Here is a 115,343-nt window from a genome sequence, read left to right as displayed (position 1 = left end):
ATCATCGATCGTTGTGTTGATTTTTGGTAAAAAACCTAGCGGAATCGTCGCATCATTATCTTGTAGTACTGGGTTGCCACCCGCATTTGCATTGTGACGGAAAAATGCAGCTGATTCGTTATCACGCGTTGAATAAGTAATAAAGCCATAAAGCTCGCCATCGCCTAACTCATAACCTGTATTAATTGTTAAACCAAACTGTTGAGAGTCGGCATCACCAATTCTAAATGTATCTCTGTCTGCGGTCACTTCTCGTGGATCGCCAGCCAGTAAAGTACCGTCACTTAATTCTGTACAACCGTAAAATTGGCATGAACCATGTAAACCAGCACGGTTAGTAGGTGAACGGTCGCGATAGTTAATTGTTGCATTTAAATAACCGTCATCGCCTAGTGCAAAACCTTTGTTAAAATCGACGTTAACTGTTTCGCCATCACCTTCTGAATATTGACCATAATTGATAGCCGCTTTACCGCCTTCACTACCATCTTTAAGTACAATATTAATTACACCGGCAATTGCATCAGAACCATACTGAGCCGCAGCGCCATCACGCAGAACTTCAATACGTTTAATAGCTGACGCAGGTATTGCATTCATGTCAGTACCCGCAGTACCACGTCCTACTGATGTATTAATATGAATAATACTTGCTTGGTGGCGACGTTTACCATTGATCAACACTAACGTTTGATCTGGACCTAAACCACGCAGTGTGGCAGGTCTTAATGCATCGGTACCATCACTAATCGACGAGCTTGAAAAGTTAAATGAAGGGGCAATAGACTGTAACATACGGCCAACTTCTGTTTGGCCCGTATTTTCAAGCGCTTCTGCACTTAGAATATCTACTGGAACGGGTAAATCTTCAACTGAACGTCCCGCTACACGGCTACCGACAATAGCAATTTTTTCAATTTTTTCTTGAGCAACTTCTTCTGCTGCATTCACACCTTGCGAATTTGCCGCAAGTAACGCTGGTAATATAGCTGCACTGACCGCTGAAAGCTTCATCATGTTGTTATCATTCCTGTTGATTTGTTTGAGTTTTATACTCAGTAATCCATTTTGATCAACAACCGCATCGAGCTCAGTTCCACCTAGTAATGCCTGTAAAGCATCAAGTTGGGTATAAAATCCATATACCGAATTTGCATCATACTGCTTAGCTAACTCATAAGAAAACACCACGGTTTGCTCTGTTTGCTTAGCAAATTCAATTAAGGCTTTGTCTGCTCGCTGCGCTTTTATATCAAATTGCACCATTTGCCCAGTGGTTTGCGTCGCGGCTTGTACACTGATGCTAAAAATAGCGGGGACAAGCACACTTAAACCACCCAATAAATACGTATGGTTACTGCGCATCTTATATAAACAGCTGACAAACAAAAATCCTCTATGGTTTTGTTTCTTTTTTTTAATCTTTTTTTTACGTGATATCTTTATAGGTGCAACTTTATCTAACATTAGCTTGATTTGCATAGCTGCTACTTATGATTCTGTATGGCGTTTAAGACTAACTACATGCTCGCCTAAGCGTTCATGATCAATCGAAAAATTAGTTTGTAAGCTCTCAAGTAAGCCAGCTACATCGCCGGCTTTAAATACACCAGCCACTTTAATACTAGCAAGTTCAGCTGACGACAATTCAAAACGCGTTGCGGTATAACGGCTTACTTCATTTAAAGCATCGCTTAATTGTTCACCATTGAAAATTAACATACCATTTTGCCATGCTAAATCGCGCTGAACATCGCCCGCAGAAAGTTGCGTTATCGGCTTTGTTATACTTTGCTCAATAATCGCTTTCTCGCCCGAAGTAACAATATTTGCATTAATTTTGCGAATTTTTTGCGTACTATTATCAGCAAGTTGATATGCTTTAAAATCATTAGCATCTACAGCAACACTTGGGTCGGTAATCATCACTTTACCTTCGGTAACCACAAGTTCTAAATCTGATGAAGTATTGCGTTGCACATTAAATACCGTGCCTAACGCGGTAAAGCTTTTATCACCAGCCATAACACTGAACGGACGCGTCGTATCTTTAGCCACATTAAATCGCCCTTCTCCACGACTGAGTAATAGCTGCCTGCGCCCTTTGCTGTAAGCAACTTCAAGTAAACTATTGGTATTTAACTGAACAATCGTTCCATCGGGTAAAACATAAGTAGCTTGCTCACCTACTTTCGTTTTATAAATTTTAGTATAATTAACTTTAGCAAGTTCTTGGTTATAACCATTTTCTAAATTGATCAGTAAATAGCTACACACCATTAATGCTGCAAATAAACTGGCTGCAATCGAGTAAGAAAACATCCATCTATTTTTAGACTGTTTGCTACTACGGTGCGGGAATAAATGACTTAATTCGTTTAAAACAGATATTTCATCCCAAAGCTGAGCAAGTTCATATACAGCATCTTGATGAGCAGTGCTTTGCATCATCCACAATTTAAATTGCTCTTTTTCGTCAGCACTTAAGCCGCGATCTATTGCACTTATCCAATTACAGGCTTTTTCGAGAATTAAATCTTTTGAGGTAAATTGATGTACGTTGCTCATTTTGAAACCCTCTCTAGGGGTAACGATTGCACTGACATAATACTTGCATCAGGAAGTTCGTGGGTTTTGTCATGCTCTCGCATATACAACATAGTCTGTAGTAATCCTTTGGCAATGTGCTTTTCAACCGTACTTTGACTTAATTGCATCTCGCTCGCTATCTCTTTTTGGCTCATGCCGTATACTTTTTTTAATATAAAACATTTACGAATTGATACACTTAATTGCTCTGTGGCTTTACAAAAAAGTAAAAAGCGCTCTTTAGATGTGTATTCATCTTCTAGCTGCATTGATTTAAGTAATACAGGCAACTCACTGTCTTGCTCAAGGGATTCGTTAAATTTATTATCCCATTTAGCAATATGATTAAGTGCTAAATGCTTTGCTGTTTTAAGCATATAACTGCGAGTAAATTGAATATCTTGCTTTAAGTCGGCTTCATAGCTTTTTATAAATGTTTCTTGCACAATGTCTTCTACGTCATCGGGCTGAACTATTCGAGAGACAAAGCGCTTAAGTTGACTTGAAATATCAACAAATGTTGACGTAAACGTTATTTTTTTCGTCATCCTTAACTAGCACCTGTTGTTATTTTTATTACCTTTAGATTACGAGTTTTGAGCATAAAAACAAGCAAAATGTTAACTTTGGGTTATTTATATGTATTGTTTTTAAAAAGGAAAGTTTATGAGTAAACTTTTAGACTATATACGATTAAGTTTTTTTGCGTGTGGTTTACTTTTAGGTGTGCAAATTCCTGCATTTGTAAGTGACTTTGGCCAAGCACTATCAGCCCAATTAATTGAAGCTAATAATGCCGTTGCGCCTTTTAAAAGCGACGCAACTAAGTATTTCAATAATGATTTAAATAAGCTAATAAAACACTATCAAAATATTGATGATGAAATTGTGAACAAAGGGGCAAGTAATATCAGTACTCTTTACGAACGACAGCAAGACTTACAGATAGCCGTAAATAGGTTTGAGAAATCTCCGTATATATTTACTATGATCAGTGGCATGAGCGATATAAAGCAACAAGTATGGCAACGCTTTGAAGGTCAAATCATTTTAAAAAAAGACTCTATTATAGCCGCCATTGTTGCAGCCATAATAGTAGCCTTGCTTGCAGAGCTTACTGGTTATTTGTTTTTAACTGGAGTAAAACGCTCATTTAAACGCTTATTCGCAGCTCAAAAATAGTGATTTCATAAAATCATAAAATACATCGGTTTTACGGGTTGTTAAACTATTTTGCGGACGTAAAAACCAAACCGGTGCATCATCTTGTGCCATTACGCCTGGCATTACTTCTACTAAAATACCATTTTTAAGATCTTCATTAATCGCTATTTTTGACTTAATAGCAATACCATGACCTGCAATAGCAGCTTGTGTCATATTATCGGAGTTTGAAATAGTAAAACGTGTTTTAGCATTAAAGGTATGGATTTTTTTGTGTTCGTCAAAAAGCTTTAACTGGCGTTGCCACGGCAGGCAAACCCAATAATGTTCACTCAATTGCGTTAAATTTTTAGGCATGCCGTACTTTTCTATATAGCTAGGGGCTGCACACAGTATGCGACTATTGTTTACGATTTTACGAGAAAGTAATCCTGAGTCATTTAATTTTCCCACCCTAATTGCAACATCTTGAGCGTCATCAACCACATTTACAAAATGATCCGTTATTAAAAAATCAAGCTTTAGTTCAGGGTAAGCTTGCTCAAACTCATTGAGTTTAGGCATTACGTATTTTGAAAAAACCCATGGGGGCATTGTCACTCTTAGTAAGCCACTTACCGATGAGCTACGCGCACCAATACTATGCTCAGCATCGCGTAAAGCTTCTATTATGGCGCCAACTCGGGTGTAAAATATTTCTCCAGCGGGAGATAACCGTACTCGTCTGCTATCTCTAAAAACAAGCACTGTAGCAAGCTCTCGTTCTAGTTTACTTAAGCGATGGCTCACTGTTGCAGGCGATAAACGCTGCTCGCGGGCAGCAGCAAGTACTCCCTTATTTTCAACTACAGCTATAAATGTTTCTAGGTCGCTCAAATTATACACAAACTTGCCAATCTCTATTTTCAATGTTTAACATTTTCGAATGAAGCTTTCAGTTTTGCAATGTTTATTTAAATAACTGGAACACTATAATTGTAGATAGTTTAATTATTGAGGTTCAATCATGAGTTTAAAAGCGCAAATAGATGCCTATAACGTACAAAAAGAGGCCAAGTTACCAGCTGACGTTTTAGCATTAATGAACACTACAAACGAAGAGCTTATTGCACAGCATATTAAAGACAATGCGTTGCAAATTGGTCAAAAAGTAGAAAATTTTAGCCTAGCCAATCATAAAGGCGAAAACGTTGAGCTTGCGGATTTATTAAAAAAAGGCCCAGTAATTATTAGCTTTTATCGTGGTGGCTGGTGCCCATATTGTAATTTAGAGCTAAAAGCACTTAACGACTACTTACCACAATTTAAAACTCAAAGTGCTCAGTTAGTCGCAATATCACCACAACTACCTGATGAGACTCTCTCAACTGCACAAAAAAACAACCTTGAATTTGACGTGCTTTGCGATGTGAGCAATAAAGTAGCTGAGCAATTTGGTTTATTATTTACACTTGATGAGCGTATCCAAGCGTTATATACACAATTTGGTATTGATTTTGAACACTACTACGGCGATAAAAGCTTTAAATTGCCGCTACCGGCTACCTATGTAATAAACCAAGAAGGTGTTATTACATACGCATTTTTAAGCGAAGATTACACCCTACGCGCAGAACCTATTGATGTTATGGCAGCACTTGAATCGGAGAATAATTAATGTCTATTTTAAAATCGTTAAAAACACTCACTCTTTCACTACTTGTGGGCACAAGCCTTGTATCTGGTTACGCCGAAGCTGATGAACCAAAAAAACAAGCAAAACCTAAAGTGCTTATTTTTGATGTAAACGAAACCCTACTTGATTTAACGTCAATGCGCACCTCTATTGGTAAAGCATTAGGCGGACGTGAAGATTTATTACCACTGTGGTTTTCAACTATGCTGCACCATTCATTAGTAGATACTGTAAGTGGTAGTTATCATGACTTTGGGCAAATTGGGGTGGCGTCACTCCTCATGGTCGCTCAAAACAACAATATTGATATTACTAGTGAACAAGCTAAAACAGCTATTGTTACACCTCTTTTAACGCTTCCTCCACACAGCGATGTTAAAGAAGGACTGGCGAAACTCAAAGCACAGGGCTATAAATTAGTGAGCCTTACAAATTCTTCAAACAAAGGTGTAAAGGCACAGTTTGAAAGCGCTGGTTTAATATCTTACTTTGATGCACGTTACAGCATTGAAGATATTAAAATTTACAAACCAGACTTACGTGCTTATGAGTGGGTACTTAAAAAGTTAAATGTAGCTCCAAATGAAGCAATGATGGTAGCAGCCCATGGCTGGGATGTTGCTGGTGCTAAAGAAGCTGGCTTACAAACCACTTTTATAGCACGCCCGGGTAAAGCACTTTATCCATTAGCTAAAAAACCAGATCACGTTGTGAAAGATTTACATGAATTAGCCGCTCTACTTAAATAAGTATGCGCTGATGAATCAATACCCAAGCGGCCAATGTTAGGATGACATTGGCCGCTTTTTTATAACTCCTAGAGCGTGTTGAACTTTACGGTATTTATTCTCATAATCAGCATGTTAAAAAATTGAACGTAAACAAAGTATTTAGCCCGCTATGCGTTATTTTATCTGCTAGCAATTTAGTACTCACAACGCTACTATTAACTAAATACGTGGTGGAGAGTGTAATGAAAAGTCAAAGATTAGATGAGTTTGAGCAATACTTTCAAATTGATGAAAGTATTAGAGTGAATTTATTAGCTGTGACAAATAAGCAAGTCCCTAAGTCACAACTTGAGCTTGAAGACGATATTCCTCCATTATTTAAATTAGCCAACGAAGTCAGTGAACTCGAACAAAGTTCTTTGCGTCCTCTGCGTAACTTAGGCGATATAGCGCAAGAGTTAGCCGCTTTTTTACAAGCACAGTCGCGTAAAATAGATTTAATAATGAGCCATATTTTGGCCTCAGAACAAGCCCAAGATAACGCAATCCAATGTGACAGCTATGGCGGTGGCGGTATTCGCTTTACATCACCAGAAGTACACTCAATTGGCCAAGCATTTAGAACAAAACTGTTTTTACATCACGAAGCATCTGCTGTGTACTGTTATACTGAAGTTGTGGCAGTAGAGAAACAAGATAGTGAACATTACCAATACACCCTGCTTTTTACCGCAATTAGAACCACCGACCAAGAACTTATTGTTAGAGCGAGTTTACATGCTCAAACCCGCCAACTTAAAAAACGTCAAGAACTTGAACCAAACCAAGGCGACCTAAACAGTGATAATTAGCTGACATCTTTATGTAAAATGCTAAACTAGCGCCATCTTAATTAGTATATAAAATTCATGAACTTTAGACTTTTACCAGAATGGGCCGAGCAAGACGCTGTTATGCTTACATGGCCTCACAAAGACACCGATTGGGCCGACAACTTAGCGCGTGTAGAACCTGTATATATTGAACTTACTAAACACATAACAACGCAGCAACAGCTTGTTATTGTGGCGCATAACAGTGCCTTAAAAGTGCATATTACAGCTTTACTAAATAGTGCTAACGTCTCTCTTAATCGTGTTCATTTTGTAGTAACGCCTACTAACGATACTTGGGCGCGCGATCATGGTCCGCTTACTTGCGCCGCTATTGATTCACCAGAGCAATTAAAAGTATATGATTTTACTTTTAATGGTTGGGGCAATAAATTTGAAAGCGCGTTGGACAATCAAATTAATCGTACTTTGGTAAAAGAGCTAAGTAGCACAAACAACCAATATCAAGCGCTCGATATGGTACTTGAAGGTGGCGGTATTGAAATAAACGAGCACGGTGTGTTGCTAACAACCAGTGAGTGTTTGCTTAATAAAAACCGTAACCCTGATTTAAACCCAAATGATATTGAAGCACTTTTAAAAGAGCGCTTAGGCGCGACCAGTTTTTTATGGGTTGAACATGGCTATTTAGCGGGCGATGACACCGACAGCCACATTGATACCTTAGTGCGCTTTGCACCAAATAATACCCTTGTATATGTGCAGTGTGACGATAAAACCGATGAGCACTACAGCGCACTTGATGCAATGGAAAAACAACTAAAAACCTTTAAAACTGCCGATAACACCCCATATAACTTAATTGAGTTACCGTGGCCAAAAGCCGCTTATGACGATGAGCAAACACGCTTACCGGCTACCTACGCTAACTACTTAATTATTAATAATGCTGTGCTTGTGCCAACGTATAATGATGCCAATGATGAGCGTGCTCTTGCGCAAGTTCAAAAAGCATACCCACAACACACTATTATTGGCGTTAATTGCCAACCAATAATTGAACAATTTGGCAGCCTGCACTGTATTACAATGCAATTACCTCGTGGATTTTTAGCTGGAGCAGCACAATGACAAGCCCTGCAAAATTAACCGTTGCGTTAGTGCAACAAAGCAATACCGATAACGCTCAGGACAATATGGCAAAATCAATGAGTGCCATTCGTGAAGCCGCTCAAAAAGGTGCAAAACTGGTTGTACTTCAAGAGCTACACCGAAGCCTCTATTTTTGCCAAACCGAAAATGTTGACGTATTTGATTTAGCCGAAACCATTCCAGGCCCTAGCAGTAATGCCTTAGGTGAGCTTGCTAAAGAGCTAGGCATTGTTATTGTAGCCTCTTTATTTGAAAAGCGCGCTACGGGCCTTTATCACAATACTGCGGTTGTATTAGAGAAAGACGGCAGCATTGCGGGTAAATACCGTAAAATGCATATTCCTGATGACCCAGGTTTTTACGAAAAATTTTACTTTACCCCAGGTGATATCGGTTTTGAGCCTATTCAAACCTCGGTGGGTAAATTAGGCGTGCTAGTATGTTGGGATCAATGGTTTCCTGAAGCTGCACGTTTAATGGCAATGGCAGGCGCTGAGATATTAATTTACCCAACCGCTATCGGTTGGGATCCTAACGACGACATTGCTGAGCAAACTCGTCAAAAAGATGCGTGGGTTATTAGCCAGCGTGCTCATGCTGTTGCCAATGGTGTACCGGTAATTAGTTGTAATCGCGTAGGCCATGAAAGTGACCCAAGCGGACAAAGCGATGGTATTTCGTTTTGGGGAAATTCGTTCATTGCAGGCCCACAAGGTGAACTATTAGCAGAGGCGAATAATACTGATGAGCAAATTTTAGTAGTAGAAATTGATCAAAAACGCTCAGAAAACGTAAGACGTATCTGGCCTTTCTTACGTGATAGACGAATTGATCACTATAAAGACCTAACAAAAATATACCGAGACTAAGTAAACTTAACTCAAGATGGCTCTTACTTGCTAAGAGCCAACTATAAATGGAGTAATAAATGGCGTTTGAGCAATGGGCAGCCTTGCCTTGGGTAAAATCTCAAAAAGATAAAATTCAATGGGGCCAGCTAAGCGGAAGTGGTTTAAGTATTGCCATTGCTGAAGGCGTTAAACAACAAGACAACTTAGTCTTGATTGTTACGCCTGATACACCAAGCGCACTACGCCTTGAAACAGAATTAGAATATTTATTACCCGATAACCCGGTAATGGTATTTCCTGATTGGGAAACTCTGCCATACGATCACTTTTCTCCCCATCAAGATATTATTTCAGCCCGTTTAGCCACTTTAAATACCTTAAAAAAAGAACAACAAAGTGTGTTAATTGTGCCTGTATCTACCTTAATGTTGCGCACAGCCCCAGCCTCGTTTATTTACGGTTCAACAATAAACTTTAAAGTGGGCGACAAGCTAGACACACATAACTTTCGTGACAACTTAGAGCAAGCTGGTTATTTAAATGTTCAACAAGTAATGGAGCACGGCGAATACGCTATACGCGGCTCTATCGTTGACTTATACCCAATGGGTAGCCCGCACCCATTTAGACTCGATTTTTTTGATGACGAACTCGATACCATTCGCTTATTTGATGTAGAAACGCAGCGTTCTGATGAAAAAGTAGATAAAATTGAGCTACTTCCAGCGCATGAATTTCCTACTAACGACGCTGATATTGAACGTTTTAGAATAAGCTACCGTGAAAAATTTGGCGCAAGCTCGCAGCAAGACTCAGTATACATGCAAGTAAGCAAAGGTAACTGGCCTGCAGGTATTGAATACTACATGCCGTTGTTTTTCGAAAAGCTAGCGACTATTTTTGACTACCTGCCAGATACAACAACCGTTATGCAGCTGGGTGATTTAGAGCATGCGGCAGATAACTTTTGGCACGATGTAAATGTACGCTATGAAAACCGCAGAGTTGACCCACTTCGTCCATTACTTGAACCCAATGCACTTTATCAGCCTATTGAAGAGCTGTTTTCTAATTTAGGCAATTTTGCACGTATTAGATTATCCCTTGCAAAGCTTGGTACTAAAGCAGGCAATAAAAACTTAAGCGTTAGCGAGCTGCCTACTATTCGAATCGACCATAAACAGCATGAACCTTATGGCGCGTTTATAAATTATGTAGCAGAACAAAAAAAGAAAAAAGGCCGTATATTACTCAGTGTTGAATCAGATGGTCGTCGTGAATCATTGCTGAGCATTTTAAAACCAAGCGGTTTAAAATTTAAAGAATTTGAAACACTCGAACAATTTACAAAAAGCGCGAGTGACGTAGGCTTAATAGTAAGTCCGCTTGAGCAAAGTGTAGTACTTGGTACTAAACCAAGCCTTTCTATTATTACCGAGCAAGAACTGCTTGGTATAAAAGTATCTCAGCGCAGACGCCGCAAGCACAAGTACGAAGCCAGCCAAGATGCGCTAATCCGTAATTTAGCTGAGCTTAAGGAAGGCCAACCTGTTGTGCATCTCGATCATGGTGTTGGCCGTTATCAGGGTTTGCAAACAATTGATGCTGCAGGTGTAGTTACTGAATTTGTAACAATTACTTACGCAAGTGAAGCTAAACTTTACGTGCCAGTATCTGCATTGCATATGCTTAGTCGTTACTCTGGCGGTGAAGAAGCTAGCGCCCCGCTACATAAGCTTGGCTCAGATGCATGGGAAAAAGCAAAAAAACGTGCGGCTGAAAAAGTTCGTGATGTAGCAGCAGAATTACTCGACATTTATGCACAGCGCCAAGCAAAACCTGGTAATAAATTTACCCTAGACGCCCCTGCATATCGCCAATTTAGCGATAGCTTCCCGTTTGAAGAAACAGACGATCAGCGCAACGCCATAGAAGCAGTGTTAGGCGATATGCAATCAAAACAAGCCATGGACCGCTTAGTGTGTGGTGACGTAGGCTTTGGTAAAACAGAAGTAGCCATGCGCGCTGCTTTTGTAGCAGTTAACGATGATAAGCAGGTAGCTATTTTAGTGCCCACCACCCTGCTGGCTCAACAACACTATGAAAACTTTAAAGACCGCTTTGCTGATTTTCCTATTGAAGTAGGTGTACTTTCGCGTTTTAACTCCACTAAAGAGCAAAAAGACACGCTTGAGAAAATGGCCAACGGTAAGCTCGATATAGTTATTGGTACGCATAAACTTATTCAACATGACATTAAGTTTAACGATTTAGGCTTGTTAATTGTTGATGAAGAGCATCGCTTTGGTGTTCGCCAAAAAGAGAAAATTAAAGCACTGCGCGCTGACGTAGACATACTCACACTGACTGCAACGCCAATACCTCGTACACTTAACATGGCCATGAGCGGCATGCGCGATTTATCAATAATCGCAACGCCGCCTGCTAAACGTTTAGCGGTAAAAACCTTTGTGCGTCAACGCGATGTAGAACTAATACGCGAAGCAGTACTGCGAGAAATTAAACGCGGTGGCCAAGTTTACTTTTTGCATAACAATGTAGAAACTATTGAGCGTGTTGCACAAGAAATTAGTGAATGGGTGCCGGAAGCGAGTGTGACTACAGCTCATGGCCAAATGCGCGAGCAAGAGCTTGAGCAAATAATGACTGACTTTTATCATCAAAAATACAACGTGCTGGTATGTACCACAATTATCGAAACAGGTATCGATGTACCTACGGCCAATACCATTATTATGGATAGAGCAGATAAACTCGGCCTTGCGCAATTACACCAATTACGTGGGCGAGTGGGTCGAAGCCACCATCAAGCGTATGCCTACTTACTAACAGGTGACCCTAAAGCGCTTTCTAAAGATGCGAGCAAACGCTTACAAGCAATCGAATCGTTAGAAGATTTAGGTGCAGGTTTTGCCCTCGCTACACACGATTTAGAAATACGTGGTGCGGGTGAGTTACTTGGCGATGATCAATCAGGTCAAATGCAAACCATCGGCTTTAGTTTGTATATGGAAATGCTCGAACAAGCAGTAAATGCGCTGCGCGAAGGTAAAGAACCAACGCTTGAAAACCTACTTCAAAAACAAACCGAAGTAGATTTAAAACTGGCTGCATTATTACCTGATGACTACATACACGATGTAAATGCACGCTTAGGTATGTACAAGCGCGTTGCTAGTTGTGCTAACCTTGATGATATGGATGAACTACAGGTCGAGTTGATAGACCGTTTTGGTTTGCTGCCTGATGCTGCTAAAAACTTATTTAGCCTGCAGCAACTTAAAATGCAAGCCAGTAATTTAGGCATTACAAAAATTGAAGCGAACCCTAAAGGCGGTTACTTTGAGTTTAGCCAAGATACCAAGGTTAACCCTAGCTTCATCATTGGCTTGATACAAAGTGCGCCTAAGGTTTACAAAATGGATGGCGCAAATAAACTGCGCTTTGCAATTAGTGAGGCAAATGCCCGCGAACGCTTAAAAATGGTCACTGCAATGATTGCAGATTTCGAAAAAAAGGTTAGCCATTAATGTTGCTAAAAAAATCGCTTGTTGTTTTATGCTGCTTATTTAGCAGCACTGCATTTGCAGAGCGTTGGTTTGAGGTTGAGGTGCTTGTATTTAAACAACTCCCCGCCCCTTACTTACAAGAAGACTTTAGCCTTAAACACAAAGCTATCGAAGATAAGAACACCCTAGACTTACTAACACCTCTTTATAAAGAGCAAGCAATGCAAGCGTGTATTGATGGTGACGTTCGTTTTCAAAAACGCTCATTTACCGACTCTTTAGTTAATCTAAATCCACAGTCGAATGTGTGTGACGATAGTATTGACTATATACAAAGCTACGATGAACTCCCGGTAACGCCAATTGCTGAAACGCAAGAAACTATGGAACAAACCTATCTCTTATCACCTGAACAATTACAGTTTAAAACTCAATACACAGAGCTTGTACGAAAAGGATTAACACCTATTCTGCATACTGGTTGGCGCTTTGAAGAAGCGAGTAAGTCCCGTGCACCAAGCGTGCGCTTAATTGCAGGTAAACATATAAGAAATAACATAAACACCATTCCTAGCTACTCAAACCCCGATTTTGTCAGCTTACTAAACTCCCAACCTAAGCTATTTAACGATCCAGATAAACTAAACGTTAATTGGGAATTAGAGGGCTTATTTAAAATCCATCTACGTCATTATCTCTACATAACAGCCGATTTTGATATCAGTCAAAAGCTAGAAAATGGCGACATAGAATCAGCCCGCTTTTCACAGTTTAGACGTGTGATAAGCAGCGAGATTCATTACTTTGATCATCCTCGTATAGGAATGATTGTACAAATAAGAAAATTTAATCATTAATCGTATTTACCAAATAGGAAATAACAATGAAAAAACTCCTCATTATTGTGGCTACACTTAGCCTTGCAGCTTGTTCAAAAGTAAGCTTAGAGAATTACGAAAAAATAGAAATCGGAATGGATAAAACTGAAGTAGAAACACTATTAGGTAGTGCGGATAACTGTGTAGAAAAAACACTTCATACTAATTGCGTTTGGGGTGATGAGACTAAAAATATAGAAATCACATTAGTATCAGATAAAGTAACTTTATACAGTAAGCACGGTTTAACTAAATAGACGTATACTTATAGAAAAAGGAGGGCAGATTTAAATCTGCCCTCCTTTTTTATACTAATTGCATTAAATTAGTGAGTTATTTAATTCGCTAGAATGATCATGTTTTTAATAAAAGGTGTATTATTTTGTAGAATAAATAAGTTCTATATTGACTATTTTACTGCGATTAAGGGTAATTTTATAACGTTGGTAAAGCTTTTTATCCTCTTCAGTTAACACCAGCACCATGTTTAATTGATAGCGCCTTTCTACTGCCTGCTTAGAAATTTTATTACTGTCTAAATGATATAACTTGCCCTCTCCCCGCTTTAAGTAACGTGCAAATGGTGCAAGGTTAAAATGTAATGTTTGCTGTAGCGTATCGTAACCTGGTAAAAATTCTTTTGCGCTTACACGCGTTTCACTTGCAAAATGCAACCACTGAGCCGCTTGTTTATTTTGCTGACGACGTTTTGAAAAAATAGATTTAACTTCTTTAGGGATTTTTTTAAAACGTGTGTATTCGAGCCAAATAAACTGACTCGCTATTTTATCTTTAGTAATGCTATTTTTAAAACTAAATCGCCATTTAGGTCTACCCTGCACAATAGCCCGCCAGATTACACGTGTTATGTCTTCTTTAAATATTTCTCGTAAGCCATAGATCAGCCCTAAAATCAAAATAAGGGTTGCAGTTACTTCTGTAAAACTTGAGCGCGCGTTTAATATTACCACCATCACAAAAGCCATTATAACGGCCGTCACTGTGCCTTTAACCAAACGTTTTAGATAGCTATTCAAAAATCGCGTTTGCCGCTGTAATATAACGCCATGCTCAATTAAGCGTTGTAGCAACCGCATCTTATTCGTTATTCGATTAGCATCTTGCATGGTGGTTTCAGAATTATAATTTTTATCAGCGCGGTACGTATTTTCATTTTTACAAAATTGCAGTAACTCATTACGTTCTTTTGCATAATCGCTGCTACGTGGACCTTCATCTAAAAGCTTTAAAAAAGATTGCTCAACATGCCAACTCAAGTAATTATCGGCATTGGTAAAAAATGGCAGTAACTTTTCATCATCAGGCGTATATCGACGCAGCTTTTTTAAAAGTCCTTCACTTTGTTCGTACACTTCATTGGCGCGTTTATAAAAATCATCAGCCTCGCTAATTTTTAACGCATCTTTTATATCGGCGTCGAGTGCTAAACGTACTTGGTAACAGAATAAATTAAGGTTTTGGCGGTAATCTTGTTGCTCACCTTTGTTTTTACTAACAAAACGGCTTCTTACTAAGGGTAAGTGAATGTTGTTAGCGTTATACGCTAAGTGCGATTTAAAATGGTTATTAAAGTAAGATTCTTCAGTGAGAGTTTGTGGGTTAATACCCATTTCATTGGGTATAGAAAAATACAGATCAATACGCTGCTCAGAACGGGGGTTCAGTTCTGGTTCAATGACAAAAGATAAGTTTTCGTCTTGTTTTAACAATCAGCTCTCCTTCTAATTTACTCTTTAAGTGTACTTGCCTCCTTCGTTTTGTTCAATAAAAAAGGCCCAGTAAATACTGAGCCTTAATGAATTTATATTGCTAATTAAAGTTTAATATTAACACCAGCAAATAAACGGCGACCTAGTACATCGTATGTAAATGGGTCAGTGTTTGAGTCATTGTTACCTGAGTAATACGGTGGCTCTTTGTCAAACATGTTATTAACACCAGCAGAAACGGTCAATACATCATTGATCATGTAAGATGCGCTAATGTCGTGGTATACAACTGATGGTGTAGTTGGTGCATAACAGCTATCATCGCTAACACATGCAAAGCTATCCATACCCGCTATGTAACGAGCTTCGTAAGTAGCATCCCAGTTATCGCCTTTAACTTTTAAGCTAAAGTTTGACTTAATGTCTGCGTAACCACCTGAACCACTGGTAATTAATCCTGAATAATCTACGATAGCACCAGTATCAACAACATACTCATCTAAGTAAGTTGTATCTAGGCCTGCTTTCCACGCTAAACCTAACGCATCAAATGAGTAGTTAAGGTTTAAATCGATACCAGATGTTTTCTCTGAACCAATGTTACGTAGTTGGTTATTGAAAACAATACGGCCATCAGCTTGGAATACGGCTGAAGTACTAGTACATACATCATTAGAGCTACTATTTGCATTACCAATACATTGGTCAACTACAAATTGGTTGTTGTAAGTAGAAATAGCATTTTCGATTTCAATGTCGTAGTAATCTAACGTCATTGAAAAGCCTTCAAACCATTCTGGCTCATATACAACACCAAATGTAAGCGTATCAGCTTCTTCAGGTGTTAGGTTTTGGTTACCACCAACAGTTACTTCTGCTTGGCTATCAGCACCTGGGTAACTAACTTGCTCGTACGATGGCGCGTTACCTGAATAAAGCTCATCTACAGTTGGTGCACGGAATGCTGTAGAACGAACACCACGTAGCATTAGTTCATCATTTACACGCCAAGTTAAGCCTAGTTTCCAAGTTTCATCTGAACCGAATGTGCTGTAATCAAACGCACGAATCGCTGCACTTAGTTCGATAGAATCAGCAAAAGATGCATCAGCTAATAAAGGAATTGCAAATTCAACAAACGCTTCATTTACATCAAAGCCACCGCTTGTTGGATCTACACGAGGGTCATTGCCTAAACCTTGTGCTGCAATTGAATCAGGTGTGTACCAAGCTTTTTCTTGACGGTGTTCAACACCGGCTGCGAATGCTGCATAGCCAGCAGGCATTTCAAATAGTTCACCTGAAAGTGATGCCGCTAGTATAAATAACTGGCTGCCACCTGAGTTTTGTTCTGTGTAAATATACTCTTGTACATTTGACTGAGCCCAAGCGGCTTCATCTAACGGATTAAATGTACCGGCTTCAATTGCAGAATTAATTGCAGAAACATTGTGCAAGTTACTCATTTTATCTACAGAGTCGTTACGACCAAAGTTTGCAGAAAAATCCCAAGAGTAATCGCTAATTTCACCTTCAGCGCCTAGCACGATACGAACGGTATCAACCGTTTGAGATAAATCACGCGTACCACTTTCAGCCATACGACGACGGTAGCTAATCTTGTCATTGTAAGCGTAGTTAGTTGCTGTAGTTACGTAATTATCATCTGCATCTTTTACAAATGCATTATTAGCAACTTGACGTTTATCATAAGTTTGGCTTAATAAACTATCACCCATGCTATCAGCATAAGTAAAACCAAAATTAATAGGTTGCGGTGCTAATTGTTGCTCAGACCAACGCTTGGTATAAGTAAATTCACTGAAAAGCCTAGTATCATCACTTATTTCATATTTACCAACACCTGTAATGTTTAAACGTTCCATAGGTGTGTATAAGTAGCTCTTTGCTGCATAGTTATATGCATCAGCTGCATCGGTAAAGCGATGTAAGCTACCTCCAAGTCCGCTTAAGCCGCTATCATTTGCAACGCCTTGTTGTTCTATTTCGCCATCACTGTTTACTATGCCAGCAGTGTTTACGTTGTAAATGTGTCCGCCTTCGCTGAACGAAGAACCACCACAGTAAAGACCATTGTCGCCTTCAAATAATGGGCAATTTGAAAAACCACGATCAGCTTGGCTTGCTTCTCCACGATTAGTGTACTGCGCACCAAAAACGATATTACCTTTATCGAATGAAGTACCTACAGTAAAGTCAATCGACGTTTCAGATGCATCATGTTTAGATGTCATTGCTGAATTAACGTTTAAATCTAACCCTTCAAAATCATTTTTAAGAATGATATTTACTACACCTGCAACCGCATCTGTGCCGTATACAGCTGAAGCACCGTCTTTAAGCACTTCAATTTGTTTGATCATTGATACTGGAATAGTGTTCAAATCAACAGTTGATGAAGCGCCAGTACCTGAGTTGATCATACGACGACCATTTACAAGCACTAAAGTACGCTGTGAACCTAAGCCACGAAGATCAATAGATGCATTACCGCCTGAACCATTGTTCACGCCAGGATTAGTCATTGCACCGCCAGTGGCTGTCATTTGTTGAAGCACACTGTCTACAGATGTTGCGCCAGAAGCTCTGATTTCATCTGCGCCAATTAGCGTTACTGGGCTAGCGGTTTCCATGTCAGAACGCTTAATGCGAGAACCCGTAATTTGAATCTTTTCGATTGATTTTGCTGCTTCGTCAGCCGCTAAAACTTGCACACTTGAGAACATCGGGATTGCTGCGATTACAGCTAAACCAAGAGTTGATTTTTTCATTAAAGAACCCTACTTGTTGGAAATTTACCGTGATTGGTAATGCTCACTTGTTATAAGAATAGTGAGTCAGGTCGGCAACTTAGGCGCTTTTAACTGAACGAAAACTTAACGAGCGGTCAAATTTTAATTTCCGTAAAAATAGAATAACCAGTAAAGGTACACACGTTACAGATTGTTTCATTGTTAATTAATAAATACACATAAATATCAGTGACTTATATGATTTATGATACATTCGAAAAACACCTGAAATCAAAGTGATTCACTTTGTAATCAAATGTAATTAGTGGAAAAATATCCCGATATTTGATTAATTAACAAGTTAATCACAGCGCATTATTAAAACCGCAAAACTAAATGTTAATTACTAACCATATTTATGCAGAATGAGCGATTAATTAGTCTTATTTAGCTGCTTAGGAGGCGTTTCAGGAGAAATTTTTTATTCAGGAAACATTAAAAATTGAACTTTTTAAAATCACATCAAAAGTAAATATAATTTTAGCCATGGCTTACTTTTAGATATTTATTTTAAGAGCATACATTTACTTTTTAGCTTGAGTAAAAGCCTGTTTCGTACCGTTGCTTTATAGATAGCTGACAATAATTATTAAACACCAAATACTCGCTGTTCAAAATATCTCTTTAAAATGTTTTTTGCTGGCCTAGTAGTTACAAGTGATCAGAACTGGGCTTTGCTTAACCTGAAATCGGATTACTTATTCTTTAGTGTAGGACTGTGGATATAAACTAGGAATGGCTATCAACAAGGTTAGGTCATAAATTGCGTCATCACTTTAATAAGTTCCTACCCAATCAATAAAAACTTAATACGTACTAATTTATGTAAAAGCTTTAAGGACTGTTGACCTTGCAGAATTAAGTTTGTTCTACGTAATGGAATTTAATCACGGCGCGAGATTTGTAACCTTGCAGGCTAAAAAAGCGAGCTACAAAGGGAAATCATCCCTAGGTCTAATTCATAGGTCGGCACATGTTTGGCATTTATACTGCGTTATCAACGCTTGGTTGAAATTAAAATACTGCACAGGCGTACGCTGCCTAAAAACGGTGCATTCTGCTGAAAATTCAATCTCGAAAGATAAACCGCTTCTGGGTGATCTAATTAATTTAAATATCGTAACTTTATATGTTAGTACGTTACATAAAAATTATAGTTAATTACTTGTTCTACCGAAGATGTTTGATTAAGTATTGTGAGCTCCAAGCGCCAAAGCATATTCTTTTCAGAGCAAATACCGACCATAGTGTTGCTTTGCCAAAGTTCACCCTTTTTTATGAACTGTTGAGGTATGTACCCCATATACATAGTAACGCCTTTTAATTTTGCGTCTGTAATGTGCAATCCGTTTGGTAGCTCACTAAAAATTGTAAATGGAGTTTCGGGGGAAAGTGTAGAATTGCTTAACCATACTTTAACACCACTTGGGAAAGTACATCGTAAATTGGCATCACATTGCGTTGTTTTTAGAAGCTGGGCTTCATTTTTTTCAGAAAAATCACATGCTATTAATAAAAAAAACGCTACAAAAAATATGGGTAATCTATATATAAGCATAACAATCTCGCTGTAAATAAAAGCGAATACTAATAATCGGGTCTATAAATAACAAGTGGGAGTGTTACTATTAGTCGAAATATGGCACAAACTGTATCAAAAAATAAACAACAAGCTCACAAAGTTTGATTGATGTCATAATATTACGTAATTGACCTATCTTTTTTAGGTCAAAAAATTTATCATTTCACCCGCAAAAATTAAGGGTTTCTCGAGTTTGTTTTCTGAAGCATTCATGCTTTGAACGTTTTAGGTAACATGCTTGTGAAGTAATAGTAGGCCCCACTTTTTAAAAGTGGGTAATTCATTTCTAAACGCATTTATTGCAGCGGAAGCCAGAAAATGAGCCAAACAGTAGCATCACAAACTGAGTATAACTATAAAGTTGTACGCCAATTCGCTATTATGACAGTGATTTGGGGCATCGTTGGCATGAGTATTGGGGTTCTGATTGCTGCCCAATTAGCTTGGCCAGCACTTAACTTTGATACACCATGGTTAACATACTCTCGACTACGTCCGTTACACACGAACGCAGTAATTTTCGCATTTGGTACTAGTGCACTTTTTGCGACGTCTTATTACGTCGTACAACGTACTTGTCAAACGCGTCTTTTCTCAGACAAACTCGCCGCCTTTTCATTTTGGGGCTGGCAGCTGGTTATAGTATTAGCAGTAATAACGCTTCCTTTAGGTATTACTAGCTCAAAAGAATATGCAGAACTTGAGTGGCCAATCGATATTTTAATCGCTGTGGTTTGGATTGTTTACGCCATTGTATTCTTTGGTACTTTAATCAAGCGTAAAGTGTCGCACATTTATGTTGCTAACTGGTTCTATGCTGGCTTTATAATTACTGTTGCAGTGCTTCATATTGTAAACAGCATGGCTGTGCCTGTGTCGTTAACTAAATCATACTCAATCTATGCAGGTGCGGTAGATGCTATGGTTCAGTGGTGGTACGGTCATAACGCTGTAGGTTTCCTATTAACTGCTGGTTTCTTAGGTATGATGTATTACTTTGTACCAAAACAAGCAGGTCGCCCAGTTTACTCATACCGCTTATCGGTAGTTCACTTTTGGGCACTAATTTCATTATATATCTGGGCTGGTCCTCACCACCTTCACTACACTGCGCTTCCTGATTGGACGCAAAGTTTAGGTATGGTTATGTCTATTATCCTATTCGTACCGTCTTGGGGTGGTATGATTAACGGTATTATGACACTGTCTGGCGCGTGGCATAAACTACGCACTGATCCAGTACTGCGTTTCTTAGTTGTTTCATTGTCTTTCTACGGTATGTCTACGTTTGAAGGTCCTATGATGGCAATTAAATCTGTAAATGCGTTATCTCACTACACAGATTGGACAATCGGCCACGTACACTCAGGTGCGCTAGGTTGGGTTGCTATGATTTCAATTGGTGCTATTTACCACTTAATTCCTGCGTTATTTGCGCAAGGTCGTATGTATAGCGTTAAATTGGTTAATACCCACTTCTGGTTACACACTGTAGGTGTTGTTTTATACATTGTTGCAATGTGGATCTCTGGTGTAATGCAAGGTCTAATGTGGCGTGCAGTGAATGCTGACGGTACATTAATGTACAGCTTTGTGCAGTCTTTAGAAGCGTCGCATCCTTTCTACATCATGCGTTTTGTAGGCGGTGTATTCATCGTAACAGGCATGTTAGTTATGGCTTATAACGTTTTCCGTACAATTTCAGCTGAGAAAGAATCTCTGAAGTTAGACGCGCAAGCACAATTAGCATAACGGAGTGAGATGATGAGCAATAAAAATTCACAAAATAAACATGAGATAGTAGAAAAAAACGTTGGCCTTATGGCTATTCTGACTGTTTTTGCTATCAGCTTTGGTGCATTAGTTGAAATTACTCCGCTAATGTTCCAAGACGACACAACTAAACCAGTAGAAGGCCTACGCCCTCTTAACGCTTTAGAAATGGAAGGCCGTGATATATATGTACGTGAAGGTTGTTATAACTGTCACTCACAAATGATCCGCCCTTTTCGTGATGAAGTTGAGCGTTACGGTCACTACTCTGTAGCAGGCGAATCAGTATGGGATCACCCTTTCCAATGGGGTTCTAAACGTACTGGTCCTGACCTTGCTCGCGTTGGTAAACGTTACTCGGACGATTGGCATTATGCTCACTTAGTTGACCCACGTGCCGTGGTTCCTGAGTCGAATATGCCAGGTTTTCCTTGGTTAGCAGAGGATAAGGTAGATACAAGCCTGACTCTGAAAAAACTACAAATTTTCCGTGATACTTTTGCTATTAACCCAGAAAACCCTAAACACCCGGGCCTAGGTTATGGCAGCGACGAAGAACTTAAAGCTGATGTTGAAAAAGTTAACGCTATGAATAACGGCGAAGGCGCAACAGAGATACAAGCTCTAATCGCGTATTTACAGCAACTTGGTACCCACTTGAAGTAAATTATTATGGATTACGGAACATACAGAGGCATTTTGACTCTGGTAATTTTAGTATTGTTTATTGTGATTGTTGTATGGGCATACAGCAAGCGTAGCAAAAATCGTTTTGATAGCGCTGCTAATGCCATTTTCGAAGATGAAAAAAAACATAACAACACACTCTCTAACGAGGAAAAGGAGTCTGAAAAATGACTAGCTTTTGGAGTATTTGGGTTATTGTATTAACCCTTGCATGCTTATGCATCATCTTTGGCTTATTAGTTTGGAACTTAAAAAACTATGCTGGCGTAAAAGAAGGTGAAAGCTGTGGACATGAATTTGACGGCATTGAAGAGCTAAATAATCCACTACCAAAATGGTGGACTTACATGTTTTTCGCAACTTTTATTTGGTCAGTATATTACCTTGCAGCTTACCCAGGTTTAGGTAACTGGGAAGGTTTAGGTAAATGGACTAGTTCTAATCAAGGTATTACGTCTTTAGCTGAGTCTAAAAAAGCAGTTGCAGAGGCCAAAGCTGAAGGTCGTTTTGTTAAACTCGATAAAGAGTACGAAGCCGCAGAAGAACGCTTTGGTCCTATTTTTAATCGACTTGCACAAGTGCCGGTTTTAGATTTAGTTAATTCTAAATTTGAAGGTGACGCAGCGCAGCAAGTTGCTCTAAAAAATGGCGACAAACATGAGCAAACAGATGGCCAATTAGCCATCGAAATTGGTCAGCGTTTATTCTCACAAAACTGTGCGCAATGTCACGGCTCTGATGCGCGTGGTGGAACTGGCTTCCCTAACCTAACTGATAAAGATTGGTTATATGGCGGTACACCAGACAAAATTAGAGAAACTCTGCTTAATGGTCGTATTGCAGCGATGCCTGCTTGGGGCCCAGCTCTTGGCGAGCAAGGCGTTAAAGAAATGACAGCACATGTGCTGAGCCTTTCTGGTCGTACTGTTAACCAAAAAGATGCAGCAGCAGGCGCCGCTAAGTTTGCAATGTGCGCCGCATGTCACGGTGCTGATGGTAAAGGGTCGGTTGCACATAACCTACCATTTGGCGCACCTAACCTGACTGATAACATTTGGTTATACGGTGGCTCTCAACGCGCTGTTGAAGAAACGCTTAACCACGGCCGTGCTGGTGTAATGCCTGCTTGGAAAGACATTTTAGGTGAAGATAAGATTCACTTATTAACAGCCTACGTTTACAGTTTATCGCAAGATAAATAAGCACGCGGTTAATAAAATGTTTATAAATTAATTTATTTAATTCAATAGATTAATCCAGATCAAAAAAGCCTCCACTGTGAGGCTTTTTTTTAGTCTTTTACGTATAATTCCTATAAAATAACGCTTCCTAAACTAATTTTAGAGACACTATGCAACCTACTCCGTGGTATAAAAATTTTTGGCCTTGGTTTTTAATCTTTTTTCCGTTAGTTGCCATTATTGGCTGTATTAGCTTGTTTATTACGGCGATAGGTAACGGCCCAGATATGGTTGTTGACGACTACTACAAAAAAGGGAAAGCAATAAACTTAGAATTAACCAAGTTTGAAAAAGCAAAAGCACTTTATTTACACGGCGAATTAAATGTTACTAATGAACGTGTAAGCTTTAAATTTACAAAAGGCGATAGCAGCAATGTGCATGTATTAAAGCTCTCGTTTTACCACCGTACTATTAAAGCGCATGACTTTGAGGCCACACTTACACCTAATGCCAATCAAGAATTTACTGCATTACTTGATAAGTATACGCCAGGTGCATACTCTGTATTTATTGAGCCAATTGATGACAGCTGGAAACTAAAAGAAAACATTGTTCTACCGACGGCTGAAACCGTTTTAGTTACTCCTAACTATAAGTAATCATTACTATGTCTCACTCTTGCTTTCATTGCCTTGAAAGTGTGCCAAACGGATTTAGCGCAAACGTTATAATTGACGATATTGCCCAGCCAATGTGTTGCATTGGCTGCCAAGCAGTTGCACAAAATATTGTTGATCAAGGTATGACTGATTATTATAAATACCGAACTGTTCGCGCAGGCAAGGTTGAGCAACTGGTACCTGAGCAACTCGCATTTATAAAAAGTTATGACAACGAAGACATTCAAGACGAATTTATAGCTACTAACGATAATATCTCAGAGGTATTGTTGAGTGTTGAAGGTATAACCTGCGCAGCGTGTGCATGGCTTATCGAAAAACAACTCTTAAACTTAAAGACTGTAAAACGGGTTGATGTAAATACATCCACCAACCGCGCGATGATCCAATGGGATAAAACCAACACCCCATTGAGTGAAATTATTACTTCCTTAGCCAAAATTGGTTATAAAGCGTACCCATTTCAATCAGATATTGAAGCTCAACAAAAGCAACAAACTGCCAAAGCCTATATTCGCCGCTTAGGTGTTGCAGGCTTAATGACCATGCAAGTTATGATGTTTGCGTTTGCCATGTACTTTGGCATGTTTTCAGGTATGGACAGCAATTTTGAGCAGTATTTTAGATGGATCAGCTTAGTACTTGCCTCTCCGGTTATTTTATATAGCGCACTGCCCTTTTTAACCAACGCCATAAATGGCTTAAAAGCAAAACAGCTCAATATGGATTTACCCGTATCGCTGGCTATTTTTGGTGCTTTTGGCGCAAGTTGTTACGCCACATTTATGCAAGTCGGCGAAGTATATTTTGAATCTGTGTGCATGTTTACCTTTTTACTTTTATTAGGTAAGTATCTTGAATTTAGAGCGCGTTTAAAAGCGAGCGAGTTTACTGCCAATTTACAAAAATTATTACCATTAACAGCCCGCACCATTAACGACAGTGGTGAAGAACTTATAATTGCAGCCAAAAAACTAAAACTTAATGACGTAGTACTCATTAAAGCGGGTGAAACAATCCCTGCCGACGGCGAGCTTATTAAGGGTAAAACCACGGTTGATGAATCAATGATGACGGGCGAACACCAACCCGTTACAAAATTTATCGGCCACAATGTCTACGCCGGTTGCGTTAACCACGATGGCGTTATTGAAATAAAAATTAATAAAATTGGCCAAAATACGCTTTTAAATCAAATTATCCGCTTGCAACACAACGCATTAACTAAACGCCCTAAACTGGTTGAAATTACAGATAAAGTTGCGCAATGGTTTATAGCGTCTTTACTTATATTTGCTTCACTTACAGCTATTGGCTGGTACCAAATTGACCCTGAACACGCATTTTGGATCACCATTTCGGTTTTAGTTGCTACCTGCCCATGTGCCCTGAGTTTAGCGATACCAACCGCACTTACATGCGCGGTTGCAACACTTACTCGTAAAGGCGTGTTGATAAAACAAGCGCATGTGCTCGAAACACTCTCACAAATTACGTTATTTGCGTTTGATAAAACAGGCACGCTCACCCAAGGTAAATTTAGCCTTGATGAAGTGGATATACTCGATAAGCAATACACAAAAGCGCAAGTGCTCGATATGGCAGCTATGTTAGAGCGTTATTCTGAACACCCTATAGCCAGTGCATTTGATGAGTTTACGCCAGCTCACTGCAGTCTTAATAACGTTGAAGTACACCCAGGTCTGGGAATTAGCGCACAAGATGCAAACAATCATTACGCAATTGGTAAAAGTGGTTGGTTTAATAGCAAAAAATCAAATGCACAAGCAAGCTTGTATATTAATAAGCAAGTTGTTGCACGTTTTTACTTTATTGATAAAGTGAAAAGCGATGCTAAAAAGCTTATAGACTCACTTCAATCGCAAAATTTAACGTGTCATATGTTAACTGGTGACGCATCAGATGCTGGGCAAAAAGTAGCTAAACAACTCAACCTTGAAAGTGTGCAATCTGGATGTTCGCCACAAGATAAACAAACAGCCGTTGAACAATGGGCGTCACAAAACGAAGTAGTTGCAATGGTCGGCGATGGCGTAAACGACAGCCCTGTATTTGCAAGTGCGCATTTATCCATTGCAATGGAAACCGGTGCTGACATATCAAAAAATAGCGCCGATGTAGTGCTTCTTAATAGCGATTTAGCTTCAATCGATCATTTACTCAATGTGGCAAAACAAACAAGACGTATTATTAAGCAAAACCTTGCGCTGTCTCTATTGTATAATGCGTCCATATTACCATTGGCGGCATTAGGCTTAGTTGCTCCGTGGATGGCTGTTATTGGCATGTCTGCCAGCTCAATTATCGTGATTAGTAATTCACTAAGGCTATTAAAGTTATGAGCATAATTTATATTTTGATCCCCATTGCCATTTTGTTTGTCATTATTGCTATTGGCGTGTTTTTTTGGGCCGTAAAAAGTGAGCAGTTTTCTGATTTAAACAAACAAGGTCATAGTATTTTGTTTGAAGACGACAAAGAGCAACACAACAAAAGTAATGATTGATCCTCTTTATACCAGTGCATTTTTAATGGGGCTAATAGGTAGCGGCCATTGCATTGCTATGTGCGGCGGTATTGCAAGCTCATTACAACTGGCAAGCGATAAACGTAAAACATTTACCTATTCATTTGCTTATAATATTGGACGCGCACTTAGCTACATGGCAGCAGGCGCGCTTGTTGCTGGTATTAGCAGTCAATTTGCTAGGCAAAATACGTCTTTTTCTTTAGCCCTTTCATTCATTGCAGCTATTTTTATGCTCCTAGTCGGCGTATATATAATGCGCTTGGGCCCTACGCTGCAGTGGTTAGAGAAAATAGGTAGAACCTTGGTATGGCAACACATTGTTAAGCTAAATAAATATTTAATGCCTATTAACTCTCCTTTTAAAGCCCTAGGTTACGGTGCATTGTGGGGCTGGCTGCCTTGTGGACTTGTATACTCAGCGCTTACATGGGCGATGACTAGTCCAAGTGCTTTCGATGGCGCTTTAGTGATGCTTTGTTTTGCTTTAGGTACTTTTCCGGCAATGATCACTCTAGGTATCACCGCACAAAAGCTAAATAGTATTATTAACCATCCATGGACTCGCATTGTATTAGGCAGTGTTATAATTTGGTATGGTATCTACTTATTGATTATTGCAACCGACAAGCTGGTACACTAATCTAGACAACGTCGTGCATAAAAATTAAAAACGGATTAAAATATGGATTTCTCTCAAAGTCGCGCTAAAAGCAATTGTGCTATTAGCTGTAATAACTGCAGTATCAGTCAATTGTGTTTGCCATTTTCACTCAATGGCCAAGAAATGGATAAGCTTGACGAAATTATTGAGCGAAAAAAACCACTCCATAAAGGCGACTACTTATTTGAATCAGGCGCCCCTTTACAAGCTATTTATGCAGTACGTTCAGGTTCATTTAAATCTTATACACTATCAGAACAAGGCGATGAGCAAATAACCGGATTTCATTTAGCGGGCGATTTGGTAGGCTTTGACGCGATAAGCAAAATGGCGCATCAGAGCTTTTCGCAAGCACTCGAAACGTCAATGGTATGCGAAATTCCATTTGATACACTTGATGAACTTGCTGGTAAATTACCAAAACTTCGTCAACAAATTATGCGTTTAATGAGCAGTGAGATTACATACGATCAAGAAATGCTGTTATTACTTAATAAAAAATCAGCAGAAGAACGCTTAGCTAGTTTTATTTATAACCTGTCAGAGCGTTTTGGCGAGCGTGGTTTTTCGCGTAAAGAATTTAGATTTACCATGACTCGTGGTGAAATAGGTAACTACTTAGGCCTTACCGTAGAAACTATTAGCCGCTTATTAAGCCGTTTTCAAAAAGCTGACTTAATTAAAGTAGAAGGTAAATTTATTACTATTTTAGATAACAATGCATTAGCTAAAGCCGCAGCAATTGTTAAATCTTGCTAAATAAAATAGTTTGATTTAGAACAACAATTTATGTGCTACCCCTTTAACTGTTTTGTATTTACGTTACACTAAAAATACACCCGTTAAGTAAATGGAGTAGCACATGGACACTATTAAACGCATTATTGCAGTTATTGACCCTACCAAAGACGATCAACACGGTTTAGCACGTTCAATAGATTTAGCTAAGAAATCTGGCGCAAGTATTACCGCCTTTATGACGGTTTATGACTTCTCTTATGAAATGACCACAATGCTCTCTGGCGATGAACGAGAAGCTATGCGCGACGCTGTTGTTAAAGACCGCGAACTATGGCTAAGTGATTTGGTTTCTCCCTACAAAGATATAAGTATTGAAACTCAAGTTGTATGGCATAACCGCCCTTATGAAGCTATTATTGATGCCGTAATTGATGAAAAGTACGATTTAGTAATTAAAGGCACACATCAACATGGTGCACTTAAATCCGTTATTTTCACCCCTACAGATTGGCACTTAGTACGTAAATGCCCAGCTCCGGTATTGTTTGTAAAAGAAATGGCATGGCCAGCAAACGGAAATATTTTAGCTGCTGTAAATGCAGTTAGTGAAAACGAAGAACATGTAGCACTTAATAAACGAGTTATCAAAGATGCACAATTTTTATGTGGACTCGCCAATGCAACACTCAATTTAGTTAATGCCTACCCTGCAACCCCCGTTAATATCGCTATCGAAATCCCTGAGTTTAACCCTGGACTTTATAACGAATCAGTTAAAAAACATCACCACGAATCAACCAATGAACTTGCCGCTGAATTTAATTTAAGCCAAGAACAATGTTTTATTGAAGAAGGCTTACCAGAGGATGTAATTCCTGATGTGGCTAAGCGATTAAATAGTGAATTGGTTGTTATTGGTACTGTAGGTCGTACAGGTTTAAGTGCAGCACTTGTAGGTAATACTGCAGAGCATGTAATTGATAGCCTTGACTGCGATGTATTGGCACTTAAACCCGATGGTTACGTAAGCCCGTTGGCAAAAAAGCTAGATTAACCAAAAAATTTTTTAGCAAATAACAGCACGTACCTTACTTGCTAAAAATACCGCGTTTAATTACATCCTAAACTCGCATATTCAGGTGGTTTGGGTATAATACGCCCCTTTATTTTTAGCAAATAACTTTGCTGCATTGTTTTACTAGGGGGCGTAATTGTCACACTCAGATCAAGCTAAAGCTCAATTTAACTTAAATAAGCTGCAAAAGCGTTTACGTCGCCAAACTGGTCAAGCCGTTATGGACTTCAATATGATTGAAGAAGGTGACCGTATAATGGTGTGTTTATCAGGTGGCAAAGACAGCTATACAATGCTTGAAATGCTGCAGCATTTAAAACGTGTTGCACCAATAAAGTTTGATCTAGTTGTTGTAAACCTTGATCAAAAACAACCAGATTTTCCTGAGCATGTATTGCCCCAATACCTTGATAAATTAAATGTTGAATACAAAATTGTAGAAGAAGATACTTACAGTATTGTCACTGATATTATTCCTGAAGGGAAAACAACCTGTTCACTTTGCTCTCGTTTACGTCGTGGTATTTTATACCGCACAGCAAAAGAGCTAGGTGCTACAAAAATTGCGCTTGGCCATCATCGCGACGACATGATTGAAACCTTGTTTTTAAATATGTTTTACGGCGGTAAACTAAAGAGTATGCCCGCTAAATTAATGAGTGATAACGGTGAGCACATGGTTATTCGCCCGCTTGCATATTGCAGAGAAACCGATATAGCCCAATACGCATTTGCACAAGGTTACCCTATTATTCCTTGTAATTTATGTGGCTCGCAAGAAAACTTACAACGTAAACATACAAAAGCGATGCTCGCTAAATGGGATGCTGAGCACCCAGGACGTATAGAAAGCATTTTTACTGCAATGCAAAATATAGTTCCTTCGCATTTGGCCGATGCTGATCTATTTGATTTTAAAAATTTACAAACCGGTGAAGTAATTAATGGTGGTGATATCGCCCTTGATAAACCCGACATTCCTAAAGTGCCTGTTACAAATGAACTTGATGAACAAGAAGCGCCAAGTGTAGTTACTATAAACCTAAGCTAACTAATTTAAGGGTTTGTATTTATATACAAACCCTTATAATTTACCAATTTAGTATTACGCTCTATTTTCAACTCTCAGCTAAGCCTTGTAAAAACTCCAAGCTCAGCTTTTCTTGTGCATTAGCCTGATAGGGTAATTGCTGCAAGCTATCGTACGAAAAATCGTTAATATCAAATTGACTTATTTCACTATTCCCAAAGCTGTTTCGCTCACCTGGGCTTGGTGACATTCTCTCAACAACAAAGTCACTTAAGCGCATTTCTGTAATACCTTGTGGTAATACAGACCAGTGAGCTTTTAGATTAAGTGTTTGACTCCCCTGCGTTAACCTCTTCTTTGATACTAAGTGAGCTAGTGGTGTATCACCATTATATAAATTAGCTCTCACCCGATATAAACCGCTTTTTATGACGGTTAGATTTGCTGGTATAAGCATATTTTCATTTTGTGCATAGGCTGTATTGAAGCCAATTAAGGTTGCACTTGGTGGCATATATTGAATTTGCGCAACTACGGGTACTTTTTTACCTGCCACATCAGCCTCTACAAACAATTGTAAACTACGAGGATAATCTTCTTTAGCTTTAAACGTTATACTCGCCTCTCCTTCGTGTGCACTGCCAGTATGAGTATTTAATACCTCTTTTGTGTCTGTATTTGCCAGCTCAACCACCACTTTACCGAGCCCCTGCGCGCTTACATTTAACCTTATTTCTTCTGGGTATACAAAACGATACTGCTCAAGGCTTAACGTAAGCGCAGAGCCAGTTTCGTCAATTGGGCTCGATACCGGATAAAACTGGTTTGGCTTTAGACGATCCTCATCTAATGTGCTCAACGGTTGAGAATAAGGAGGAAATTTAAGTGCACTTTCGTATTGCATAACTATTTGCTCAGCTGCTTTTGTTAAATCTTCATTAAAAGCAATTTGTTGTTTAGATGGTGTTTTTTTTACTTTAGGTACATCAATGGCTATTACTTTTACAGGATCTGTATTTGGGGCGCTAAGAGACTTTGATATTGGTTTTTTTTCTGTCTCATCCAGTTTTTTTGAGTCATTATTATTTGTAAACCACAGCACAAATAAAGCAACGCTAATGATTAAAGTGATCAGATAAAATTTTTTCATAGGCTATATTCATATCCTGCATAAAGCGTGCAGTTAGTAACTGCACGCTTTTATATTATGGAATCACATTATAAATAAGCGCCGATGCACTTAAATTATTAGAATCCTTTATGTACCGGTATTGTTTTTTCCAAAACCAAGTACCTGTTGATTCATCAAACGTATTAAAACCTACGTTTTGGCCATCAACATTCACATTATTCATCGCAATAGTTACATTACCTTTGCGTTGTGCATTATGAATTTCATTGTGGCTATAGCTATCACTCATCATCATAGGATAATGGTTTGGCATAAAGCTTGTTACTGCATCGCCTTGTGAATCTAACTGTCCATCTGTATCGATACTGCGGCTACAGCTTCCAAACGATCCTACAGAACTTGCCCCACATGATGAGTGTGATGCTACAACGGAGTCATCGTTACCTCTTAAAAAACCACCCGTTAGGCCTAAGTATGCATTACCATCAGCAACAAAACGTAAGCGTGGTGTGCGTGCGTCAGGAAATGGTGAAATTTTACGTGCATTATTTACTTTTAAATCGTGTAATACACCAATTGCTTGCGTTACATCGCTGCCTAACCACCATTTGAGTGCAGCATCTATCGCAAAGTTCCATGAAGCACCGGTTAATGCACTCACTGCAATATCAGCGAGCTCACTTCCACCGCCAGCCCCTGCCAAATCAAACGTAGCAACAATATTAAGCGGTTGTAGCCCCGCGTTTTCTAACCAGTTTTCTTGATTATCAATAATATGGCGTGCAACTAAGTCACCTGTAGAATGAGTTACAAGCACACAGCCATCGTTACACAAATTAGAACGCGAAATTTGTTTCAACTTAGGCCAAACCCAATCAGTGGCTATTTTACCCTCTACACGCTCGTATGAAGGCCAATCAATGCGTTCGTCAGCGCGATTATTCCAGTACGATTGCCAATATGTTTCACCATCATTGACAACATCACTGCCTGATTTATTTGTTATTTGCGACACTTGTAAGCCATGAATTAATATAATTTTGTAATCTTTACTCGCAGCGGAAAAACTCATTAACATAGCGAGTCCCGCACCAAGTAAATGGCTTGGTTTTATTAGTTTGTGTGTGCGTTTGTTGTTGTTCATACAATTCCTTAATGTGGTGTGTTTTATATTTACTATTTAACCTCAACTCTAACTAATAGATTTACTAACATATTGAACCACAATGATAGTCAAATTTGTTTTTCTCTAAGCCAGCGATTTTCAGTGAAAACAAGGCTAATTCACTCGTCAGTAGTGGATCTGTTGCAATCGCAGTTGGCGCTGAAGTAGCAGTTTGAGATAGATTTACTATCTAAAGCTCAGGTTATTTATATTTAAGGTATTCATGTTCAATGTACTTGAGCTTGTCAGCTCAGGCATTCAACAGTATTAGGAACAAACCACTAAAATGCAACATTTTATTATCATTTGTGTTGGAAAATAATTTATTTCACATTTATTAATGGGTTAACAAAACGATAATTGTTAAATTTGAAATTATTGGACTGATTTAAAAGATTACACTGAGGAGTATTAAAATTAAACTAATTCGGTTAGCTTCGTGTTTATAAATGCAAATGTGGCTAAGTTTTTCTAAAGCATTTAAACCTTTAATGTTTAAGTGCTTTAGGAAGACCAGCTTTAAAATGAGGAGACAATTAGGCTAACCATTAGCTTTAAGTTCATCAGTAAATTGCCCTATAGCATTCACAACTTCTTGCGCACCTTGTTGAATTTCCTGCATCACATCACCTGACTCTTTAGATAATGCTAAACCTTGCTCTGCTTTCTCTTTACCTTTCTCGATTACAGCCACCGTATTTTGTGTCTGTGATTGATTACGCTGCACAACTTCAACAATTTCTTCTGTTGCTTTTGAGGTACGCGATGCAAGCAACCTTACTTCGTCTGCAACAACAGCAAAACCTCGACCTTGCTCTCCAGCCCTAGCTGCTTCAATTGCGGCATTCAACGCTAATAAATTTGTTTGTTCGGCAATACTGCTGATACTTTGTACAATGCTCGCAATTTGTTGTGACTGCTGATCGAGCGCTGATATTTCACTAGCAGCTTGCTCCATGTTAACGGCCAACTCAGTCATAACAGCGACTGTATCTTGTATAACAAGCGCACCTTGCTCTGCTTTTTTATCGGTTTGGGTTGAGGTGCCATGAGCAATTTCGGCCGCTTGTGATATTGCTATTTCTTGATTTACTTGCTCTGTAATAACTGTCGCGAATTTCATTACTTTATAAAGTTCATTTGCATCATTTGAGATTGGATTGTATGACGCTTCTAACCATACAATATTGCCATGTTTATCTACGCGCTTAAAACGTTCCGCAATAAATTTTCCTTCCCGCAACTTAGTCCAAAATTGCAAGTACTCTTGAGAGTTTGCTTCTGATCCCTCACAAAATGTACGGTGGTGCTTGCCTATAATTTCACTTTCTTTATAGCCCATAGCTACCAAAAATTGATCATTAGCTTTTAAAACATGTCCTTCTAAATCAAATTCGATTACAGCCATAGAGCGATATATTGCTTTAATAGTGTCGCTTTGCTCGCGAGAAGCTGTAATTGTTTTTGTAAGTACACTCCCGAATATAGAAAAATAGAGCAGCTGGTCTTGCTCACCTTTTACTGGGTGTACTATTAAACGTAACCATTCAGCTTTACCATCACCGCGCGCAATTTGTAATGCACCTCCCCAATGTCCTTCTTTTTTTATAGCTTGCTGTAGGCTTTTAAATTCTGAAGATTGACGAGACGACTCAGTAATAAAATCATCAAAAGAGTTATTAGTAAGATCGTCTTCGTTGTAGCCTAAGTTTTCTAAAAATCTATCGTTGGCGTGCGAAATCCTACCATCATAGAGAATGTTCAGTACTAACATCTCTCGGTAAAGCCCTTCCCACACTTGTTGTAAAGGATAGAGTTCTGCTTTTAAAGAGGCTATTTCATTTTGCTTATTTTTAGAAAAAAACATTAATATCCTTACTAACACATTCAATATAAAATTAATTTTAGTATAGAAGACATTTATAATAACGCGATAAATAACAAGCAGTTTGAAGCTAAATTATTAATCAAAAATACAAACTAAGCTTAAAATTGTAACCTTTCATATAAACCAGATGCTCTTGATACGCTCTTATTCATTGCAAGTTGCAGTACTTTTTTGTCAGCCACCAGTTCAAACTTATTTTTAGCGCGGGTTATCCCCGTATACACCAATTGCCGGTTAATACCCATACGCGCTTGTTTTAGCGGTGGCAATACCATAGCGGTGTAACTAAACTCTGAGCCTTGTGATTTATGAATAGTCATTACGTATACTTTATCGTGTGCAGGGAGTCGTGCTGGCGAAAATGCTCGTTGATTACCTTGCTCATCAATAAATATGGCTTTGAGCTGATTACTTTCATCGGGCATTAAAATACCAATATCGCCGTTAAATAACTTAAGCTGGTAATCGTTTTGGCTCACCATAATAGGCATACCCGTATAGTGGTGAGTATTAGGGCTAACTGTTATTAAACCTTGCTGCTGCAATACGCGCTCTATTCGCTGATTTAAGCTATGCACGCCGTAATCGCCCTCTCTTACCGCAGCTAAAAGCTGATAACTAGCAAAAGCAGCATGCACCTGTGCAACATCTGCACCTTGGGCAATTAAGTTAAGGTATTTTGCATAATGACTTGCTGCACTTTTAACGAGCTTTTCAATCGGTTTTGCTACAAAGTCGTAATCTAAAATTACATCGTTAAAACGCCCTTCAGTATTTTCTTGCTCAACGTAATTTAAAATACCGGTGTTATTGGTATTTACCGCAAGTGCGAGTTGACCAATGCCGCTTTGTGCATCAAATCGATAACTGTGCTGTAGAAAGGCAATGCAATCTGCAAGTTTAAATTCACTCATGCTTTGCGCTTCGAGCTTAGGCTCATTATTAAAACATAAGCTATTTAGCTCATCACAACGTGCTTGCGAATAGCGTGGCGTTTGTCCAAGTGTTAAACCTTGGCATAAATCGCTCATTACGCTGCCAGTATCTACCGAGGCCAGCTGGTCTTTGTCACCTAGGAGTATTAATCTCGCATGCGCAGGCAGTGCTTCTATTAATTTAGCCATCAGCGATAAATCGACCATACTGGCTTCGTCAATAATTAGTACATCTAAATGCAGCGGATTGCTTTTGTTATGTCTGAATTTATTAGTAAACGGTTTTACGCCTAATAAGCGATGAATAGTTTGAGCGCTTTGCGGTATCAGCGTTTTAATATTATCAGGAATCGTTGTGAGCTTATTTTTGGCACCCAAAATAGACTCACTTAAACGTGCAGCGGCTTTACCTGTAGGGGCCACCAGCTTAATACTAAGGGGCGCGGTTTTATAAAGTGACTGTAAAATAGCTAGTAACTTAGTCACTGTGGTAGTTTTACCGGTACCAGGGCCACCCGTGATCACACTAAAGCCTTTGGTGGCGGCAATCGCACATGCCACTTTTTGCCAATCAGTTTCAATTGCAGAATCTGCAGGAAAATAGGTATTTAAAAGTTCTGCCAATACTTCGTTGTTAATATTGAGCTTTCGCTCGCTCATACTTAATAATCTGTCAGCAAGTGTTTGCTCATAACCGGCAAGGCGCGCAAAATAAAGTCGCTCGTTAAACAGTTGCAGTGGTTTATTTTCGCCCACGCTTTCATGTTTTTGTAAATAACTGAGCGCTGTATGTACATTAAAGTCATCACTAAACGGGCTTAGCGTACTGGGTACATTGCCATCGAGTTTATTAAAGTCGCTTTTGCGCAAGTTAAAAGGATTACTCCAATCAACCTCATTTAAAGTTAGGCAGCTATGCTGACTTTGCTGCGATAAGCACAGCAATAAAATAATATAAAATAGTTCATTGTGAGTTTGCTCAATGTCATTAGCACACAGTAATTCTGCGAGTTTAACATCAACCACACGCAGTCGATTTTGCGCTAATAAATACTCAAGTAACGGGACTTCGGTAATCGCATTGTTTAACACAATATCCTCTAATGGGGCATCTTGTGCTACATTTTTTGAAGTAAGAGGCTCTGCTGCTTCATTATTAAGTGTCTCGTCTATATCGTCAAACAAGCCAGGTTGCTCATTTAAATCGCTCATAGCATGGCTCCTTGGCTAAATAAGCCCTCTAAAATAATCACTTGCTCTACAGTTAGCTTTTTAAAGTACACGCCTTGCCCTGCCGGCATCCCACGTAAAAAGGTGTAATACACACCGCCTAAATGGGTTTCTATTGAGTAATCAGCTATGCGTTGTTTTAATAAGCGATGCAGTGCTACCGTGTAGATTAAATACTGTAAATGATACTGATGACTGCTCATCGCTTGCTCAAGCATGTCGCTCTCGTAATCAGCAGGCGTGCTACCTAAATAATTAGACTTATAATCTAAAATATAATATTTACCTTGGTAGCAAAATATTAAATCGACAAAGCCTTTTAACAAGCCTTTCACCTGCGAAAATTCAAGCTTACTTTGTGCAAAACCAAAATGTTTAATCAGTATTTCGTTTAGCTTAGGTGCGCTTAAACTCTCAAGAGGTAAATTAAATTCCATTTCGACTAGGCAGTCACCTGGTGTAAGCACACCCAATGAAAGAAGCCCCTCATTTAGAGGACACGCAAGAACATCAAGCACCCATTTTTCAGCCACCTCTTGCCATTGCTCACCTATGTGATACTTTTCAAGACTGCGCTTAACTACCTCAGATAAGTTTTGCTCGGTATTAGTTGGGTGAACTATTGGGCTAATAAAATCTATTTGTTCAAATATTTCATGCAAACAGCTACCCGGCTTTGGCCCTTTAGGAAAACTATAAGGTGATGGTATTTCGTCCTCTTGCACTGCAAACTCGTCTTTTTCGTGATCTTCATCACTTCGCCCTGGGGCTAATTGGTCGCTGTGCTTTTTAAAGCTCAACGCACTAAAGCTAGTTGCTCGCCAGTTACGTTCAATATTTGCCGTTACTTTATTAACACTTAACGTTTGCTGCGCACTTTCACTGTTATTAAAACAAAGTGTTCCCTGCTCTAATAATGTTTGTGAGGTAAATTGCTGATAGCTCATCGCGCTGTTAGCGTCGCAAAACTCACTTAAATGCGTGCGCCATGTTTGGCTACTGGCAAGTTCAAGCCCTGCAAATAAAACATGCCCAAGTGCACTACTTTGCATAGCCAAGCGGCTACTTTGTCCTTGCCCTATGTTATAAACACCAAGCGCACAAAAATGTACGGCGCGAGTAAGTGCTACATATAGCAGGCGTAAATCTTCAGCTAGGCGTTCTTGCTCTGCTTTTTGAAGGGCATCTTCGTCTTTACTTAAATCGTAAACTAGCTTGCCATTATTATGATAAAGCGCTTCTTTTGTTTCGCGATAGCCACTGGCAAACGGCATAAATACCAAAGGGTATTCAAGCCCTTTTGAAGCATGCATAGTGACAATTTTAACCAAGTTGGCGTCACTTTCTAGGCGCACTTGTACTGTTTCACCGTCTTGTTGGCTTACCTTTTGTGCAAACCATCGCAGCAAACGCAGCGTGCCTTCAAGCTCTATTTGCTTTTGCTGAAGTATTTCGCCCAAATGCCTAAAGTCCGTCAGCCAACGCTCAACGTTATATCCTAAACCTTGCCATTTAGCGCTAAGTTGGTTGTGGCTCATTAAGCGCTCAAGCATTGCCATAGCGCCTTGCTTGTTCCAAATGTGGCTAAGTTGTGCAAAAAAGTTTAAGTAGTCTTGCCATTTATTTTCATCATCGGCGAGTGCATGTATTTCGTTATAACTTAAACAAAATAGCGGACCAGCTAAAACACCGCGCAGCAATGACTCGTCATATTGACCATGCAGCGCTGTTAAAAAGTTAAGTAGGTGATGGCTAAGCTCTTGGCTAAAAACGCTTTCTCGCGATAAATACACGCTGGAAATTTTGGCATCATCTAGCGCTTTTTTCATTATTTGCGCTTCAACACGGTCGCGCACTAATATACAAATATCGGCAGCGCTTACAGGGGTACTGCCAATACACGCATCCCCTTGTTTTGCTTTTTCAAGCAGGGTCACTATTTTATTAGCAAAGTGAGTGGCTAAATGTGCTTGCCCTACACCTTTGTTGGTTGGTTTGTTTTTTTCGTCTGCGGCTTCATCCACAAATACATTAAATTCGAATGCGGTCGCGGGTTTGCCATCAATTAAAAAAGAGTCTTCCGCTTTTTTACCTTTAGCAGCTACTGCGTTAAACGGTATAGCGTCGTTATAAATAAAGCTGTTAGCGTGTTTGCCAAATAAACTATTAACGCTATTGACTATATCGGTGCTTGAGCGAAAGTTAGTCCCCAGCGTAAATTGCTGATCACTTTGTACAGCTTCTTTTGCGCCAATGTACGTAAAAATATCTGCGCCCCTAAAGCCATAAATAGCCTGCTTGGGGTCGCCTATCATGGCAAGCGTGGTATTTTGTTGCCCATAAATTTTACTAAAAATACCGTACTGAATCGGATCGGTATCTTGGAATTCATCAATCATGGCAACCGGAAACAACTGCGCAATTTTTTGCGCTAGTACGTCGCCTTGCTCGTTATTAAGCGCACTGTGTAAATTGGTCAATAAGTCATCTGGGGTGATCACGCTTTGCTCTTGCTTGCGCTTAACTATTGCGGCTTTTACCCAGCGTGCTGCATGTTGTACAACTGCTATTTTGAGTCCTTGGTTTATGGTGTTATTAAGTGCGGCAAGCTCGTCAAACTGACTCAGTAATGGATGCACAAATAATGGCTGATTTTTTTTATAATTAGCTACATCGCTTAGGTTTTCTGTACTCCACACTTCAAACGAATACTTGTTAGTGCCAAATTCAAAAAACAAATCGCCGCCTAAACAAAATGCCTCAAGCGCACCAAGGCTGCCTTTTCGTGCTGGCGTTTTAGACCCGCTTAAACCCGAGCTTTTAATAGCACCGATAAACTCTTGCTCTAACACCGCTTTTTTAAATGCAGGCACACGGGTTATGTACTTGTCACGGGCTTTCCATACATCATCTAAATTTATTTGTGGTGTAATGTGCGCATTAGCTTTGTTTAAAATGCTCGCCACTTGAGCGAATAAAGCCTCGGGTGCGGCAAATACATCTAAAATAGCATCGGTGCGTTCTTTATTAAGTGGGTATACAAATGCCCGCCAAAAATCTTTAATAGTTTCGAGTAATATGTCGCGCTCATCTAAAATAAATTCGAGATTAAACGCCACACCCGACTCAAACGCATGTTGCTTTAGCATCCGCTGACAAAAGCCATGAATAGTAAAAATAGCGGCTTCGTCCATTGATTTAGCAGCTGCATCGAGTAAATCAAACGCGCGGTGCTTATCATCAATTTTGGCAATTACGCCTTCAATAAGTTCGTCGTTTGGGTCTTGCCCAAGCAATGCGTCGCGCGCAGCAATAATTCGGCTGCGTACGCGGTCTTTAATTTCTTGGGTGGCAGCGTCGGTAAAGGTTACTACCAAAATTTGCTCAACACTGAGCGGCGTATTTAACTCACCTTCTATTTGCATGCCTAGTAAGTAACGTAAATACAGCCCCGTAATTGTATAAGTTTTACCAGTACCGGCACTGGCTTCTATTAAACTTTGACCAATGAGCGGCATAGTAAGAGGATTAAGCGCTTGCATGGTCACTCTCCTTTGCGTGTTCGAATAAAGGCGTGAGCAATTTATCACTCCATTTTATAAATTCTTCTTGGCAGTCGTTTAGCGATTGCACCGTTAAGCGAATATACGGATTTTCGCCCTCGCCTCGCCCTATGTATTGCGGGCTAAATTTGCTCATTGCTTTTGTTATATCGCCGCCGCTTTTAACGTATTCATAACCACTTACCGGAAAAAACGGCACAGGCTCTGCGCGCAGCGCTTTGTATAACTCAAACCAATCGGCTAATAGTGCATCCGCATCGGCTTTGTTTATGGGCGCAAAGGTAATTTGCTTATCAAGCCCAAGTAGCAACGTTTCTACTTGTTGATCCATACTTTGCGCTGCAAGGTGATAAATAAAGCCTTTAATTAAATCTTTCGCTTTAATACTCGCACTGCGATAAAACACTTGTTTTTGCAAATACACATGATTGAGCCAGCCCTCTATTTTGGTGCCTTCAATGGTAAGCAAAACTTCTATCGGCTCACTTTTTCCGCCTTTAATCTGCTCTTTTACTTGCCCTGCAAGCGCATCAACTCGGTGCTCCATACTCTCAAATATGAGGCTGCCTACATTGGCTTGAGGTAACTCACCTCGCTGCAGTATTTGCTCGGTACTCAGTGGTTGCTCGTTTATGTTTGCTTCGAGTATTTCATCAAGGTAAAAATAACGGCGCAGCGCATCTAAACTAAATGGCTCTTCGTCTTTTGCTACTTCGTTAAATTGTGGCAGGCGTAAACCTAATGTTTGTTGATAAAAGCTCTCTTGTGCGCTGCACACACTTCTAATAAACACATCAAGATCTAACTGCTCTGGCACAGTCACATCAAGTGCAATAACTGGCTCTGGTTTAATTGACTCACTTGGCAGCCAAATTGGATTGTAACTGTGGTTGCTCAGCACAGTATTGGCTTGCTCATCGATTAAATAGTAATGGCTATTAAAGGGCTGTAAATGCTGCTGATTGATTAGACATGCGGGCAGCGTTTTTTCGCTTTTATCGTTTAATACAAAACTACGCCCAATATATTCTAACAGCTCACTTACAAGGGTTGATGGCATGCGCGGTTGGTTATCAAAACACGAGCGACCAATGTAACTCATGTATAAGTTGTCGCGGGCACTCAGTAGCGCTTCTAAAAATAAGTAGCGGTCATCTAATTTACGTGATCGGTCACCTTTTTGCTTTTTAGAATAAGGCACTAAGTCAAAACCAATGGGTTGTACGTTACGTGGGTAGTCGGCATCATTTAAGCCCAGCATACATACCACTTTAAATGGCACGGCGCGCATGGGCATAAGCGTACAAAAGTTTACTTGCCCGACCAAAAATCGCTGCCCTACGCCTTTTTCTTGAATGCCTTGTTTAACTAAGTAACTAACAATACGCTGCGAAACTGCTTTACTGTAATCGCCGTTGTCGTGGTGTTTTTGTAACTCTTCGAGCACGTTTTGCAGTACTAATAAATCCCAGCTGTCGTCGCTTTCACTTTCGTATATGGCGTTTAATAGCTCGCTTAAAATATGCGCTTTATTAGTGAGCGTATCATCGGGCGTTAGCTGCTCTTTAAAGCTTTGCAGTACATCAATAAAATGCACGAGCTTGTTGAGTGTATCAAGCGCCATGCCTTCTACTTCATCAGCGCTGTAAATACCGTTAAACGGGCATTGTTCGTCGCGCATGGCTATACCAAGCAGTAAACGGTTGAGCCCATGTTGCCAGGTATTTAAATCGATAGCGGGTAAATCAAAGCTGCTTTTATGCGCTGCGTTTATACCCCATTTAACACCTACACGTTCAAGCCAGTATTGAATTTGCTCGTATTCGTGTGCTTCAAGCCCAAATTTTTCGGCTATTTGCGTCACTTGTAATAAATCGAGAATATCCGATACACCAAAGCGCGAAAACGGTAAGTTAGCTAAACTCGCAAATGAGCTAAGGACGGGCTTTTCTTGCTCTATGGCTAAATCGGCCAATGCATAAGGAATAAAGCGGCTGCCTTGTGCCCCGCCAAATACGGCTTCAATGTAGGGGCTGTAAGTGCCTACATCGGGCATCATGACAATTATGTCTTTGGGAGTAAGCGTTGGGTTTTGATTAAATAAGTTAAGTAAGTAGTCGTGCAAGCGCTCAACTTCTCTAAGCGGTGTATGGCAATCGCTGAGCGTAATACTGGTGTCGGTTGCGCTGATTGGTAATTTACCTTCGTCGTTTATAAACCACTCTTTGTTATCGGTAAGAGACTCCCCCTTAAACGCAAGCTGATAAATCTCGCTTTGTACTTGCCCTAGTAAGGTGTCGTTAAACACATCAATAAAACCATCAATCCAACGGGCATCTAACTGTACAAGTTGTTCAAAATAGTCGCGACCTAATTTACCCCACGACGATAACAACGGATTACCTATAAAGTAGTATTCTTCATCTGGATTGGTTTGTTTTTTTTGTTGCGCTTCCACCAGCGGCATTTTGGCGTATTTAGCGCTTATTTTAGCTGCTGTTTTTTCATCTATAATATCGCCCCAGTAGTGCTCACTTGGGTTAAAAAAGAATAATATAACCTCGGTTTTTTTACTCAGCGCTTCAAATACCTCAAGCTGGGAGCTGGCAATCGCCGATATACCAAATAAACTAATGCGTTGTGGCAGTAAGCTATTGTCCATGGTCTCAAGTGCTGCAAGTAATTGCCCTTGCATGTTAGCGCGATGAAATTGGCTTTGCCCAAGTTCTTGGCTTAGCTTTACAATGCGTCGCCATAAATCAGGTTGCCATGGGGCAATGGCTACATCTACGTCATCAAGCTCATCTTTGCCGCTATCCCATGTGGCTATCCAGTGCGGTCGGTACATTAAATATTGGTCGTACACATCGGCTATTTTTTCGCACAGCACGAAGGTTTTTTGCCCGTCTATATCGCCTTCTAAATAGGTTTTTAGCGGCAAATATAATGGCTCGTCAATACAGTTTGGTAAAATTGCAAACAGTTTCCAAGCAAGGTTGGGCTTATTAAATGCCGACTCTTTAGGGACATTTGGCAGCAATTGCTGATACAACTGCCAAATAAAGCTCGACGGCAGCGGAAAATCAACCTGCGCTGCAACCCCTAAGTTTTCGCTCAAACCTATTTTTAACCACTGCGACATACCCGGCGATTGCACTAGCACCACTTCTTTGTCGAACGGGCTTTGCAATGGGTTTACTTTTAACAGCTGATGGAACTGCGCTTGCAGGGCTTCCATCCGGTTTGATTGAATAATATTTAGCATATAACACTGACCTTGCTTGAGATAAAACCAGTGTAAGATATTTTCAATATTAGGGGTAGCGCAAACGGGTAATTGGCTTTAATAAATCAGAGAGTTAAGAACTAATTTACAGATTTTTATACGCACAGCATCTATTTTATATACTGTGCGTAGTAGTGAGTTTATTTATAAGGGCTAATACTTGATAAACTAAAGTCACTTTGCATTATTACTTCGCCATCAACGCCTTTTAATTTAAGTGAAATAGTGGGATCAGTTTGCTGCCAATCAATGCTTAAATCACCATAATTTACGTTATGAGTAAAATTCCCTACTCGGTGTTTGTTAGGGCTTACATCTTTCCACTTTTCAGTTAAGCCAGAGCTGGTCATCTCAATTAATGGGTAATCAAGGTTTTGCTGATACTTTGATATTTCACCCCAGTGCGTATCGCCGCTGATGATCACGACCCCATTTACCTTATGCTTTTTAATCAATGCAAATAAACGGTTTCTATCTTCAGGAAAGTTTGCCCATGACTCCCAACCTGTAAAATCGGGTAAAAGCTGTAAGCTTGAGGCAATCAATTTTATTGCAGCAGGCTTTTTAAGCTCTTGTTCAAGCCATTGCCACTGGGCTTCACCTAACATGGATGCACCCTTCACTTCACTGGGACTATACGGGCCTTGGTTATTTAACTTGCGTTTAGTGTAGTATTCAAGCTCACCTACATGGTTTAGCGCATCACGATTCCAACGTAAATCAGGCATTATTACTTGTATGGTTTGCTCATTTTCACCATACATGTACGAGGTATAAATTCCATCAGGGCGAGTGCGACGCGCTGAGTTTACAGGTTCATCCCAAAAATTAAGCATAATTTGACGTGATAGCTCTTTATGCGGATACTCTCTACCTGCATCGTTTTGGCCATAATCGTGGTCATCCCACATAGCAATGATAGGCGTTTGCGCTTTTAACGTTTTAAAACCAGGCTTTGCCCCTAAACGTTGGTACTTATCGGCAAGTACATCCATATCGTTGGTATCGCCGTAAATATTGTCACCCAAAAATATAAACAAATCCCCCTGCTCTTTGTTAATTGCATTAAATATGGGTATGTTTTTATCTTGATGCCCACACGAACCAAATAGAATTTTAGATGGCGCGGCAGTAATACTTGCGCTAATAACCAAACTCAACGCCAAGGCAGTTAGGGTTAATGGTTTTAATAGGTTCTTCATTTTAAAATCTCGCTAATAGCTGGCGCCATATTTGAATTTATTTCATTTGGATTCTGCCCAAGCGCCTTTAAAACGGTCGCTGCTATTTGTACTTGTTTAAGCTCATTTTCAGTTTTAATTAAGCCCCGTCCTTTTATTGCGGGGCCGATGGCTGCAAGCCAAATATGTTCAGAGCCAACAATTCCTTCTGGGTAGGTATTTTCACCTAACTCTAGCTCAGCAAGTGCACGTTTAGAGCTGTGATGTTGCCAATCGTTGGCATTATTGCCACGGCCGTGATCAGTAGTAATAATTAGTGTGGTGTTATTTTTATAACCCGCTGTAGTTTGAATGGTTGCCCATAAGTCTTTTATAAACGCGTCACTTTGCCTTGCCGATTTAAGGTATTGATCGTAATGACCATCATGCGCAAAGTCATCGGTTTCGCCTAAGCTTATCACTAACAACTTAGGCTTTTTAGCCAACATATACGCTTTAGCAAAGCGATATGTAAAACTGTCTAGTCGTACGTTATACCAAGGACTGGGGATTTCGCTTTGTAGCGCATTTAACAGTGGCGCATCTGTGAATAAATTCTCTTCAATTGACATAAAACCTGCATTTACATACACGTTACTGCGCTTAGTATTTACAATGTATGGGAATACATCCCAACTACCAAATAAGGCTGTGCTATCTTTAAACTCAGGTAACTTATCTAAACGCTCTAAAATAGTTTTATTTGGGTTGAGCACTTTGTTATTACTATTTATATTTTCGTCAACTTCACCGGTGAGTATTTCGTTATAACCAGGGTATGAAAAATACCACGGGTTACTTACAGACATAGTAGAGCCGTTAGCTCTATCGCCAATTATAATCCCTTTTTTAGCCACTACTTGCGTTAAAAAAGGCATTAGTAATTGCTGGCGCTCATTTGCTGTTTTTGCCCAAAACTGGGTCTTTAATTGCTCTGGCTTTTTAACAAAATCAGTATTATTCATTAAGCTATTATCAGCCCCATTAAATACTTCTTGCCAGCGTACTCCATCAAGCGTTACCAGCACTACATTTTGCGCTGCTGTTGCAAAGTTACTCGCTAATACACTTAAGCTAAATAGTGTTACTTTTAAAATCGTTTTCATCGCGTTTTGCCCCCTTTCATATAATAAAGCCCATCAATGATGGGCTTTATTTTAATTCAATTACTAAAACTTAATTAAAAGTCAGCGGTAAATGTAACTGCTGCGGTGCGTGGCGCGCCAATGTAATAAGTAGCGCCGTTACCAGTACCACCTGCTAAGTAGCTTTTGTCAGTAACGTTATAAACAACAAACGATACGTCAATGGCTTTAAACGGACCTGCATCTACGTCAGTTGAATAACCTGCATTAAAATCAAGTACGGTGTAGCCGTCTACTTTATTACGCGTGCGAGTGTCTTCGTCTTGCCATGCACCTAAGCGCTCACCGGTGTATTTAGCCGATAAACCAACACGAAAGCCATCGCTAAAGTAATCGGTAGATACCACAAATAAATCCTCTGATGAATCTATTATGCTGTCGCCTTTTCTAAAGCTCGGTGCTACCTCATTACCACTTTCATCTCTTAATATTACACCCTGTGAATCGTATGCATTTGGATCATCCGACGAATACTCAGAACTGCTATTCGTATACGACGAGTACACGCTCCAGCTTGGTGTTAACATATAGCTTGCTGCAAGCTCAAGCCCATTTGAGTCAATACCCCCTACATTTACGTACGAGCCATTTGTACCAATGGTGTAATCAATCCCATCTGTGCCACTACCAGGGGCAATAAAGGTAATGCGGTTATCAAACTTAACACTGTAAGCCGTTGCTGTAAGGGTTAATCTGTCGGCTTGGTAACGTACACCAAAGTCGATGTTGTCGGCAGTTTCTGGCTCTATGTTTGTAAGTGTTGAGCTATCTCGCTCAAGTACACCGTCTTTTATTGCTGAAAAATTTTCGCTGTAACTAGCAAATAATTCTGTGCTGTTATTTAGCTGATACAATACACCACCACTAAATAACACGTCTGAGTCGCTATCTACTTTATCTGATCTTTCGTTAGCAAAGTGGTCGTATTTTTGTAATTCAACTAAATATTGTTTTGCACCAATATTTAATGTCAAGTCACCAAAATTAATCGAGTCTTGTAGGTACCATTTGAATGTATCGGTATCAAAAGTGTTTTTGTATTGTGTCCAGTAAGGCGTGCTATCAAAGTGATGATAAATACGCGCGTCAATTACTTTGTGCCAATCACGCGATTCATCACGTTCGCTTTGCTCATACCAAAAGCCCACTTCGATATCGTGATCACCAAATGTAGCTTGGTAATTTGCCGTTACACCTAAACGATCTTTGTTGTAATGCGTATGGCGGTAAGACATAACAGGCGTTGCTGTTGCATCGTAACACGCAGGATTTAAACCAGGACCCGACTCCCATGGCCAGCTCAAACTTTGCGTACAATCGGCATTGGGTGCAAGCGGGTTGCCTTCACTATCAGCAAAACCATAAGAGCCTGCATTAGTGCCACCCTCGGTTGTTGGGTTGCCATTTTCATCAACCGGCGTTGTTAAATAAGGTGGGATCCAATCGCCGCGACCTGAATTTTTATGATAATAAGGACTAACGGTTAATAATGAAGTTGGCGAAATCGCGTATTCAAATTTTAAATAGCCTAAGGTATTTTCACGAAGCGTTCCCCAACCTTCTGCAAACATTTGGTCAAAATGCGGAACTCCTGTCCAATTCCATGTTAGCTGATCCCAATCGGGTGTTTGTTCAAACTGCTCAAGGCTTACGCTGTTATAGTTTGTCTCGCTTACATCATCGTAAGATAAACGACCAGTAAGTGTTAAATCGTCAAAATTAGATACAAACTTAAGCTCAGCGTGTTGGTTGTCTTTGCCCCCATTACTGCCTGAACCAATCCAGCGGCTTGTATCTGTTTGCGAGTAACTTACGTACGCTTGTGTGTTATTAAAAACAGTGCCTGTTTCGTGTTTAATATAATAACGCGTGGCATCGTGGCTGCCTGATGTATAAGCAAAGGTAGTGCCTTTTTCAAGGCTTGGGTCTTTACTTACAAAGTTAAATGTCCCGCCTAGTGCTTCAAGTGAAGCCGACTTAATATCAGACGTACCTTGACCTACTTCTACTGTTGCTAAATTTTCACTCTCCAAGTAACGGTTAGCTTTAGCACCACCGCCGTAATTAGAGCCACCATTGGGAATGCCATCAACGGTCATTCCTAATTGTTGTTGGTTCCCATCAATACTAAAACCACGCATAGTGATTGTAGTAGACCAATCGTCGCCACCAAATGCATCACCTTCGTTTATGCTAATACCTGGTAAGTTATCAATAACCGATAATATGCTCGATACCGAACTTTGCTGCTCAAGCATTGCAGGCTCAATAACATTGTTAGCGTAGCTCGTTGGTTTAGCTACAACGGTTACTTCTTCTATGGTGCTGTTGTTAGCATAAGTAGATGTTGATACAGCCATGGCAATAGCCATGCTCAATAGCGATTTGTTTTTTAAAGCGTACATTGTTGTCCCGTTTAGTTTTAATTATGAAATATGAAAACGAGCACAGTATGAATTTTAAATATGACAACGAGGATGAACTTTATTTACATAAAAATTAAACAAATATGGAAGATTTATGGCGGGAATATGTACAAAAAAAGACACCCAAAGGTTTAACTTTGGGTGTCTTAATTATTTTCTAGAACTTATTACAAATAGTAATTTATTTCAATTGTGCAAGCATTTCATCGCTGTAAGGTACTAGTTCTTCACCGTTTGCAATTTTGCTAATGTAATCTGGGTTTGCGATAAGCGGGCGACCAATAGCGATAAGATCAAACTTAGCATCGTTAATTGCTTCTTTTGCTGACTCAAAAGTATAGCTGCCAACGCCTACTAATGTACCTTTGTAGCCTGCACGTAAAAATTCAGACGTTGTTTTACCTTCAAGCGATTCAAACGTTGTACTGTCGTCAAAAATACCACCGTGTAAGTATGCTAAATCTCTCTTCTCAAGCTCTGGTAATAAGTAATCAAATACCGCTTTATCACGGTTATCTTCGCTCATATTAAAATAAGCACCCGGTGTAACACGTAAAGCAGTACGTTCATTACCTACAGCGGCGATAACTGCATCGGTTACTTCTAGTGCAAAACGCGACATATTTTCAGGCGTTTGACCGTATTCGTCGCTGCGTGTATTTGCAGCGTAATGTAAAAACTGGTCAATCAAATACCCGTTAGCACCGTGAATTTCTACCCCGTCAAAACCCGCTTCAATCGCATTTTCTGCCGCCTTTGCGTAATCAGCTACTAGGCCCTTAATGTCATCTATAGTCGCTGCTTTTGGTGTGATGTATGTAAGCTCACGCATACGAGGCACAGAGCCTTCAACGCCAATTGCCGATGGTGCCAGTACATCGCCATCAAAAAAGTGAGGATGTGCAACACGGCCAACATGCCAAAGCTGTGCAAACATTTTGCCGCCATTAGCGTGCACTGCGTCTGTTACTTTTTTCCAACCTTGAATTTGCTCACTGGTAAATAAACCCGGTGTATTTGGGTAACCTTGCGCGTCTGGACGAATAATAGTTGCTTCGCTAATAATTAAACCGGTTTCGGCACGGCGAGCATAATATTCAACCATATCTTGTGTTGGCACTAAGTTATCGTCAGCCATACAACGCGTTAATGGCGCCATAATTACGCGGTTTTTAAGCTCAATCGTGTTATTTAGTTTAAACGGAGCAAGTAGATCGGTTGTCATTTTTTAATCCTTCATTAAGTATATGCTTACCACAATGTGGCCTTTTTACAAACATTCAAGCTTATTTTGAATGATCGCTCAAATTAGTGAGGACTTATACTGGTCAATATACAAATTAGATCTGCATTGCTGAAATTAAATAACAACTTTTCAACACTCTGTCATATAACTCGATATACTTGTGTGCATATAATTTAGATATAGTAATTAAGAGTGAGCTAATTATGACAACGCCAAATTTAAGTGAAGAACAAGCAGTAATTTTAGGGCTTGGGGCAAAAAAACGCCTAGCCTATATGTTCGAAACCGTACAACAATTTAAACAAGTATGGATTTTAAACGATGATGATGGCTGCGTTATGCTTGCCAACGAAGATGACGACTGTGTTCCAGTTTGGCCAACTCGCGAATTTGCAGAGGCATGGGCAACTGGCGAATGGGTTGGTTGTAGCGCTAAAGCAATTCCACTTGTTGATTGGTTTAGTCGCTGGACACCTGGCCTTGAAGAGGATGATTTACTTATTGCAGCCTTTCCTACTGAGGAAGACGACGGCACGATATTGTTTTCAGATGAGTTTGAAAAACAATTAAGAGCACCGAAGAAAAAATATTAAACCTAATTACTAAATTTAAAACGCGGCCACTGTAAAGTAGGCCGCATTTTTATACGTTTATGTCAGTGAATCAATTTTATTTAACAATTCAACTTTATACTCATCTGTTGCATCAGCACTAAAAGTAATAAACATACCTATCAGCACTTGGTTTTTGTACTGCTGTAAATCAATATACCCGTTAACCCAATCTTGGCGAGCTAGTCGCTGACAACCAAACAGCTGCTTTGCTAACCATTTACTATCAACAAGACCATTCAAAAAGCCTTTTTCTTTAGCTGAAATACATAGCTGCTCTGCTATTTTTAGCGATTGACTAAAAATGCCTGTCGGTTGTTTATGTTCAAATAAATTACTACGCTCACCAGCAACAAACGCAGCTCGGTAAAACGCTTCATCTTTTTTAAATAATTCGAGTAAGTTATCTATAAACGCAATAGCGGCTTCTATTGGGTTTGTCATGTCGGGCTGTAGTATAACTTTTTCAATGCGAATGACCATTTCTTCGACCAGCACTTTGAAGATATCATGCTTTTTACCAAATAAATTATGAATAGTTGGTATTGAAACACCTGCAACAGTGGCTAATTCGCTTAATGTAAACGCATCAAAGCCTTTAGAGGCAATAAGATTTCGGGCATGCTTTAGTATATCAACCTTTCTCAACCCTTTGTTTTCTTGTCTTTTTTTATTACCCCGAGCGATATTTAGTTGCTCCATTTATTTTCTCCATAGAAAAACAGCTTGACCACAGTTTTTATTGCAGGTTAAATTTTACTTATAATAAAAACTGTGAAATACGTTAAGGACACATTATGACTAAAAGTATAACAAGATCGATTGATGCATGCGCCTCACATTACGGTGAAAATGCCAATGAAATGCGAGAATATTTACTTAATGGCGAAAAAAATGCTTTAGCTATGAATAATAGAGGCCCTATTGAGTTTGATGAATATGGTGATTTAGCACAAAACATTAAAAGCCAATACCAAGAATACGGCTTTTATATATTCGAAAACGTAATTGATAAAAAAGAGCTCGCCGAGATAGAAATAGAACTAGCCCAATTAAAAAAAACCTTCCCTTTAGAACCGTATGGAAAAACAACCGCAGATGGAAAACCAGCGTTAGGTGCTGATAATCAAGCACCTAATTTAATTTGGTCAAAATCACTTGGAGATCCACTTGGCGGAACCGCAATCGCTAATGGCCGACACCAAGTAAAATTATTTGAACCTGAAGCTGCTGACGATCTGCCTGCGTTTTCGCCTTTTGTATTGCTTGGCTCACTGCAGTTTTCTGAGTCATGCTTAAGAACGTACGCGCACCCTCAATTATTAAAAGTGGCCGAGGCAATAAATGGTAAGGATTTTACCCCATTTCATGAATGTCTTTTTATTAAAGATCCTGGCGTAGGCGCTGCCGTTTCATGGCACCAAGATGGTGATACTCATTGGGAAAATGAAAATTTTGATCAAGACATACACGGCTTTAACTTTATGGCGCAAGTTTTTGGCAGTACTGCTGTAAATGGTGTGTGGGTTTTACCTAAAAGTCATAAGGTTGGTAGGGTTGATATTAAAAAAATGGTTGCCGAAGCAGGCAGTGAGCGCTTAATTGGAATGGTGCCTTTAATTTGTAATCCCGGTGATGTTGTTATTTGTAATAGACAGCTTTTGCATGGTTCATTCGCTAACTCTGGATTTGAGCCTCGCGTTACTATTAACTTTGGGTTCCATAAACGTTCATCTGTATTAGGTGTCATGGGCTCTGGAATGCACTGTGAAGCTAAAGTTTACGATGAGTCACTTATTGAGCAGAGATCAAAAGTACTTGGCTATGCAATAGATGCTAGAAAACAGCACTTCCCTGACGAAACACCTTATCAATATCAACCTTTTGTTGAAGCCAATAAAACCTTTGATTGGGATGAACAGGCAAAACAAGAGATTAAAGATTATAACTTACTTGATTTAAGTATATAAAATCACTTAGCTCCTAATAATTTTAGGAGCTAATATTTAGTTGGATATCAATATGACTATAAAAAATGGAATATACCCAGTGATCCACACTCCCCTTTTAGAAGATGAGAGTATCGATTTTAAAGGGTTTGATAAATGTTTAGGTTATTACCTAGATACAGATATACACGGCTTAACAATTTTAGGTAGTGGTGGTGAACTCCCTTATTTTTCTGATCAAGAACAACTTAAAATTGTTCAGTACACTTACAATAAAGTGCAAAATAAAAAGCCACTTATCATAGGCGTAAACGCATACAGTAGCGCGCAAGCAATTGAAAAAATTACTGCTTATAAAGGTTACTCGAGTTATATATTACTGTTATTAACTCCTTACTATAAATCAAGCTTTGAAAACTACTTAAAAGCGATTGAGAACATAGCGCAGCATTCAACTTCACCTATCCTTTTTTATTATTTCCCTCAGATTACAGGGCATTGTTTTTCAAACCAACAATTAATAAAACTGCTAAGTATTAAAAATATTATAGGTATTAAAGATAGCTCATTACATCTAGCAACAGCGCGCACCGTTTTAAATAAATTGCCTGATACTCGTTACTTTAGCGGATTAACTTTGGTGTACGAACATATAGCTGCCCATGGTGCTGCGGGTGCAATTTGTCCTATAGCAACTATTTTACCCATGCAGGCTGCTGCATTTTTTGAAGATTTAAATCTAAATAACACTAAAGAGATAAATAAACGTCGTACAGTATTAAAATCTGTATTGCCGATTACTAATAATTTAAATATTTCAGTAAGTGTGCAAAACTCACTGCTTAATATTTTAATTCGTAGTCCTAAACCACTAATAAAGTCAGTAACCAGCCCTCATGCAAATATTAAAGAAGCACTCAGCCTTTTGGGATTACCAATACACGCAACGGTAAGAAGCCCTTTAGCGCCTATCAGTTATGAATCAAAAGAAAAAATAGCTAAAATTTTAGCTTCTATAAAAATCTAAATTGTACTAATAGTTAATTTCTAAATGCCAAGTAAGCCTGCGTAATTGCATCTGGATTTTCTACTTGCGGATAATGCCCAAGCTCTACAAACTCTTGTACGCGCGCATTGGGGATCAGCTTTTTATAATGCTCAATCATGTGCTTACCAGAGATGGGATCTTCTGCGCCTGCTATAAACGTAAGTGGTATATTGCTATTTATTATGGCACCAACCCAACGCTCTCTGTTTTGCTGCCTCTGCTTTATATAACTAATGAGTTTAGGCATTACGGCTAAACCATCTTTATAAATTAGCAACTCCCAAAGTGTGTCTACCACTTGTTTTGAAGGCCGTGTACTTTTACTAAAAATAATCACTAAATTATTGGCAAATTTTTGTTTATTCATTAATTTTGGCACTAGCCAACCAAACTTAGATAATAATAATTTTTGTATAAATAAGGGTTTATGCACTTCAGGAAACAGTCCACCATTTAAAAAGCAGACACTGTTTATTTTAAAGTCACTTTGGCTAACTACTTGCTTTGCTAATAACTCTTGAGCCACAGTATCGCCATAGTCATGGGCTAAAATATGTATATCATTAATATTTAACGTTTTTAAAAATTGAGTATATAAGTCGGCTTGTTCAGTAATTTTATAGCCTGCATTTTTAGGTTTATCTGACAAACCAAAACCTAGCATATCGAGTGTAATTACAAAATAATGTTCACTAAGCGCTTGCCACATACCTTCCCAGTCCCAACTAGCACTTGGAAAGCCATGTATTAAAAGCAGCGCAGGTTTTGTTACATCGCCGGCTACTTTTGTAAATATTTGATGACCATTAATTTGGGTAAATGAACCCTGAGACTGCCACTGCTGTAGGGAAACCATGTATTAGCTTAATTTTTATTATTTATTTGTGTAGTTCTATCATAAGAGTGATATGAAGAGGTAATAAAATTGATATTTAGGAAAAATTTTAATCCGAAAAAATCAACAGCTCCTAAATAAATTTAAAAAGCGGCTAACTAAACAGTCAGTCGCTTTTTTTAACTATAAAAAGTTTATTAGCACAAAACCTTATACTCTTTTCGTATTTATAATAAATTTTTAAATAAGTAGATTAACGACCCAAGCTGATTTATTTTCTTTTTTAATTAGAACACATCTAAAAGTATGAACAAACCACGATTACAGCGCCTTAAATAACACATACTAAAACTTCAAATAATACTTTATAACTATATTCAACTACGTAGTCACAAATCAACTGCCCGAATATTAAACGATTGACATATTTATTAATGAAGTGTTAACGTCATAAAACACAAATGCCACCGGTGGCAATAGACATCTAAGTATCATTTTTGTTACACACAACGCTCTTATATAAAGGAAAAATCATGAAAAGCATGAGACTCAGCACAATAGCAGCTGCATTATTATTAGCCCTTCCCTCTTATGGGCAAAGCTCTTCAACCGCTGATGAGCTTAACAATAAAGAAAAGCCGATCTCTAGTGCATTATCGAAACAAGAAGGTAAACCTCAAACACCAGAAGATGATATTGAAATTATTAGTGTTACCGGTATTTACCAAGCTGATTTAAAAGCACGTGCACTTGAGCGAGACAGTAATGCATTTAGTTCAGTTATTGCAACTGATGACATGGGCAACTTTGTTGATCAAAATGTAGCAGAGTCATTAAGAAGAATGCCAGGTGTAACACTGGAAAGAAGTGAAGGAGAAGGGAAATACGTAGCTGTTCGTGGTTTAGGACCTAAGTTTGTAGCAATAAATATGAACGGTGCTGAGTTATCTGGCGCAGGAGATGACCGAAAAGTAGGTTTGGACGGTATAACGAGTGATTCTCTTGGTTCCATTGAAGTTTTTAAAACACTGACTCCTGACATGAACCTAAATTCAATTGGTGGTGCTGTAAATGTTAAATCGATCTCTGCTTATGATCGAGGTGAGAATACCCTAAAAATAAAAATTCAAGACGCTTACAATGAGCTGCGCGAAAAACACTCTCCTAAATTTAGTATTGATGGGACTCAATTGTTTCTTGATGACACCATTGGTATTGGGTTTGCCTTATCTTACGAAGATCGTAAAACACAAGTGGATGAAAATAGGCATCACAGTACCCGTGATTTAAATTTTTTAAAAGGTGGAATAGGCCTAACTGCGGAAGACATTGAAAGCGCACCTGAAATTTTAGCTCCTGCGCAATTAGAAAACCGCCGTGAAATAGCAAATAGGGAAAGAACTACCGCAACGGTTAATATCGAATTTAAACCAACAGACTCTGGTTTCTACTATTTACGTGCCAATTACTCAAACTATACAGATGAAGATATAGCACTACGTGAATTCTATAATTTTTATAATGGCGACCAAGATGACGAAGTTATTTATGTAAATTCAGAAACTAAAGAATTTGCACTGTCTGACATTGATGTAATGAACCAATATTTTGTTCAAGAAGGCGAAAAAACCACTATTAATATGAGTATTGGGGGTGAAAATTACGTAGGTGATGACTGGAAAATAAATTATGAGTATGCATATTCAAAAACAGATGATGAGTCTGTAGGTGACCGTCGTGTGCAATTTCGTGAAAGAGAAAATATTGTCTACGGCAAAGCGTCTAAAAACAGTATTGTGGCACGTGTACTTACTCCCGCAGAAGCCGCTGAGTTAGGCGGGTTTGCATTAAGTAACGAAGGCGATGTATTCAACGGTGAAGCTGATGGAGATTTAAGCGATCTTTCCAACATGGAATACGATAACTTGTTTATGGAGGACAGCACTCGTACTGACGAAATTAGTAGCTTAAAATTAGATTTAACCAAACAGTTTGACTCGGAGTATATAAATTATATCAAGTTTGGTGGTACCTATAATGAACGAGAGCACTATAACAACAAAGATCGCTGGAGTTATAGCATTGATGATAGTGACTGCAATGGGGATGAAACTTGTATTACTGTTGCGAACTCTAATATAACTAACTATGACTACGCAATACCTAATAATAGTGATTTCTCTTATCCGTTTGTATCTCGCTCGCAAATGGAATACATGGTTGATGCAACATCAATTACGCGCGAAAGTGCCACCGGTGGTGAAACGTCAATTGATAGTACTAAAGAAGATTATACATTAAACGAAGATACTTATGCCGCCTACGTAATGACTGAGCTACGTCTAGCGGATAACTTAAAAGTAATCACTGGGGTACGCTATGCGCACACTGAATTCTCATCCACTGGTTTTATGTCACTTGAGAATGATGATTGGAAGTTCGATGGTATAAACACACTCGATCTAGCTGTCCCCCTTCCCGAAAGTAGTATCACTTACAGTGAATATTTTCCGAGTATGCATATACGGTATGAGCCATCTGATACGGTATTAGTACGTTCATCACTTTGGACTAGTTATACCCGACCTTCGTTTAAACAAGCACGTGGTTATGCGAAATTTGATAATGACATTAGCTTGTGTGATCCAGCCACCGATGACTGTTTTAACTCGCAGGATGGCCAAAGCGCACTTGATTTACAAAACTATGTTTTAGGCCCTGATAACGCATTACAAGTAGGTAATCCAAACTTAGTTGCAATGAGCTCAACTAACTTCGATGCATCAATTGGTTGGTATCCTTCAAAAGAACTCTTTATGGAACTTGCTGTTTTTTATAAGGATATTGATAATTTTATCGTTGATGTTTCAGGTATTCAAATGCGCTTGGATGAATTGCCTTTAACATTGCCCGTTAATCAAGTTTCTGAGTTTGCAATTTTACAAGACTTACAACTAAATCAAGTAGATATCACACTCAATGGTGACACTGCCAATGTTTATGGTATGGAATTGAGCTTTAATCAATTTTTTGAAAATGGTTTGTTTTGGCAAAGTAATATGACGGTAGTAAGCAGTGAAGCAACGCTAGACGATACTATACGTGTAGATAAAATGCCACTACCTGGACAAGCAGATATTACTGCTAACATCTCTTTCGGTTGGGAAGATGACGATTTGTCACTTCGTTTAATCAGTAATTACCGTTCAAAAATCCTTGAAGAAGTTGGCGCTTGCCCTGCTTCTGCAAATATATCTGATCCCCACGAATGTAAAAAATGGGCGGATATATATCAAGACGCAATTACTACCGTAGATTTTAAACTCAAGTATGACTTTAGCAAAAACCTAAGCGCTTACTTTGATGCAATTAACATAACCGATCAATCTGATCTTCGCTATTTTGCAGGTAATGAGCTATCTGGTGGTGCTGTCCTGTATCAGCGTGAGAACTATGGACGAACCTTTCAACTTGGTATGAACTATAAATTCTACTAAATAATCTGAACTCTAAATAATAAATCTCTTAACCAGAGTACAGATTAAATACACAAAACTAAAAATTAGCACACTCTACGTGTGCATCACACACTGCCAACACAGACGCTAAAAAGTTCATCCTTGGAGGGATGTATGAAAACAAAAATAAGTGTAATCACCACATTATTACTCAGTACAATATTAACGGGATGCCAGGAAGAAAGTTCAATTAACGTTAAAGAAGCACCCGCCCCTGCTATTCAAGGAACCTTTGTAGATAGCCCTGTTGCAGGCTTAAGTTACACAAGTTTATCAGTACCTGATGGTGTAACCGATGCCAACGGTCAATTTAACTATTTTCGCGGCGAAGCGATTACGTTTGCAATAGGAGATATTGCGTTTCCATCTATTGCGGCAAGTAATATCTTGTCACCTTTAAATTTATTTTCAACCGATACTGTATTTCATCCTGCTGTTGTAAACAGCTTACGATTATTTCAATCACTTGATAGTGATGGCGATGTGAGTAACGGTATTACCATTAGTGCCACAGCAGCCGATGCAGCAACGATCAACTTATCAGAAGGCCAAACAATTACCGATTATTTTAGTCGTAGTGAAGATGAATTTGCGGCAGATGTAAACGTTTGGCTAGCAAATGCAGGCACACCAACAACGGAACTCATTGATGCTGATCAGGCTATATTACATTTTGTTGATTTTGTGTATAAGCAATACAACAGTACACAGCCTAATGCATTTAACTTGTCACTATTTACCGGTGATGTATACAACCCTTTGGTAAAAGGCAGTACTGCCGGTATTGAAATACTTAATTTTAGCCCCGCTGATGATACTAACTCCACGGGCACATTTACTAGAACAGCTGATGGTGAAATTATTGGCAACGGCAATTATAAATTTATATTTGGTGATCGCGTACTCGCTTTTACAACTGCTGTTAATGGTGAGTCAAATACACAATACCTAATTTCACGTTCATTTAATACGGTTGATAGTGTGTATAGTTTGTGCCACCAATCTGATGACGCATCGCTTAGCGACATGATTGCAAAATGCGATAGTAACGACGATGCTAAAAATAACGTTATCGTATTTAGTGAAGAGCAAGCTGCCATTGAGCTTGAAAACCTCAACAATTTAGCAGAACAGAACAGCAAAGCACTTATTGAAGATTTTAACACCACCACTGAAGACTTCTTTAAGTCTACCTATAAAAGCGTAAGTGATGAGATTGGCAGTGCTGCTCTTTACTTCAAAACCGGTGGTAGCTTAGAACTTGATGCTGAAAATGGCAATATAGTGCTTGAAGGCGACCGCTTTAGTATTGGTAACACACTGCCAGGCAAAGAAACAAGCCCAAGTGACACATTGGGTAAAGGTATTTATAACTTAAGTGAAGGCTTTACAATTAGCTTTGATGTTATTGCCCATAATGATGCGGGTACTCTGTCATTGTATGTTGACAATAATACGACTGGCCAAGACAACTCAGTACATGGCAAAGCATCTAAATTTTATTCAAAAGCTATTACAGCTGAAAATTTACCTCAAGGTCAACGCTTTACATATACCTATAAACCAGGTGAAGACGTAGTAACAGGCCCTGATCTGGACAGCGAAAGCGCGCAAGGCGTATTAAATGCAGAGATTAAAAACTCATTTTTACAGATTCGAACTGATAGCGCGGCATCAATTACGTTAGATAATTTAGAGTTAATTACGGTTGCCACAGATGTACCTGAAATTGAAGAGCCTACTGATCCAACCACACCACCAACAGGGGGAGACACGACAACGCCATTCCCATTTGTTACTGATTTTACAACGGTAACAGGTGATTTATTTTCAACTGATTTTTCCGCGATTACAGCAGCTGACGGCTCTATCGTCCCTATGTTTAAAAAGACAGGTGGATCGGTTTCTGTTATTGATACCGGTTTAGAAATTAATAGTGGCCGCTTTACAATGGGTAATACAACGCCAAATGTAGAGACGACCGAAACAGATCAAAGTACAACTGGTAGCTTTGATTTATCGCGCCCCTATCAAATTTTGATAGATATCGTGAGTGTGAGCGATCCTGATGGTGATAATAACTTCCAAATTTACGTGGATAACAATACCTCTAGCAGCTCAAAGTCAATTCATGGCTCTAGCTCAAAATTTTACAATGAATTAATTAACACCTTAGTACCTGACACTACGCTAGTTGTTGAAGGTAAAGTTGCAACAGCAACTTCATTTTTACAGCTGCGTACTGAAAATGGCGGGACGGTTGTTATTAAAAATCTACGTATCGAATACTTAGACGATCCGAGCGTGTTTAAATGTAATAGCTCTCCTGAGCTGTATTTTTGTGATGACTTTTCAGCAGGCGATTTATCCAACTGGAAAATTATTGCAAAACCAGATAACACAGCGGGCGCCGTGGGTGAATTTGATATTTTAGATTTAAGTGGTAACAACGTTATGCGTTACACCGCCGGTGGTGTTGGTGGTGAGCTCATTTTAGCCACTGAAGACGCATTACAAAATGTGCCAGATACCGGTAACTACTTTTTTGAAGCTGATATTCGACCACGTCAAAACAGTACAACAGCGAGCAAACAGCTCTACTTAATGGCTCGTTATGAAAGTGAAGGCAACTGGCTTGCTGGTGGCTTAAATGTACAAAACTCGACAAGTAGCACACAAGTAGAAGTGGCTGTGACTGTTGACGGTTCTATTTCTCGACCTGTACAAGCTAAGTCTCCTATCTTATTAGGTGAAAAAGGCGGTACAACTGATGGCGTTTGGTATACCACCCGCTTTGAAATGATAGACTCAGAACTTACTGCATATCTGAATGGTGAAAAAATGGGCACAATTAGCGACAGCACGTATAGCGCTCGTGGCCTAATTGGTTTGTTTACTAACAACCGCTCATTTGAACTTGATAACGTTAAAGTCGGCGATCCAAGTATTAAGCCAATTCAATTAACCCTTGATTATAAAGATCCTGCATGGGATGCCAGTACAACCACTGATCCGCTCATAATTAATGTGACAGCAATTAAAAACGATGGTGTTACACCCGATACCTTCAGCGTTACATCGAGTAATAAAGACGTAGTGTCTGCTGATATCTCAGGCGATGTAGTTACGTTAAGCCCGCTCAGTGCTGGTGAAGCAACGATTAAGTTTGTATCAGGTTCTGATGAAACAATAATCAGAACGATTGAAGTAAATGTTGTCGAAGGCTTTGTGATGCCAAGCACCGATTATGGTGACCTAAGCGGTAAGCTAATGCCTGAAAAATCAGCAAATAATCAATTTGTTGATACGTTAATTTCAATTGATTTTGATACTACCGGTGTAACACCAACCTTAGGTAGTCTTGGCGAAGTTAGGATTTATAAACAAAGTGATGACACTTTAGTTGATACCCTAAAAGTAGGTAAAAACATCGATGTAATTGGTTACCCTGGGCAAGATCGCATACGTGCTGTAAATTACTTCCCTATTAGCTTAGTGGACAATACATTAATCATTAAGCCTCGCAATAGTGTGCTTGAGTACGGCCAAACTTATCGTGTAGTTATCGGTGACGACGTTGTTACTGGTGCTAAATTAAATGACATGGATTTCGCTGGACTTGGCAATAACAGTCAGTGGACATTTACAACCAAAGTAAATACCCCTGCAGGAAATGAGCTACTCGTTGACGATAATGACGTTGCTGACTTTAGAACCGTGCAAGGCGCACTTAATTTTGCAATGCAGCATCTTGATAAAGATGAGCAAACAACGGTTTCAATAAAAGACGGGACTTACAATGAGCTGCTATTTCTGCGCAATAAAAATAATATAACGCTACAAGGTGAAAGCCAAAACAACACTATTATTCAGTACGAAAACTACGAAACACTTAATAGCGGTTCAGGTGGTAGCGCGGCACTTGGCGGTGGTACTCCAAACGGCGGCCGTAGTGTATTTTTGGTTGAAGGCACAGATATGCTGGTTATTAACAATCTAACGTTAAAAAACACGCACATTCGTAGTAACAGCGTATCAAATCAAGCTGAAACTATTTATTTCAATAGCCAATATCGTTTGGTTGCCAACAACGCAAACTTTATTAGTGAGCAAGATACCCTACTACTAAAAGGCTATACTTGGTTTTACAACACGCTAGTTGCCGGTAACGTAGACTTCATATGGGGATACCCAGTTACTTCGTTATTTGAAGATAGCGAAATACGTACCCTAGGTGATTCTAAAAATGGTGATCCAACCCAAGACACCAAAGGTGGCTACGTTTTACAAGCGCGTGTACCGGTAGAAACCGATCCTGGCTTTATTTTCTTAAACAATGAGTTTACCAATGGTCCTGGCCCTATTGGTAATGGCGTACTAGACAATTCAACATATCTTGCCCGCAGTAGTGGTAGCTCTTCATACTTTGATAATGTAACCCTTATCAATAACAAGTTTGATACCCACATTGCAACTGTTGGCTGGGCTGTTCAAGGTGTTGAAAATCAACCAGCTCCAAATCCAGAAGCACCTTCAGCAACAAGCGGCTGGCGTGAATACGGCAGCATGGATATGCAAGGTAACGCACTAGATTTAAGCACCCGTAATGGTGGTTATATTTTACAAACAAGTGAAGTAGCTCAACTGCTTGAACGTGATAGTATTTTTGCAAGTTATGGCGATGGCGCAGGGTGGACCCCAACCCCTTTACCAGTGCCAGTGTTACCTGACGAACCTGTAAAAGTAATATCTGTTAACGTGAATTTAGGATTTGCTGGTTATAACTTTGATGTGACCGGTGGTACTAATGGCACTGTGGTAACTGTAGATAATGGCTCATCATTAAAAGCAGCATTAAGTGAAGCAAAAGCAACCAGTACACCTATTATCATTTATGTTGATGGTGTTATTACTGATGCGAACAGTGGCGGTGATGGCTTATCAATTCAGATAAAAGATATGGATAATGTGTCTATTGTGGGCGTAGCAGATCGTGGTCATTTGGATGGTATTGGCATCGAAATTCGCAGAGCGAATAATATCATAATTCAAAATTTAAAAATTAATCAAGTGCTTACCGGTGGTAAGGATGGTATTTCAATTGAAGGTGATGAAAACGGAAGTACCTCTAATATCTGGATTGACCACAATGAGTTATATTCATCGCTAGACTCAGATCAAAATTTTTATGATGGCCTAATTGATTCTAAATCTGGCGCGCAAAACATCACAATTTCTTATAACTACTTACACGATAGCTGGAAAACCTCATTACACGGTCATAGTGATGATGACACCAGTACCAACAAAAATCGCTTTATTACTTTTCACCATAACCGATTTGAAAATATTGTATCGCGAGTACCCTTATTTAGATTCGGTCGCGGCCATGTATTTAATAACTACTACAACAACATTACCTCTAGTGCCATAAATTCACGTATGGGGGCGGAGCTTCAAGTAGAAGGTAACTACTTTGAAAACACCAAAAACCCAGTGATCTCGTTTTATTCAGATACTATTGGCTATTGGAATACATCGGGTAACTACCTCAGTGATACCGTTACCTGGGGTGAAGTACCAGACGGTGACGTAGCGGGTGAAGTAACCGAAAATGGAATTACACCAACAAGTAGCTACCAAGTGCCTTATGAGTACACACTAACCCCTGTTATGGCTATTAAAAATCATGTTATTGCGCATGCAGGTATTGGTAAAATAGATCAAAGTGATTTAGATATCCCAGCGATTGAAGAGCCTACAGAGCCGCCGATTCAAGAGCCGTTAGGACTACCATTTACTGAAAATTTTTCTGCAAACAACGCTGATGAATTTTTCAGTAATCGTTACCGTGACTTATCAGGCCTTGCAGGGAGCAACACCCCCCTATTTCACCGTGTTACAGGCAGTGTTCAGGTAAGTAACGGAAAACTAACCATGACAGGTACACGTATTAGTATTGCAAATACAACACCGACCATTAACACCACGGGTGACGATACGCAAACAAGCGGATTATTAGACCTATCAAATAACTACCAAGTAACGTTCAAGGTGGATGCTGTAAGCGGTAATACAGCTAAAAGCTTTCAGATATACGTAGACAACAATACCTCAGGAAGTGCTAATTCAATACATAACGGTAGTTCTAAGTTTTACTCTATAAAGCTGGAAGAGCTAGTACTTGGGCAAACCTATACTGTTGATGGTTTTGTTGCCACACCAACCTCTTTTATAACTATCCGTACAGAGAGTGAGGCAACTATTACGATAGATGAACTAACAATTCAGTAACCTTCCCAAGTAAAAAGCCCTTTATGTTGATTCTATGGGGCTTTCATTTTTATATCTCGCGGATTCAAATCTGAAGTGCATAACGTTTAGGCGGCTTTAGCCGCCAAATGATCTTGCATCAATTTTGCAGGCGTTTCAAATCCAAGTGTCTTTCTCGGACGATTATTAAGTTGCTCAAGTACTGGTATAACTTGCGCTGGTGTTACCGCCTTAAAATCTGTGCTCTTCGGCCAATACTGGCGTAGTAATCCATTCGTGTTTTCATTCAATCCGCGCTCCCATGAGTGATAAGGATGAGCAAAATAAACAGGAACACTTAATGCCTTTGTGATTTGCTCATGATAAGCGAACTCTTTTCCATTGTCAGCCGTGATGGTATGAAGCGCTGACCTATATGGTCTTAATAGTTCTATCGTCGCCGCAGTGACGGCTTGTGCTGTTTTGCCTGCCACCTGAGTTGATACAGTGAATTGGGTGACCCGCTCTACAATGGTAACAAGGGCGCCTCGATGACCTTTACCTATGACGGTATCTATTTCCCAATCTCCGATACGGCCTTTCTCATCAACTATTTGTGGACGTTCTTCAATGCTAACGCGATTTTTTATTTGCCCTCGGTTTGTCTTACCATGACTGCGCTTGTGATATTTCTTACCGTGTCGGCGCAGATGTAGGTATAACTCACCACCTGCTTTTTTATCTTCCCAGATATATAGATAAATGCATTCATGACTGACAGATTGTTTATTTTCCTTGCGCAACCATCCCGTTATTTGTTCAGGACTCCACTTCTCATTAAGCTTCTGGGTAATTAAAGCCATCATTTCAAGTGTCATCTTAAGTGGTTTTCTTGCACTTCTTCGGCGAGACAAAGCCCGCTCATGAGCTTGTTTGTATCTGTAACCTCGCTTGCCTGTATTTCTAGCAAGCTCTCTTGAAATCGTAGATTGCGATAAATTAGTTAGCTCAGCAATACTTTGTTGCGTAAAACCGCTTTTCTTTAGAACAGCGATCTGGCATCTTTGCTCATAGGTCAGTTGTTTGTAATGTCTCATTGTAAAATCTCTTGCCGGAGAAAAAGCAGTTAGCTTATGAGCAACTGACCACTTAATCTAGTCAAAACAAGTTATGCACTTACAATTTGAATCTAGGTCTTTAATATAAAACTACATTTTTAGTTATTTCCTATTACACATAAGTCCAGCTCAAATAACACAATAAGTAACAACTTAAGATTAACATATTACCTCGAATTCAAGTCGATACAACTCTATAAGGTATTGTCCATTATATAAATTACAAAAAAAGCCTAAGTTGTAACATTCAAAATAAGTGCTATATTTAGTCCGAGCATAAGATACTAAACGCTTATATAAGTACATATAAAAGGACGAATGAATGCTTGCAAAAAGCAGGATTAATAATGGGCTTTTACTACAAGTAATCATCCAAATTATTATCCTCATTATAGGTGCTACTTTCACTTATTCTCAGCATATTCAATATCAACGCGAACGTAATGCTGTTATTTCAACGGCTCTAAACAACCGACTTTCCTCATTATCCACAGGTATCATCAATAGGGTTAATTTATATCAATATGGGCTATTCGGCTTAAAAGGATTTATACACGGTATTGGCATTGATAATTTAAATTATCAAGCGATGCAAAACTACTCAAATAGCCGAAATTATACTTTAGAATTCCCTGGTGCAGATGGTATCGGTTTTATTAAAAGAGTATCACCAGCGCATTTAGCTCAATTTTTAGAACACGCTAAAAACGAGCGGCCCGATAATACCTTTAGTTTAAAGTCACTCAAAGACGACAACGATGAGCATTTTATTATTCAGTATATTTTTCCTGAAAAAAATAATTCAAAAGCACTTGGTCTTGATATTGGCTCTGAGAACATACGCCGACAAGCAGCACTCAACTCAGCAATAAACAATAGAACCCAATTATCGGCGCCAATTACCTTAGTACAGGCTGACAAAAAACCACAGCAAGGTTTTTTGATTTTACTCCCTGTATATCAAAAAAATATCGTGCCAAAAAATACACAACATCGCCTAGACAAATTGGTAGGTTGGGCTTATGCCCCTTTATTAATTAACAATATTTTAGAGTCACTTTCTCAAGTAGACGAAAATAGTTTAAGCATCAGTGATTTAAATAACAGTACTGAATTTACCTTTTTTAATTACGGTAATAAGAATAATAACACCGCGTTTCAAACTTCTAATACTATCAATATTATGGGACGAAGCTGGAAAGTAACACTGTATGGTTCTCAATCTTTTATCGCCAACCTCCATTTAGCTAATAAATATCAAGCACTCGTTGATGGAGTCTTTTTAACCGTCTTCTTAATGTTTTTTATATTCGCTCTACAGCTATTTTTTTATCGCAGGGCACAAAGAATAAAACTCAAAGTAGAAGCCGCTAAAAAGCACGAACAAATACTTGAACAAGCAAATTCAAAACTAGAAATTGAAGTAAAGTTACGCACCCAACAAATAGCCGATATAAGTACTTTACAACGCAGTATTTTAGACAGTGCGAGTTACTCTATTATTGCTACAGACAAAGACGGCCTAATTACTGAATTTAATCCTGCTGCAGAGAAACTACTTGGCTACAAAGCCAGCGAAATTATTGGTATTAAAAACCCGAGTATTTTTCATGTAGAAGATGAAGTAGTTAAAAAAGCGCAGCAATTAACAAAAGAATTAAACAAACCTATTAAACCTGGCTTTGAAGTATTTGTCGTTAAAGCAACCCCCACCGAACCTGATATAAACCAATGGACATACATAGATTCTAACGGTAAGCATATCCAAATTAATTTAAGCATTACCTCATTGCTCAATAATAGAGGTCAAGTAGTTGGTTTTTTAGGTATCGCATTTGATTTAACACAGCAAATAAAACATGAAGAAGCACTTGCACAAGCAAAAGAATTAGCAGAGCAAAGCTCTAAGGCTAAATCAGAGTTTTTAGCAAATATGAGTCACGAAATTCGTACCCCAATGAATGGTATTTTGGGTACTTTGCAACTACTACAAGAGCAGCCACTTAATGAAAAATCACAAGAATATTTAAAAAAATCATTATACTCAACAAGAGCATTAACAACCATCATCAACGATATTCTCGACTTTTCTAAAATCGAAGCCGGTAAATTATCATTAGAAAGCATGCACTTTGAACTGAATGAGTTGATAAACCATTTAGAGTCGGATCTCGCACTTTTTGCTAATGAGAAAGGCATTTACTTACGTTTCATATCTAATATTGATCACAACTATTGGATAGGTGATCCGGTTAGGCTGAGACAGATTTTCATTAACTTAATCTCTAATGCCATTAAATTCACCCACGAAGGTGGTGTAACCGTTGAGTTTAAGTTAACTGACGATAATAAAATATACGGCATTGTTTCAGATACAGGCATTGGTATATCACAAAATGCAATTGATCGATTATTTGAACGCTTTGAGCAAGCAGAAACGTCTACTACCAGAGAATATGGTGGAACAGGGCTTGGCTTACCAATAACAAAATCGTTAATTAGCCTCATGAAAGGTGAAATTAAAGTGACCAGCACATTAAACTCTGGAAGCCAATTTTGTGTTTATTTACCACTGAAGAAAGCAAATATAAAAGCAATAGATCTAAATACAAAGTATTTAGAATTTCCTGATTTATCAAACAAAACAATTTTAATCGCAGAAGACAACAAAATTAATCAACTGGTTGCAACTGCAATGTTAGAGCCGACTAAAGCCAATATTGTAATAGCTAATAATGGGCTTGAAGCAATTGCATTATATGAATCGTTGTTACCTGACATTATTCTTATGGATATTCAGATGCCGAAAATGGATGGTTTTGAGGCCTGTAAAAAAATAAAAAAAATAAATAGTAAACAAGTCATTATAGCCCTAACGGCCAATGTTTTTACTGAACAAAAAGAACTGTATAAACAACTTTTTGATGGCTATATTTCTAAGCCTATTGAAAAACAAGAATTAATAAAAGCACTACATATGAATAATACAGAGGAAAACATTTGATATGCCTCAACAAATCAAGTTTAAGTAGATTGAATTAACAACATACTCCAAATTACTTTGTCGCGCCTAACCAATAGTTGAGCAGAGTTTACTTTACATTAAAAAACCCAGTTAAATTAATAACTGGGCCTTAAGAATAATGGTGGAGGGAGAGGGATTCGAACCCTCGTTAGGGATAAACCTAAACACACTTTCCAGGCGTGCGCCTTCAGCCACTCAGCCATCCCTCCACAGTGTTGCAATTGTATAATGCAACGGCACGCTATAGTATGAAATAGGCCCACAAGGTGCAAGGCATTTTTAAATATCAACCTTCAAGTGCTTACTTATCAAGCAATAACTTACGTTTAAGTATAAAAAACGGCTAAATTCAAGATTTAACCGTTTTTAATTTAAACTTTAAAATGACTTAACCTGAACTCTGATTAAGAGATTAACTACGTATTGAATATGATGATATTTAAATTTATTTTCTCTAGCCAGAGCTCAGGTTACTTAGCCATACTCGCGGTAAATTCAAGCATGCGATTAAGTGACTTAAGTGCGCCTTCGCGTAAATCCATATCAACAAATACTTCTTTGCCTTTCGGGTCAATTAGGGCTTCCTCAATCGCTTTTAAGCCATTCATTGCCATCCAAGGGCAATGAGCGCAACTTTTACATGAAGCGCCCTCACCTGCCGTTGGAGCCGCGAAAAACTCTTTATCTGGGCATAGTTGCTGCATTTTATAAAAAATACCGCGATCGGTTGCAACAATAAATTTATTGTTGGGCATTGTTTGCGCAGCTTTTATGAGTTGGCTCGTTGATCCTACAGCATCGGCAAGTGCAACAATCTCTGCTGGCGATTCTGGATGAACTAATACGCCTGCATCTGGGTGTAGCGCCTTCATATCTTTTAAAGCTTTAGTTTTAAATTCGTCATGTACAATACATGCACCATTCCACATAAGCATATCAGCACCGGTATTTTTTTGAATATAACTACCAAGGTGCTTATCTGGTCCCCAAATGATTTTTTCGCCTTGCTCATCTAGGTGCTCTACAATTTCAAGTGCACACGATGACGTTACAATCCAATCGGCACGCGCTTTGACCGCAGTAGAGGTATTTGCATATACAACAACTTTACGATCTGGGTGCTCATCACAAAACGCAGAGAAATCGTCTATCGGGCAACCAATATCTAACGAACATGTTGCTTCAAGCGTTGGCATAACAACCGTTTTATTGGGTGTTAATATTTTAGCTGTTTCGCCCATAAATTTTACGCCCGCGACGATAATCATATCTGCATCGTGACGTGCGCCAAAACGTGCCATTTCTAGCGAATCGGCAACGCAGCCGCCGGTTTCTTCAGCAAGTGCTTGAATTTCAGGATCGGTATAATAATGGGCAACAAGTACTGCATTTTTATCTTTTAGTAATTGCTTTATACGCGCTTTATATTCGCCTTGCTCGTCTTGTGTTAACGGTGCTGGCTTAGGGGGAAAGATATAACCTTCAGGCATAATAGTTTGAGCTAGACTCATGTTCTCGACCACTTATCTACAGTGCATTAATTAGGGCGAATTATACGAGAATATCAAAGCAAATAACAGCAAACTAGCGAGGCTGTTTATAAAAAATAAAGTGGGAATTTAAAAAAGAATATAAAGGAAAGTATTAGAGAGTGGTGGGTCATGATGGATTTGAACCATCGACCAATTGATTAAAAGTCAACTGCTCTACCAACTGAGCTAATGACCCGCTCTAATATAAATTTGCTTTGTAAAAAGCTGCGTAAATCCGCCGATTAAAACTGTCATAGAATGGTGGGTTATGATGGATTTGAACCATCGACCAATTGATTAAAAGTCAACTGCTCTACCAACTGAGCTAATAACCCGCACTATGCACTTATTCAATTATGAATGAAGCTTACGTAAATCCGCCGATTGATACCAAACCGTATTCACAAGGAATAAAGAATGGTGGGTCATGATGGATTTGAACCATCGACCAATTGATTAAAAGTCAACTGCTCTACCAACTGAGCTAATGACCCGCTCTTATATAAATTTTCATAGAATGGTGGGTTATGATGGATTTGAACCATCGACCAATTGATTAAAAGTCAACTGCTCTACCAACTGAGCTAATAACCCGCACTATGCACTTATTCAATTATGAATGAAGCTTACGTAAATCCGCCGATTGATACCAAACCGTATTCACAAGGAATAAAGAATGGTGGGTCATGATGGATTTGAACCATCGACCAATTGATTAAAAGTCAACTGCTCTACCAACTGAGCTAATGACCCGCTCATGCACCTATTTAAAATAAATAAGCTTACGTAAATCCGCCGATTGAACCACTCTTATTACATGTAATAAAGAATGGTGGGTCATGATGGATTTGAACCATCGACCAATTGATTAAAAGTCAACTGCTCTACCAACTGAGCTAATGACCCGCTCTGATATAATTGTCTGTACTAAAGTCTAAGTTAAACCATTATATTATTTATAAATATAAAATGGTGGGTCATGATGGATTTGAACCATCGACCAATTGATTAAAAGTCAACTGCTCTACCAACTGAGCTAATGACCCGCTCTAATTTAACAACTTTAAATACTACGTAAATCCGCCGATAAAAGACCATTTTAAAAATGGTGGGTTATGATGGATTTGAACCATCGACCAATTGATTAAAAGTCAACTGCTCTACCAACTGAGCTAATAACCCGCTCTTTTTGCCGCATTTCGAGTGGGGTAACCATTCGTTTGCTGCGGGCGCTTATAATACTTATTTATAAAATGAGTGCAACCGAAATTGTCTCTTTTTTTAAGTTTTTATGCCTAGTTGACCAATTTTAGACCGCTTATGACAAAAAGCAGTCTAATCAAGCCGATTCAATTATTTTGATAAGCGTTCTGTGGCCAATTTTGCAGCAGTTGTACTTGGATACTGATTAACAAGATCATTCAGAATTTTTAGAGCTTCCTCTGCTAAACCTTGCTCTTGCAAAAGTGTTCCTAGCTTTAACATTGCATCTGGTCGTTTATTTGAATTAGGAAATTCATTAACGACCACTTTAAAGTGCTCTATTGCTTTTACTGGCGTATTTTTAATCGTCAGCAATTGTCCAAGCCAATAATGTGCATTAGATGCATAAACTGAGTTTGGGTATGACGTTAAAAAAGTTTGAAACTCAGGAATTGCTTGATCATAACGCTTATCCTTCATTATAAGCGCTACAGCACGCTCGTATGCTTCGTTTTCAGATAAATCGTTACTGTATGTCTGTGCATCACTTGGTTGCGTATAATCAGCTGCAGGCGCTACAGCAGGTTGTGCATATGCTTGGCTTACGCGATTTTCAATTTCTTGATAAAGTTCGCGTTGACGCTGTAGTACTTTTTCAAGCTTATAGCTTTGTTCTTCAGTTACGCCACGGATTTGACTTACTTCATCTTGTAATAGATTGAGTTGTTGCTGTAACTCTACTTGTAAAAAATTACGCGACTGCATCATGCTCTCTAATGATGCTAAACGCTTCTCAATACTTGATTGTGAACCTGCAGCTTCTGAAACAGGAGCGGGAGCAGCCATTAACTGGGTGCTCCCGCTCAATATCATGGCTGCCAAAATAAGTTTCGGCTTCATAATATCTCTTATCTTAGTAAACGAGTACCGCACGGCGGTTTTTAGCGAAAGCTGATTCAGTGCGAGATTTAACCATTGGCTTCTCTTCACCGTAGCTTACTACTGACATTTGGCTAGCTGAAACACCTAAACTTTGTAAGTATTTCTCAACCGCTTGGCCACGGTGCTCACCTAGTGCAATATTGTACTCTGGCGTACCGCGCTCATCTGCGTGGCCTTCAATTAGTACTTTAACTGATGAATTTTGAACTAAAAATTCAGCATGAGCACGAAGTAAGTCAGCGTATTTGCCTTCAACTGTCGCTTTATCAAAATCAAAGTAGATTACTTGCTCTTGGCGTAGTGCTTCGTATTTTTGACGAAGTTGCTCTTCTGCTTGTTGCTCAGGAGAAATTGTAGCCACTTCAACTGTGTCTGTATTTGTCGATTGCTCAACAACAGCTTCATTTGTTTGATTTGCAGCACCTTCATCAATATCCGAAGATGAGCTACAAGCTGCTAATGTCATTACTGGCACAGCAATTAGCAGGCCTTTAAGTATTTTGTTAAGTTGCATTAAGTAGATTCCTATTTTGAGTAAACCAGTAATATTACTGTAAATATGGCGACCAAGCTGGCGCCTTTACTTGTCCGTCAAGCACAGGTAAACGAGCTTTAAAGCGACCGTCCATTGATACCAGCGCGAGTACCTGTTTATTATTATGAAGCGTGCTATAAATAATCATCGAACCATTTGGTGCTATGCTCGGTGATTCATCTAGGCGAGTTCGCGTTAATACTTGAAACGCGCCCGTAGCAAGCTCTTTCTTAGCAAGATGGTACTGCCCGTTGGTACGGTTAACCATCACTAATTCTTTACCGTCTGGTGTTATCGAACCCGCAAGGTTCATATCACCATCAAAGGTCAATCGCTGTGACCTACCAGTTTTTAAATTTAACTTATAAATCTGAGCATTACCACCCCTTTCAGAGGTAAACACTATATCTTGACCATTTGGATACCAAGATGGCTCAGTATCTATACTACGATGTCGCGTAAGACGTGTTTCTTTGCGTGTTGCCAAGTCTAATAAGTAAACTTCTGTAGCACCCGTTTTGTCTTTAGAAAGCACTAAAAGAAGCTTTTTACCATCTGGCGAAAACTGCGGAGCACCGTTAATACCGCGATAACTTGCAATAACTTCACGCTTACCGGTATACAAATCTTGAATATAAATTTGGCTTTGACGGTTCTCAAATGTCACATACGCTAATTTTGTGCCATCAGGTGACCAAGCCGGTGACATTAGTGGCTCTTTCGAACGTAGTAACACCTGTTCGTTAAACCCGTCATAATCTGATACAACAAGCTGATAAGGCTTATCATCACCATCACGTACAATTACGTACGCAATCTTGGTTAAAAAAGCACCTTTCTCACCCGTTAATTTCTCATAAATGACATCACTAATACGATGTGAATAACGACGGAAACCACTTATGCCAATAACACTATCTCGTGCTTCTAAAATATGATCTTGGCTTTTAAGCAACTTACCATTACTCATCATTTGCGTTTCACCACCCGTGATTTGACCACGAATAACATCGACTAACTCATAACGGACGAGGTAACGTCCATCAGTCTGTTGCTCAACCTCGCCAACAAGTATCGCTTCAACACCTTTATTAACCCAAGATGCATAATCAATGTCAGCATCTTTGTTTGGTTGTTGCGGCATTTGCATAACATCTACAGGCTTAAACTTACCACTACGCATGAGATCTGCAGCAATAACATCACTTATTTTTTCAGGAATTGGACCAACACCATTGTATTTAAACGGCACAATTGCAATAGGTCTTGCACCATCTACACCTTCTGTTATTACAATTTCAAGGGCTGCGTTAGCAATGCCCTGAAAACCAAATAACAGCACTAAACAGGCAATTTTTACTTTGTTGAACATATCATTCCTTTAAAATTCTGGCTTGATTGTTAAATTAATATTCTTAAGTTGTTCGAATACGTCTTTGTCTTTAGATACCGGTAATGTGTCAGCCATACGAACAGCCCTAAGTGCAGCCTCACAGACTAGTTTATCGCCGCCTAATGATTTAACTTGTGTTACTAAACCATTAAAGCCTAAACGAATATTTACTCGGCACTGCTGATTTTTCATTTTCTCGTCGATCAGTAAGTTCTGCTGAATACGCGCCATAATTAGAGCGCGATATTTATCAACTTCACCCACGACCTGTTGTTGACGTATTTTACTACGCACAGCCTGCTCTTTAGCAAGTTGTTCTTGTAACATTTGTTCTTGTAGGGCCTGTTGACGCTGTTGTTCAGCCTTTTTAGCACGTTCTTTAGCCTCTTCATCACGCTTTTTACGTTCATCTTCAGCTTTTTTAAGTGCTTCTTCCTCAGCTTTACGCTTATCGGCAGCTGCTTTTGCTGCACTTTCAGACTCTTGCTTTTGTTTTTCGGCTTGTTTTGCTTTAGCACGTTCCTTTTGTTCTATTGCGCGTGCTTTTTTAGCTTGTGCTTGCGCCTCGGCTGTTTCTTTTTCCTTAGCCTTACGTTCTTGCTCTAATTTCTTAATATGACGGGTTTCTGACTCGCGCTGTTTGCGCGCATTTGCAGCTCTGCGCTCTAAATCACGGATGCGTTTGTCTTCTGCCTTTTTTTTGTCTTTTTCTTGCTTTTGGAGTTCAGCTATTTTCTGCTCAACCATTTTTTGGTCAACTGTCACAGCTGACACCGCTTTATCAACATCAGGTATAGCTTTATTAAGCGTTACTTCCATAACCTTTGGTGCTGGCGGGTGAATGTTTGCCGATGCATATAAAAAACCACCCAGCGCCACATGCAAAACTACTGATTTAATTAATGAACTACTCATACCGTTATTTTGTCCCTTCGAAGGATTCTGTCATTAATCCAACTGACGGTACACCGGCACTTTTTAAAAAGTCCATTAAGAGCAATACCTCTTGGTATGATACTTTTCCAGATCCCTTTATCATTACTGGTACATCAGGGTTTTTCATTAGCTGTAACTTAATCACAGCAGCTACATCAAGCGCCTCCATCGGAGCCTCTGGATCAGTCCCTACACTAACGTAATATTTACCTTGTGCGTCAATCGAAGCAATAATAGGTGGCGCATCTTTAGTATCAACTAAATCTGACTCCGTCATTTTAGGCAAGTCGACTTTAACACCATGTGTAATAAGTGGCGCTGTTGCCATAAATATAATCAGTAGCACCAACATTACATCAATGTAAGGAACTACATTAATTTCTGCGACCGGACGGCGCTTCTTACGCTGATACATTCGCTTGGGCCTCTATTTGTGTAGCTGCTTGACGGTGTAAAATATTAGCAAACTCTTCCATAAAATTAATGTAGTGAGATTCTAGCTTTTCAACTTTATTAGAAAAACGGTTGTAAGCAATAACGGCCGGGATTGCCGCAAACAAACCCATTGCTGTGGCAATAAGTGCTTCTGCTATACCAGGTGCTACCATCTGCAACGTAGCTTGTTTAACTTCACCTAATGCTATAAAAGCATTCATAATGCCCCATACAGTACCAAACAAGCCTATATATGGGCTAATTGAACCCACTGTCGCTAAAAATGATAAGCTTGACTCTATTTTCTCTATCTCTCGAGAGAGTGCCACGCGCATAGAGCGGTGTGTACCTTCCATTACAATACTCGCACTTTGAAAGGTGTTTTTCTTATGTCGTGCAAACTCTTTAAAACCGGCTGTAAATAGAGCTTCAATACCTTCAGATTGACCGTTACGTGATGAAATTTCGTTATATAGTTTACTTAAATCAATACCAGACCAAAATTTTTGTTCAAACTTTTTAGCACTTGCTAACGCATCTGATATTGCTTTTTTACGCTGAAAAATAATTGCCCATGACATTACAGACATAGCAACTAGCCCTAACATTACTAGTTGAACAAGCAAACTGGCTTCTAATATTAAATCCAAAAAATTAAGCCCTGATCCCACGTGAAACTCCTAAATAGTATCAAAATACGTCAAATTGATTGATTTGTGTAAATATGACCGCTCGTGCAGCCAAAAGTTGCACATAGTGTATCGAGTCCATTTCAAACTGACAACGATATTGCTATGAATAAGCAACAAAAAACGTTGAAATAACCTTTATTTCGCAATTATCTAGCAAAAGAATTTAAAGTCATTTCCGCTATTTAATGATGCGCTCAAGATATGCTTAAATATACAAGCAAAACACCATAAAACGCCTCATTTATTCAAAATCACTGCATAAACACTCAAAAAACTTAAACAAAACCTAAAGGTAATAGTAAAACTAATAGCGACAAGCAGTGCAAACTCAAACTTAATCACTAATTTTCATTAACTTACAAACAGAAAAAAACATTAATGAACAAGTTTTAAACAACCAGGAATTTCATTGCATTAGTTTTTATAATCCGAAATTATAAATTTTCTAGTTTGAATAATAAATATATATTGCGTATTATCTCCCCATACCGAGCTGGCACTGAGTGAAATAGCTTCATTAAGCAAAGTTCTTAGTAATAGGATATTTTATCGTATTACATTGTTTTACATTTTTAGGATAAAACCTAGTTGTGTAAAATATAGTTCCCCAAGATTACTTCCTTCAACTTGTTGTTTACCCGCATTTTTTGCGGGTTTTTTTTTGCCAAAAAAATTGAAATCATTTAATACCAATTTGCTTAATTGAGTGATCTATTTTGAGGTAAGAAAATCGTATCTATAACAAGGCAAAAATTTCGTTATTTAGTTGTTATCACTCATGCTCCTGCATCCATGCAGTCGTATATCAGAAATTTTTAACACTGTTAACGTCAGATTTAATCCCTCTAATTGATTAAGTATTATTGCAAACTAAACAACACTGTAACAGCCTAATACGATAACGGCTATGCAATATACTCTATCTATCGAATAGCCCGCAGCATAGCCACGCAAGTCTTAACGCTCTGTGAATTAAGCGTTAACTGATTATATAGTGGGTAAAATTGTAATAACTTGGTTTAGAGTAACTATGTGAAAATATGGTGGGTAACATTATAAAATTAGGTATACGCGCTTGCTGTACATTTACTTATGCAAGCGCAAGTGATTAATTGAAATTTAGATTAAGTCGTCTTTTTTGGCATTAATCCAAAGTGATGGTATGCACTGTCAGAGACTATTCGCCCGCGAGGTGTGCGCTGAATAAATCCTTGCTGGATTAAAAATGGTTCTATCACATCTTCTATTGTTTCGCGCTCTTCGCCAATAGCAGCCGCTACATTGTCGAGCCCGACAGGGCCGCCCATAAATTTTTCGATTATAGCGAGTAAATATTTGCGGTCCATATAATCAAAACCACTTTTGTCTACGTCAATCATATCAAGGGCTTGCTTAGCTACATCGGCGTTTACTGTGCCGTCAGATTTTACTTGAGTGTAATCGCGTACACGGCGCAATAAGCGGTTTGCAATACGTGGTGTGCCGCGCGAGCGCTGAGCAATTTCGGTAGCGCCATCATCACACATTTCTAAATCAAGGTAATGTGCTGAGCGCCCTACTATGTGCGATAAATCCTCTACAGAATAAAACTCTAATCGCTGCACAATCCCAAAACGGTCACGCAGTGGCGATGTAAGCGAGCCTGCTCGTGTGGTTGCACCAATGAGTGTAAATGCAGGTAAGTCTAATTTAATAGAACGCGCAGCTGGGCCCTCACCAATCATTATATCAAGCTGGTAGTCTTCCATTGCGGGGTAGAGTATTTCTTCAACTTGCGGGCTTAGCCTGTGTATTTCATCGATAAACAGTACGTCGCCCTCTTCTAAATTAGTCAGTAACGCAGCTAAATCGCCTGCTTTTTCAAGTACAGGGCCTGATGTTGTTTTAATACTTACGTGTAATTCGTTAGCGACAATATTTGCAAGCGTGGTTTTACCAAGCCCAGGTGGGCCAAATATTAATAAATGATCGAGCGCTTCACCACGGGTTCGGGCAGCTTCAATAAAAATTTCCATTTGCTGCTTAACATGAGGCTGGCCTCTGTAATCGGCTAAAAGCTTAGGCCTTATTGCACGATCTATAGAGTCTTCATTTGTTTTTTCAGTCGCATCAATTAAGCGATCCGCTTCAATCATGGGTTACTCACAACATAGATTTTAAAGATTCTCTAATAAGAACCTCAGTAGACATATCGGGTTTACTTATCGATTTTACGGCTTTTTGAGCTTGTGGCAATTTATAACCTAATGCAAGCAGTGCCGATACGGCATCATCCGCTGCATTATTAGCAATTGTCGCATCGCTCATAGGCTCTATTACTGCGCTGTCGCTAAATGGCGTAAATAAATCATTACCCCAATCTTTTAGTCTGTCTTTCATTTCGAGTACTAAACGCTCGGCTGTTTTTTTACCTACACCGGGTAATTTAACAAGCGATGTTGAGTCTTCGTTATTTACACAACTTACAAATTGCTTTGCCGACATGCCCGATAAAATAGCTAAGCCAAGTTTTGGCCCTACGCCATTTGCTTTTAATAGCTCTCTAAACAAAGCACGTTCAACTTTATTATTAAAACCAAATAATAGTTGAGCATCTTCACGCACTACAAAGTGAGTGTAAACAATCGCGTTTTCACCAATTTTTGGTAAATCGTAAAAACAGGTCATTGGCATTTGTACTTCGTAACCTACACCACTTACTTCGAGTAATATTTCTGGTGGCTGTTTTTCGACTAAAATACCATTTAAGCGGCCTATCATAGTTATTTCCTTAAACGTCCTCTAACGGTTTTGCTTGCGCTGCCCGCTAGTTTAATTAAATTTTGTTCTGAGTGGGCGTGGCAAATCGCAATAGCGAGTGCATCAGCTGCATCGGCCTGTGGCGTACCGGGTAGTTTTAAAATATTTTTTACCATGTGTTGCACTTGTGTTTTATCTGCGCCACCGTTACCTACTACTGCTTGCTTAATTTGCCTAGCTGAGTATTCAAATACGGGTAAGTCGGCCATTGCAGCGCCAACAATCGCAGCGCCTCTAGCTTGGCCTAGCTTTAAAGCTGAATCGGGGTTGTGCGCCATAAATACTTTTTCAATGGCAAAGGTTTCTGGCGAAAACTGCTCAATAAGCTGTGTAATGCCTTGGTAGATCATTTTAAGCCTAATCGGAAAAGGATGATCGGCTAACTTAATACAGCCACTGCCTAAGTATGTAAATTTAGAACCTTGATGGGCAACAACACCATATCCGGTCAAACGTGAACCAGGATCGATCCCTAAAATAATGGCCAAACAGCGCTCCATTGTTATTATTTTTAAATTACGCTAATAATGCCAGAGCACTGTATAAATTACCAGTACAAAGAAAAACAAAAATGCCCACAAACTAGGTAGGCATTTGAAGGAGCATGTTAGTTTAGCTTACCCTAGGGCACGCACTAATCCTTGGGTGTTTTGTTTAAGTGTTCGGGCAATCATTAAATAACCTAAACCTGCCACAAATACGCCGCCAGCTACCGGACCAATAATCCATATATGCGGGTGTAACTTACCTGCTAAATCAAACATTTGTTGCTGCACAATTAAAAGCGCTATGTCGCTAAAAAGTGCGGCCACTAAACCAGCTAAACCGCCTAGTAATAAAAACTCATACAAGGTCGCGTTTTTAATTAATCGGCTTTTAGCGCCAAGCGTTCTGAGTATGACAATTTCTTGCATACGCTCACCTAAACTAGCTTGCACTTGCGATATAAGTACAAGCGCACCACACAGCACAACAATTGCAAGTACAAAGCCAATGGCGAGTGATACTTGCGAAATAGTTGTTTGTATTTGCTTAACAAAGTTATCAATATCAATCGCTGTAATAGTAGGGTAAGTACGCAATAACTGGCTAAAATCACGCTTTTGATCTGGGTTTATACGTACCGACGAAATATACGTTGCCGGAAAATCTGCAAGTACATCTGGGCTTAAAATAATAAAAAAGTTAGGTTTAAGCGTGGCCCAATTAACTTTGCGCACACTGGTAATTTTAGCGTCGAACGACTGCGAACCAATTAAAAACGTAAGCGTATCGCCTATCTCAACATCTAAACGCTCAAGCATCGACTCCTCTACTGAAGCCTCAGCCATCGCATTTTCACCAAACCACGTGCCTTGTGTTACTTCATTTTGATCAGGCACATCTTTAAGCCATGTAAGGTTTAGCTCGCGGCCAATACCTGCACGTGCTTCTTCATCTTTTTTCTCGTTGTCTTGCAGTGATACAGAACGTGCTACCAACTCGCCGTTTACCGCATTTACGCGTCCACGAATAGTGGGATAAAACTCTGATACCTGAATATCTTTTTGTGCTAAATACTCATTAATTGACTCAAGCTCATTTTGCGTAATATTGACTAAAAACGCATTAGGCGCATCGTTTGGTAGTTGCGACTGCCAATCAGATATCATGTCGTTTTTAAGTACCACTAAAAACAGCAGTAATTTAATCGCTAACGAAAAACTAATTAACTGTACCGCGTTCACATTTGCACGCTTTTGAATAGACGCAATTGCAAGCGACCAACTGTTACCTGGCTTTAATCCTAGTTTTCGACCACCACCAAATATTAATTTAGATACTAAAAACAGCACACCAATTAGCGCAAGTGTTGATATAAACAAAATAAGCGTTATTTTTATGTTGTTGCTAAATAACCACATTAATAAAAACACGGTTAGCGCACTCATACCTAAATGCACACGACTTACTGCCAACTTGTCACCTAAGTTACGGCGCAGTACTCTAAGCGGCGGAATATCAAATAAATCAAATAACGGTTTAATAGAAAACATAACGGCACAAATTACGCCGGTGCTTATAGCCACCAGCCAAGGTTTAAAGCCACCTAAAGGTAGCTCTGTGCCCATACTTTTTGATAAGTAACTTGTTGCTATTTCTTGCAAGCCATAACCAATTAACAGCCCTATACTTACCGCCATTGCACATACAAGCAATAAATGAAGCATGTATATTTTGCGGATCATTGAGCGGCTACCGCCGAGCGTTTTCATCATCGCTACTGGGTCGTATTGGCGTTCACAATAACGTTTTGCTGAAACAGCTATAGCCACTGCAGCCAAAATAATACCTAATAGGCCGGCAAGTAATAAAAAGCTCTCTGCGCGGTTTAAACTGTTTGAAATGGGTGATTGGCGGTCTTTAACGCCATACCATTGTTGGTTTTCTTTCATTTGTGGTTTAAGCCACTCGTAAAAGCTATTTATGTCGGCCTCACTACCTGCATAAAGTTGGCGGTAATAAACACGACTACCCGGCTGCACAACTTCAGTTTTTGCCACATCGTCAATATTAATAAGCACACGACGGCTACTCGAAAATACATTAAATGGCGCGTCTGGCTCTTCTACAATAACTTTTGAAACATTAAATAATGCAGCGCCAAGCTCTACTTGCGCGCCTATATCAATATTTAAACTGTAAAATACCGATTCACTTAGCCACACATTACCCGGCGTTGGTCCGCTATTAGCAACTTTAGTTTCACCGGTTAGGGTATCTTTAACTTTTAACTGCCCTTTTAGCGGGTACGCATTAGATGCCGCTTTTACTGAGCTAAACTGCATTTCATCATCGGCAAACAACATAGTGTCGAAATACACCATTTGCGCCGTTTTTAAATTTTGGCTCTGTGCTTGAGTAATAAAAGCGGTGTCCAGAACATGGTCGCTTGCAAGTACACGGTCTGCTGCAATAAAAGCACTGCTTTTTTGCGCAATACTTTGCCCTATTCGCTCAGTAACCATAGACAGTGTAAGCACCGTTAACACAGCAAGAGCGATAGCTGCGCTTATAACCGTGAGCTCACCACGGCGAAATTCTCGCGAAAATAATTTAAGCGCTAACTTAACCCACATTAGCAACTTCCTCTACTTGGCTTTTTACTAGTAAACCCGCCTCTATTTGAATAATGTGCTCACATTTTTGTGCAAGCCCTTCATCGTGAGTAACCAAAATAAGCGTAGTGCCGTGTTGCGTGTTTAAATCAAATAATAACGACTCAATCATTTTACCGTTTTTGCTGTCTAAGTTAGCCGAAGGCTCATCAGCAAATAGTATTTTAGGTGTACCAATAAATGCTCGCGCAATAGCAACACGTTGCTGTTCACCGCCAGAGAGTTGCGACGGGTAATGATCAATACGATGGCTCAACCCTACTTTTTCAAGCAAAGCAATTGCTTGCTCTTTCGCATCACTTTCGCCAGCAAGCTCTGCTGGTAGCATAACGTTTTCAAGCGCCGTTAAGCTTTGTACTAACATAAACGATTGAAACACAAATCCAATTTTAGCCGCGCGCAGTGCAGCACGCTCTTCTTCATCTAAATTGTGTAATGGCTCGCCATCTAAAAATATTTCGCCGCTGCTTGCGGTATCCAGCCCCGCTAATAAACTGAGTAACGTTGATTTACCAGAGCCCGACGTGCCAACAATAGCAACAGACTCGCCATGCTTGACATTAAAGCTGATGTCGCTGAGGATGGGCAGCTCACCTTCAAAGGTAGAGACTACTTTAGACAAACCATTAACCTGAATTATATTTAATTGAGAAAGCGCTGACATATGACTCATTCAATCCTTCGTTTAGTATTCATTTTATTTTTAGTTATCAAACCGCTGAGCGCAGCAGCCGACAACACGATTTTAATACTCGGTGACAGTTTAAGCGCAGCCTACGGACTTCAACAAGAAGAAGGCTGGGTAAAATTGTTACAAGATAAATACGATGACGAACAAGCCGACATTGAACTTATCAACGCCAGTATTAGTGGCGAAACATCTGGTGGAGCCCTACGCCGTTTAGATGCATTGCTTGAGCAATACGAGCCCACTCATGTACTTATTGAGCTAGGTGCTAATGACGGTTTACGTGGTTTCCCTGTTAAAAAAATGCAAACTAACTTAACGTCTCTTATTCAAAAAAGCCAAGCAGCTAATGCAATGACCGCCTTAATGGAGATTTACATTCCCCCTAATTACGGCCCGCGTTACAGTAAAATGTTTACTGACACTTTTTCGCGCGTCAGCGAAGAGACAAATGCGCATTTAATGAACTTTTTTATGCTAAACATTGCCGGCCAACCTGAATTAATGCAAAACGATAGTTTACACCCTAACAAAAAAGCTCAGTTATTAATACGCGATGAGATGTATGACTCGATCAAAAAGTGGTTAAATAAAGACTAGCCAATTAGTACATCGCAAGAGTGCTATTTTAGCGTTCTTGCGTAATAAACATCCAAACAAACAATCGCTTATTGATTTTTAAAAAAATACACGTAGTATTGCATACAAATCGGTATGTGGCGCAGCTTGGTAGCGCACTGTCATGGGGTGGCAGGGGTCGAGAGTTCGAATCTCTCCATACCGACCAATTAATTTATTTAAATATTAAGTACTTATAATTTAAATATAATACATTTTGCTACACGCACACTAAATATTATTAATACATGTAGCATATATGTAGCTTCACTACTTACAGCTAATTCAGCTCGTTCAGCTCGTTCAGCTCGTTCATATGTAGTTATTAGATAAATAACTTTAATATGTAACATCATGCCCTATCTTATTTCCTAATACCCTGATGTGCAGCATAATTAACATATTTCTAGTAGATGTTTATATTTAGCAACAGCTTGTCGAGTCATTCCTATTTCGTTGGCTATAAGTACCTGTGAAGGCTTTTTCCCTTCACTTTGTATCTTCGTTATTGCTCTAGTAATTTTTTCCTCTGTGTTTGTTCTACGTGCTTTGTGTGTAAACTTAGCCCCCTGCTGTTGAGCAAGTTTTGTAGTTACGATCTTAATTTGCAGTAAAAATAGTCCGGCTCTCCCACGGTTATTTGACGAGCTATATTTAAACCAAGTGAAATTAGCCACACTCTTAACAATCCCTTTCAATTCGGAGTGGTTTAATGGGTGGGTTTTAGGAAGATCTGACGAACTGAACTCATTACACGACTGAGCAATATTAAATAAATGACTTTCCCATTGCTCATATGTCCAATTTTCTTTCGCATAATTAATGCGTTCATATGCTATGAATCTGAGTTCATGAAATACCATACAGTTTCGCGACTCAGCGACCAAAGACCAATCAAAGTCATATCGGCGTTTTTTTGTCACCTTTATTAAATAATTATTTAATTCATTTAGACTGTATTCATGTGCATGAAGGAAAGATGTATTCCAACTCGAATTTAAAGGATTTTTACTCAAAGGGCCGTAATAGTCTGCATCAGCGCCTAATTGCAATGTCATCCCCTTTTTTACATCATCTAAAAACCTGACTGGTTTTTCACGCGATGCATTTGATGAAGGTACAAATTGAACTGCATAAAATAGATGCGCGCCACCAACTACTTTAGAGCTATCAGCTCGGTCTAGACCACTTACTACTATATTCGGTGGCGGTAATAACTTATCTTCCCAGCTGAAAGTGTTTTCATCATCAATGTCAAAAACCAACCAAAACACGATGTTTTTAGGGTTTATCTGAATATATTTATGAGTTTTTAACGCTAACTCACCATACCGATAACGTGCTTCATGTTTTATATCTGCACTAAGTGTTCTAGGTGGTGTGGTTTGAAATAATCTTTGTGTTAAAAGCAACTGAGCACACTTATTCTCAACCACTAATGGCTGTAATGCTGAATTCATAATAAAAATACCTATGTCAAAAGTAATCAACATGACGTGGTTTAATGGATTCGACTACCCCAGTTAAGAGATAATCAACTTAACTGGAGATCGATAATGACAAAACGTAAAAAGTATTCCAAAGAATTTAAACTTGATGCTATCGCATTAGTTGTTGAGCAAAACTACTCACAAGCAGAAGCCTCTAGAAATTTAGGGGTAAATCCCAACATGCTTGGTCGCTGGATAAAAGAAGCTGAAAATGATGATGGGCATGCTTTTAGAGGGAACGGTAATTTAACCCCTGAGCAAGAAGAGATCAGAGAGCTAAAAGCGCAAGTGAAACGCCTAGAAATGGAGCGTGAAATATTAAAAAAAGCGACGGTCTTCTTTGCCAAAGAAACGAAGTGAAATATTCGTTCATAACCCAATACAAGAAGACCTGGCCTGTGGCGACAATGTGCCGAATACTGGGTGTAAAAAGTAACAATTACTATAGTTATCAAAAGCGATTCTCAACTAAATCAGAGGATCCAACACATCAAGAAATGATTGATTGTGTCAAGGACATAGCGCACTTCAGTGATAATACTTACGGTGAAAGGCGTATTCAGAAAGTCTTAAATGCACTCGGTTTTCCGGTGAGTCGTTACAAAACAGCACAGCTAATGAAAGAGGCAAATGTCTGGGTGCGTTATAAAAAGAGATACAAAGTGACAACGAATAGTGAGCATAATAAGCCTATTTATCCCAATGTACTTGAGCAAAACTTCAACGTTGAAGCAGCTGATCAAGCCTGGGTACAAGATATCACTTATGTTTGGACTGCAGAAGGTTGGTTGTATCTGGCGGTAGTGATTGATTTATATTCGCGCAAAGTCGTTGGTTGGAGCATGGGCTCACGAATGAAAGCGCAGCTTGTCTGTGACGCACTGACTATGGCGATGTGGCAACGCCAACCCAAAACAGGGTTAATTATCCATTCAGATCAAGGGGTTCAATATGCAAGCCACCAATATCGTAAATTGCTCAAGTCAAATGACTTCATTGGTAGCATGAGTAAGAAAGGCTGTTGCTGGGATAATGCTGTTGCAGAAAGCTTCTTCGGTAGTTTGAAGCAAGAGCGCGTGCATTGGAAAAACTACCCAACGCGTTATGAGGCTCAACAGGATGTAATGAATTACATCTGTATGTGGTACAACAGTCGTCGCTTACATTCGTACTTAAATTATCAAAGCCCAAATGACTTTGAAGAACGAATCGAAACATTAGATATGGTTTCTTAACTAGGGTGACTGAATTTAGTTGACCACGTCACATGGACTAAGGCATAGCTACGCACAAGAAAGACTATTAGAGCTGATACTTAATCAATATCCATATCAAATTGCATTAGAGACTGTTTCACAAGAAATGGGACATTTTAGGCCTGAAATTACTGAGGTTTATTTACGATAAATTAAAGCTATCGTGAAGATAGCTTTAATTTCAAGTCTTATCTATTTCTTTGAAGATTTACTAGGTTTTAATCCTGGGGTGTTCCCTGGAGTATTCTTGTTATCACGTCTACGTTTATCAGGTTTGCCAGTTGAATCAGCAATTGGTTTTGGTCCTGGTTTAAGAGCCATAATCGTTATCCTTTCAATTAAGAGGAAGTCCCTCAATTATGAGTATAGCTTTAAACAAAAATTTGGAGGTTGTAATTGATAAATAGTTACTTTTTCACTAAATCGAAAAGGTGTAATTTTGAATTGAACCTGAAAATCAAGCATTATAGATACGTTAACATAATGGCTTTTAATACTTCTTTGGCGCACTGAGACTAGGTAGGTTTCAATTAAAAGTATTAAGTGCTCACCTTAACCGCCCCCTACTCTTTTCTACAGGTGCACATGGTCTCAGACATAGCTATGCTCAAGAAAGAGTGGTTGAGCTCAATGCGTTAGGATTTAAATATAAAATGGCCCTATAGATCGTTTCACAAGAGATGGGACATTTTAGGCCTGAAATTACCGAGGTTTATCTCAGGTAAGCTCTCCTTAATTACTTGACTAATTATTCCACTATTGTAAGTTGTTAATACATTAAAGATTAAGTAAAAGGATTTACTCATGCCTGGTGCATTCGCTCATATAACAGCTGCTAACTTAGCAACTGATAATAACGCCCTTTCAAGAATGAATATTCCAAATCAAGCAAAATTAATTTTAAGCACAAACCAGAAATATATTGAATTAGGTTGCGTGTCACCTGATTATCCTTATCTCGCTGTTGGCAATTCAGAACAAAATAAATGGGCTGATTTAATGCATTATCAAGGTACAGGTGATGTAATTAAAGAAGCTGTAAAATATTGCAAAAGTCTTGAAGGGCATGCGAAAGAAAAATGCTTTGCATGGCTTTGCGGCTATATGTCGCATGTTGCAGCAGATATAACTATACACCCTGTAGTCGAACTAAAAGTTGGTCTATATGAACATAACCAGGCCGCACACAGAACATGCGAAATGAATCAAGACTCGTTTATTTGGCCCAGGTTAAATCTTGGGGAAATTGGTCTGGCTGATCGAGTTGAGCTAAACATTGGTTCATGTACAAATCAAGGTAATTGCCTCGATGATGATATAAAGAAAATTTGGGGTCACGCTTTAACTAGTATACATAGTGAATATGCTCATTCGACCGCACCAAATTTTGATATTTGGCATAGCGGTTTTCAATTAGTTGTAAATAATGCTGAAGAAGGCTATAGGCTTTTCCCTTGGGCGAGACACGTTGCAGCTGAGAATGGCCTTCTTTACCCTAGACAAGATGAAATTGATTATAACTTTATAGAAAACCTTAATACTCCTAAAGGAGTGATGCACTATAACGAAATATTTGATTTAGCGATTGAAAATATTAAATATTTTATATCAATCATTGCAAATGCTGTTTTTAATGATGAACAATGCACCCAGATTTACAACTGGAACTTAGACAACGGCAAAGACGAAAATGGAAATCTAACAGCGTGGAGTATTTAAAATGAAATACATATTTCTAATTATAACAATTATTTTATCTGTGGGCTGCTCTAGCTTAGCCAATGCTCATGATCCTGAAAAAATGGCTGACCTTGCCTCACAATTAAAAGATATTTCCGCAGCTGTTGATGGAACATTGAAGTTTAGTTCTGAACCTTATACTGACCCACATAAGCTACTACTCGCCGCAATAAAAGACGATAAAACCAGACTTGAACCATTTAAAAATTATCGGTTAAAAGTCGTTATTCAAGAAAAAAACGCGATTTTATTGCTGTGTGAGGAAGAAACACTACTTATCGAGGATGCTGGGTGTACTGCAAAATCAGATATACAACATTGGCAATCTGATGAAAATCAGATTTGCGAAATTACACTACAATCTAATCAAATTTGCGGAATATGAATTAACGTGTAACCAAATAAGTAACCACTGTCTAAAAGAGTATCTCTATATCAAAATTAAACTTTACTTTTTAATGTTAATTAAGAACTCAACTAATTCGTGCATATTTGTTGAAGGGTTATCACACCCAGTTTTTAAACTTTCTTCGAGTGATTTTTTAGAGTTTCTAATACCAACATTTAATTTATCCTCTAATTGACTAAAGGTATTTTTTGCTCCTTTACTATAATCTGGCAAAAACTGTTTAAGCTTCTGAAGTGTTTTATCCCCTGGTGACTTTTTACCTGCTTTAACAATACTGGCTGTCGTATATGTAAAATGTAGTAATAACCAAAACTCAAAACACGGTACTGACTTAATACAATAATATCCTGGAAGGTTTTTTATCGCTATCACCGTTTTTTCGTAACAAGTATGGCTATCCTTATCAAATACACAATAGATCCTATCATAGTTAAATCCCTTTGCTTTTGACTTTTTTACTTGCTGTTTAGCGTACTTTAATATACTGCTAGGTGATGAGTCTGATTCACCATCTATTACTATATTTGCTACACTCAGCTTGTATCTTGATACAAGTTCATTTAAATAGTTAGGCTCAGTTTTTAAACCTTCAGTCACGACTAAAACCGTTTCATATGGTGCGCGTTTTGCCGCTTTTCTTTCTTGCTTTATCTTTGCAGCTCTTTTTCTACGGTTGAAGATATCATCTTTTCCCATCTAATTTACCCACTTAATTAGTTTATCAATAAATGGAAGTGCTCCATATCTTCCTGATAAATATCCTAATTCAATATTTTCCGTCCCCTTTCTAGGAGAAAAATCAAGAAGTGAATATAAATTAGTTTCTAAATTAACCTTTTCAGTAAACCAAATCTGGTCCCTTCTGAAAATATCCTGAGATAAAATTGATGTTTCATGAGTAGTAAAAATAAGCTGAGCGTTATATTTATTAATATCTTTGCTATTGAACAGTGAAACTAGATATTCAACCATCTTTGGGTGTAAATTTGAATGTAGTTCATCAATCACTAAAATCAATCCAGAATTAAGTGTGTCGATAACTGGTCCAATCAAACCAAATAATTTTTGAGTCCCATCTGACTCCTCATCAATCTCTAAAGAAACAGGCTTCCCGTTATGATCATTTCTAATAATGTTGACTTCGTAATCAACGTGCTCTTTAAGCTCGTTAGCAAGATGAGAGCGAACCTCTTCTGGAACATCGACAGGTAGGTCATCTACATTAAATGTTACAGCTTTAACATTAATATCATCGATAGACATGTCAGCAGCATTTAAGAAGTTAAGTAGCTCTTTTTTAGTTTTTTTGTCAGTACATAACTTAGCTGAGAAAACATTACTATAGCCAAAGATACCACCAAAATGAAGTTTTTCTTTAAACCAGTTATATACGGGTAAAAGCTGTTTATTGTTTAGTTGGACTACATTAGAAAGAAACAGTGAATTTTCTCTTGTTGTCTCTTGATATGTAGATTTCGGGCCATGAAATGATTCGCTAAATTTATAAAGCGTTTCACCAGAATTCTCATCATAAATTCTTGTAAACCATCTTTGAGGTCGACCTTTTGGATAAGCAATTAACCACTCTTCTTCGATTCGGTTGCGACTCACAACAGTCCCGTACTGATACTTGATACCGTCAGAAATAAATGTAATCTCAAATTCTGTCGGATTTTGAGCGCAAATACCATCATATTTGAAAGGCTTTACATCTAACTCTTCACCTGAGTTGCGATCATTTGCTGAAGAAATAACTAAAGATTTAAGGGTTCTAATTGCTTTTATTACATTGGACTTTCCTGAAGCGTTAGCTCCATAAATGACTGTAGAACGTAGTAGTTCTATTGATGGTTTTTCTACTTTAAAAGTATTACTTTCCATTAATTCAGAACTTGAGCTTTTAAGCATAGAAAAGGTCAAAGTATCTTTGATCGATCTATAGTTCCTTACAGAGAAATCAATAAACATTATATTTATAATCCAAAATAATTTGTTAGTCTGAGGATAACATAAAAATCATTATAAGATAATTCTTAGTCGTTTATTTACAGGAAAAGTGCAAATATGGGACTTTAAATCAGTAAAAGATTAGCTAGTACTATTTGAAGTAAATCTTCTCTCCCCACTCTTCCAGAGCTTTGCGACGCTTTTCCATATACTCCTGCATATTATAAACGCCCTGCACTCCTTGTAATTGATGATTTAGTATTTTTTCAATCACTATAGGGTCAGCCCCAATATCGACATCACCTAAACGGGTAGCGACTGTCCTACGTAAATCATGAGGTACAAATTTAGGTACTCCTAATTGTTCTAATTTACGACTTATGGAGCGTGACAGTGAGTGCCTATCAATAGGCTGCTCACCTGGGCCTGATTTATTAGTTGTTGTACTCGGGAATACATATTTAGAATTGAGATAGCCAAATGCTGCACGTAGCTCATCAAGCAAAATAACCATATTTTGAGTAATTGGCACTTTATGAGTTCTTTCGCCATCTTTGTTTTGCTTTACTCGCTCGGCTGGGATTGTCCAAATCATTTTGTCAAAATCAAATTCTTGCCACTGTGCGCCCGTAACTTCTATTGGCCGACAACCTGTTAAAGTAATACATTTCAATGCATAAATAACTTGCTGGCTTATACCTAGCTTTGGTAGGCGTTCAAAAACTTGAATAACTTCGTCAAACTCTAGCGCTCTGGTCCGCGACTTTTCAAGGCCGCCTACGCTTTTCTTTTTAACGGTACTTACAGGATTGCCCTGCATAAGGTCTCGTTCAACACCAAAGTCGAACATTTGTTTTAAAATAGAGAGTTGACGTGGTTTAATCTAAAAGTACATTAGAGAATGTTATGCACATCAATCAAAAAAGAAAAACCACTTCACACTTATTATTTGATGAAATTATTTGTGCAATTGTGTTTGGCTCAATACCCTGTCTTTTAGTACTACAATTTTCAGGTGTAGAAGGCCTAGTTAGCTTTTTCGAAGGGATTACTCCCCCTGACTATCTAATATACTACTTTCTTCTACTGACTATTTTGCATAGTGTTGTTTGGGCTATTTCTAAATACAGCTTGTCTTTATCCGATTCTAGTAGAACGTTTAAATACAGATTACATGTACTTTCATATCAAGTTGGTTTTAATCTAGTAGGTTTTTATCGAGCTATAGCAGGTTCACTGGTAATCCCCCCGAAAAATAATAGATGCCAAACGTAGAATTTTCTCTTATTGTAAACACAGGAGAAAATTATGAAAAAAGCACATTTTACAGACAGTCAAATCCTCGCCATTTTAAAACAAGCAGAAAGCGGCGTGCCTATTCCTGAGCTATGCCGTGAACATGGTATGGGCAACTCAACCTTTTATAAATGGCGCGCTAAATACGGCGGCATGGATGCGTCTTTAATGACACGAATGAAAGAACTTGAAGATGAAAATCGCCGTTTAAAGAAAATGTATGCTGAAGAGCGGCTAAAATCTGAGGTCATTCAGGAGGCAATGGCAAAAAAGTGGTAAAGGCTTCTGAGCGCAAAGTCTTGGCTCATGAAGTCGTTAGCACAAATAAAATGAGTATTGCCTTAGCCTGTCGTACTTTCATGATAAGTGAAACATGCTATCGCTATACGCCAAAACTGTCTGATGAAAATGAGAAAATTGCAGCGTTGCTATTGGATTTAAGCCAATGTCAGCGTAATTGGGGATTCGGTTTATGTTTTTTATATTTACGCAATGTTAAAGGCTACACATGGAATCATAAGCGCGTTTATCGTATTTACCGTGAGCTTGAGTTGAATCTGCGAATAAAGCCTAGAAAACGTCTAACAAGGAAGAAGCCTGAACCATTGGCTGTCCCTGAGGCCATTAACGAATGTTGGTCAATGGATTTTATGCACGACCAATTATCGGATGGCAGAGGGTGTCGCTTGTTCAATGTGATTGATGATTTCAATCGCGAAGGACTCACAATAGATGCTGACTTATCACTCCCCGCTGAGCGTGTTATCCGCTCACTCAATCAAATTATAGAATGGCGTGGTAAGCCAAAAGCTATCAGGTGTGACAATGGGCCTGAATATATTAGCCATAAATTAGCAGAGTGGGCGTTAAATAATAATATTGAATTACGATTTATTCAACCAGGTAACCCGCAACAAAATGCTTATGTAGAGCGGTTTAATCGCACGGTTAGGTATGACTGGCTAAGTCATTATATTTACAGTGATATTAGTGAGTTACAAGATAAAGCAACCGATTGGTTATGGACTTATAATAATGAACGCCCTAACATGGGTATAGGTGGCATAACACCCATACAAAAACTGGAAAAGTCAAACAACGGAAATTCTACAGATAGCCTCCATTAAAAATGGGGGGATTACCCACTCCCTTTCATTGCAATACCTATATTAATTTATGATTCGACAGGAAATAGCATCCTTAAAGCTATATTTATGCTTTTATTTTCAATTGCTAGTTTACTAGTTGCTTACTGGCTAACATATTGGCAGCAAAAGACCGCACCAAGAATTAAAGAGTTTTGATTTATGCTTAAGCCAACAAAAAGTTTGAAACTTAAGGCAACAACTAACTTGAAAAACGCCGGAAATCTGTGAATTGGAAATTAAAAGAAAATAGGCCGCTTTCAGTGGTTGAACTCAGAGCGATTAGCAGACCGTCAGTCTTTGTCTTTGCGGTAGGCTGTTTCAAGCTCATTGCTACCATTTGATTGACTCAAATAAATGAGCAACGAACGCTCATTTATAACGATTCTAATTGGTTAATGTAATTTTCAGGGTCTGCTAACTTATCCGTAGTTAAGTTTTTTAGCCCTTGTAGCATATCACTAGAAATATATTTTTCAGTCACAGCCCAAAAACCTACTGCACCCGTTTTACCTTTGTTTTTTCCTTGTTCTTTAAAATCATTCCAAACATTAAAAATAGATTGTTTTCCTTTTGATAATTCGCGAGTTTTTTTATCTATTAGAGAGTGAATAATGATCCCACATTGATAATACGATCGGTAATTACCCTTCCTAGCTGCATCTTCTAATGAATATTTCGTTAAAGCATTGGCACAATCTGACTTTGCTTGGTTTAACTTTTTACTAATGAATAGCTCAATAATTTCGGGATAAAATTCCCGCAAGGCTATAGCTGATAACCATTCTGCATTACCTTCATGTATCCAGCTTTCAGATTTATCGCTTACTAATGAAGCGCTATCTTGATAAAAATGTGAAGCTTCATGTGCAAACATCCATAAAGTTCTATTAATAAAGTTTTTTTCTTTTAATTTTTCGTCCAAGTTATCCATATCCCAATGGATAAACACTTGATTAGGCAGAACACCTCCTTGAATATCTTTCCCCTTTTTATTTGAATATGAGGCAAATAGCATCGGTTTAACACTACTACTATTTTCTCCTAAATGTGATTCAAAGAACGTCATTGTTTTTGGTAGTGATTGGCTAAGTTCCATCTTCATTTTTTCAGGCAACCCTTGATCAATCATGGCTAAAAACGTTGGCTCATCTATAGGCTTTTGTTGTCCTATATAAACGTATTGTCCATCATCATACCCAAGCCAGTTTTCGGATTGATAGTTAACTTTTCCATTGGCAATAAAATGGGCATTTCCTTCTACTTCTATTTTGATTTTCCAACCATTATCATCATCCGAGCATAGGTCGATGCATGCAAATAAACGGCCCGTATGAATTAGAACACCTCCGTCTGAAAATGGTGCTATAGGTGCGTAAGATTTAGGTAAATGCTTATAAGTTGGTGTTAAGCTAAGTTGCACATGATTAAAGGCTTTACCATCTATTCGTTGAATAAACTCTTGATGTTTTTCATGAACAACCTCAAATTCATTATTAACAGGTTTCCATCTTTTGGTACGTGAGTCATTTGGGCTATTAACGAAGGCAATTTTTTGTGCAGGAGTGCCAGTAGTGTATATAAGCGATAATGTTTCCACTGATTTGTTGATCTGTATATTTACGTCAGCTTTTGCAAATGCACTTGTTTGAAAAAGAAAGTAAAGACATGCGAAAAAAGAGAAGTAATGTACGGCTTTCATTAAATTTAATTCCATTTATTTTTATTATTAAAATTATTATACATATCTTTCGTATAACTTTAAGTTATTGTTATACCTTCTTTAGAGCCATAGAGGTAAAACTTGGAGACCTTCTGTTTCTCACATTTTTAGGTCATTGACCGCTCTGGTGGCTTAGCTGTCCAATTCAGAGATTTTTGAAAAGTAATGTCAATCTCTGCTGTTGGCACTAAGCTGTCGGGGAACTAGTCCTGAAAGTTCTAAACCTTATTGTCTCAGTTTCATATTTTGCTGTTTAATTTCAATCTAAGTGCCCTGTCACATTAAGTTATCCAATATCTTTTATGTTCTTAAACTAAGACTGGTATAAAGTACAGCAGCCTGTTGAGTTGGTTTTTCGCCCGTTTCTTTGGTTTTTTAACTGCTTTTTAACAAGCTGCTGCGAATTACTTCGCTTTTTAACCGCAGTGTCTGTAGCTGCTTTTTTCTGCCTCCCCTTAATTTCATCGTTTAATGAATTAACTTTTGACCACTACAGCACTTTGCAAACCTCCTTAGCAGGTAAAAGGTGGAGTTTGAAGTCATACCCACAACCACTCGTACCACAACTGTGAATTAACTCTAATGCACTCGTTTTAGATTTTTTATAAACAGTTTTACCCGCAGATACTAGTCCAGCTTTGCAAATAGGTTGTGTGGAAATGAGATTGTTCTTTTTCGATAAATATTGTTGCTTATTGGGTACGGAAAAGGCTAAACCTTCAAAATTAGGTAATGGTTTAGCTGTGATTTTTTTTAATAAATTCTCTTTACCACTCCCAATTTCATTGAAGGTAAGATTAACTTCTATTTCAACCGTCGGAGATTCTTTGAAGATTTCAATCAAAGATTGACGATCCATTAGGGCAATTTCATTTAGTGGGATGGTTGATTCATTTGCTGAAAGACAGCCTGAAGCTAGTACTGAGAGCACTGCTAATTTATAAAGACGCACTTCTGTATCCCTTTGCATGATTTGTAAATGAGATTTAAATTATCAAGATTTAAGGCAGCCATTTAGAAAACTAAGTGTCTTAAGGGTTATTTTTTTAATGCTATCAAAGCATATAACCATTAAGAGGTGAGGTAAATGAGTTTTACTATCATTAACTAAATTAGACAGCCTCATTAATTAAGCAAACCTATGCACTAAATTTACTTTCTTGGGTTGAGCGTTGGTAATCTCCATTTCTAACGGAGGCCGCAGAGCTATATGTAATTAATTTTAAATCTTATATAACTTTATTTAATTGCTTCACTTGGTGATCAAAAATATCATTCATCTTTGACATAGTCTCAGTTGCGAGTTCAAAGTACTGATTACTATCTATCGCAACTTTAGCTGCACCAACTAATTCTGACGTCATCACTTCTATTAATTTATTCATACTTTCAGTCGCTTTTTTCACTAGATTAGTGTGGGTATGTTGCTCTTCTGGTAGGTGTGATAATCGTTGTAAAGTATCAATTGTGGTTTTTGCCATTGTTTGAATTAAAAAATTTAACCTGATTTTATCAACACTTGAACAGCATTGTTGAACAGCAACGCTCACTCCAATGGCTCGTGACTGGCCTATATTTTCTGTCGTTAATATTAACTCGCGCCAAACATACCCTATATTATTTATTTTTGGTAAAAAATCGGCCGTTAAATGCGAGCTTTCAGCGGTATCCTCTAATAAATAGGCTAAGTTTTTAATCATCATCGTATGCTGTTCAAAACTATTGCTGACCGATGATTTATTGTTAAAACTAAGAAGTCTACCCCAATGATCAGTAAAGGCTGCCCAACGCTCATTTTTAGCAACAGGTGAAAGCATTAAAGAGTTAATTTCTTGAGAAATTAATTTTTTAATACCAGTCAATTTAGCCTCTGCGTTAGTATCGCCATTTAACCAAGCAGCAGTGAGTCCTCGGTGTTGTTGAGCGAAAATAATTATCCTTTTGATCTGACAAATATGTACGAGTCCGTCTTTTTGTATTTTTTTATTGTTGCTTATTTTCATTTTTTTTATCAAAAAAATAATAATGATACAAAAAGTAGCTGTAGTTAAGGTTATCCATTGCATATTACACTCCTTAATAAGAACGACTATTGCCTTTGGGTTAATTTACGTAAATGATTTGCAACTAATTGAGATTGAACCGCTATATCTGAATTAGCTTGTGCACCAAGAACAACTTGCGCAATATGTTCAGAAATCTCATGGGTTGCAGCTGCCTGCTCGGTTGACACATTACTCACTATTTCCATTTGATGCTTAACCTGCTCAGTTGCTTTTTCGATATCGTTAAATGAAATATCGACCTCATTAACTTTTTGAAGGCAAACATCAGTTTGTATAACGACCTCACTCATCGTGCTAACAATCTCACTGCTTTCTTTCAATACATCATCAATATTGGCCACAATACTGTCCGTAGAATTATGTGTACGTTTAGCTAAAGCTCGAACTTCTTCTGCAACAACAGCAAAACCTAAACCAAACTCTCCTGCTCGAGCCGCTTCAATTGAAGCATTAAGCGCTAGTAGATTTATTTGTTGAGAAATTTGTTGTATCGATTCAGTGATCTTTTCAACATTTATAACTAGTTCATTCAACGAAACCATACGCTGCTGGGTTACTTTGGCCCTTTTATTTACGTTGGTTACCGCATTACTTAGTGACACTAAAGTGTCTCTACCCTGATTAGCTATTTCTGAAGCTAAACAGGAAGAGTGATGTGTTTTAGATATTTCGTTATTGATCTCGCCTAGTGAGTGGCTCATTTGTGTCACTGCTGATGCTGTTGAATTTATAGCGTCGGATTGAAGCAAAACATTATTTTTTACTTCCGATGAAATTTCAATAACCTGAATCGCGGAATACTCAACTTCTTTATTTTTTTCATTATGATGGGTAATAACTCGACCTAACTCACGATATTTTACTAGTAACTCCTCAATAAATTCTGAGTTTGCCAAACTGTTAAAATGAATATCGCGGTGATCGAAATTTTTAGTATTAATGTGTTCAATAACACTCTTTATTTGTTTTAATTGTGAACTTGCAATACAAGCAATGCCCGATAGAAGATATAAAAGAACGACAAAAACAAAGATTAACTTCACTATTGGAAAATAAAATAAACTTACAAAAAAGCCAAAGAAAATAGTTAATGTTATCCAAAAATAAATTTTTAATCCTAAATTTTTTATTAATAAAGTTATAGGTAAAAATATTATCAAAATAGTGTAGCCCAATTAAGAATGCGGATGATTTTTAATTGCAAGATACGAACCAATATTTAATAACCTGATTTTAAACAGTATTTTATTTTTTAATTTATAAGTAATTAACTATTATGATGATAACGAAAAATAATGCTCTCTTTTGGTGCATTTACTTCTATATTTTATTGATTCCATTTAAAAGAAATATTCTTACTTTTTAAACGGTATGACAGACATGCTTTAGTACCCTTGTGGGCTAAGTAAAAACCGAGCAAATCGATAATAAATCTATGTTATTAAATATTTATATCAGAGTTCACATTGGTTATTTTATGAAAGGAATTTTTTGATAGTTTAACTTTAAGCTAAGATGACAAGCTAAGCATTTATTTTATAAAAACTAAGTTATAAAAGTGCCTAAAGGCGCATCTATAATATTTAAAAGGTACTACTTTAGTGCTTACGACCTACACCATTGCGTACCATGTCTTGCCCGGTTTGGAATACGTCTTCTGTAATACCGCGCGCTAAAAGTAATTTTTGTTGGTCATCAAACACGGCTACAAAACGACTACCATCACTATTGTTTGTTGCCATACCAACGCCCGAAACACCCTTAAGGCCAAGACCGCCGTTTTCTACATTTAATAAAAAGCTTTCTAATTCGGCTAGACTAGAAATTACATCATTTTCTTTATTCATTTTAATACTCTTTTAGTAAGGCTTTTAAATCATTATGGTGGCTATTTTATAGAGAAGAGCCAAAAACTTAAACCCTTGGCTCAGGTTAGTCACTAAATCGACTTTATAGCTAACTCTAAATTGCTTAGCGCACAACCAAACTCTTTTGCATGGATGCGATGATACTGTGTGTCACTCGTTGCTGTGAGGCTAATTATAAACTCGTCTTGTTGGGCTACCGCACTTTGCTCTTGGCTTAGGCACATAGCTTGAGTTAGTGAGCGCAGTTTTGAATTTGTTAAAATTGCACCAAAACGCTGCACAGGCAGTGGAGGTATTTTTATAGCAGGTAACGCTTGGCTTATAGTGCGATCACTTAGAGTAAACGTGTTATTGGTAATATCAATTACACTGCCTGTAGGCCAGTAGGAGTAGCTATAACTTTTACTATTTGGTTGGGCTTTACCTTGGTTAGCTAAATGCACTACACCACTTTTGCCTATTACGGTTATTAAACTACCTTCTGGTGATTTAATAACAACCAAAGCCGTATTTTCATCAATACCAAAACCATGTTGAATCTCTGTTTTAATATTTTTTACTTCGTTTTTATTTAGCGCTGCTGCAAGCCTAAATGTACGGTTTTGTTCGCTAAATTGAGTATCTAGTACACCAAAGTTAAAACTGCCCAGCCCACCAGCATTAGTGTTATTTTCACTTTTACGAAGTGCCTCAAGGCTTGTCGTATTTGTAAGCATGCCCGTCACTTTACTTTGGATTGCTGCGCCCGCTCCTTCACCTACAATTACTGGGCGAGTTTGCAATGCTTGCGTCCACGGGTATGGGTTATTGTTTTGATCAAATAATATCTTGTGTGTTAAAGCCGCATCACCATCATTAAACATAACGCCGGTACTGCTTTTAATAAGTGATACAAGTGCATTAGTGCCACTTTTACATAAAGCGTATTCGGCCTTTGTCCGATCGGGATAAATTGCTTCACGATTATACACATTCATTAATGTATTTCTGAGCGCTGGTAATTTATCGCACGAGTTACTCGTAATCGCTTTAGCAAGCGCGGGCGTTAGTGCTAACCATTGAGTGCTTATATTTGATTGCTCTAAAAGACTCTGCGCTACATCTGCCGACTCATAAGGGTCGCGGCTCGATGCCGTAATAGCAAGCATTGTAGGTTTTACGTTATTAACTTTTAAACTGCCCGACACAAATTGTAAAATATTATTAGTCGCGCTCTCGTTATTGAGTTCAGTGTTTACTTGTTCTTTTAAACGCTCGCCATCATTATCTAATTGATGCGTTTCTAACATATCAAACAAAAAATCGAACTCTTGATCTGTCAAACGACTTAGCTCTTCGTTATTTATATCACGCCATAGCCAAAGCAATTCAGCTTTAGTCATTGGTGAAGTACTTTTAGGATGTAATGCGGTCAACGAGTTAAACGTTTCCAACTTAGTTACGCTGTTATTATTGGGCCAGCGTGAGTTAATTTGATTAATTTTAGCGCTTGTGATTGTAAATAAACGATGCTTTTTACCTAGAATTTTCGTGTTATTTTTACAACTTTTTAAATTCGAACTAGAGCATACCGAAAATGTGCTACCGGCTAAAACCAACGTTTGGCTTTGCTCTTTACAAGCTAAGTTTGTTGAAAATACAACCATTAAAAATATGGCAAAAGATTGTGTTAATTGCAGTTTTTGGCAAAACAAAAATACGTATTTCATAATATAAACTCTAAGGCCTGCTGACCTTTCAGGATTAAAATTTGTTCTATCTAGGGGCGGTTTAATCGCAGTACGATATTTTTAGCCTCGTAGGAGTAAGTACTTAACCTGAACTCTGGATAATAAATCTATCTCGAGCAGCTATTTTCAGCGCTAAATGCGTTGAATTTGCTAAAAGTCTCTGGCTAGAGAAAATAAATTAAAATATCAATAGCATTCAATACGTTAGTAAATCTCTTAACCAGATTTTAGGTTAATTTATATAGTAATGGTTAGTATATTGAGCCGTTCAGTTAAATCTAAAACATTAACTCAGTAAAGTAGTCGCCAATTACTACCGGAATTAAAAGACTTGTTTTTCATTATTTTTAGCAGCTATAAATTTTGTTCCGTGTTTATTTATATGAGCCTCATAATTTTTAACCGTAATAGGTTGTGCAAAATAAAAACCTTGGAACTCTTTACAACCCATTTCCGCCATAATAGCAACTTGCTCTTGCGTTTCAACACCTTCGGCAACACATTTTATATCTAATTCTTCGCACATAACGAGTATCGCTTTTACTAAACTCTTTTGACGTGAAGAATGAGTAATTTGACTGATAAGAGAACGGTCGAGTTTGAGCTTATTTATAGGATAATGGGCAAGACGAGCAATATTTGAGTATCCGACCCCAAAATCGTCAACTGATATTATAAAACCCCACGATTGCAATGTTTGCATTAGCTTTAATGAATGGCCTTGATTTGCTTCAAGTGAGGTCTCAGTAAGCTCTAACTCTATTTGCTGCGGCTTTACGTTAAAATCAGCTAAAGATTTTACTAGTTTTGAAATAAAGTCAGGCTGGCTGAAATCAATTAAAGATATATTTATTGCTATAGGCACACTTGGCATATCTACTGTAGACCACTGAGCAATTTGAGCACACACTTTTTGAATAATCAAATCAGTTAACCTACTGATCATTCTGTACTCTTCTGCAATAGGTATAAATACAACTGGTGATACGTTGCCAAGTATTGAACTATGCCACCTCGTGAGTGCTTCGAGCCCTATGCACTCTCCTTTAGCATTCACTTTTGGTTGGTAGTACACCGATAAATCACCTTGTTGAAGCGCTTCATCGAGCAACATTGATATTTCGTATTTTTCTATAAACGCTTGTGATTGTTCTTCACTATAGCTGCAAATAGGAGAATTACTGTTTGCTAATTTAAGTGCTTCGCAGGCATTTGTTAACACTTCAGAACTACTTTTCCCATGATTTGGGTAGCGCGCAAAACCAAATAAAAAAGTTTGCTGACACTTATTTCCAAGTACATTATATGTTTCGTCTAACGTGTTTTTTATATTTACCAAAAGTTTATCTTTTAGTTCGTTTGCCGAATGTGTTCCAACAATAAAAGCCAGTTTCCCCACTCCTACATGCGCACACAACAAAGGGCCTTCTGGCATCTTTTTTAAACGCTTAAATGCACTAATTAGCAAAGCTTGTGAATCAATTTTAGTAAACTTTAAATTTAAATACTCACTATTAGCCGTTTGTGTAACAACAATATAAAAGCCTTTGTGATATTTAATGGTTAATCTGTTGCACTGTGTTTCAAACCATCCTCTATTTGGTAGCTTTGTTTGTGGATCTCTAAAGCGTAAGCGCTTGTTTTCTTGCTCCATTATAGTTAAGTTTTGTTTGATTAACTGTTCTTGAGTACAATCATAAAAATCATAAACACGATAATTAGCACTCATTACGTGCTGGTAGTTAGTCCGAAAAAAACTGTTTTTGTGTTTAACAATTTGATCTTGAGCATCAAGCTCATCAACATCAACATCAAGCGAAGGTAATAAATTGAATAGTTTAACGCCATGTTCTTTTAAATGTTTTTTAATATCAAACATATCAATAGCATGTTGATTAAAATCTGTAATCACAAAATTTTCATCTACAATAATCTTCGCTTTGTTTGATTCAGTAAAAAGAGCCCTGTAAAGATCGTTTTTATCTTTGAGGTAAGTATTAGCGCTCTTCATACTTTTATTTAAGCGTTTTGCCGCAACAATAGTGCGAGCAAAAGCAAGTGGAATACAAACATTTAAAGATAAAAATATAAGGCTTGTAATATACAGCTTTTCATCAGAAAGTTTAGTTGAGACACCAGATAAAGAAGATAGATTTATGTCGTTAACTATAATATAAAAAGGAATTATATTTAACACAGCATAAAAAATGGCCGTTCTGCACCCTATTAACATTAGTGCGATTAAAGGGCACGAAAACATATATATCGAGCCAATTTTTGCCAGCTCTAAATCGGTCACGAATAAGTTAATACACAGACTTGCTGCAACTATAGAGAGCAGCAGTGCATGCGCACAAAATATATAATACCTTTTGCTTGCTGCTAATAATAAGGTCGTTATAAAAAAGAAACTAACGCTTAGTCCTACAAAGTATAAAATATTAAATTCAGCAGCTTGTTTAGATTTATGAAGCGATATAGCTAGGCATAATAAAATACCGGTTGCAAAAATAATACGTAAAGCACTCACACGCCAATTAGGTATTTGCCCTGTTGGTAAATGATGGTCTTCAAGCAAAAAAAATCGACTGAAAAAGTGCATGGTAATCAATAATGAAACTCAGGTAGCATCAATTAAACATTGATACTAAATAAAAGCAATAAAATACGACTAATTACAATTTAAGTACTACTTTAAGGTTAATTTAAATAGGCTATTCATGTAACAGTTAGCTTTCGAGTGTTTTTACAGCTGTCTTCTTTGAGCTCAAAGCCACTGCATCCTAAAAATTCACCATGCTTAGATTTGCGTTTCCGCATTTCACGCCCACATTTTTCACAAATTGGATGCTGTGTTTTACATTCTATATTTACACATTGTGAATACGTGCTTTTATCAACCGATGGGCTACTACAACTTTTACACACTCGTAGTTTAGTTTCGCAAATTTGCGTGTTAGTACAGCTATAATAATTACCATACTGACCCGTTTTTGGCACAATTAATCCGTCGCTGCATGTATTACACTCTCTTTGCTTTAGTTGCGACTTGTTAAACAACGTTGAAGCGATCTGAATAGGATAATCGTCATTTACTAGTTCTTTTACAAACGCTGAGCATGCATAAGGGTCTGCAATTAAGTACGCTTTATGTTTAGCACGTGTAATGCCTACATAAAGCAAACGCCTTTCCTCTGAGTGAGTGAATTCATCTTGCTCTGGTAATAACGACTCCACCAGCACGCTATTTTGATTATCGCTAGGAAAGCCTAATTTACCTTGTTCAAAACCAATAATAATACAGTAATCGGCTTCAAGCCCTTTAGCACTATGTAATGTCCAAAAATAAAGAGAGTTTGTATGCTTTTTATCTTTTAAATGCTGCTGTACGCTATTTAACATGTATCGATATCGACTAAGTATGGCAATACTCGCTGATGCATCGTTTTTTTGAATCGTGCTTATGCTCTGCTGTACTTTTATTTCTATCGATTTAGTACCTTGGTATAAATCGTCTAATAAAATAACGTGTGGTGTGGTTACTTGCGTATGTGTGCTGATCAGCTTTTTATATTGCTCAGGGTTTTGCATTACAAAACGCCCTGCTACATCGCTAATACTGTTGTTATATCTAAATGTTTTTTGCAACATAGTAAGTGAGTGGCCACCCACCAGCTCATTAAAACGCGTTGTAAACGCTAAATTACCACCCGAAAAACGATAAATTGCCTGCCAATCATCACCTACGGCAGTAAAACGTACACTTTTGCCCTTGTTAATAAGTGTGTTTAAAAAGGCCATACGCGCACCTGATATATCTTGAAACTCATCAACTAAAATATGGCTCCAAGGCACACTAAATTCACCTTTTTTTACAGCCTTTGTTGCATGAATAATCATATCGTCAAAATCAATGGCGTTTTGCGTATGTAGCTCTTGCATATAAGCATTATGTATAGCTATAAGCATTGCGGCATAACGTTGATGGTTTTTGAGTCCACTTTGTTTTATACGTTGTTTTATTTGCGTATTAGTGAGCTGCTCAGCTCTTATGGCTTGCAAGCACTTTAAGTATTTTTCAACCCCTTGTTGTAACAGCCCTGAGTTATTTAACGTGCTAAATACTTCATCGTCATTTAAAGGTACAAGCGCCACACTATGTTGCTTTAAAAGTTTACTTAAGCGCTGCTCTAACTTGCCTTCGAACCAATTGTAGTGAAAAGTCTCAAGTAAAATAGTGTTATTATTTTTATGCAGTTTTCGCTTAAAAGCTATTTGCTCGTTATAGCGTTTTTTATTTATATCGCCGCGTGTATTACCCTCTCTATCAATGTCAAAGTGCTCTAGATAAATATTGTATTTTGATAAGTGAAAATTGGGATTATATTGTGCGTTTAGGGTTATGTCTTCTGCTGAAATCTCTAGCTTATTTTTGTAGTGAGGCTCGTACTCATGCTCAACTGATTGTAAATATAACCAGTTTGAAATAAGTAGCTCTTGATAACTTTTAACTTTAAGCCCTGCAAGGCTTCTATATTCGTTATCTCTGAGGTAGCGCTCATACTCAGCACTGCTTTTAAAACTAAAAATATCGACTGGTTCGTGAAGTAAATCAACAACGTTTTTCAAAAATGTAGAGTCGGTCTGCATTTGCTTATAAAGCCATGCGGTTAACCATGTTTTTTGCTGTATTTCATCGGTTGCAAATGTAGAAAGCTTCGTTGATTTTTTCGCGTCTTGTAATAGCTTTAATCCTAGTGCATGAAACGTTAAAATGGCAGGTGGTTTAATACTTAAATTGGCGTGTGCTGCACGTTTAATAAAGCGCTCTTTTAATTCCTGTGCAGCCGTTTTATTGTAAGCAAGTACCAATACCTGCTCTGGCAGTGCTATTCCACGTGCGATTAAATCAAGCGATTTGGCAACCATAACTGAGGTTTTTCCTGTGCCGGCTGCTGCAAGTACTAGATTTTTATCGTTATCGCGTATAACCGCTAAACGCTGCTCTGTAGTGAGCGGGTTAGACTCAACATTATTATAAAAGTTATCTCTTAGGGTAAGCTGCTTTTGTTCATATTTATGGCGTAATTGCGCTACAGCGTCTGCTGTTTTTGGTGTACTACTTAAAATACTTAAAAATTTTACGCTAATAGGCGATAAATGCTGTTGCCACACGGTTTGATTATGTGCGTAATTTTTACTTAAAGAAAAAACAGCTTTATTTAAGATTTCAATGGAACTGTCGCGTAAAAATTCATCAAGGGCATAACGCTTTAAAAGTGTTTTCGCATTGTTCACTTTTTGTTCTAACGTATTTAAAAAATATTTATTTAACGCTTTATTAAGCACATCTGCTTCGGCTTTTTTTAAAAAACTAACGCATGTGTTATTAGGATCACATAAATAAATTTTTGCGCTAAACAAGCTATTTTGCAGCACAGAAAAGTTACTGAAATCACTTAATAAAAATTGCTGTTTAGTCATATCTCTAAAGTGGACAACAAGCACGTCTTGCTCAATACTTACCCACTTAATACGGGTAAAAAAACGACCTAACCAACTTGGTGTGGCAACATACTGCACCATAATACTCAATACAAAAGCAGACTATAAACTAATTGTAACATACTCTTTTATAATAAATTTACTCACAATACTGGCCGTTATTTTACTAAAAATAAAACAACACTGCCTACCAAGATCTTTTATTTAAAATTTATTTTACAGTTGTTAACAATTTTAAACATCTAAAAGTACTTTCTTGTGTAACAATACGCTCACAAATAAAGGAGCTAACATGTTTAAAAAAAGCTTTTCCCTCGTGGGCATCATATTAATGCTGTGTGCTTGCACATCAGAAACAGCATCAGATCTAATTAAAACGAAAGGTATTTGGGCGGGTTTTGAGCTTGTGTCTGACGGAAGTCGTACTCGTATTAATGCAGAGCTAAATGCAGGTGATATGAATGGGTCTAACATCGTATTAAGCGATAGCGACACATTACAAGTAATCGTGCGAGGCACAGCTGTTGAACTTAGTAAAGATACAGATTTTTTAGATGTAGATTACCAAGCCTACATCAACATAACTGATGATAACGAGCCGTTTGATATATTGTTTAACCGTGATGATGAAATAAGCACACGCTCAACTGTTGAACTTCCTCATAACTTTATTATTTTAACACCAAGTAGTGAGCAAAACTTTAGCATAACAAACACAATAACAGTACAACTTGATGGTATAGATACCAATAGCGCCAGCACAATTGAGTTAAGCAGTCATTGCACCACAAATAACAGCTCTACATTAATACAATCTACGTCTTCATCTGTTACATCGTCGAGTTATTCATTTAATCTAAATAATTTGATAATATTTAATGATACGCAAATAGATAAAAGTAAGGCATGCAATTTAACTATTTTGGTTGAGCGGGTTCGCTCTAGCGCTATTTCAGGGGAGTTTGCTAGTCAAAGTTATATTCAAGCTAAACAACAGCGCACAATAAATAATATGACTTTAACGTTTTAATTTGCACGCTAATTTACTCAGCGTTAAGCTACGCCTTTATTAAGTAATTCTAACAATTGTAATTGCCTACTTTTTTATATGGGCTAATAACAATTGATATAAAGGTTTATTATGACTAACAGCACATACCCTATTGGCACACCTGGCAAAAAATGGAATAACAACGATAAAGCCTTGTGGTTAGCACGCCAAAATATTAAACGCAGTTACCAAAACGAAGTCGTAACGCTAATTAATGACCTTAAAAGCACCTTAGATATAGAGCAATACGGTCAGCTTAATTACGCCGCTGGCACTTACCCATTATATATATTAAAAACGCCTAACTTTAATGCTAATAAACCAACAGTTTTAATCACCGGAGGTGTGCATGGCTACGAAACCAGTGGCGTACATGGCGCACTTAGGTTTGCTAAAACATCGGCTATGCAACACTCAAAGCAGTTTAATATTATTGTTGCGCCCTGCATTAGCCCTTGGGGATATGAGACTATAAACCGCTGGAACCCTGATGCTATTGATCCTAACCGCTCATTTTACGAAGGCAGCCCAGCTCAAGAATCAGCAGCCATTATGGCGTTTGTAAAATCACTCGATATAGACTTAGTTGCTCATATTGATTTACACGAAACAACCGACAGCGATAACAGTGAATTTAGGCCCGCACTTGCTGCCCGTGAAGGCACTACAAACACTAATTGGAACATACCTGATGGGTTTTATTTAGTGGCCGATACCAATAAGCCTGAGCCTGAATTTCAAAAAGTAATTATTGAAGATGTGGCAAAGGTCACGCACATTGCCCCGAGCGATGAAAACAACCAGCTAATAGGCGTCCCTCAAGAGCAATTTGGTGTTATTAACTATGCGGCACGTGAGTTAGGTTTGTGTATGGGCTTTACTGACGCGCCCTATGTAACAACTACCGAAGTGTACCCAGATAGCCCAACAGCCACAGATGAAGAATGTATATTAGCTCAAGTGGCCGTTATAACAAGCGCACTAAAATATATAAATGCAAACACATAATAAAAACTACAGATAAAATGCCCAAGAGGAATATCTACTTGGGCATGTTGTTTATGAAATTTTATCAATCTTAGTTTTTATAAAACTGGCTATCTTTAGTTATGGTTATACTGGCGTCATCTTGCGCTGTTACTACAAATTGTAACTTGCTAACTTTACGCTCAATATCGTAACCATCTGCAGTTACAGTAACGGGGACTCTTTTCATCACACCTGGCTGTATAAGTGTAGAACTTGGACTTGAGAGTGTTGCTTCTGGCAAGCCCTCTATGGCAATGGTGTAATGCAGTGCTTGCTGCGTTTTATTAATAATAGTAAGTGTATAAGGGTTTTCTACCAGGCCCTCGTAGTTCACTCTATAAAGCGCATTCCTATCTCGTAGTACTGAGGCTTCTATTGGTGTGCGTTGTAGCATCCATGCAAACATAGAAATTATTAACAAAGCCGTTAATGCGCCGTATCCTATTAGTTTTAATCTAAATGGATTGGTTTTTTTACCCTCCATTTGTTTTTCACTCGCGTATTTAATTAAGCCTTTTTGATAACCAAATTTCTCCATGGTATCGTCGCAAGCATCAATACATAAGCCACAGTTTATACATTCATATTGTAAGCCATTTCGAATGTCTATACCTGCCGGGCATACCTCTACACATAAGTTACAGTCTACACAGTCACCTAGGTTAAGCTCTTTTGGATCGGCTTTGCGTTTACGTGGTCCTCGGCTTTCACCGCGCTTGCTATCATAGGTAACAAGCAACGTATCTTTATCAAACATAACAGCCTGAAAACGAGAATACGGGCAAGCAATTGTGCACATTTTTTCGCGTAAAAACCCTGCATTACCGTAGGTGCAAAAAGCGAATAAAAACACCCAAAAGCTCGTAATACCTGACCATTCAAACGTAAGCATTTCCATATACAAACTTTTTGCCGGAATAAAATACGCCATAAACGAGGTGGCGGTTAAAATCGAAATAACAATCCACGCACTGTGCTTAGTAATTTTTTTGCGCCAAGTGCTCAGCGTCCACTGAGATTTATCTAATTTAATACGCTGATTTCGAGTGCCTTCTATGCGTTGTTCTACCCACGAAAACATGAGCATCCATATTGTTTGCGGGCACGTATATCCACACCAAACCCGGCCGAGCCAGTTAGTTACAAAAAATAATGCAAAAGCCCCCACCATAAATAGCAGGGCTAAAATCATAAAATCTTGAGGAAGGAGTGTTAGACCAAAAATAGTAAAAGTTTGCGTTGCCACATCAAGCAGCACAGCTTGTTGACCGTTATATTGGATCCACGGTATTGCAATAAAAGTTAGCATTAGCAGCCAACCTAAATTACGGCGTATGCGCTGAAAAAATCCTTTTTGCTCGCGGATATAAATTGGCCCTTCGGTGTTATAGGGCTTAATGATCATGTCTTCTTCTTTAATATCAAACTTCATAGTACTTGCTTCATAATGACGGGTATTAAGCAAGTATTTGCAACTTTCAGACCAAGCTGAAACTTTAATTACTTAATTGATATTAAAGAAATTATTTTAAAAAACAAAAACCAATCTCGCGATATAAAGCGTAATTCGCGATATATCACGAATTTTTAGCAATCCCTAACTTTCGCATTTTTGAACGTAGTGTACTCTCAGGTAAGCCCAATTTAACTGCCGCTCCTTTATCACCCGATATTTGCCAGTGCGATAACGCAAGAACAGAAGTTATATGCTGCTTTTGCGCTTCATCGAGCGTAAATAAATGATTAATAACGGCTTCACCACCCGCTTGCAAAGGCTGACTTAGCTGAAGTACCGCTTGATTAGATAAAATAGCTTCGCGTTCAAGTACATTTTGCAGCTCTCTAATATTGCCTGGCCAATCGTAAGCTTGCAGCTGCGTAATTGCTTTTTTACTTAGCCCTTTTAAGTTTTTCCCGAGCCGCTTATTTAGCTGCGCAATTAAATTAGCGCATAAATAAGGAATATCTTCTTTTCGATCTTTAAGGGCGGGTACTTTTATAGGAAATACATTAAGCCGATAATACAAATCAATTCTAAACGTGCCTTTTTGTACCATTTCCCACAGGTCGCGATTAGTCGCTGCAATCACTCTAATATTTACTTTTAGCGTATTGCTGCCACCCACACGTTCAAACTCTTGTTCTTGCAGAACTCTCAGTAGTTTACTTTGCGCCTCAAGTGGCAGCTCTGCTATTTCATCTAAAAACAAGGTGCCTTTATCAGCAAGTTCAAAACGCCCTTTACGGCGTTCATTTGCACCTGTAAACGCGCCTTTTTCATGGCCAAACAATTCCGATTCTAGCAAACTTGGGGTAAATGCGGCGCAATTTACTTTTATAAAGGCTTGTTCGCTACGTTTGCTTAGCCTATACAAATTACGAGCTACTAATTCTTTACCCGTGCCATTTTCGCCAAGTATAAGCACTGTGCTGTCGGTTTCACTCACCAGTTTTATTTGATCTAACATGGTTTGAAATATATGACTTTGTCCAACTAGCCCTGAGTCTTGCCAATCTTCGTTAAGTTCTGCAATTAAGTAGTTGTTTTCATCTTTTAGCTGCTCACTTAAATGCTTTACTTGCTCAAGTGCCTCTTGCAGTGCATTTTGTGTTTGCTGTTGCAGTGATATGTCGCGAAATACCGCTACAGCACCAATTAACTCATCATTTTGATAAACCGGTGTTGAGGTGTATTGAACTGCAAATGAGCTACCGTCTTTGCGCCAAAAAACTTCATTTTTAACTTCACGACGTTTTCCGTCAAACATGGTGCAGTAAATTTGGCATTCATCAGCGGGATAAGGTGTGCCATCAGCATGAGTATGGTGATGATATTGATGTATTTTTTTACCTAATAGTTCCTCAGCGCACCAACCTGTCATGCGCTCAGCGGCAGGATTAACAAACACCGCATTACCCGACAGGTCAAAACCGTATATACCCTCACCGACTGCGTTTAGCAATAATTTAGGATCGTTTAAAAATTGTTTTATCATAAATACACCTCGCGAAATATCGCGAGTATTATGGCAATTTTATACGCTAAGTGCACTCATTACTTAAAGCGCACTTACGCGTAAATTAAAAAGCTATAAATAGTGCTTAAATAACGTTTTTACATCTATTTTTGCACCTAGCCTTGCGGCTATTAAGTAAAGTCCTGCAAGTTTTCGGTGAATAAATAGCGCATCAACGGGCGGTGTATGCCATTGCTGAGATTGCCCACTAAGAGCAAGCCCTGCATTTTTAATATTGAGCGCGAGTTCGCTATTTTTAAAATCAAATTCCCCTTCTGCTCTTAGTGGCTCGCACGCCATTAAAAATAAATCAATGACGTTGTTTTTATACTCATCAACTAAGTCATTTTTAAAATAACCTATGTGTGATGCCGCTTTAAGTACACCTTCTCGGTTGTTTTCGCTACCCGCTTTAAATAAGGCTAAGTACGCTAAGCTAAGCTCGGTTGATATTTCTCGCGTTGCACCAAAATCAAATAAAACAATTTTTTGGGTATCAAGTTGATAATGAAAGTTGGCAAAGTTAGGATCGGTTTGAATCAATTTAAATTCAAACATTTCTTTAAAAAATAAATCAATGAGCTGCTCTGCAACAAAGCTTTTTTGACTATCAGGTAACTCTGTAATGCTCTCAATGGGCTCTGCTTTTATATATTCCATAGTTAGCACGTGTTGTGTGCTGTGCTCTGGATATACGTTAGGCACTTTAAAGTGTTCGTTCTCTGCTAGTGCATTTTTATAACGTATTAAGTACTGAGCCTCCCGTTTATAATCAGCCTCGGCTAATAGCTGCGCTTTAGCCTCACTAATAAGTGGTTTAATATTAAGATCTTTTGGCAATAATCGAGAAATCGTTAATAAAGAAATAACGTTATCGACATCACTTACTACACTTTTTGCAATACCAGGGTATTGAATTTTAACAGCAAGCTGATCGCCATTTTCTTTATAAGCTAAATGAACTTGCCCTATAGAAGCCGCTGCAAAAGGCCTTAACTCAATATGAGAAAAACGCGCTAGCCACTCATCCCCCCATTGCTCTTTTAACACTTCAACAAGCTGCTTATGAGGCATTGGATTCGCGTCTGAGCGCAGTAAAGCAAGTAACTGAGCTAATTCAGGACTAAGTAGATCACCGGCATCCATTGAGAGCAATTGCCCCAGTTTCATTGCTGCACCACGTAAATGTGATAGCTGTGTGGCTAATTTTTCAATATTTTTAGGTTGTAGTAGTAAGCTTTTATTATCCCAACCTTTACCTGTTAGCGCACTCTTAGCACCATCAACTAACATGTTGGTAGCAACACCTGTTGCAAGTGAGCCTAATTTTGCAAATCGAGAAAGCCGAGAAGTGGGAACAGTGCGAGGAGCCGCCATAATATTAAAACCTAATTAGCCTGAAAGTCAGGCTAATTAATACGTATATTGTAAGTAGGTAGATCTACTTATAGACGAGGTACTAGCTTAATTGCGCCTTCAACCACTTTCATATCAAGTGGAAGTTTACTAAGTAGCATCATTTTAGGGTCATCCATATTTAATGTATAAACTGGGTTAACCGCTAAAAAAGCATTAATAACATCCATTGCTTGGCTATCAAGCGCACCTAAATTACCTTTAAAACCACCGGCATCTACACTCGAATCAAGTAATTTAATATTACGTAAAAACACTGCTTTTTTCTCACTGTCGTAAAATGGGCTACCTTCAATTTGTAGCTTTAAACGCACTGGGTATTTAAGTGCGAATGCATTAATTTCAGCGCTTGAATCGGCACCAAGCACAACAACATCGCGGTTATCAGGTCCAATGTTGACACTTAAGTCGTTTACATCAAACTGAACGGGTAAACCCATTAAGCTTACTTTTTCACTTAACTTTGGTAATTGCTTACCCAGTACAGATTCAACCTCAGAGTTAGTAAATGAATATACTGATATGCCTTGCGTGGTATTACAGGCAGTTAAAAATAACGCTGCAATAATAACTAAAATTCTCATGAGAACCCTTTTGTTTATGAATTAGTGATACATAAAAAAGCCGCTATTAAAGCGGCTTAGTAAAATAGTAACCAGCACATATTATGCTGGTTTTATTAAGCTGCAAGTGTCGCTTTAAGTCGCGTTAGTGTGTCAGGTTCAACTGAACCGTCACTGAGCGCTAATAACTGTTTTAAATAATAGTTTAAATCAGCATGATCACCACGATGTTTGTCATCTAGCATGGCTACTTGTTCTGCCATTCTAAGTGACTTATCGGTTGAACTTACGTTCGCTAGTATTTCCATGCGCGTAATAAGCTGCTCGGTATTTAATGCTGTTTTAAGCGGTGCTTGATACTGACTTGGTAACGTTTCATTGTTTTCAAGTGCAGTAATTAATGCATCTAAATTAGCTTGCTCTGATTTACTTGTTAGCAATGCAAGTTTATCGTCAATAGCGGCTAGTAGCTTAGTAACCTTTGGCGCTAACGATCTAAATTGCGTGTACCCTTTCACTTTTGTTTCAAGGTCGTGCAACTGCGCTCTTTGATTAACATCACTCAATGCTGCTTCAAGTTCAGCAAGTTCTGCAACTGCTTGCTTATCTGACTCGTTTTGCTCAAGTTTTTGCTGCTCAAACTCACTGCTACGCTTGGTAAATGTTTCATCGTTAAACTGACGAAACTTTTGCCATAACGCATTTTCAGCTTTTAAACCTGCAAAACCGATAGCTTGCCATTGTTGTTGCATTTGCTTCAACTCTTGGCATGCAGCGGCTAAATCATCGCTTTGTGATAATTGCTGCGCTTTTTCTACTAGTTCGTTTTTAAGTGTGGCATTAGTTTTATGAAATGCATTTAACAAAGCCAGTACTTGTTGTTGCTCATTTTTATAACGATCGTTTAGTGTACGGTATGTTTTAGGGTCAACTTTACCCACACTGCGCCACGCTTTATTTAAACGATTGTATTGGCTTTCATATTGCTTCCAATCAAAGTCATCCTCAGCAGTTGGCTGTAAATGGAGCGCATGCATGTCGTTAATAATACTTTCACGTTGTGCTTTTGATGCTTCTCGTTGTACTTCTTGCTCTGCGAAGTAACTACGGCAAGGCGCAAATAACAGCTCGATTTGTTCATCAAACTGCACGCCTTGTTGCTTTTCTTCATCTGTATCTAAACGACCTAACTCATTCCAACGTTTACGTAGCGCTTTTACTTGCTCTGCGCGTTGTTGTGGGTCGGTGCATTCTTCGCTTACTAATGCACTTACTTCTTCTAATAAGGCTTCACGCTTTGGTGCTGCTGCGTATTTTTGCCAATCTTTAGCATCTGCAAGTTGCGCTTCAAGTTCCGCTTTTATGTTTACAAGCGGCTGTTGATATTGCTCAGTAAGTGTATTAAATAACTCTTCAAAGCCTTTAAACACACCAAAAGCAACATTAAAACGACCTTCTTCAATTAGGCGTTTAACATCACGCGCTTTGCGCTTTGCTTGGCTTTGGTTTTTTTCAAGTGGCTTAACTAGCTCATTCATTGGTGCTAAAAATTGCTTTTTATGCGCATTTAACTGTGTTTTAAAGGTACTTTGTAGTGCGCCATCTAAAATATTTAAATGATTACGCGCTGCTTTAAAGCCATTATTAAATTCAGTTAAAGTTGCATCGTATTGTGCTAAATCTTCTGCTGGCGTAATTTCGCATAGCGCTGCAAAAGCGAGTTTGTACTCTTTAATAGCCGTTGTTAACTCAGGTAACTTAGCAACTTGAGTAAATAGTTTTTCTAACTTGCTTACAGCGAGTTTTGATTGTGCATTATTAGCAAGTTCTGTTTCGCTAATAGCTTGCTTAGCTTGCGCTACTTTTGCATCAAGCCAATCTTGTTGAATTTGCTCTGGCGTTTCAAGACCAAGCTGTAGGGCATTTTCAATTTCTTCACCCAAAGCTTCAAGTGTTGCAAGTGCTAATAATTGACGCTGTTGTTGCGCTAATTGCTGCTGCTCTTTGTCATGTACCGCTTTTAGCTGTTCAATGTGTGCATCTAACTTAGTGGTGATAGAAGTATATTTTTCGTCAAGCAGCTTAACGCGCTCATCACTTAACCATTTAAGCTCAAGTGCTTGCCACTGAGCGATTAAATCGCTCGCTTGTGGATTAACAATACCAAAATCTGTTTTTTCACGTAAAGCATTTAACTTAGCTAAAATAACACGTGTTGCATTTTCAACTTCAAGTGGCATTTCAATTGCTAAACGTTCATTTTCAATATGCGTTTCAAGTGCTGCTTTTGCACCACCCTTTGCATGCTTTACTAATGATTTAATTAATTGATGAGTAATAACAAGTTCAACTAATTGAGTTTGTAGCTCTTCGCTACCTTCTTTAAATGCTTTTTCTACTAGTTTTGGATTTGCTAAACGTTTCAGTAATTTAACGCGTACTTGCAGCTCTTTTTCTGCAAACGCTAACTTTTCAAGTGTTTTAACGGGTGCAAAACGCTCTATGTATTCGTTTTTAATTTTTGCTGTTAGCGTACTTTCGCTATTTAAAACAGCATTAGATATTTGTAGCTCGGCTATATCTTTTAATGCTTGATCTTGTTTATACGCTTTCCACCAAAGTGGTAAGTCGTTCACTTTTTGGAGCGCTTTACGGCGTATTTCAGCGGAGCTATCTTCAAGTGCTAACGTGTTTAATATGGTTGCATCACGTTCAATGTCTAATTTTTCGATAGCATCAAGACGTACTTGTTGCTTAGGGTGTTTCCATTTTGGTGTAAAAAGGTGCTTAAAGATCATGTTCACTAAACCTAGCTATTTCGTTGTCTGATTTAAATTCTTTTTGTAGTTGAGCTTTTGTCTTTTGGATCATCTCACCATTAGCACCAATCGTAAATTGCTCGTTTGATTGAGCCACTTTTGCTTGATACAACATAACCAACTGCACTGTTTGTTGCTTTTGTTCATCTGATAAAACGGTACCGTCTGGCCACTTGCCAGTAGAAGCACCGTATTGTAAGCGTTCGAATAATTCGGGAGTAATATTTTGTACAAGATTGTCGATGTTCATGTCATTTTTTCTTTTTTAGAGTCACTAAAACAATACGGTTTATAAGATACCAAATACACCCTACGCCAATTGCGGCGGTGTAAGCGTACCACTGCAGTGTTTCTTCTTGCGGTTGTAAAAAGTACAAACAGAAAAAACCACCTAAAAATAAGATAAGCGCCAAAAAGGAGTGATTTATAAACATCTGCTTTTTTTTAATTCGCTGTTCGCGCTGAAGTTGTAAAACTTGCTCGTCGTTTAGCTCTGCAATGTTGCTTTCGCAATGCGGACATTGCTTATGTTTATCTGAAATTGATTTTGCACATTTTGGGCAACGAATAATCGCCATACTTCTCTCCATACTACGCATAAAAAAAGCGCCTTTCGGCGCCTTTATTGTACGTGTTTTATTTCTCGTTGTCTTTTTTGAATTCAAACCAATAACTAATTTAGGGGCGATAATTTTCCAAGTTGCCCACTAAGTTTAATTACTCTGCGTCTTTTGACTGCTTTTCTAAGCGTTTTTCCCAGAATGTGGCGTTTTTTATACCCAATTTAACTGGATCAAATATGACTTTTCCGCCTTTTTTCTTTTGTTCTTCATAATCGCT

85 protein-coding genes and 10 tRNA genes (2 of these 95 only partly in view) are annotated in these 115,343 nt (G+C 38.5%); 34 read left to right on the top strand and 61 right to left on the bottom strand.

What is annotated here, in order from left to right; all coding sequences use genetic code 11:
- The 3 genes in view from D172_RS06950 to D172_RS06940 are tightly spaced (at most 9 nt apart) and all read right to left on the bottom strand, a layout consistent with a single transcriptional unit that may run on beyond the window.
- Positions 1-1,482: the start of a TonB-dependent receptor plug domain-containing protein gene (locus tag D172_RS06950; RefSeq protein WP_033022920.1), read on the bottom strand. 1,554 nt of this gene lie to the left of the window's left edge; only the first 1,482 of its 3,036 coding nucleotides appear in the window; it begins with the start codon at positions 1,480-1,482; its stop codon lies off the left edge, out of view.
- A 9-nt stretch (positions 1,483-1,491) separates the two neighbouring features.
- Positions 1,492-2,568 (bottom strand): FecR family protein, encoded by a 1,077-nt coding sequence (locus tag D172_RS06945; RefSeq protein WP_007375284.1) that lies wholly within the window; start codon positions 2,566-2,568, stop codon positions 1,492-1,494.
- A complete protein-coding gene (locus D172_RS06940; protein WP_007375285.1) occupies positions 2,565-3,137 on the bottom strand; it encodes a sigma-70 family RNA polymerase sigma factor in 573 nt (190 codons plus the stop codon). The genes D172_RS06945 and D172_RS06940 overlap by 4 nt, the downstream gene beginning before the upstream one ends.
- A gap of 118 nt (positions 3,138-3,255) precedes the next feature.
- Here D172_RS06940 and D172_RS06935 point away from each other — a divergent pair, with 118 nt between their 5' ends.
- Positions 3,256-3,771 (top strand): DUF2937 family protein, encoded by a 516-nt coding sequence (locus D172_RS06935; protein WP_007375286.1) that lies wholly within the window; start codon positions 3,256-3,258, stop codon positions 3,769-3,771.
- On the opposite strand, the gene D172_RS06930 is transcribed toward D172_RS06935, so the two are convergent.
- Complete coding sequence (locus tag D172_RS06930) at positions 3,751-4,638, bottom strand: LysR family transcriptional regulator (RefSeq protein WP_033022922.1); 888 nt, start codon at positions 4,636-4,638, stop codon at positions 3,751-3,753. The two genes, D172_RS06935 and D172_RS06930, sit on opposite strands and share 21 nt — an antisense overlap.
- A gap of 121 nt (positions 4,639-4,759) precedes the next feature.
- Here D172_RS06930 and D172_RS06925 point away from each other — a divergent pair, with 121 nt between their 5' ends.
- The 8 genes from D172_RS06925 (at position 4,760) to D172_RS06890 (ending at position 13,660) form a co-directional block, all read left to right on the top strand.
- Positions 4,760-5,410 (top strand): peroxiredoxin-like family protein, encoded by a 651-nt coding sequence (locus tag D172_RS06925; RefSeq protein ID WP_007375288.1) that lies wholly within the window; start codon positions 4,760-4,762, stop codon positions 5,408-5,410.
- Positions 5,410-6,177: a haloacid dehalogenase type II gene (locus tag D172_RS06920; RefSeq protein ID WP_007375289.1), complete on the top strand. Its 768-nt coding sequence runs from the start codon at positions 5,410-5,412 to the stop codon at positions 6,175-6,177. Before D172_RS06925 ends, D172_RS06920 begins: the two co-directional genes overlap by 1 nt.
- Positions 6,178-6,401: 224 nt before the next feature.
- Positions 6,402-7,010, top strand: a complete 609-nt coding sequence (locus tag D172_RS06915; protein ID WP_007375290.1) for a PilZ domain-containing protein — start codon at positions 6,402-6,404, stop codon at positions 7,008-7,010.
- 57 nt (positions 7,011-7,067) lie between these two features.
- Positions 7,068-8,123: an agmatine deiminase family protein gene (locus tag D172_RS06910; RefSeq protein ID WP_007375291.1), complete on the top strand. Its 1,056-nt coding sequence runs from the start codon at positions 7,068-7,070 to the stop codon at positions 8,121-8,123.
- Entirely contained in the window at positions 8,120-9,013 is an 894-nt protein-coding gene (locus tag D172_RS06905; RefSeq protein ID WP_007375292.1) for a carbon-nitrogen hydrolase, read from the top strand. Before D172_RS06910 ends, D172_RS06905 begins: the two co-directional genes overlap by 4 nt.
- Positions 9,014-9,072: 59 nt before the next feature.
- Positions 9,073-12,546: a transcription-repair coupling factor gene (gene mfd, locus D172_RS06900; RefSeq protein ID WP_007375293.1), complete on the top strand. Its 3,474-nt coding sequence runs from the start codon at positions 9,073-9,075 to the stop codon at positions 12,544-12,546.
- Entirely contained in the window at positions 12,546-13,382 is an 837-nt protein-coding gene (locus tag D172_RS06895; RefSeq protein WP_007375294.1) for a peptidoglycan binding protein CsiV, read from the top strand. The genes mfd and D172_RS06895 overlap by 1 nt, the downstream gene beginning before the upstream one ends.
- A gap of 26 nt (positions 13,383-13,408) precedes the next feature.
- Entirely contained in the window at positions 13,409-13,660 is a 252-nt protein-coding gene (locus tag D172_RS06890; RefSeq protein ID WP_007375295.1) for a hypothetical protein, read from the top strand.
- Between the two features lie 120 nt (positions 13,661-13,780).
- Here D172_RS06890 and D172_RS06885 read toward each other — a convergent pair whose 3' ends face one another.
- From D172_RS06885 to D172_RS06875, 3 genes are all read right to left on the bottom strand, one after another.
- Positions 13,781-15,133: a hypothetical protein gene (locus D172_RS06885; RefSeq protein WP_007375296.1), complete on the bottom strand. Its 1,353-nt coding sequence runs from the start codon at positions 15,131-15,133 to the stop codon at positions 13,781-13,783.
- Positions 15,134-15,237: 104 nt separating this feature from the next.
- On the bottom strand, positions 15,238-17,925 hold the full coding sequence (locus D172_RS06880; RefSeq protein ID WP_007375297.1) for a TonB-dependent receptor: 2,688 nt from the start codon (positions 17,923-17,925) through the stop codon (positions 15,238-15,240).
- A gap of 1,153 nt (positions 17,926-19,078) precedes the next feature.
- Positions 19,079-19,504 carry a hypothetical protein gene (locus tag D172_RS06875; RefSeq protein ID WP_007375298.1) on the bottom strand — a complete coding sequence of 142 codons (426 nt, stop codon included), beginning with the start codon at positions 19,502-19,504 and terminating at the stop codon, positions 19,079-19,081.
- A gap of 342 nt (positions 19,505-19,846) precedes the next feature.
- Here D172_RS06875 and ccoN point away from each other — a divergent pair, with 342 nt between their 5' ends.
- From ccoN to ttcA, 11 genes are all read left to right on the top strand, one after another.
- On the top strand, positions 19,847-21,280 hold the full coding sequence (gene ccoN / locus D172_RS06870; RefSeq protein WP_002961515.1) for a cytochrome-c oxidase, cbb3-type subunit I: 1,434 nt from the start codon (positions 19,847-19,849) through the stop codon (positions 21,278-21,280).
- Positions 21,281-21,292: 12 nt separating this feature from the next.
- The gene (gene ccoO, locus D172_RS06865; protein ID WP_024597379.1) at positions 21,293-21,967 is read left to right on the top strand and encodes a cytochrome-c oxidase, cbb3-type subunit II; all 675 of its coding nucleotides are present in this window, start codon (positions 21,293-21,295) and stop codon (positions 21,965-21,967) included.
- Positions 21,968-21,973: 6 nt separating this feature from the next.
- On the top strand, positions 21,974-22,159 hold the full coding sequence (locus tag D172_RS06860; protein WP_024597380.1) for a CcoQ/FixQ family Cbb3-type cytochrome c oxidase assembly chaperone: 186 nt from the start codon (positions 21,974-21,976) through the stop codon (positions 22,157-22,159).
- Positions 22,156-23,190 carry a cytochrome-c oxidase, cbb3-type subunit III gene (gene ccoP, locus D172_RS06855; RefSeq protein ID WP_007375299.1) on the top strand — a complete coding sequence of 345 codons (1,035 nt, stop codon included), beginning with the start codon at positions 22,156-22,158 and terminating at the stop codon, positions 23,188-23,190. Before D172_RS06860 ends, ccoP begins: the two co-directional genes overlap by 4 nt.
- Before the next feature lie 149 nt (positions 23,191-23,339).
- Entirely contained in the window at positions 23,340-23,831 is a 492-nt protein-coding gene (locus D172_RS06850) for a FixH family protein (RefSeq protein ID WP_007375300.1), read from the top strand.
- 8 nt (positions 23,832-23,839) lie between these two features.
- Positions 23,840-26,215 (top strand): heavy metal translocating P-type ATPase, encoded by a 2,376-nt coding sequence (locus D172_RS06845; protein ID WP_007375301.1) that lies wholly within the window; start codon positions 23,840-23,842, stop codon positions 26,213-26,215.
- The gene (gene ccoS / locus D172_RS06840) at positions 26,212-26,379 is read left to right on the top strand and encodes a cbb3-type cytochrome oxidase assembly protein CcoS (RefSeq protein WP_002963071.1); all 168 of its coding nucleotides are present in this window, start codon (positions 26,212-26,214) and stop codon (positions 26,377-26,379) included. Before D172_RS06845 ends, ccoS begins: the two co-directional genes overlap by 4 nt.
- Positions 26,372-27,043 (top strand): sulfite exporter TauE/SafE family protein, encoded by a 672-nt coding sequence (locus D172_RS06835; protein ID WP_007375302.1) that lies wholly within the window; start codon positions 26,372-26,374, stop codon positions 27,041-27,043. Before ccoS ends, D172_RS06835 begins: the two co-directional genes overlap by 8 nt.
- Before the next feature lie 42 nt (positions 27,044-27,085).
- The gene (locus tag D172_RS06830) at positions 27,086-27,823 is read left to right on the top strand and encodes an FNR family transcription factor (RefSeq protein ID WP_007375303.1); all 738 of its coding nucleotides are present in this window, start codon (positions 27,086-27,088) and stop codon (positions 27,821-27,823) included.
- Positions 27,824-27,926: 103 nt separating this feature from the next.
- Entirely contained in the window at positions 27,927-28,859 is a 933-nt protein-coding gene (uspE, locus tag D172_RS06825) for a universal stress protein UspE (RefSeq protein ID WP_007375304.1), read from the top strand.
- 157 nt (positions 28,860-29,016) lie between these two features.
- The gene (gene ttcA / locus D172_RS06820; RefSeq protein WP_007375305.1) at positions 29,017-29,931 is read left to right on the top strand and encodes a tRNA 2-thiocytidine(32) synthetase TtcA; all 915 of its coding nucleotides are present in this window, start codon (positions 29,017-29,019) and stop codon (positions 29,929-29,931) included.
- A 67-nt stretch (positions 29,932-29,998) separates the two neighbouring features.
- On the opposite strand, the gene D172_RS06815 is transcribed toward ttcA, so the two are convergent.
- The 10 genes from D172_RS06815 to D172_RS06770 all read right to left on the bottom strand — a co-directional run bounded on the left by D172_RS06815 (position 29,999) and on the right by D172_RS06770 (position 49,125).
- On the bottom strand, positions 29,999-31,060 hold the full coding sequence (locus D172_RS06815; RefSeq protein ID WP_007375306.1) for a hypothetical protein: 1,062 nt from the start codon (positions 31,058-31,060) through the stop codon (positions 29,999-30,001).
- 55 nt (positions 31,061-31,115) lie between these two features.
- The gene (locus D172_RS06810; protein WP_007375307.1) at positions 31,116-32,186 is read right to left on the bottom strand and encodes a hypothetical protein; all 1,071 of its coding nucleotides are present in this window, start codon (positions 32,184-32,186) and stop codon (positions 31,116-31,118) included.
- Positions 32,187-32,748: 562 nt separating this feature from the next.
- Positions 32,749-34,074 carry a methyl-accepting chemotaxis protein gene (locus D172_RS06805; protein ID WP_007375308.1) on the bottom strand — a complete coding sequence of 442 codons (1,326 nt, stop codon included), beginning with the start codon at positions 34,072-34,074 and terminating at the stop codon, positions 32,749-32,751.
- A gap of 119 nt (positions 34,075-34,193) precedes the next feature.
- The gene (gene recD, locus D172_RS06800) at positions 34,194-36,242 is read right to left on the bottom strand and encodes an exodeoxyribonuclease V subunit alpha (protein ID WP_007375309.1); all 2,049 of its coding nucleotides are present in this window, start codon (positions 36,240-36,242) and stop codon (positions 34,194-34,196) included.
- On the bottom strand, positions 36,239-39,802 hold the full coding sequence (recB, locus tag D172_RS06795) for an exodeoxyribonuclease V subunit beta (protein ID WP_007375310.1): 3,564 nt from the start codon (positions 39,800-39,802) through the stop codon (positions 36,239-36,241). The genes recD and recB overlap by 4 nt, the downstream gene beginning before the upstream one ends.
- On the bottom strand, positions 39,789-43,088 hold the full coding sequence (gene recC, locus D172_RS06790) for an exodeoxyribonuclease V subunit gamma (RefSeq protein ID WP_007375311.1): 3,300 nt from the start codon (positions 43,086-43,088) through the stop codon (positions 39,789-39,791). The genes recB and recC overlap by 14 nt, the downstream gene beginning before the upstream one ends.
- A gap of 161 nt (positions 43,089-43,249) precedes the next feature.
- Positions 43,250-44,311 carry an alkaline phosphatase D family protein gene (locus D172_RS06785; protein ID WP_007375312.1) on the bottom strand — a complete coding sequence of 354 codons (1,062 nt, stop codon included), beginning with the start codon at positions 44,309-44,311 and terminating at the stop codon, positions 43,250-43,252.
- A complete protein-coding gene (locus D172_RS06780; protein ID WP_007375313.1) occupies positions 44,308-45,435 on the bottom strand; it encodes an alkaline phosphatase family protein in 1,128 nt (375 codons plus the stop codon). The genes D172_RS06785 and D172_RS06780 overlap by 4 nt, the downstream gene beginning before the upstream one ends.
- Positions 45,436-45,509: 74 nt before the next feature.
- On the bottom strand, positions 45,510-47,879 hold the full coding sequence (locus D172_RS06775) for a TonB-dependent receptor domain-containing protein (RefSeq protein WP_007375314.1): 2,370 nt from the start codon (positions 47,877-47,879) through the stop codon (positions 45,510-45,512).
- A gap of 202 nt (positions 47,880-48,081) precedes the next feature.
- Positions 48,082-49,125 carry an alkene reductase gene (locus D172_RS06770; RefSeq protein ID WP_007375315.1) on the bottom strand — a complete coding sequence of 348 codons (1,044 nt, stop codon included), beginning with the start codon at positions 49,123-49,125 and terminating at the stop codon, positions 48,082-48,084.
- 224 nt (positions 49,126-49,349) lie between these two features.
- Between D172_RS06770 and D172_RS06765 the strand changes: the two genes are divergently transcribed.
- Positions 49,350-49,739 carry a DUF2750 domain-containing protein gene (locus D172_RS06765; RefSeq protein WP_007375316.1) on the top strand — a complete coding sequence of 130 codons (390 nt, stop codon included), beginning with the start codon at positions 49,350-49,352 and terminating at the stop codon, positions 49,737-49,739.
- 57 nt (positions 49,740-49,796) lie between these two features.
- Here the strand turns inward: D172_RS06765 and D172_RS06760 are convergent, their stop codons facing one another.
- A complete protein-coding gene (locus D172_RS06760) occupies positions 49,797-50,459 on the bottom strand; it encodes a TetR/AcrR family transcriptional regulator (RefSeq protein ID WP_007375317.1) in 663 nt (220 codons plus the stop codon).
- A gap of 95 nt (positions 50,460-50,554) precedes the next feature.
- On the opposite strand from D172_RS06760, the gene D172_RS06755 reads away from it, so the two are divergent.
- A complete protein-coding gene (locus D172_RS06755) occupies positions 50,555-51,727 on the top strand; it encodes a phytanoyl-CoA dioxygenase family protein (protein WP_007375318.1) in 1,173 nt (390 codons plus the stop codon).
- A gap of 52 nt (positions 51,728-51,779) precedes the next feature.
- Positions 51,780-52,733 carry a dihydrodipicolinate synthase family protein gene (locus tag D172_RS06750; RefSeq protein WP_007375319.1) on the top strand — a complete coding sequence of 318 codons (954 nt, stop codon included), beginning with the start codon at positions 51,780-51,782 and terminating at the stop codon, positions 52,731-52,733.
- A gap of 13 nt (positions 52,734-52,746) precedes the next feature.
- Here the strand turns inward: D172_RS06750 and D172_RS06745 are convergent, their stop codons facing one another.
- Positions 52,747-53,610 (bottom strand): alpha/beta fold hydrolase, encoded by an 864-nt coding sequence (locus D172_RS06745; RefSeq protein ID WP_007375320.1) that lies wholly within the window; start codon positions 53,608-53,610, stop codon positions 52,747-52,749.
- A 512-nt stretch (positions 53,611-54,122) separates the two neighbouring features.
- On the opposite strand from D172_RS06745, the gene D172_RS06740 reads away from it, so the two are divergent.
- The gene (locus D172_RS06740; protein ID WP_007375321.1) at positions 54,123-57,086 is read left to right on the top strand and encodes a TonB-dependent receptor; all 2,964 of its coding nucleotides are present in this window, start codon (positions 54,123-54,125) and stop codon (positions 57,084-57,086) included.
- Positions 57,087-57,221: 135 nt separating this feature from the next.
- Positions 57,222-63,401 carry a pectinesterase family protein gene (locus D172_RS06735; protein ID WP_007375322.1) on the top strand — a complete coding sequence of 2,060 codons (6,180 nt, stop codon included), beginning with the start codon at positions 57,222-57,224 and terminating at the stop codon, positions 63,399-63,401.
- A gap of 86 nt (positions 63,402-63,487) precedes the next feature.
- Here the strand turns inward: D172_RS06735 and D172_RS06730 are convergent, their stop codons facing one another.
- Complete coding sequence (locus D172_RS06730; protein ID WP_007377509.1) at positions 63,488-64,456, bottom strand: IS30 family transposase; 969 nt, start codon at positions 64,454-64,456, stop codon at positions 63,488-63,490.
- 343 nt (positions 64,457-64,799) lie between these two features.
- On the opposite strand from D172_RS06730, the gene D172_RS06725 reads away from it, so the two are divergent.
- On the top strand, positions 64,800-67,481 hold the full coding sequence (locus tag D172_RS06725) for a CHASE domain-containing protein (RefSeq protein ID WP_007379082.1): 2,682 nt from the start codon (positions 64,800-64,802) through the stop codon (positions 67,479-67,481).
- A 140-nt stretch (positions 67,482-67,621) separates the two neighbouring features.
- On the opposite strand, the gene D172_RS06720 is transcribed toward D172_RS06725, so the two are convergent.
- From D172_RS06720 to D172_RS06620, 21 genes are all read right to left on the bottom strand, one after another.
- Positions 67,622-67,711: transfer RNA gene (locus D172_RS06720), tRNA-Ser, on the bottom strand.
- Positions 67,712-67,972: 261 nt separating this feature from the next.
- Positions 67,973-69,013, bottom strand: a complete 1,041-nt coding sequence (gene nadA, locus D172_RS06715; RefSeq protein WP_007379081.1) for a quinolinate synthase NadA — start codon at positions 69,011-69,013, stop codon at positions 67,973-67,975.
- 141 nt (positions 69,014-69,154) lie between these two features.
- A tRNA-Lys gene (locus D172_RS06710) sits at positions 69,155-69,230 on the bottom strand.
- A gap of 63 nt (positions 69,231-69,293) precedes the next feature.
- Positions 69,294-69,369, bottom strand: a tRNA-Lys gene (locus D172_RS06705).
- Positions 69,370-69,452: 83 nt separating this feature from the next.
- Positions 69,453-69,528 (bottom strand) — tRNA-Lys (locus tag D172_RS06700).
- A gap of 24 nt (positions 69,529-69,552) precedes the next feature.
- Positions 69,553-69,628: transfer RNA gene (locus D172_RS06695), tRNA-Lys, on the bottom strand.
- A gap of 83 nt (positions 69,629-69,711) precedes the next feature.
- Positions 69,712-69,787, bottom strand: a tRNA-Lys gene (locus D172_RS06690).
- Between the two features lie 77 nt (positions 69,788-69,864).
- A tRNA-Lys gene (locus D172_RS06685) sits at positions 69,865-69,940 on the bottom strand.
- A gap of 64 nt (positions 69,941-70,004) precedes the next feature.
- Positions 70,005-70,080, bottom strand: a tRNA-Lys gene (locus tag D172_RS06680).
- Positions 70,081-70,140: 60 nt separating this feature from the next.
- Positions 70,141-70,216 (bottom strand) — tRNA-Lys (locus tag D172_RS06675).
- A 171-nt stretch (positions 70,217-70,387) separates the two neighbouring features.
- Positions 70,388-71,137: a tol-pal system protein YbgF gene (gene ybgF / locus D172_RS06670; protein ID WP_033023873.1), complete on the bottom strand. Its 750-nt coding sequence runs from the start codon at positions 71,135-71,137 to the stop codon at positions 70,388-70,390.
- A 13-nt stretch (positions 71,138-71,150) separates the two neighbouring features.
- The gene (gene pal / locus D172_RS06665) at positions 71,151-71,693 is read right to left on the bottom strand and encodes a peptidoglycan-associated lipoprotein Pal (protein WP_007378882.1); all 543 of its coding nucleotides are present in this window, start codon (positions 71,691-71,693) and stop codon (positions 71,151-71,153) included.
- Positions 71,694-71,727: 34 nt separating this feature from the next.
- Positions 71,728-73,086 (bottom strand): Tol-Pal system beta propeller repeat protein TolB, encoded by a 1,359-nt coding sequence (gene tolB, locus D172_RS06660; protein WP_007378883.1) that lies wholly within the window; start codon positions 73,084-73,086, stop codon positions 71,728-71,730.
- Between the two features lie 9 nt (positions 73,087-73,095).
- Complete coding sequence (tolA, locus tag D172_RS06655; protein ID WP_007378884.1) at positions 73,096-74,022, bottom strand: cell envelope integrity protein TolA; 927 nt, start codon at positions 74,020-74,022, stop codon at positions 73,096-73,098.
- A gap of 4 nt (positions 74,023-74,026) precedes the next feature.
- Complete coding sequence (gene tolR / locus D172_RS06650) at positions 74,027-74,458, bottom strand: protein TolR (protein WP_007378885.1); 432 nt, start codon at positions 74,456-74,458, stop codon at positions 74,027-74,029.
- Positions 74,445-75,149, bottom strand: a complete 705-nt coding sequence (tolQ, locus tag D172_RS06645) for a protein TolQ (protein WP_007378886.1) — start codon at positions 75,147-75,149, stop codon at positions 74,445-74,447. The genes tolR and tolQ overlap by 14 nt, the downstream gene beginning before the upstream one ends.
- Positions 75,150-76,294: 1,145 nt before the next feature.
- Positions 76,295-77,305, bottom strand: a complete 1,011-nt coding sequence (gene ruvB, locus D172_RS06640) for a Holliday junction branch migration DNA helicase RuvB (protein ID WP_007378887.1) — start codon at positions 77,303-77,305, stop codon at positions 76,295-76,297.
- Between the two features lie 7 nt (positions 77,306-77,312).
- On the bottom strand, positions 77,313-77,930 hold the full coding sequence (gene ruvA / locus D172_RS06635) for a Holliday junction branch migration protein RuvA (protein ID WP_002960647.1): 618 nt from the start codon (positions 77,928-77,930) through the stop codon (positions 77,313-77,315).
- A gap of 2 nt (positions 77,931-77,932) precedes the next feature.
- The gene (gene ruvC, locus D172_RS06630) at positions 77,933-78,457 is read right to left on the bottom strand and encodes a crossover junction endodeoxyribonuclease RuvC (RefSeq protein ID WP_007378888.1); all 525 of its coding nucleotides are present in this window, start codon (positions 78,455-78,457) and stop codon (positions 77,933-77,935) included.
- Positions 78,458-78,586: 129 nt separating this feature from the next.
- Complete coding sequence (locus D172_RS06625) at positions 78,587-81,088, bottom strand: ABC transporter permease (RefSeq protein ID WP_007378889.1); 2,502 nt, start codon at positions 81,086-81,088, stop codon at positions 78,587-78,589.
- Positions 81,078-81,791 (bottom strand): ABC transporter ATP-binding protein, encoded by a 714-nt coding sequence (locus D172_RS06620; RefSeq protein ID WP_007378890.1) that lies wholly within the window; start codon positions 81,789-81,791, stop codon positions 81,078-81,080. Before D172_RS06620 ends, D172_RS06625 begins: the two co-directional genes overlap by 11 nt.
- Between D172_RS06620 and D172_RS06615 the strand changes: the two genes are divergently transcribed.
- Both D172_RS06615 and D172_RS06610 read left to right on the top strand, forming a co-directional pair.
- Complete coding sequence (locus tag D172_RS06615) at positions 81,792-82,415, top strand: arylesterase (RefSeq protein WP_007378891.1); 624 nt, start codon at positions 81,792-81,794, stop codon at positions 82,413-82,415.
- A gap of 110 nt (positions 82,416-82,525) precedes the next feature.
- Positions 82,526-82,602: transfer RNA gene (locus tag D172_RS06610), tRNA-Pro, on the top strand.
- A gap of 226 nt (positions 82,603-82,828) precedes the next feature.
- Here the strand turns inward: D172_RS06610 and D172_RS06605 are convergent.
- Entirely contained in the window at positions 82,829-83,893 is a 1,065-nt protein-coding gene (locus D172_RS06605) for a replication initiation protein (protein WP_007378892.1), read from the bottom strand.
- Between the two features lie 96 nt (positions 83,894-83,989).
- Between D172_RS06605 and D172_RS06595 the strand changes: the two genes are divergently transcribed.
- The 3 genes from D172_RS06595 to D172_RS06585 all read left to right on the top strand — a co-directional run bounded on the left by D172_RS06595 (position 83,990) and on the right by D172_RS06585 (position 87,304).
- A protein-coding gene (locus tag D172_RS06595; RefSeq protein WP_420713787.1) for an IS3 family transposase occupies positions 83,990-85,158 on the top strand; the annotation gives its coding sequence in 2 pieces (ribosomal slippage) (positions 83,990-84,236 and positions 84,236-85,158; 1,170 coding nt in all).
- An 825-nt stretch (positions 85,159-85,983) separates the two neighbouring features.
- Positions 85,984-86,898 (top strand): zinc dependent phospholipase C family protein, encoded by a 915-nt coding sequence (locus D172_RS06590; protein WP_007379059.1) that lies wholly within the window; start codon positions 85,984-85,986, stop codon positions 86,896-86,898.
- Between the two features lies 1 nt (position 86,899).
- Entirely contained in the window at positions 86,900-87,304 is a 405-nt protein-coding gene (locus D172_RS06585) for a hypothetical protein (protein WP_007379060.1), read from the top strand.
- A 63-nt stretch (positions 87,305-87,367) separates the two neighbouring features.
- Here D172_RS06585 and D172_RS06580 read toward each other — a convergent pair whose 3' ends face one another.
- The 3 genes from D172_RS06580 to D172_RS06570 all read right to left on the bottom strand — a co-directional run bounded on the left by D172_RS06580 (position 87,368) and on the right by D172_RS06570 (position 90,095).
- Entirely contained in the window at positions 87,368-88,024 is a 657-nt protein-coding gene (locus D172_RS06580) for an RloB family protein (protein ID WP_007379061.1), read from the bottom strand.
- A complete protein-coding gene (locus D172_RS06575) occupies positions 88,025-89,296 on the bottom strand; it encodes an AAA family ATPase (RefSeq protein WP_007379062.1) in 1,272 nt (423 codons plus the stop codon).
- Positions 89,297-89,426: 130 nt separating this feature from the next.
- Complete coding sequence (locus D172_RS06570) at positions 89,427-90,095, bottom strand: tyrosine-type recombinase/integrase (RefSeq protein WP_237113695.1); 669 nt, start codon at positions 90,093-90,095, stop codon at positions 89,427-89,429.
- Positions 90,096-90,583: 488 nt separating this feature from the next.
- On the opposite strand from D172_RS06570, the gene D172_RS06560 reads away from it, so the two are divergent.
- A protein-coding gene (locus tag D172_RS06560) for an IS3 family transposase (RefSeq protein WP_150115557.1) occupies positions 90,584-91,698 on the top strand; the annotation gives its coding sequence in 2 pieces (ribosomal slippage) (positions 90,584-90,836 and positions 90,836-91,698; 1,116 coding nt in all).
- Positions 91,699-92,092: 394 nt separating this feature from the next.
- Here the strand turns inward: D172_RS06560 and D172_RS06555 are convergent.
- From D172_RS06555 to D172_RS06520, 8 genes are all read right to left on the bottom strand, one after another.
- The gene (locus D172_RS06555; RefSeq protein ID WP_007378346.1) at positions 92,093-93,418 is read right to left on the bottom strand and encodes a hypothetical protein; all 1,326 of its coding nucleotides are present in this window, start codon (positions 93,416-93,418) and stop codon (positions 92,093-92,095) included.
- Between the two features lie 511 nt (positions 93,419-93,929).
- Positions 93,930-94,391 (bottom strand): hypothetical protein, encoded by a 462-nt coding sequence (locus D172_RS06550; protein WP_033023815.1) that lies wholly within the window; start codon positions 94,389-94,391, stop codon positions 93,930-93,932.
- Positions 94,392-94,668: 277 nt separating this feature from the next.
- The gene (locus tag D172_RS06545; protein WP_007378345.1) at positions 94,669-95,505 is read right to left on the bottom strand and encodes a nitrate- and nitrite sensing domain-containing protein; all 837 of its coding nucleotides are present in this window, start codon (positions 95,503-95,505) and stop codon (positions 94,669-94,671) included.
- 23 nt (positions 95,506-95,528) lie between these two features.
- On the bottom strand, positions 95,529-96,665 hold the full coding sequence (locus tag D172_RS06540; RefSeq protein ID WP_007378344.1) for a methyl-accepting chemotaxis protein: 1,137 nt from the start codon (positions 96,663-96,665) through the stop codon (positions 95,529-95,531).
- Positions 96,666-97,103: 438 nt separating this feature from the next.
- Positions 97,104-97,352: a hypothetical protein gene (locus D172_RS06535; RefSeq protein WP_007378343.1), complete on the bottom strand. Its 249-nt coding sequence runs from the start codon at positions 97,350-97,352 to the stop codon at positions 97,104-97,106.
- Between the two features lie 92 nt (positions 97,353-97,444).
- The gene (locus D172_RS06530; protein WP_007378342.1) at positions 97,445-99,082 is read right to left on the bottom strand and encodes a cyanophycinase; all 1,638 of its coding nucleotides are present in this window, start codon (positions 99,080-99,082) and stop codon (positions 97,445-97,447) included.
- A 343-nt stretch (positions 99,083-99,425) separates the two neighbouring features.
- Positions 99,426-101,705: a putative bifunctional diguanylate cyclase/phosphodiesterase gene (locus D172_RS21625; RefSeq protein ID WP_007378341.1), complete on the bottom strand. Its 2,280-nt coding sequence runs from the start codon at positions 101,703-101,705 to the stop codon at positions 99,426-99,428.
- Between the two features lie 116 nt (positions 101,706-101,821).
- Positions 101,822-104,689 carry a UvrD-helicase domain-containing protein gene (locus D172_RS06520; RefSeq protein ID WP_007378340.1) on the bottom strand — a complete coding sequence of 956 codons (2,868 nt, stop codon included), beginning with the start codon at positions 104,687-104,689 and terminating at the stop codon, positions 101,822-101,824.
- 211 nt (positions 104,690-104,900) lie between these two features.
- Between D172_RS06520 and D172_RS06515 the strand changes: the two genes are divergently transcribed.
- A complete protein-coding gene (locus D172_RS06515; RefSeq protein WP_007378339.1) occupies positions 104,901-105,638 on the top strand; it encodes a hypothetical protein in 738 nt (245 codons plus the stop codon).
- 111 nt (positions 105,639-105,749) lie between these two features.
- Positions 105,750-106,667: a M14 family metallopeptidase gene (locus D172_RS06510; protein ID WP_007378338.1), complete on the top strand. Its 918-nt coding sequence runs from the start codon at positions 105,750-105,752 to the stop codon at positions 106,665-106,667.
- Between the two features lie 70 nt (positions 106,668-106,737).
- Here the strand turns inward: D172_RS06510 and ccoG are convergent, their stop codons facing one another.
- From ccoG to D172_RS06470, 8 genes are all read right to left on the bottom strand, one after another.
- The gene (ccoG, locus tag D172_RS06505; RefSeq protein ID WP_007378337.1) at positions 106,738-108,120 is read right to left on the bottom strand and encodes a cytochrome c oxidase accessory protein CcoG; all 1,383 of its coding nucleotides are present in this window, start codon (positions 108,118-108,120) and stop codon (positions 106,738-106,740) included.
- A gap of 145 nt (positions 108,121-108,265) precedes the next feature.
- Complete coding sequence (locus D172_RS06500) at positions 108,266-109,684, bottom strand: sigma-54 interaction domain-containing protein (protein WP_007378336.1); 1,419 nt, start codon at positions 109,682-109,684, stop codon at positions 108,266-108,268.
- 93 nt (positions 109,685-109,777) lie between these two features.
- Positions 109,778-111,082 (bottom strand): ABC1 kinase family protein, encoded by a 1,305-nt coding sequence (locus D172_RS06495; RefSeq protein ID WP_007378335.1) that lies wholly within the window; start codon positions 111,080-111,082, stop codon positions 109,778-109,780.
- Positions 111,083-111,150: 68 nt separating this feature from the next.
- On the bottom strand, positions 111,151-111,705 hold the full coding sequence (locus D172_RS06490; RefSeq protein WP_002960677.1) for a DUF1439 domain-containing protein: 555 nt from the start codon (positions 111,703-111,705) through the stop codon (positions 111,151-111,153).
- Positions 111,706-111,800: 95 nt separating this feature from the next.
- Positions 111,801-114,482: a DUF349 domain-containing protein gene (locus D172_RS06485; RefSeq protein WP_007378334.1), complete on the bottom strand. Its 2,682-nt coding sequence runs from the start codon at positions 114,480-114,482 to the stop codon at positions 111,801-111,803.
- Positions 114,472-114,753: a YeaC family protein gene (locus D172_RS06480; protein WP_007378333.1), complete on the bottom strand. Its 282-nt coding sequence runs from the start codon at positions 114,751-114,753 to the stop codon at positions 114,472-114,474. The genes D172_RS06485 and D172_RS06480 overlap by 11 nt, the downstream gene beginning before the upstream one ends.
- A 1-nt stretch (position 114,754) precedes the next feature.
- Positions 114,755-115,081 carry a hypothetical protein gene (locus D172_RS06475; protein WP_007378332.1) on the bottom strand — a complete coding sequence of 109 codons (327 nt, stop codon included), beginning with the start codon at positions 115,079-115,081 and terminating at the stop codon, positions 114,755-114,757.
- 139 nt (positions 115,082-115,220) lie between these two features.
- A protein-coding gene (locus D172_RS06470) for an alanine/glycine:cation symporter family protein (protein ID WP_007378331.1) crosses the window boundary here: on the bottom strand, positions 115,221-115,343 show its 3' end. It continues 1,380 nt past the right edge of the window; only the last 123 of its 1,503 coding nucleotides appear in the window; its start codon lies beyond the right edge, outside the window; it ends in the stop codon at positions 115,221-115,223.

This window comes from Pseudoalteromonas sp. Bsw20308, assembly GCF_000310105.2.
In the GTDB taxonomy this organism is placed as follows: domain Bacteria; phylum Pseudomonadota; class Gammaproteobacteria; order Enterobacterales; family Alteromonadaceae; genus Pseudoalteromonas; species Pseudoalteromonas fuliginea.
This window is presented reverse-complemented; position numbering and strand designations above follow the sequence as displayed.

Coding starts and splice junctions, on each gene's coding strand:
- D172_RS06945 (WP_007375284.1), bottom strand. CDS start 2,568: ATGAGCAACGTACATCAATTTACCTCAAAAGATTTAATTCTCGAAAAA.
- D172_RS06940 (WP_007375285.1), bottom strand. CDS start 3,137: ATGACGAAAAAAATAACGTTTACGTCAACATTTGTTGATATTTCAAGT.
- D172_RS06935 (WP_007375286.1), top strand. CDS start 3,256: ATGAGTAAACTTTTAGACTATATACGATTAAGTTTTTTTGCGTGTGGT.
- D172_RS06925 (WP_007375288.1), top strand. CDS start 4,760: ATGAGTTTAAAAGCGCAAATAGATGCCTATAACGTACAAAAAGAGGCC.
- D172_RS06920 (WP_007375289.1), top strand. CDS start 5,410: ATGTCTATTTTAAAATCGTTAAAAACACTCACTCTTTCACTACTTGTG.
- D172_RS06915 (WP_007375290.1), top strand. CDS start 6,402: ATGAAAAGTCAAAGATTAGATGAGTTTGAGCAATACTTTCAAATTGAT.
- D172_RS06910 (WP_007375291.1), top strand. CDS start 7,068: ATGAACTTTAGACTTTTACCAGAATGGGCCGAGCAAGACGCTGTTATG.
- D172_RS06905 (WP_007375292.1), top strand. CDS start 8,120: ATGACAAGCCCTGCAAAATTAACCGTTGCGTTAGTGCAACAAAGCAAT.
- mfd (WP_007375293.1), top strand. CDS start 9,073: ATGGCGTTTGAGCAATGGGCAGCCTTGCCTTGGGTAAAATCTCAAAAA.
- D172_RS06895 (WP_007375294.1), top strand. CDS start 12,546: ATGTTGCTAAAAAAATCGCTTGTTGTTTTATGCTGCTTATTTAGCAGC.
- D172_RS06890 (WP_007375295.1), top strand. CDS start 13,409: ATGAAAAAACTCCTCATTATTGTGGCTACACTTAGCCTTGCAGCTTGT.
- D172_RS06880 (WP_007375297.1), bottom strand. CDS start 17,925: ATGAAAAAATCAACTCTTGGTTTAGCTGTAATCGCAGCAATCCCGATG.
- D172_RS06875 (WP_007375298.1), bottom strand. CDS start 19,504: ATGCTTATATATAGATTACCCATATTTTTTGTAGCGTTTTTTTTATTA.
- ccoN (WP_002961515.1), top strand. CDS start 19,847: ATGAGCCAAACAGTAGCATCACAAACTGAGTATAACTATAAAGTTGTA.
- ccoO (WP_024597379.1), top strand. CDS start 21,293: ATGAGCAATAAAAATTCACAAAATAAACATGAGATAGTAGAAAAAAAC.
- D172_RS06860 (WP_024597380.1), top strand. CDS start 21,974: ATGGATTACGGAACATACAGAGGCATTTTGACTCTGGTAATTTTAGTA.
- ccoP (WP_007375299.1), top strand. CDS start 22,156: ATGACTAGCTTTTGGAGTATTTGGGTTATTGTATTAACCCTTGCATGC.
- D172_RS06850 (WP_007375300.1), top strand. CDS start 23,340: ATGCAACCTACTCCGTGGTATAAAAATTTTTGGCCTTGGTTTTTAATC.
- D172_RS06845 (WP_007375301.1), top strand. CDS start 23,840: ATGTCTCACTCTTGCTTTCATTGCCTTGAAAGTGTGCCAAACGGATTT.
- ccoS (WP_002963071.1), top strand. CDS start 26,212: ATGAGCATAATTTATATTTTGATCCCCATTGCCATTTTGTTTGTCATT.
- D172_RS06835 (WP_007375302.1), top strand. CDS start 26,372: ATGATTGATCCTCTTTATACCAGTGCATTTTTAATGGGGCTAATAGGT.
- D172_RS06830 (WP_007375303.1), top strand. CDS start 27,086: ATGGATTTCTCTCAAAGTCGCGCTAAAAGCAATTGTGCTATTAGCTGT.
- uspE (WP_007375304.1), top strand. CDS start 27,927: ATGGACACTATTAAACGCATTATTGCAGTTATTGACCCTACCAAAGAC.
- D172_RS06815 (WP_007375306.1), bottom strand. CDS start 31,060: ATGAAAAAATTTTATCTGATCACTTTAATCATTAGCGTTGCTTTATTT.
- D172_RS06810 (WP_007375307.1), bottom strand. CDS start 32,186: ATGAACAACAACAAACGCACACACAAACTAATAAAACCAAGCCATTTA.
- D172_RS06805 (WP_007375308.1), bottom strand. CDS start 34,074: ATGTTTTTTTCTAAAAATAAGCAAAATGAAATAGCCTCTTTAAAAGCA.
- recD (WP_007375309.1), bottom strand. CDS start 36,242: ATGAGCGATTTAAATGAGCAACCTGGCTTGTTTGACGATATAGACGAG.
- recB (WP_007375310.1), bottom strand. CDS start 39,802: ATGCAAGCGCTTAATCCTCTTACTATGCCGCTCATTGGTCAAAGTTTA.
- recC (WP_007375311.1), bottom strand. CDS start 43,088: ATGCTAAATATTATTCAATCAAACCGGATGGAAGCCCTGCAAGCGCAG.
- D172_RS06785 (WP_007375312.1), bottom strand. CDS start 44,311: ATGAAGAACCTATTAAAACCATTAACCCTAACTGCCTTGGCGTTGAGT.
- D172_RS06780 (WP_007375313.1), bottom strand. CDS start 45,435: ATGAAAACGATTTTAAAAGTAACACTATTTAGCTTAAGTGTATTAGCG.
- D172_RS06775 (WP_007375314.1), bottom strand. CDS start 47,879: ATGTACGCTTTAAAAAACAAATCGCTATTGAGCATGGCTATTGCCATG.
- D172_RS06770 (WP_007375315.1), bottom strand. CDS start 49,125: ATGACAACCGATCTACTTGCTCCGTTTAAACTAAATAACACGATTGAG.
- D172_RS06765 (WP_007375316.1), top strand. CDS start 49,350: ATGACAACGCCAAATTTAAGTGAAGAACAAGCAGTAATTTTAGGGCTT.
- D172_RS06760 (WP_007375317.1), bottom strand. CDS start 50,459: ATGGAGCAACTAAATATCGCTCGGGGTAATAAAAAAAGACAAGAAAAC.
- D172_RS06755 (WP_007375318.1), top strand. CDS start 50,555: ATGACTAAAAGTATAACAAGATCGATTGATGCATGCGCCTCACATTAC.
- D172_RS06750 (WP_007375319.1), top strand. CDS start 51,780: ATGACTATAAAAAATGGAATATACCCAGTGATCCACACTCCCCTTTTA.
- D172_RS06745 (WP_007375320.1), bottom strand. CDS start 53,610: ATGGTTTCCCTACAGCAGTGGCAGTCTCAGGGTTCATTTACCCAAATT.
- D172_RS06740 (WP_007375321.1), top strand. CDS start 54,123: ATGAAAAGCATGAGACTCAGCACAATAGCAGCTGCATTATTATTAGCC.
- D172_RS06735 (WP_007375322.1), top strand. CDS start 57,222: ATGAAAACAAAAATAAGTGTAATCACCACATTATTACTCAGTACAATA.
- D172_RS06730 (WP_007377509.1), bottom strand. CDS start 64,456: ATGAGACATTACAAACAACTGACCTATGAGCAAAGATGCCAGATCGCT.
- D172_RS06725 (WP_007379082.1), top strand. CDS start 64,800: ATGCTTGCAAAAAGCAGGATTAATAATGGGCTTTTACTACAAGTAATC.
- nadA (WP_007379081.1), bottom strand. CDS start 69,013: ATGAGTCTAGCTCAAACTATTATGCCTGAAGGTTATATCTTTCCCCCT.
- ybgF (WP_033023873.1), bottom strand. CDS start 71,137: ATGAAGCCGAAACTTATTTTGGCAGCCATGATATTGAGCGGGAGCACC.
- pal (WP_007378882.1), bottom strand. CDS start 71,693: ATGCAACTTAACAAAATACTTAAAGGCCTGCTAATTGCTGTGCCAGTA.
- tolB (WP_007378883.1), bottom strand. CDS start 73,086: ATGTTCAACAAAGTAAAAATTGCCTGTTTAGTGCTGTTATTTGGTTTT.
- tolA (WP_007378884.1), bottom strand. CDS start 74,022: ATGAGTAGTTCATTAATTAAATCAGTAGTTTTGCATGTGGCGCTGGGT.
- tolR (WP_007378885.1), bottom strand. CDS start 74,458: ATGTATCAGCGTAAGAAGCGCCGTCCGGTCGCAGAAATTAATGTAGTT.
- ruvB (WP_007378887.1), bottom strand. CDS start 77,305: ATGATTGAAGCGGATCGCTTAATTGATGCGACTGAAAAAACAAATGAA.
- ruvA (WP_002960647.1), bottom strand. CDS start 77,930: ATGATAGGCCGCTTAAATGGTATTTTAGTCGAAAAACAGCCACCAGAA.
- D172_RS06625 (WP_007378889.1), bottom strand. CDS start 81,088: ATGTGGGTTAAGTTAGCGCTTAAATTATTTTCGCGAGAATTTCGCCGT.
- D172_RS06620 (WP_007378890.1), bottom strand. CDS start 81,791: ATGTCAGCGCTTTCTCAATTAAATATAATTCAGGTTAATGGTTTGTCT.
- D172_RS06615 (WP_007378891.1), top strand. CDS start 81,792: ATGACTCATTCAATCCTTCGTTTAGTATTCATTTTATTTTTAGTTATC.
- D172_RS06605 (WP_007378892.1), bottom strand. CDS start 83,893: ATGAATTCAGCATTACAGCCATTAGTGGTTGAGAATAAGTGTGCTCAG.
- D172_RS06590 (WP_007379059.1), top strand. CDS start 85,984: ATGCCTGGTGCATTCGCTCATATAACAGCTGCTAACTTAGCAACTGAT.
- D172_RS06585 (WP_007379060.1), top strand. CDS start 86,900: ATGAAATACATATTTCTAATTATAACAATTATTTTATCTGTGGGCTGC.
- D172_RS06580 (WP_007379061.1), bottom strand. CDS start 88,024: ATGGGAAAAGATGATATCTTCAACCGTAGAAAAAGAGCTGCAAAGATA.
- D172_RS06575 (WP_007379062.1), bottom strand. CDS start 89,296: ATGTTTATTGATTTCTCTGTAAGGAACTATAGATCGATCAAAGATACT.
- D172_RS06570 (WP_237113695.1), bottom strand. CDS start 90,095: ATGCAGGGCAATCCTGTAAGTACCGTTAAAAAGAAAAGCGTAGGCGGC.
- D172_RS06555 (WP_007378346.1), bottom strand. CDS start 93,418: ATGAAAGCCGTACATTACTTCTCTTTTTTCGCATGTCTTTACTTTCTT.
- D172_RS06545 (WP_007378345.1), bottom strand. CDS start 95,505: ATGCAATGGATAACCTTAACTACAGCTACTTTTTGTATCATTATTATT.
- D172_RS06535 (WP_007378343.1), bottom strand. CDS start 97,352: ATGAATAAAGAAAATGATGTAATTTCTAGTCTAGCCGAATTAGAAAGC.
- D172_RS06530 (WP_007378342.1), bottom strand. CDS start 99,082: ATGAAATACGTATTTTTGTTTTGCCAAAAACTGCAATTAACACAATCT.
- D172_RS21625 (WP_007378341.1), bottom strand. CDS start 101,705: ATGCACTTTTTCAGTCGATTTTTTTTGCTTGAAGACCATCATTTACCA.
- D172_RS06520 (WP_007378340.1), bottom strand. CDS start 104,689: ATGGTGCAGTATGTTGCCACACCAAGTTGGTTAGGTCGTTTTTTTACC.
- D172_RS06515 (WP_007378339.1), top strand. CDS start 104,901: ATGTTTAAAAAAAGCTTTTCCCTCGTGGGCATCATATTAATGCTGTGT.
- D172_RS06510 (WP_007378338.1), top strand. CDS start 105,750: ATGACTAACAGCACATACCCTATTGGCACACCTGGCAAAAAATGGAAT.
- ccoG (WP_007378337.1), bottom strand. CDS start 108,120: ATGAAGTTTGATATTAAAGAAGAAGACATGATCATTAAGCCCTATAAC.
- D172_RS06500 (WP_007378336.1), bottom strand. CDS start 109,684: ATGATAAAACAATTTTTAAACGATCCTAAATTATTGCTAAACGCAGTC.
- D172_RS06495 (WP_007378335.1), bottom strand. CDS start 111,082: ATGGCGGCTCCTCGCACTGTTCCCACTTCTCGGCTTTCTCGATTTGCA.
- D172_RS06490 (WP_002960677.1), bottom strand. CDS start 111,705: ATGAGAATTTTAGTTATTATTGCAGCGTTATTTTTAACTGCCTGTAAT.
- D172_RS06485 (WP_007378334.1), bottom strand. CDS start 114,482: ATGATCTTTAAGCACCTTTTTACACCAAAATGGAAACACCCTAAGCAA.
- D172_RS06480 (WP_007378333.1), bottom strand. CDS start 114,753: ATGAACATCGACAATCTTGTACAAAATATTACTCCCGAATTATTCGAA.
- D172_RS06475 (WP_007378332.1), bottom strand. CDS start 115,081: ATGGCGATTATTCGTTGCCCAAAATGTGCAAAATCAATTTCAGATAAA.